This is a genomic window from Flavobacterium davisii, assembly GCF_019565505.1.
GTDB classification, from domain to species: domain Bacteria; phylum Bacteroidota; class Bacteroidia; order Flavobacteriales; family Flavobacteriaceae; genus Flavobacterium; species Flavobacterium davisii.
In genome coordinates this window covers 3,245,514-3,360,856 of sequence record NZ_CP067378.1, presented here as the reverse complement: position 1 = coordinate 3,360,856, position 115,343 = coordinate 3,245,514, and the positions used below count along the sequence as shown (strand labels likewise).

At 28.2% G+C, this 115,343-nt stretch carries 95 protein-coding genes and 20 pseudogenes (1 of these 115 only partly in view); 39 read left to right on the top strand and 76 right to left on the bottom strand.

From position 1 onward, the window contains the following. Positions 1 to 484 (top strand): annotated as a pseudogene (locus tag JJC05_RS15995) (RelA/SpoT family protein); it begins 1,735 nt to the left of the window's first position. A 742-nt stretch (positions 485 to 1,226) separates the two neighbouring features. Here the strand turns inward: JJC05_RS15995 and JJC05_RS15990 are convergent. Then, a complete protein-coding gene (locus JJC05_RS15990; protein WP_014164422.1) occupies positions 1,227 to 1,421 on the bottom strand; it encodes a hypothetical protein in 195 nt (64 codons plus the stop codon). 110 nt (positions 1,422 to 1,531) lie between these two features. Between JJC05_RS15990 and JJC05_RS15985 the strand changes: the two genes are divergently transcribed. Together JJC05_RS15985 and JJC05_RS15980 are read left to right on the top strand one after the other, a co-directional pair. Then, complete coding sequence (locus JJC05_RS15985; RefSeq protein WP_127823035.1) at positions 1,532 to 1,888, top strand: hypothetical protein; 357 nt, start codon at positions 1,532 to 1,534, stop codon at positions 1,886 to 1,888. A 443-nt stretch (positions 1,889 to 2,331) separates the two neighbouring features. Continuing rightward, entirely contained in the window at positions 2,332 to 2,775 is a 444-nt protein-coding gene (locus JJC05_RS15980) for a hypothetical protein (protein WP_105197125.1), read from the top strand. On the opposite strand, the gene JJC05_RS15975 is transcribed toward JJC05_RS15980, so the two are convergent. The 20 genes and pseudogenes from JJC05_RS15975 to JJC05_RS15880 all read right to left on the bottom strand — a co-directional run bounded on the left by JJC05_RS15975 (position 2,770) and on the right by JJC05_RS15880 (position 22,601). Next, positions 2,770 to 2,961, bottom strand: a complete 192-nt coding sequence (locus JJC05_RS15975; protein WP_088393049.1) for a hypothetical protein — start codon at positions 2,959 to 2,961, stop codon at positions 2,770 to 2,772. The two genes, JJC05_RS15980 and JJC05_RS15975, sit on opposite strands and share 6 nt — an antisense overlap. A gap of 20 nt (positions 2,962 to 2,981) precedes the next feature. Next, complete coding sequence (locus JJC05_RS15970) at positions 2,982 to 3,404, bottom strand: hypothetical protein (protein WP_235877867.1); 423 nt, start codon at positions 3,402 to 3,404, stop codon at positions 2,982 to 2,984. Between the two features lie 658 nt (positions 3,405 to 4,062). Further along, entirely contained in the window at positions 4,063 to 4,248 is a 186-nt protein-coding gene (locus tag JJC05_RS15965; protein ID WP_235877865.1) for a hypothetical protein, read from the bottom strand. 38 nt (positions 4,249 to 4,286) lie between these two features. Next, positions 4,287 to 5,252: an ATP-binding cassette domain-containing protein gene (locus JJC05_RS15960; RefSeq protein WP_235877863.1), complete on the bottom strand. Its 966-nt coding sequence runs from the start codon at positions 5,250 to 5,252 to the stop codon at positions 4,287 to 4,289. 392 nt (positions 5,253 to 5,644) lie between these two features. After that, positions 5,645 to 6,280, bottom strand: a complete 636-nt coding sequence (locus JJC05_RS15950) for a cysteine peptidase family C39 domain-containing protein (RefSeq protein ID WP_235877860.1) — start codon at positions 6,278 to 6,280, stop codon at positions 5,645 to 5,647. Continuing rightward, complete coding sequence (locus JJC05_RS15945; RefSeq protein ID WP_235877858.1) at positions 6,258 to 7,586, bottom strand: radical SAM/SPASM domain-containing protein; 1,329 nt, start codon at positions 7,584 to 7,586, stop codon at positions 6,258 to 6,260. Before JJC05_RS15945 ends, JJC05_RS15950 begins: the two co-directional genes overlap by 23 nt. A gap of 98 nt (positions 7,587 to 7,684) precedes the next feature. Then, positions 7,685 to 7,921, bottom strand: a complete 237-nt coding sequence (locus JJC05_RS15940; protein ID WP_105197130.1) for a hypothetical protein — start codon at positions 7,919 to 7,921, stop codon at positions 7,685 to 7,687. A gap of 182 nt (positions 7,922 to 8,103) precedes the next feature. After that, positions 8,104 to 8,328 (bottom strand): hypothetical protein, encoded by a 225-nt coding sequence (locus JJC05_RS15935; RefSeq protein WP_105197131.1) that lies wholly within the window; start codon positions 8,326 to 8,328, stop codon positions 8,104 to 8,106. 348 nt (positions 8,329 to 8,676) lie between these two features. Next, positions 8,677 to 10,389, bottom strand: coding sequence for an outer membrane beta-barrel family protein (locus tag JJC05_RS15930; RefSeq protein WP_235877857.1), 1,713 nt, complete (start codon positions 10,387 to 10,389; stop codon positions 8,677 to 8,679). A 23-nt stretch (positions 10,390 to 10,412) separates the two neighbouring features. Continuing rightward, complete coding sequence (locus JJC05_RS15925; protein WP_235877855.1) at positions 10,413 to 10,841, bottom strand: carboxypeptidase-like regulatory domain-containing protein; 429 nt, start codon at positions 10,839 to 10,841, stop codon at positions 10,413 to 10,415. Positions 10,842 to 11,294: 453 nt separating this feature from the next. Continuing rightward, positions 11,295 to 13,483, bottom strand: a pseudogene (locus JJC05_RS15920) (glutamine synthetase III family protein). 547 nt (positions 13,484 to 14,030) lie between these two features. Continuing rightward, entirely contained in the window at positions 14,031 to 14,978 is a 948-nt protein-coding gene (locus JJC05_RS15915) for a hypothetical protein (protein WP_235877853.1), read from the bottom strand. A gap of 262 nt (positions 14,979 to 15,240) precedes the next feature. Next, complete coding sequence (locus tag JJC05_RS15910; protein WP_235877851.1) at positions 15,241 to 15,828, bottom strand: Crp/Fnr family transcriptional regulator; 588 nt, start codon at positions 15,826 to 15,828, stop codon at positions 15,241 to 15,243. Between the two features lie 351 nt (positions 15,829 to 16,179). After that, complete coding sequence (locus JJC05_RS15905; RefSeq protein WP_105197153.1) at positions 16,180 to 16,614, bottom strand: RrF2 family transcriptional regulator; 435 nt, start codon at positions 16,612 to 16,614, stop codon at positions 16,180 to 16,182. Between the two features lie 134 nt (positions 16,615 to 16,748). Beyond that, the gene (locus JJC05_RS15900; RefSeq protein ID WP_258929312.1) at positions 16,749 to 18,197 is read right to left on the bottom strand and encodes an OmpA family protein; all 1,449 of its coding nucleotides are present in this window, start codon (positions 18,195 to 18,197) and stop codon (positions 16,749 to 16,751) included. A gap of 47 nt (positions 18,198 to 18,244) precedes the next feature. Next, positions 18,245 to 18,817 (bottom strand): tetratricopeptide repeat protein, encoded by a 573-nt coding sequence (locus JJC05_RS17745; protein ID WP_258929311.1) that lies wholly within the window; start codon positions 18,815 to 18,817, stop codon positions 18,245 to 18,247. 164 nt (positions 18,818 to 18,981) lie between these two features. Beyond that, entirely contained in the window at positions 18,982 to 19,917 is a 936-nt protein-coding gene (locus tag JJC05_RS15895) for a PorP/SprF family type IX secretion system membrane protein (RefSeq protein WP_235877848.1), read from the bottom strand. Positions 19,918 to 19,938: 21 nt separating this feature from the next. Further along, the gene (locus JJC05_RS15890; protein ID WP_235877846.1) at positions 19,939 to 21,501 is read right to left on the bottom strand and encodes a gliding motility-associated C-terminal domain-containing protein; all 1,563 of its coding nucleotides are present in this window, start codon (positions 21,499 to 21,501) and stop codon (positions 19,939 to 19,941) included. Then, the gene (locus JJC05_RS15885; RefSeq protein WP_235877844.1) at positions 21,476 to 22,084 is read right to left on the bottom strand and encodes a hypothetical protein; all 609 of its coding nucleotides are present in this window, start codon (positions 22,082 to 22,084) and stop codon (positions 21,476 to 21,478) included. Before JJC05_RS15885 ends, JJC05_RS15890 begins: the two co-directional genes overlap by 26 nt. Positions 22,085 to 22,196: 112 nt before the next feature. Then, positions 22,197 to 22,601, bottom strand: a complete 405-nt coding sequence (locus JJC05_RS15880; RefSeq protein ID WP_235877843.1) for a hypothetical protein — start codon at positions 22,599 to 22,601, stop codon at positions 22,197 to 22,199. A gap of 971 nt (positions 22,602 to 23,572) precedes the next feature. On the opposite strand from JJC05_RS15880, the gene JJC05_RS15875 reads away from it, so the two are divergent. The 5 genes and pseudogenes from JJC05_RS15875 (at position 23,573) to JJC05_RS15850 (ending at position 27,947) form a co-directional block, all read left to right on the top strand. After that, entirely contained in the window at positions 23,573 to 24,442 is an 870-nt protein-coding gene (locus tag JJC05_RS15875; protein WP_088394565.1) for an SDR family oxidoreductase, read from the top strand. Positions 24,443 to 25,051: 609 nt separating this feature from the next. Continuing rightward, positions 25,052 to 25,573, top strand: a complete 522-nt coding sequence (locus tag JJC05_RS15870; protein WP_235877841.1) for a hypothetical protein — start codon at positions 25,052 to 25,054, stop codon at positions 25,571 to 25,573. Beyond that, the gene (locus tag JJC05_RS15865; protein ID WP_235877840.1) at positions 25,518 to 26,195 is read left to right on the top strand and encodes a PKD domain-containing protein; all 678 of its coding nucleotides are present in this window, start codon (positions 25,518 to 25,520) and stop codon (positions 26,193 to 26,195) included. Before JJC05_RS15870 ends, JJC05_RS15865 begins: the two co-directional genes overlap by 56 nt. Next, positions 26,185 to 27,212 (top strand): annotated as a pseudogene (locus JJC05_RS15855) (acyltransferase). Before JJC05_RS15865 ends, JJC05_RS15855 begins: the two are co-directional and overlap by 11 nt. Before the next feature lie 360 nt (positions 27,213 to 27,572). Further along, complete coding sequence (locus tag JJC05_RS15850; protein WP_235877836.1) at positions 27,573 to 27,947, top strand: MliC family protein; 375 nt, start codon at positions 27,573 to 27,575, stop codon at positions 27,945 to 27,947. Positions 27,948 to 28,607: 660 nt separating this feature from the next. On the opposite strand, the gene JJC05_RS15845 is transcribed toward JJC05_RS15850, so the two are convergent. Further along, a complete protein-coding gene (locus JJC05_RS15845; RefSeq protein ID WP_235877834.1) occupies positions 28,608 to 30,293 on the bottom strand; it encodes a leucine-rich repeat protein in 1,686 nt (561 codons plus the stop codon). A gap of 686 nt (positions 30,294 to 30,979) precedes the next feature. Here JJC05_RS15845 and JJC05_RS15840 point away from each other — a divergent pair. The 4 genes and pseudogenes from JJC05_RS15840 (at position 30,980) to yidD (ending at position 34,898) form a co-directional block, all read left to right on the top strand. Beyond that, positions 30,980 to 32,172 (top strand): annotated as a pseudogene (locus tag JJC05_RS15840) (pyridoxal phosphate-dependent aminotransferase). A gap of 74 nt (positions 32,173 to 32,246) precedes the next feature. Continuing rightward, positions 32,247 to 32,919: pseudogene (gene folE / locus JJC05_RS15835) on the top strand (GTP cyclohydrolase I FolE). 74 nt (positions 32,920 to 32,993) lie between these two features. After that, positions 32,994 to 34,475, top strand: a complete 1,482-nt coding sequence (cysS, locus tag JJC05_RS15830; RefSeq protein ID WP_235877832.1) for a cysteine--tRNA ligase — start codon at positions 32,994 to 32,996, stop codon at positions 34,473 to 34,475. 195 nt (positions 34,476 to 34,670) lie between these two features. Then, positions 34,671 to 34,898, top strand: coding sequence for a membrane protein insertion efficiency factor YidD (gene yidD, locus JJC05_RS15825; protein ID WP_235819769.1), 228 nt, complete (start codon positions 34,671 to 34,673; stop codon positions 34,896 to 34,898). A gap of 44 nt (positions 34,899 to 34,942) precedes the next feature. On the opposite strand, the gene JJC05_RS15820 is transcribed toward yidD, so the two are convergent. The 5 genes and pseudogenes from JJC05_RS15820 to JJC05_RS15800 all read right to left on the bottom strand — a co-directional run bounded on the left by JJC05_RS15820 (position 34,943) and on the right by JJC05_RS15800 (position 40,198). Next, a complete protein-coding gene (locus tag JJC05_RS15820; RefSeq protein ID WP_127823020.1) occupies positions 34,943 to 36,004 on the bottom strand; it encodes an o-succinylbenzoate synthase in 1,062 nt (353 codons plus the stop codon). 22 nt (positions 36,005 to 36,026) lie between these two features. After that, entirely contained in the window at positions 36,027 to 37,235 is a 1,209-nt protein-coding gene (locus JJC05_RS15815; protein ID WP_181142906.1) for a tetratricopeptide repeat protein, read from the bottom strand. A gap of 130 nt (positions 37,236 to 37,365) precedes the next feature. Beyond that, the gene (locus tag JJC05_RS15810; protein ID WP_105196961.1) at positions 37,366 to 38,148 is read right to left on the bottom strand and encodes a hypothetical protein; all 783 of its coding nucleotides are present in this window, start codon (positions 38,146 to 38,148) and stop codon (positions 37,366 to 37,368) included. Beyond that, positions 38,148 to 39,061, bottom strand: a pseudogene (gene menA / locus JJC05_RS15805) (1,4-dihydroxy-2-naphthoate octaprenyltransferase). The gene JJC05_RS15810 and the pseudogene menA overlap by 1 nt, the downstream one beginning before the upstream one ends. Positions 39,062 to 39,301: 240 nt before the next feature. After that, positions 39,302 to 40,198 (bottom strand): 1,4-dihydroxy-2-naphthoyl-CoA synthase, encoded by an 897-nt coding sequence (locus tag JJC05_RS15800; RefSeq protein ID WP_235877830.1) that lies wholly within the window; start codon positions 40,196 to 40,198, stop codon positions 39,302 to 39,304. Between the two features lie 342 nt (positions 40,199 to 40,540). Between JJC05_RS15800 and JJC05_RS15795 the strand changes: the two genes are divergently transcribed. The 3 genes and pseudogenes from JJC05_RS15795 (at position 40,541) to pepT (ending at position 43,469) form a co-directional block, all read left to right on the top strand. Continuing rightward, positions 40,541 to 41,077, top strand: coding sequence for an IS1096 element passenger TnpR family protein (locus JJC05_RS15795; RefSeq protein ID WP_088394226.1), 537 nt, complete (start codon positions 40,541 to 40,543; stop codon positions 41,075 to 41,077). A 90-nt stretch (positions 41,078 to 41,167) separates the two neighbouring features. Next, a pseudogene (locus JJC05_RS15790) lies at positions 41,168 to 42,225 on the top strand (nucleoid-associated protein). A 2-nt stretch (positions 42,226 to 42,227) separates the two neighbouring features. After that, positions 42,228 to 43,469: a peptidase T gene (gene pepT, locus JJC05_RS15785; RefSeq protein WP_088394222.1), complete on the top strand. Its 1,242-nt coding sequence runs from the start codon at positions 42,228 to 42,230 to the stop codon at positions 43,467 to 43,469. 72 nt (positions 43,470 to 43,541) lie between these two features. Here the strand turns inward: pepT and JJC05_RS15780 are convergent, their stop codons facing one another. Together JJC05_RS15780 and JJC05_RS15775 are read right to left on the bottom strand one after the other, a co-directional pair. Then, positions 43,542 to 43,991 carry a TlpA family protein disulfide reductase gene (locus tag JJC05_RS15780; protein ID WP_235877828.1) on the bottom strand — a complete coding sequence of 150 codons (450 nt, stop codon included), beginning with the start codon at positions 43,989 to 43,991 and terminating at the stop codon, positions 43,542 to 43,544. Beyond that, positions 43,957 to 44,685 (bottom strand): DUF4369 domain-containing protein, encoded by a 729-nt coding sequence (locus JJC05_RS15775; protein WP_235877827.1) that lies wholly within the window; start codon positions 44,683 to 44,685, stop codon positions 43,957 to 43,959. The genes JJC05_RS15780 and JJC05_RS15775 overlap by 35 nt, the downstream gene beginning before the upstream one ends. Before the next feature lie 174 nt (positions 44,686 to 44,859). Between JJC05_RS15775 and JJC05_RS15770 the strand changes: the two genes are divergently transcribed. Together JJC05_RS15770 and JJC05_RS15765 are read left to right on the top strand one after the other, a co-directional pair. Then, positions 44,860 to 45,222, top strand: coding sequence for a hypothetical protein (locus JJC05_RS15770; RefSeq protein ID WP_258929310.1), 363 nt, complete (start codon positions 44,860 to 44,862; stop codon positions 45,220 to 45,222). An 871-nt stretch (positions 45,223 to 46,093) separates the two neighbouring features. Continuing rightward, on the top strand, positions 46,094 to 46,342 hold the full coding sequence (locus JJC05_RS15765; RefSeq protein ID WP_235877825.1) for a hypothetical protein: 249 nt from the start codon (positions 46,094 to 46,096) through the stop codon (positions 46,340 to 46,342). A 118-nt stretch (positions 46,343 to 46,460) separates the two neighbouring features. Here the strand turns inward: JJC05_RS15765 and JJC05_RS15760 are convergent, their stop codons facing one another. The 7 genes and pseudogenes from JJC05_RS15760 to rsfS form a co-directional block, all read right to left on the bottom strand. Then, entirely contained in the window at positions 46,461 to 47,258 is a 798-nt protein-coding gene (locus JJC05_RS15760) for a superoxide dismutase (RefSeq protein ID WP_235877823.1), read from the bottom strand. 70 nt (positions 47,259 to 47,328) lie between these two features. After that, the gene (locus JJC05_RS15755) at positions 47,329 to 47,604 is read right to left on the bottom strand and encodes an acyl-CoA-binding protein (protein ID WP_088393851.1); all 276 of its coding nucleotides are present in this window, start codon (positions 47,602 to 47,604) and stop codon (positions 47,329 to 47,331) included. Between the two features lies 1 nt (position 47,605). Then, positions 47,606 to 48,259, bottom strand: coding sequence for a phosphatidylserine decarboxylase family protein (locus JJC05_RS15750; RefSeq protein ID WP_105196850.1), 654 nt, complete (start codon positions 48,257 to 48,259; stop codon positions 47,606 to 47,608). Further along, positions 48,249 to 49,052: a phosphatidate cytidylyltransferase gene (locus JJC05_RS15745; RefSeq protein ID WP_235877821.1), complete on the bottom strand. Its 804-nt coding sequence runs from the start codon at positions 49,050 to 49,052 to the stop codon at positions 48,249 to 48,251. The genes JJC05_RS15750 and JJC05_RS15745 overlap by 11 nt, the downstream gene beginning before the upstream one ends. Before the next feature lies 1 nt (position 49,053). Continuing rightward, positions 49,054 to 49,660: pseudogene (locus JJC05_RS15740) on the bottom strand (LUD domain-containing protein). Between the two features lie 108 nt (positions 49,661 to 49,768). Continuing rightward, positions 49,769 to 51,692 (bottom strand): annotated as a pseudogene (gene ftsH, locus JJC05_RS15735) (ATP-dependent zinc metalloprotease FtsH). A 14-nt stretch (positions 51,693 to 51,706) separates the two neighbouring features. After that, positions 51,707 to 52,078, bottom strand: coding sequence for a ribosome silencing factor (gene rsfS, locus JJC05_RS15730; RefSeq protein ID WP_014164525.1), 372 nt, complete (start codon positions 52,076 to 52,078; stop codon positions 51,707 to 51,709). Positions 52,079 to 52,267: 189 nt separating this feature from the next. Here rsfS and JJC05_RS15725 point away from each other — a divergent pair, with 189 nt between their 5' ends. Next, a complete protein-coding gene (locus tag JJC05_RS15725) occupies positions 52,268 to 52,906 on the top strand; it encodes a biotin--[acetyl-CoA-carboxylase] ligase (protein ID WP_309597365.1) in 639 nt (212 codons plus the stop codon). A gap of 265 nt (positions 52,907 to 53,171) precedes the next feature. On the opposite strand, the gene JJC05_RS15720 is transcribed toward JJC05_RS15725, so the two are convergent. The 10 genes and pseudogenes from JJC05_RS15720 to JJC05_RS15680 all read right to left on the bottom strand — a co-directional run bounded on the left by JJC05_RS15720 (position 53,172) and on the right by JJC05_RS15680 (position 63,918). After that, entirely contained in the window at positions 53,172 to 53,561 is a 390-nt protein-coding gene (locus JJC05_RS15720) for an acyl-CoA thioesterase (RefSeq protein WP_105196854.1), read from the bottom strand. Between the two features lie 69 nt (positions 53,562 to 53,630). Next, complete coding sequence (locus tag JJC05_RS15715) at positions 53,631 to 54,515, bottom strand: GmrSD restriction endonuclease domain-containing protein (RefSeq protein ID WP_235877819.1); 885 nt, start codon at positions 54,513 to 54,515, stop codon at positions 53,631 to 53,633. A 43-nt stretch (positions 54,516 to 54,558) separates the two neighbouring features. Continuing rightward, complete coding sequence (locus tag JJC05_RS15710; RefSeq protein WP_235877817.1) at positions 54,559 to 55,143, bottom strand: hypothetical protein; 585 nt, start codon at positions 55,141 to 55,143, stop codon at positions 54,559 to 54,561. A gap of 98 nt (positions 55,144 to 55,241) precedes the next feature. Next, a complete protein-coding gene (locus JJC05_RS15705; protein ID WP_235877816.1) occupies positions 55,242 to 55,601 on the bottom strand; it encodes a GmrSD restriction endonuclease domain-containing protein in 360 nt (119 codons plus the stop codon). Then, positions 55,591 to 56,928, bottom strand: coding sequence for a DUF262 domain-containing protein (locus tag JJC05_RS15700; RefSeq protein WP_235877815.1), 1,338 nt, complete (start codon positions 56,926 to 56,928; stop codon positions 55,591 to 55,593). The genes JJC05_RS15705 and JJC05_RS15700 overlap by 11 nt, the downstream gene beginning before the upstream one ends. A 462-nt stretch (positions 56,929 to 57,390) precedes the next feature. Continuing rightward, on the bottom strand, positions 57,391 to 57,723 hold the full coding sequence (locus JJC05_RS18995; protein WP_374226363.1) for an oxidoreductase dimerization domain-containing protein: 333 nt from the start codon (positions 57,721 to 57,723) through the stop codon (positions 57,391 to 57,393). 73 nt (positions 57,724 to 57,796) lie between these two features. Then, positions 57,797 to 58,780 (bottom strand): annotated as a pseudogene (locus tag JJC05_RS15695) (FAD-dependent oxidoreductase). Between the two features lie 332 nt (positions 58,781 to 59,112). Beyond that, positions 59,113 to 61,500, bottom strand: a complete 2,388-nt coding sequence (locus tag JJC05_RS15690) for an endonuclease (RefSeq protein WP_105196857.1) — start codon at positions 61,498 to 61,500, stop codon at positions 59,113 to 59,115. 63 nt (positions 61,501 to 61,563) lie between these two features. Further along, on the bottom strand, positions 61,564 to 62,679 hold the full coding sequence (locus tag JJC05_RS15685) for an endonuclease (protein ID WP_105196858.1): 1,116 nt from the start codon (positions 62,677 to 62,679) through the stop codon (positions 61,564 to 61,566). A gap of 23 nt (positions 62,680 to 62,702) precedes the next feature. Beyond that, a pseudogene (locus tag JJC05_RS15680) lies at positions 62,703 to 63,918 on the bottom strand (RsmB/NOP family class I SAM-dependent RNA methyltransferase). Between the two features lie 420 nt (positions 63,919 to 64,338). Between JJC05_RS15680 and JJC05_RS15675 the strand changes: the two are divergent. From JJC05_RS15675 to kdsA, 5 genes and pseudogenes are all read left to right on the top strand, one after another. Then, positions 64,339 to 64,962: a TetR/AcrR family transcriptional regulator gene (locus JJC05_RS15675; protein ID WP_105196860.1), complete on the top strand. Its 624-nt coding sequence runs from the start codon at positions 64,339 to 64,341 to the stop codon at positions 64,960 to 64,962. Continuing rightward, positions 64,959 to 66,278: a TolC family protein gene (locus tag JJC05_RS15670; protein ID WP_105196861.1), complete on the top strand. Its 1,320-nt coding sequence runs from the start codon at positions 64,959 to 64,961 to the stop codon at positions 66,276 to 66,278. Before JJC05_RS15675 ends, JJC05_RS15670 begins: the two co-directional genes overlap by 4 nt. 9 nt (positions 66,279 to 66,287) lie before the next feature. Continuing rightward, positions 66,288 to 67,373 (top strand): HlyD family secretion protein, encoded by a 1,086-nt coding sequence (locus tag JJC05_RS15665; protein WP_235877814.1) that lies wholly within the window; start codon positions 66,288 to 66,290, stop codon positions 67,371 to 67,373. Positions 67,374 to 67,383: 10 nt separating this feature from the next. Then, positions 67,384 to 68,967 (top strand): DHA2 family efflux MFS transporter permease subunit, encoded by a 1,584-nt coding sequence (locus tag JJC05_RS15660; RefSeq protein WP_105196863.1) that lies wholly within the window; start codon positions 67,384 to 67,386, stop codon positions 68,965 to 68,967. Positions 68,968 to 69,111: 144 nt separating this feature from the next. After that, positions 69,112 to 69,929, top strand: a pseudogene (gene kdsA / locus JJC05_RS15655) (3-deoxy-8-phosphooctulonate synthase). A gap of 438 nt (positions 69,930 to 70,367) precedes the next feature. Here kdsA and rluF read toward each other — a convergent pair. From rluF to JJC05_RS15635, 4 genes and pseudogenes are all read right to left on the bottom strand, one after another. Beyond that, positions 70,368 to 71,123, bottom strand: coding sequence for a 23S rRNA pseudouridine(2604) synthase RluF (gene rluF / locus JJC05_RS15650; protein WP_088395048.1), 756 nt, complete (start codon positions 71,121 to 71,123; stop codon positions 70,368 to 70,370). 134 nt (positions 71,124 to 71,257) lie between these two features. Next, positions 71,258 to 71,884 carry an alpha/beta fold hydrolase gene (locus JJC05_RS15645; protein ID WP_088395050.1) on the bottom strand — a complete coding sequence of 209 codons (627 nt, stop codon included), beginning with the start codon at positions 71,882 to 71,884 and terminating at the stop codon, positions 71,258 to 71,260. A gap of 247 nt (positions 71,885 to 72,131) precedes the next feature. Then, a pseudogene (locus JJC05_RS15640) lies at positions 72,132 to 72,906 on the bottom strand (zinc ribbon domain-containing protein). 4 nt (positions 72,907 to 72,910) lie between these two features. Then, positions 72,911 to 73,989, bottom strand: a pseudogene (locus JJC05_RS15635) (Nif3-like dinuclear metal center hexameric protein). Positions 73,990 to 74,345: 356 nt separating this feature from the next. Here JJC05_RS15635 and lpxK point away from each other — a divergent pair. Both lpxK and JJC05_RS15625 read left to right on the top strand, forming a co-directional pair. Continuing rightward, positions 74,346 to 75,376: pseudogene (gene lpxK / locus JJC05_RS15630) on the top strand (tetraacyldisaccharide 4'-kinase). Further along, the gene (locus JJC05_RS15625) at positions 75,348 to 76,160 is read left to right on the top strand and encodes a purine-nucleoside phosphorylase (protein WP_105196866.1); all 813 of its coding nucleotides are present in this window, start codon (positions 75,348 to 75,350) and stop codon (positions 76,158 to 76,160) included. Before lpxK ends, JJC05_RS15625 begins: the two are co-directional and overlap by 29 nt. Positions 76,161 to 76,998: 838 nt before the next feature. Here JJC05_RS15625 and JJC05_RS15620 read toward each other — a convergent pair. From JJC05_RS15620 to JJC05_RS15590, 7 genes and pseudogenes are all read right to left on the bottom strand, one after another. After that, entirely contained in the window at positions 76,999 to 77,316 is a 318-nt protein-coding gene (locus JJC05_RS15620; RefSeq protein ID WP_235877813.1) for a hypothetical protein, read from the bottom strand. A gap of 169 nt (positions 77,317 to 77,485) precedes the next feature. Further along, a pseudogene (locus JJC05_RS15615) lies at positions 77,486 to 78,803 on the bottom strand (aldehyde dehydrogenase). 10 nt (positions 78,804 to 78,813) lie between these two features. Then, positions 78,814 to 79,506, bottom strand: a complete 693-nt coding sequence (locus tag JJC05_RS15610) for an RluA family pseudouridine synthase (RefSeq protein WP_088393603.1) — start codon at positions 79,504 to 79,506, stop codon at positions 78,814 to 78,816. 79 nt (positions 79,507 to 79,585) lie between these two features. Continuing rightward, positions 79,586 to 80,404: a 3-methyl-2-oxobutanoate hydroxymethyltransferase gene (panB, locus tag JJC05_RS15605; protein ID WP_088393601.1), complete on the bottom strand. Its 819-nt coding sequence runs from the start codon at positions 80,402 to 80,404 to the stop codon at positions 79,586 to 79,588. A gap of 136 nt (positions 80,405 to 80,540) precedes the next feature. Further along, on the bottom strand, positions 80,541 to 80,918 hold the full coding sequence (gene mscL / locus JJC05_RS15600) for a large conductance mechanosensitive channel protein MscL (protein WP_105196868.1): 378 nt from the start codon (positions 80,916 to 80,918) through the stop codon (positions 80,541 to 80,543). Between the two features lie 65 nt (positions 80,919 to 80,983). Next, a pseudogene (locus JJC05_RS18990) lies at positions 80,984 to 83,426 on the bottom strand (bifunctional UDP-N-acetylmuramoyl-tripeptide:D-alanyl-D-alanine ligase/alanine racemase). Then, entirely contained in the window at positions 83,426 to 84,052 is a 627-nt protein-coding gene (locus JJC05_RS15590; protein WP_088393595.1) for a thymidine kinase, read from the bottom strand. Before JJC05_RS15590 ends, JJC05_RS18990 begins: the two are co-directional and overlap by 1 nt. Before the next feature lie 144 nt (positions 84,053 to 84,196). Between JJC05_RS15590 and JJC05_RS15585 the strand changes: the two genes are divergently transcribed. The 8 genes and pseudogenes from JJC05_RS15585 (at position 84,197) to JJC05_RS18985 (ending at position 90,872) form a co-directional block, all read left to right on the top strand. After that, complete coding sequence (locus tag JJC05_RS15585; protein ID WP_127823008.1) at positions 84,197 to 85,078, top strand: DUF8457 domain-containing protein; 882 nt, start codon at positions 84,197 to 84,199, stop codon at positions 85,076 to 85,078. 249 nt (positions 85,079 to 85,327) lie between these two features. After that, a pseudogene (rsmI, locus tag JJC05_RS15580) lies at positions 85,328 to 86,003 on the top strand (16S rRNA (cytidine(1402)-2'-O)-methyltransferase). A 266-nt stretch (positions 86,004 to 86,269) separates the two neighbouring features. Beyond that, the gene (locus JJC05_RS15575) at positions 86,270 to 86,722 is read left to right on the top strand and encodes a DUF2750 domain-containing protein (protein ID WP_105196871.1); all 453 of its coding nucleotides are present in this window, start codon (positions 86,270 to 86,272) and stop codon (positions 86,720 to 86,722) included. A 139-nt stretch (positions 86,723 to 86,861) separates the two neighbouring features. Continuing rightward, positions 86,862 to 87,566, top strand: coding sequence for a hypothetical protein (locus JJC05_RS15570; protein WP_235877812.1), 705 nt, complete (start codon positions 86,862 to 86,864; stop codon positions 87,564 to 87,566). Between the two features lie 69 nt (positions 87,567 to 87,635). Beyond that, positions 87,636 to 88,382 carry a DUF4184 family protein gene (locus JJC05_RS15565; protein WP_235877811.1) on the top strand — a complete coding sequence of 249 codons (747 nt, stop codon included), beginning with the start codon at positions 87,636 to 87,638 and terminating at the stop codon, positions 88,380 to 88,382. Between the two features lie 613 nt (positions 88,383 to 88,995). After that, positions 88,996 to 89,166, top strand: a complete 171-nt coding sequence (locus tag JJC05_RS15560) for a hypothetical protein (RefSeq protein WP_235877810.1) — start codon at positions 88,996 to 88,998, stop codon at positions 89,164 to 89,166. 663 nt (positions 89,167 to 89,829) lie between these two features. Then, complete coding sequence (locus JJC05_RS15555; RefSeq protein WP_374226320.1) at positions 89,830 to 90,732, top strand: S66 family peptidase; 903 nt, start codon at positions 89,830 to 89,832, stop codon at positions 90,730 to 90,732. Positions 90,733 to 90,755: 23 nt separating this feature from the next. Then, positions 90,756 to 90,872 carry a hypothetical protein gene (locus JJC05_RS18985; RefSeq protein ID WP_374226319.1) on the top strand — a complete coding sequence of 39 codons (117 nt, stop codon included), beginning with the start codon at positions 90,756 to 90,758 and terminating at the stop codon, positions 90,870 to 90,872. Between the two features lie 248 nt (positions 90,873 to 91,120). Here JJC05_RS18985 and JJC05_RS15550 read toward each other — a convergent pair whose 3' ends face one another. From JJC05_RS15550 to JJC05_RS15525, 6 genes and pseudogenes are all read right to left on the bottom strand, one after another. Beyond that, positions 91,121 to 92,362 (bottom strand): MFS transporter, encoded by a 1,242-nt coding sequence (locus JJC05_RS15550; RefSeq protein ID WP_127823712.1) that lies wholly within the window; start codon positions 92,360 to 92,362, stop codon positions 91,121 to 91,123. A 312-nt stretch (positions 92,363 to 92,674) separates the two neighbouring features. Then, positions 92,675 to 93,052 carry an ATP-binding cassette domain-containing protein gene (locus JJC05_RS17740; protein ID WP_258929303.1) on the bottom strand — a complete coding sequence of 126 codons (378 nt, stop codon included), beginning with the start codon at positions 93,050 to 93,052 and terminating at the stop codon, positions 92,675 to 92,677. Next, positions 93,045 to 93,668 (bottom strand): hypothetical protein, encoded by a 624-nt coding sequence (locus JJC05_RS15540; RefSeq protein ID WP_235877809.1) that lies wholly within the window; start codon positions 93,666 to 93,668, stop codon positions 93,045 to 93,047. The genes JJC05_RS17740 and JJC05_RS15540 overlap by 8 nt, the downstream gene beginning before the upstream one ends. A 304-nt stretch (positions 93,669 to 93,972) precedes the next feature. Beyond that, positions 93,973 to 95,660: pseudogene (gene recJ, locus JJC05_RS15535) on the bottom strand (single-stranded-DNA-specific exonuclease RecJ). Between the two features lie 130 nt (positions 95,661 to 95,790). Next, positions 95,791 to 96,123 carry a HopJ type III effector protein gene (locus JJC05_RS15530; RefSeq protein WP_088393905.1) on the bottom strand — a complete coding sequence of 111 codons (333 nt, stop codon included), beginning with the start codon at positions 96,121 to 96,123 and terminating at the stop codon, positions 95,791 to 95,793. Positions 96,124 to 96,308: 185 nt separating this feature from the next. Then, complete coding sequence (locus tag JJC05_RS15525; RefSeq protein WP_105196878.1) at positions 96,309 to 97,733, bottom strand: L-serine ammonia-lyase; 1,425 nt, start codon at positions 97,731 to 97,733, stop codon at positions 96,309 to 96,311. A gap of 123 nt (positions 97,734 to 97,856) precedes the next feature. Between JJC05_RS15525 and JJC05_RS15520 the strand changes: the two are divergent. From JJC05_RS15520 to JJC05_RS17730, 3 genes and pseudogenes are all read left to right on the top strand, one after another. Beyond that, positions 97,857 to 99,776: pseudogene (locus JJC05_RS15520) on the top strand (LTA synthase family protein). Continuing rightward, positions 99,776 to 99,991, top strand: coding sequence for a protein-tyrosine phosphatase family protein (locus JJC05_RS17735; protein WP_258929302.1), 216 nt, complete (start codon positions 99,776 to 99,778; stop codon positions 99,989 to 99,991). The pseudogene JJC05_RS15520 and the gene JJC05_RS17735 overlap by 1 nt, the downstream one beginning before the upstream one ends. Before the next feature lie 134 nt (positions 99,992 to 100,125). Next, positions 100,126 to 100,341 carry a protein-tyrosine phosphatase family protein gene (locus JJC05_RS17730; RefSeq protein WP_258929301.1) on the top strand — a complete coding sequence of 72 codons (216 nt, stop codon included), beginning with the start codon at positions 100,126 to 100,128 and terminating at the stop codon, positions 100,339 to 100,341. Between the two features lie 186 nt (positions 100,342 to 100,527). On the opposite strand, the gene JJC05_RS15510 is transcribed toward JJC05_RS17730, so the two are convergent. The 6 genes from JJC05_RS15510 to JJC05_RS15485 all read right to left on the bottom strand — a co-directional run bounded on the left by JJC05_RS15510 (position 100,528) and on the right by JJC05_RS15485 (position 106,107). Further along, positions 100,528 to 100,800 carry a hypothetical protein gene (locus tag JJC05_RS15510; protein ID WP_235877807.1) on the bottom strand — a complete coding sequence of 91 codons (273 nt, stop codon included), beginning with the start codon at positions 100,798 to 100,800 and terminating at the stop codon, positions 100,528 to 100,530. An 852-nt stretch (positions 100,801 to 101,652) separates the two neighbouring features. Then, on the bottom strand, positions 101,653 to 101,988 hold the full coding sequence (locus tag JJC05_RS15505) for an XAC2610-related protein (RefSeq protein ID WP_235877805.1): 336 nt from the start codon (positions 101,986 to 101,988) through the stop codon (positions 101,653 to 101,655). Positions 101,989 to 102,456: 468 nt separating this feature from the next. Beyond that, positions 102,457 to 102,837 (bottom strand): hypothetical protein, encoded by a 381-nt coding sequence (locus JJC05_RS15500; protein WP_235877802.1) that lies wholly within the window; start codon positions 102,835 to 102,837, stop codon positions 102,457 to 102,459. 1 nt (position 102,838) lies between these two features. Then, complete coding sequence (locus tag JJC05_RS15495) at positions 102,839 to 104,020, bottom strand: M23 family metallopeptidase (RefSeq protein ID WP_127823000.1); 1,182 nt, start codon at positions 104,018 to 104,020, stop codon at positions 102,839 to 102,841. Positions 104,021 to 104,472: 452 nt separating this feature from the next. Continuing rightward, positions 104,473 to 105,183, bottom strand: a complete 711-nt coding sequence (locus tag JJC05_RS15490) for a hypothetical protein (protein WP_235877800.1) — start codon at positions 105,181 to 105,183, stop codon at positions 104,473 to 104,475. A gap of 87 nt (positions 105,184 to 105,270) precedes the next feature. After that, the gene (locus tag JJC05_RS15485) at positions 105,271 to 106,107 is read right to left on the bottom strand and encodes an SH3 domain-containing protein (protein WP_235877799.1); all 837 of its coding nucleotides are present in this window, start codon (positions 106,105 to 106,107) and stop codon (positions 105,271 to 105,273) included. Positions 106,108 to 106,114: 7 nt separating this feature from the next. Here JJC05_RS15485 and JJC05_RS15480 point away from each other — a divergent pair, with 7 nt between their 5' ends. After that, positions 106,115 to 106,387, top strand: a complete 273-nt coding sequence (locus tag JJC05_RS15480) for a hypothetical protein (protein ID WP_235877798.1) — start codon at positions 106,115 to 106,117, stop codon at positions 106,385 to 106,387. A gap of 7 nt (positions 106,388 to 106,394) precedes the next feature. Here the strand turns inward: JJC05_RS15480 and JJC05_RS15475 are convergent, their stop codons facing one another. The 6 genes from JJC05_RS15475 to sucC all read right to left on the bottom strand — a co-directional run bounded on the left by JJC05_RS15475 (position 106,395) and on the right by sucC (position 112,744). Further along, entirely contained in the window at positions 106,395 to 107,186 is a 792-nt protein-coding gene (locus JJC05_RS15475) for a hypothetical protein (protein ID WP_235877795.1), read from the bottom strand. Positions 107,187 to 107,264: 78 nt separating this feature from the next. After that, positions 107,265 to 107,720, bottom strand: a complete 456-nt coding sequence (locus JJC05_RS15470) for a hypothetical protein (RefSeq protein WP_235877793.1) — start codon at positions 107,718 to 107,720, stop codon at positions 107,265 to 107,267. 304 nt (positions 107,721 to 108,024) lie between these two features. Continuing rightward, complete coding sequence (locus tag JJC05_RS15465; RefSeq protein ID WP_123901368.1) at positions 108,025 to 108,600, bottom strand: hypothetical protein; 576 nt, start codon at positions 108,598 to 108,600, stop codon at positions 108,025 to 108,027. A 71-nt stretch (positions 108,601 to 108,671) separates the two neighbouring features. Continuing rightward, entirely contained in the window at positions 108,672 to 109,025 is a 354-nt protein-coding gene (locus tag JJC05_RS15460) for a hypothetical protein (RefSeq protein WP_235877792.1), read from the bottom strand. Beyond that, complete coding sequence (locus JJC05_RS15455) at positions 108,929 to 111,034, bottom strand: hypothetical protein (RefSeq protein ID WP_235877790.1); 2,106 nt, start codon at positions 111,032 to 111,034, stop codon at positions 108,929 to 108,931. Before JJC05_RS15455 ends, JJC05_RS15460 begins: the two co-directional genes overlap by 97 nt. Positions 111,035 to 111,550: 516 nt before the next feature. Next, positions 111,551 to 112,744 (bottom strand): ADP-forming succinate--CoA ligase subunit beta, encoded by a 1,194-nt coding sequence (sucC, locus tag JJC05_RS15450; RefSeq protein WP_235877788.1) that lies wholly within the window; start codon positions 112,742 to 112,744, stop codon positions 111,551 to 111,553. Between the two features lie 254 nt (positions 112,745 to 112,998). Between sucC and lysA the strand changes: the two genes are divergently transcribed. Together lysA and JJC05_RS15440 are read left to right on the top strand one after the other, a co-directional pair. Continuing rightward, positions 112,999 to 114,204 (top strand): diaminopimelate decarboxylase, encoded by a 1,206-nt coding sequence (gene lysA, locus JJC05_RS15445; RefSeq protein WP_088394786.1) that lies wholly within the window; start codon positions 112,999 to 113,001, stop codon positions 114,202 to 114,204. A 438-nt stretch (positions 114,205 to 114,642) separates the two neighbouring features. After that, a complete protein-coding gene (locus JJC05_RS15440; protein WP_088394349.1) occupies positions 114,643 to 114,792 on the top strand; it encodes an SsrA-binding protein in 150 nt (49 codons plus the stop codon). On the opposite strand, the gene JJC05_RS15435 is transcribed toward JJC05_RS15440, so the two are convergent. Next, entirely contained in the window at positions 114,779 to 115,291 is a 513-nt protein-coding gene (locus JJC05_RS15435; RefSeq protein ID WP_088394348.1) for an adenine phosphoribosyltransferase, read from the bottom strand. The genes JJC05_RS15440 and JJC05_RS15435 overlap by 14 nt on opposite strands. Between the last annotated feature and the right edge of the window lie 52 nt (positions 115,292 to 115,343).

Below are 115,343 nucleotides of genomic sequence, written 5' to 3'. Positions count from 1 at the left end.
CATTCAAAAAGAAGAAATAACTCAAAAATATGATTTACTTGTATTTGGAACAGAACAAGATCGCCTAGATTATAAACTTTCTAGTTGTTGCAACCCTATATCTGGCGATCCCGTTTTTGGTTTTATAACTATAAATGAAGGTATTAAAGTACACAAAAGAGATTGTCCTAATGCTATCAGCTTACAATCTCATTATGCTTATCGTATTATCTCTGCAAAATGGATTGATTCTACTCAACAAGATTTTAAAGCTACATTAAAAATTACAGGAATGGACACCCTTGGACTTACTAACGAATTAACGAGAGTTATATCTAATAACTTAAATGTAAACATCCAAAGTATCTCTTTAAGTGGAGAAGCAGGACTCTTCACAGGACATATAACGGTAATAGTTCCTAATATTTCCATACTAAAAAAAATGATTGAAGGAATTAAAAGAATTGACGGAGTCGAAAAAGTAACACGAGAATACACTAATTAAAAATAAAAAACTAATAACTATTTATTACAAACCAAATGATATTCGTTATCCCCAAGTCTCATACATTTTTAAATAAAATTTAGTAAAAATATTTTTTAGATTATATAATGAATAAAGTTTTAGTAGACAGAAGATTTTTTGAGTTTATTAATTATTATTAACCAAAAAATTAGACATTAGACTTCATTATGAAACAAAATTTTTCAATAAATTCAAGTCTTAAAAAAAAATTAAAAGAAAAAATAATGAACTATTTTAATGATTAAAATGGAATACATGTTTGAACTTGAAGAAAAATAAAGTAAAATAGATTTCTAATATTACATTTGAGATTAAATAAATTCAAAAAATGAAGAACTCCAATCTAAAACATTTGGGCTGGTTTTAAACATTATAAAACCAGCCCTTTTTTCATCTTAAGTTTACTGTTCTACTTAAGATTAAAATATCTACAGTCAAACATTTATACCTCTTTTTGGTATATTTTTTTTGTGTTTTAATAACTTAATAACGAAAAAATAACAAAAAAGTCCCCATCTTCCTTGTATATTTGTTAAAGTTTTAAAAATCCACAATAAAACAATTTAGATCTGTGCGATAAAAAAAACTAAATAATTGCGCTATAGCATAAAGAAACAAAATAAATATTAAACTTTTTAGTTGAACATATTTGAAGGTATATATAAAAACATAATTTATGACTTTACTCTTTTATTCAATATTTAAAACTAATCCAAGCATACTATTTATTATTAAAATCCTTATACTCTTTTATTTCTTCTTCTAATAATTCTATAGCTCGGTTACGTATCTTTTGTGCTGTTTCCGAATTATTGAAATATCTAAGAGCGCTATAAATTGTTTGTCTTGAAACCTCTTGAAACTCTTTCCTAAGAACTTGATGATGTTTAGTACCTAAATTAATTGACGACCCCATAAACTTGCTTTATTATATTTACATTTGTAAATGTACTCACAAAGAGCACAAGCAAATATATATACTTTTTTTCAAACAAATTATGATTTATTAACTTTTTTTCAAACACCATGTCCATCCAAGAAAGAATCCTACAATATATTAATTACAAAACAATTACACCCTATAAATTTTGCAAAGAATTAGGCTTTGCAATGGGTTACCTTGATAAAAGAGGTGCAATAAGAACAGACAATTATTTGAAAATTATAGAACATTATAAAGACCTAAACCCTGAATGGCTATTAAAAGGAGAAGGCAATATGTTAAAAGATTATAATAATAATAATAAAATTAATGAAAATGAAAAAATAAATTACAAAGAATTAGCCGAAGCCAGAGAAGAAATAATAAATTTATTAAAAGAAAAGATAAATTCACTTACAGAAGAAAATTTTATTCTAAAAGCACGTCTAACAAAACAATAAAGTATAAAAATCAAAAAAACACTAAAATTTTATCGTAATTATGTTAAAAAAATAACTTTCAAAATAAAACTTATTTTTATTTTTTGCCCTTATCATTAACCAACTTATTATGTATATTCTACATCTTATTATATTAATTTCATTACTTATCTCCCATTTTATTCAAATTAATTTAAGATGTTTTTTTATTAATCTACTCATATTAAGATAGATAAAAAATATTTTATTAAAATAATCATGAACTAACACTGAAACGATAATTAATATTTTTTTATTCTTCTTTTATAATATTTAGCATTATTTTTTAAATTCTAAATTCAAATAAATAGTTTTTTGTTAGATTTGTCCAAGGAGACAAACATACATAATAGTTATGTAAATACAAAGTTAAATATATGTTTTTAACATAACTATTATGCTTTTAAAAGCTAAAATAAGTAAAAATGGATGCTAATACTATAATTTTAGAAATTAAAAAAAGGGGGTTAACAGGTTATAAAATAGCTGAAGAAACAAAACTTACAGAAGTAGGTATTAACAAAATATTGAATGGCACTTCAAAAAAACCAAGAAAATCTACTCTACAAATATTACATAACTATTTGATTAATGAAAATAAATTAGATCAAAATTATAATTACAATGAACCTGAACTAAACTCTTTAAAAATAGAATTAAAAAAGGCTTATGATAAAATTTCTTTTCTTAAAGAACAAAATGATTTCTTAAAGGAGCAAATTTCTTTTTATAAAGAAAAGTCATATCATACTGATTTAGTACATACAATAGATGACAAAATTGATTATTTATATGAAACTTTTAAGGAAAAAGAATTAATAAATCAATTAAACAAAATGATAAAAAAAACGAAAAAGCCTCAATTATAGAGGCTTTTTAAAAAACATATTAACACAATCTCTTTTTATTTTTGAATTTTCTTCAGCTTGTATTCTCCTGTATTCTTTTAAACATTGAGAAAATATTTTCCTAACAGTATCTTCATCTATTTCATCATTATCATACGACTCATTGGCTAATTTTGAAAGACGTATTAATTCATCATATTTACTCATAAGCTAATACTTATTTATTACTATACATGATAAATCCAACATTTTTTCAAGAAACATAATTTTCTTTTTCGTTTCTTCCTTTTCAATTTTTCTTTCTTTTTTATTTTACACATTACTATTATAAAAAAAACGAATAAGAGTACTAAAAAAATTGTGTGAATTTTTGAACATCCATAATCTGTTTTATCTTCTCTTAAAACCCATAATAAATAATGCGTATAGGTATAAAAAGGAAATATATAACTAATTCTATAAGGTCTCAAATTGGCTCCTATAACTATCAAAATAGGAGCTACAATGATAGATGTTGCACAAACTAAATCAACTGAATTATTATAACCATAATTATTACTAAGGTTAACATTATAAAACATTACATATTTATCTAAATAAGATATTAACGCAGATGCTATAATAAATATTGAGCCTAAAGTTCTATACATTTTTAATCAATTCTTAAGAGGTATTACTATGCCTCTTTATCTATTTAATTTCTAAAAAAATGATTAATATAAATCACTAATCTCTTTTTGTCTGATCTTAGTTTTTATTAACTATGAAATCAAATCGTTGAATCCCTAGATCACTTACATTATTAAAGAGCTAAAAATTAAAAGTTTATATATTTTTTATACTAAAAAAGAATTTTACTTAAAGAAGTCCATTCTTAAATTTTTAAAAACTCTAAAAGATATAAAGTTAAAACAAACCATATTTTTTAATCACTTTTAAACACCTAAGGCGTTAACAGCCTTTTTAACCCGATATTCTTTTTAGAGTTTCCATTTAGGGGGTCCAATCCCTTTTCTATTTTAACTGTAACTATGCTATTTCTATCTTTAAAAGATAGACAATGCAACTATTAATCAATAATACTTTAATTATTAATTAAGAAGTCTTACAGGGCGCAATTTACTTGCTTTAATTTTAATAAAACTGAGGTTTTCCCGTATATTTTGTTAAAATTCAAAAGGCTTATTGAAGTTATAAAAAGATCTTTTTATATAAAATTCAAAAAAAGAGATCTCCAAAAATTAAAATCAAATTATCTCTTTTTTTAAGATAGGTGAATTATTATTAAAAAACTTTGTCATATAGTAGTTATCCGTTTCCTAATTCTAATTGATTTTTTACTAGGTTAAAATAATCTCCTTTTTTATCAACCAGTTCTTGGTGATTTCCTTTTTCTACTAACTGCCCTTGTTTTAAAACGATAATTTGATCTGCTTTTTTTACAGTCGATAAACGATGTGCTATAATAACAACTGTTTTACCTTTAAAAAACATCTGAAGATTATCATGAATTATTTTTTCATTTTCTGCATCTAATGCTGAAGTAGCCTCGTCAAAAAGATAAATTCTGGATTTTTATAAACAGCGCGAGCAATTAAGATACGTTGTTTTTGTCCTCCACTTAATTCTATACCTGAGTTCCCTACTTTAGTATTAAATCCCATAGGTAATATTTTTATTAATTCTAAAATATTTGCCATTTTGGCAGCGTTAATTAATTTAGTTTCATCTATTATTTCATCCGATATTGCAATATTTTCTGCAATTGTTCCACTAAATATTTTACCATCTTGTAAAACAATACCGCATTTTTTTCTCCAATCATTAGCCGAAATTTTTTCTAAATCTAATTCGTCTAATTGAATGTTTCCCTTTGTTGAAGGATAATAAGAAAGTAATAATTTTAAAAGAGATGTTTTTCCACTTCCACTTGCTCCTACAATTGCAGTAATACTATTTTGCGGAATTGAGAAAGATATATTTTCTAAAACAAATGGATTAAAATTCCCGGGATATTTAAAAGAAACTTCTTTTATTTTGATAGTTTTAAAAATATTATCTGCTACATTTATTTTAGTTTTATGATCTTCTTCTTCATTATCGTAAATCGTACTTATACGCTTGTTAGCAATTGAAGTATCTTGTGTATCTCTAACAAATGTAACTAGGTTTTGAATAGGAGTCGTTAACTGACCTATTATGTATGAAATACTTAATAATGTACCTAATGTCATTTCTCCTTTTATAATAAAATAAGCACAAATGGCAATAGCTATGATTTCTTTAAACTTACTTAAAAATTCAACTCCTATATTTTGATACATATTTAGAAATAAATTGCGAAGTTCTAGTTTATTTATTTTTTTCTGAATATCTAAGATCTTATTTACTGTTTTATATTGAGCGTGATTTATTTTTATTTCAGGCATATTCATTACAAATTCATAAATGCCATTACTATTTTCCGACTGCCCTAAAAACATAGCGTATTCTAACATGGCCCTTTTACGTAAAAAAAAAGACAACCCAAATTATTGAAAATACCGATAAAGTCGTATATATACTAAATATAATAGGATTAAAATAACAAAGTAAACTACTAAATATTAGTATATTAAAAACACTCAAACTAAAATCAATTCCTTTCCAAGTGATAAAATTTTGTATTTTATTTTGATCTTGAATTCGTTGTAAGGTTTCTGTATTAAGTCTGGTATCAAAAATCGAATAGGAAGGCGCATTAATTTTAGTAGTAAATTTTCTTTTAATAAAATGCTTAATTGATAATTGATTTTTGTTAAAAATAAGGTACTTAAAAAATCAGAAATAAAACTAGATATGAAAAGTACCATTTGTGCAACTAAAAAATAATAAACTACATGAATTTCTTTTAAGTTAATACCTGAGTCAATAATTTTCTGAAAGGTAAATGGAATAAAAAAGAAGTAATTAAACTTATAATCAATAGTATAATTGAGCTTAAATACTTCCACTTATTTATTTTTAGAAAAGTAAAAGCGATTCTAAATAGAGGTGATTTTGATATTGATTTTTTTACTTCTTGTTGCCATTTAAATTTTTTAAAATTTTCTGTTTCTTGAAATACAATACCTACTCCTTTTTCATTATTTCCTTGCCATTCTTTTACAAATATTTTACTTTCTAAAATTATTTTCCCGTAACGAGGATCTAATATATGATATAAAATTTGTCCTTTTTTGTAGGTTATTTTTTCAAGTACTACAAAATGATCTTGTTTCCAAAATAAAATTGAAGGTAAAGGGATTTCTTCAAGTTCTTGTTGTGTTAATTTTAAAGGGGTTGTTTGAAATCCTATATCTGATGCTACTTCTACTATATCTTGAATAGAAACCCCGATTCTAGTAAATTCAAATTGTTCTTTTACTTGGGATAGTGTAACTTTTTTTCCATGATAACTAATGATCATAGCTAAGCATGCAGCACCACAATCAGTACTTTCAAGTTGATTAAAAAAAGTTATTTTAGGCTTCTTGTAATATCGCATTTTCTTTTAGTATTTCCTCTATCTTTGTTAAAACAACCTTATTTTTTTCAGATTCATCACCATGAAAAACACAATATTCTTTTCCTTCATTTTCCATAGCATGTTGAGTACATCCTCCATTACACAATGGCATAATTTTACAAGTAAGGCAGGGTTTGTTTTTAAATTTAGAATCCATTCTTTTATCTAAATAATCATTTTCCCAAATTAAATCTCCTTCTTTCGAAATATATCCTGCTCTATTTTCAGAAAGAAAATCTCTTGCAGTGCATTTAAATAAATCTCCATTATAATTAATTGTTGCACTATTTCTTTTATCTGCGTAACAAGATGCTTTTACATTATTTGGAGAATAAATGACATTGGTTTTAAATCCTCTGGATTGCATAATAGCAACATTTTCCATTAAAATCTTATTACTATTATCCAACTTATCATTTTGCCATACGCGATGAAAATCTATCAGTAATTTGTCTTTTCTAATTTCCATCGGGATGTCTTCAAAATCATCAATGATTTTAAAACATTTATGAATATTTTTATCGGTATAATTTATACGGAGTGTAATATTAAAACGTTCATTTAAAAGTAATTTTTTAATATTTGCTATAATTTCATTATAGCTTCCTTTTTTTTTATTTACAAACCGAACTTGATCATGTTCTTCTTTATAACCATCTAAAGTGATTTGTAAACTAGCATACATATCCTTTTTTTGAAAATATTCTATAAAATAATCATTAACTAAGTATCCGTTTGTAGTAAAACTTATGGCGTATTTTTTATTATGATAAATACTTTTTTCTCTTACATGATCAATCAATGGGACAACGTTCATTTTAAAGTATAACAGGGGTTCTCCTCCAAAAAATGATAAGGAAAAATATTCTATCTCTGGTTTTGAAATGGTTTTTGTAACCATTTTTTTTACTGAGTCTAGAACGGAATATTCTAATTTAGAATCTTTAATATGAGTTTCATAGCAGTACCAACATTTAAAATTACAATTCATTGTAGGATTTACTGTTAGTAAAAAGGTTGTGTGATTTTCATCTGTTTTTTTACTTATTTCTCTCAATTTTTCTGTTTCATCTATATCGTTATCAATAATGAAATTATTTTCGGATAAATAGTTAAAAAAGGTAGGATGTATTTCTTTTAAACCATTAATTCCTTCTATAATAGAAGCATTTAATATTTCTTTTAATTCCCCTTCTATGAAAAGAAATTTTTGTTCTAATGAATTATACAACGCATATTTCCCTTCATAAGGCAATATCGTATTAAAGCGGCTATATTTTTTCATAATTTTATTTTTTTAGATTATTTATTTTTAAAATTAAAATAATACACACTTTGCCTTTTGATAAAGGATATAAAAAGATTTATTATTTGTTTTTTTATCTACTTTTTTGTACCACAACCTGGCACACAGTTCCCTATACAGTTACTGTTTATACCTTTTTCTTTTGTTACTTTTTGCTTTTTACAAGTAGCTGCTGCACAATTTCCTCCATGACAATTATTGGCTAAATTAGATTCTTCATAATCAATAGCGTTTATAGTAAAAACGTTAGAAAATCCTCCTATAAGTTTTTGATTATCAATTTGATCTATTTTTTCAAAATTAATATTTTTCATAAATTGAATGGATTTATAATTAGAAGTTGTCCGAAAAGTATATATTAATATTTATTTTTTCTCTAGATGATTAGAAACCTAAAAATTTATATTATATAATGTTCTTCCTAGCATAAAATATTTTTGCCTTTTGGAGATAATAGGCTTTCCGGACATCTTCTTTTATTCATTAAATTTAATTATTAAACTTCTAATGCACTGGTATCAGCTCCACAGCCTGCTACGCAGTTTCCGCTTTGACAATTATTAGTTTGTCCACATTTATAATAATTGTCTCCTTCTTTTAACATACCTCCTACCCCATTTATTGTCAAAGCGGTAGAGAAACCTCCTTTTAATATATCGCCATTAATTTCAAGAGTTTCAAATTTTGATAGATCAAATTTTTCTGTTTTGTTTGTTTTCATTTTTACTAGAATAAATGTTATTGTGTTATTTCTGCTTATTATTTCGCCGAGCAGTCGGTTAATTTGCGCAAATAGATATCTAAAATTCTTGTTTTTTGTATTGTACACTACAAAGACAAGAGTTTAAATATTTTTAGTTGGTTCTATTTTTTTCCTCTTCGTTACTTCCTTTTCTATTTTTGTTGTTTACTTTACTATTTCCCCATTTGTATATCAACTGTATGTTAATATATCGAGAGTCATAGTATCCTTTATATTGAGATTCAATAGAATTTCGAGTACTTAATGTCTTAAAATCGTTTGTTTTTAAAAAGATTTTCGACTGTAAGAATAGCTTGTAGTTTTTTTCTAAAAAAGTCCTCTTCCATAGAGACTGATGAGTGTTCTTTGATAATTATAAACCAAATCGCTCGATTTATTCGGAAAAATATAACTGATATCAAAGCCTGCTGATATAGTTTTGTCTTTTTTTAAAATAAAATTATTACTTGTGTTTATTTGTACTCCTAAACCTTCATTACTCTTGGGAGTTAAAGGATAAATTTTAGAATCGGAATGTTGAAAATAGACATATAAGTTGTTTTGATTTTCCCACCATTTTTTTTTGTCATAATTCAGCATTTGATTAAATCCAATACTATAGTTATCATAATAATTTAATTGTATTATTTTTTGTGAGTATTCATCAGAACTAAGTATAACTACTTGTCCAAAATTGTTGGTTTCTTTAGAAAAAAATAAACTTGAACTGGTATTATCTTTGTAATTAAAATTTAATTCTAAATTATTTGATAAACAAGGTTTTAAATTTGGGTTTCCTTCTGAATAAGAAAATTTTGAGGTATACCATCTGAATGGATTTAGGTTAGAAAAACTAGGTCGATAGATTCTTCTTGAGTAACTAAGTGAAATTGTTTTTCTATCATTTATCTTATACATACAATAAGCTGTTGGGAAAAACTGTATATAATTTATAGTTGTAATTTTATTTAAAGTAACAGCGTTTCCCTCAGTTTGTGTATTTTCAATACGTAAACCGAATTGTGTTTGCCATTTTTCTTTTGCAAAGGTTTTATTTCCGTTTATATAAATGGCTTGTGTGTTTTCTTTAAATTTAAACTTATTACTTTGGTTATTATCCCATATTGGTTGCCCTGTTGTTATATCAAATAAATTTACATCATTATCGGTTTTCGAAAATGATAATCGCATACCATAATTTAGATTAAGCCATTTTAATGGATGTTGCATATCAAATTGTGTTGCAATATTATAGATGTTTTGATTGGTTTGATTCAGTGTATTTTGAACTCCTGTTAATACCCCTGATTGAGGTAGAGCCAAGGTATTGGTATTAAAATTACGATTAACGCTGGATTGGTATCGCAAATAATCTATGTCTATGCTTAATTTTTTACCTATTGTATCTAAATCTATATTTGAATGGAAGTTAAGGGTATTTAATTCTTTTTTTCGTTTACTTTCTCCTTTTGAATTAATGTTAGCTGTTTGTTGTTGGGTTATATTATCTAGAAGAATTACCGTGTTTGAATCATCAATATTGGGTTTATTTGTATTGTTTATATATTGTACTCCTAAGCTCCATTTTTTGTTTATTTGATAATCATATCCTAATCTATTACTCCAAATATTAGAGTAATATTTTCCTGTACCGTTATTCTGCCATTGTTGGTTAGGATAGTGAATTGTCGAACTTTCAATACCTTGGTTACTACCATTTGTATAAAGTGTGCTTACCACACAGCTATTTTTGTCTTTTTTATAAGTAAATGTTCCTCCTAATCCACTTGTAAAATAAGTATTTTGTTTTAGATTCGCTCTTACGCTTGCATTCCAACTATCATTTTTTGCTTTCTTCAGGACAATATTAACTAAGCCACTATTTCCTTCCGCACTATATTTTGCTGGTGGTGTTGTAATAACTTCTATTAATTTTATGTTCTCTGCAGCTATTGTTTTTAGATAATTTATTAAATCATCACCCAATAATGGTAGTAATCTACCATCTACCATTAATCCTATTCCACTTTTTCCTATCATTGTGATTGCTTCATTTTGAATCCTTATTCCCGGGTTACTTTTAAGGCTTCTAGGGCATCTCCGCTTGAGGCTCTAGCAGAATTTTGTACATTAAAAATTACTTTATCTACTTTACGTTCTATTATTTTTTTTGAGGATATTATAGCTATTTCTTCTAATTCTTTTGTTTCGTCAGCATATAAAATTCCTAGGTTTATGTTTTCATCTACTTGAATATTTTTTTCTGCAATGGTTATTCCTAACTGCTTGATTTGTATATTATAATTTCCTTGTGCAATAGTTATTTTAAACTCTCCTTGTTCATTTGTTAATTGACTGGCTATTGCTTTATTTTCATTAGTTAATACAATTATCTCTGCCATTTTTATTGGTGTGTTAGTCTTTTTCATTAGTTTACCTGTAATGGTAAATTGTGCATTAATAATTATTGGATTTCCTAAAAAAACATCCAAAAAATAATTTGTTTTAGTTGTTGCATTCTTTATAATAAAATGTATTTTTTTAAATAATGGGGCTAATATTAATATTTCTTATTTTTTTTAAAATTTTAATCTAAACCTTTTCTTCTTAAAACTTTTATATCGAAGTCCTATTTCCTTAAATTTTAAAAACTAATATTTATTCAAGTGTTTATTCTTTATCTTTTGTTAAAGATATTCTGTTTCATTTCCTTTTCAATTCTACTTTATGATTTCAAATTTCAAGAGTATTCTCAACACATAAGCAACTGTTAATCAGTATATTTAAATTGAATAACGAAATTTAATTAGTTTTAAATTAACCTTGTTATGGTTTTTCCGTATATTTTGTTAATTTTTTAAAACAACAACTTATTTTAAAACAAAAAAAAGAGAAGGTTATACAAAACCCTCTCTTTTTAGTAATTTAGATTAAAAACAATCTGTTTATCTTGTAAATAATAATTCTCTATATTTAGTTAATGTCCACAATTCGTCGTCAACTAATAATTCTAATTTATCACAATGTTCACGGATTACATCGAAATAAGGTTTTACCTTGTCACAATATGCGTGTGCCATAGCTTCAGAAGAATCTAAATTATTAGCTTTCTTACGCTCTTCGATCATTTGATCTACATTTTTATTGATTCCTTCAATGTGTGCTGAAATTTCTTTAATTAAACCTATTTGTTCTTTAGCTACATTTTCAAAATCAGAACCAAAAATTTCTTTTAATCCTTTTACATTTTCGATTAGAATATTTTGATAACGAATAGCAGTAGGAATAACATGGTTACGAGCAATATCTCCTAAAACTCTTCCTTCAATTTGAATTTTTTAGTATATTCTTCTAATTCAATTTCATAACGAGCCTCTACTTCTACATGATTCATTACTCCCATTTCTTCAAATAGCTTAACCGCCTTTTCTGAAACTTTGGCTTTTAAAGCTTTCGGGGTGGTTTTATGATTACTTAAACCTCTTTTTTGTGCTTCTTCTTCCCAAGCATCACTATAACCATCTCCTTCGAATAAGATATTTTTAGTTTGTTTGATATATTCCCTTAAGATATTAAAAATAGCTTCATCTTTTTTCAAACCTTTTTCTTCAATTAAGGCATCTACTTCTGCTTTAAAAATTTTTAATTGTTTTGCTACAATTGTATTTAAAGTAGCCATAGAGGTAGCACAATTAGCTGATGAACCAACTGCTCGGAACTCAAACTTATTACCTGTAAAGGCAAAAGGAGACGTTCTGTTTCTATCTGTATTATCTAGAAATACATCGGGTAGTCTTCCTACTACGTTTAATTTTAGATCTGTTTTTTCTTCTGGTGATAATTTACCATTTGATACACCTTCTAATTCTTCTAACACTTTTGTTAATTGCTGACCAATAAATACAGAAATAATAGCAGGAGGAGCTTCGTTTGCACCTAATCTATGATCATTACTAGCAGAAGCAATAGAAGCTCTTAATAATTCTTCATAATCATGTACTGCTTTGATTGTATTTATAAAGAAAGTTAAGAATTGTAAATTACTCATTGGTGTTTTTCCCGGTGATAATAAATTAACTCCAGTATCAGTTGCTAAAGACCAATTATTATGTTTACCAGAACCGTTTACTCCTTTAAAAGGTTTTTCATGCATTAGCACTTTAAAATTATGACGTTCTGCTACCTTTTGCATTACATCCATTAATAAGGAGTTATGGTCTACCGCTAAATTTGTTTCTTCAAAAATCGGTGCTAATTCATATTGGTTAGGTGCTACTTCATTATGACGTGTTTTAACAGGGATACCTAATAACATACACTCATTTTCCAAATCGCGCATATAGTTTAGTACACGTGTTGGTATAGAACCAAAATAATGATCTTCTAATTGTTGGCCTTTAGCCGAAGTATGTCCTAGTAATGTTCTTCCTGTAGCTAATATATCAGGTCTAGAAGCAGCTAAAGCGGCATCAACTAAAAAATATTCTTGTTCCCAACCTAAAGTTGGTGTTACTTTTTTAACATTTTTATCAAAGTATTTAGCTACTTCTGTAGCTGCTGTATCAACAGCTTGTAAAGCACGTAATAGAGGTGTTTTATTATCTAATGCTTCACCTGTATATGAAATAAAAACGGTAGGAATACATAATGTAGTTCCAAAAATAAAAGCGGGTGATGTAGGATCCCATGCTGTATAGCCACGAGCTTCAAAAGTATTTCTTATTCCTCCATTAGGAAATGAGGAAGCATCTGGCTCTTGTTGTACTAATTGACTTCCTCCAAATTTTTCTACTGGGTCTGAGCCATCAAAAGATGTTTCAAAAAAAGCATCATGCTTTTCTGCTGTAGTACCAGTTAAAGGCTGAAACCAGTGTGTATAATGGGTTACTCCTTTTGACAAAGCCCATTCTTTCATTCCCATTGCTATATAGTCTGCAATTTTTCTATCAATTTTAATTCCATGTTGAATAGCATTCTGAACGGCTTTATAAGCTTCAGATGTCAAGAATTGACGCATTGCCTTGTCATTAAATACATTGGTTCCAAAAATGGAAGACTTTCTATCTAGTTCTTCTACTATTACAGTTGGACGACTCGTTGCTTTTTGAAGTGATTGAAAACGAAATGTTGCCATAAAAATATTATTATATAGTTTATACCTTGTTATTTTGAAACAAAAATATAAAAAATAATGTTTAAAAAACAAATACCCCTTTATTTTTTATACCTAAAACAAAAAAAAAAGATAGTATTTACAACAAACACCCCCCTTATTCAACTATTCAAAACAAAACATTTTTTATATTCTTTTTTCTATTTCGTACAAGAGGTTTGTGATTTTATATCTTTTTATTTACTCTATTTAAATTTTAAAAATACTGTAAAAGTATTTAAGTAAAATGATCTTCGAGTATTGCTAATAATTAGCGAAAAAATAACTTTTGATACCTATAAAGTAGTATGTATTTAACCTAGATTACGCATTAGACTTCGTTGTGAAACAAAATTTTTCAATAAATTCAAGTGCTCACGGAAAATTTTAGAAGAAGAAATAGTGAACTATTTTGATGATTAAAATTTGAGTACGTGCTTGAATTGGAAGAAAAATAAAGTGGAATAGATTTACTTCGTCTATTCGCTACACTCGGGTCTAATGCGTAATCTGGGTTTAATTGGTAACCTTAAAATATATTCTCCTTTTTTATATTATTTATCTGAGAAATAACCATTAATAATACGCCTATTAACATTAATAAAGAAATGTATACTAAAACTTCATTTGTAAAAGGTAAATAAATAGAAAAAAAAGGTAAACATCCTTGACTAAATAAAAAAACTTCATTTAAAATTACACCTATAAAAAATATGCCTAAACCTAATACTGTAACTTTTTTAGATGGTATCATTTTTTCTATAAACATAAAAGCTAATAAGAAAAATGTAATAATACATAAAAATATTAAATGCAAATAGGCAATTATTATTGTTCTATTACTGCATACAAAATCTTTTAGTTGATCTATTAATAGGCCTATTTGCAAAATAAATTTAAAATTAATTGCGAGTAATATAACTAAAAACATTCCTTTTAGGATTAGATTATTTTTCTTATATCTTTCTTTAAATTTTACAATAAAAATAGATTGCATCCTTAGCCAAAAATAAAAGTTTAAAAATGTAAAAATAACGGTTAATATAAATAACCATTTAGGAATTTTAACCCAAAGAATAGATAATGTATAAGTTATAATACAAGAAATAAAAAAAATATAAAAGGATTTTGTTAATTGTTTGGTTGTTTTTAAGTCTAATGGTAGTTTTTTTATAAATAATCCCATAATACTAAAGAAAAACCAACCATTATATTGAAAATGCAAATAAAAATAAATTGAAAAATAATATAGATTTTCGTTTATATTTTTTGTAGCTAACATGTAAGCTAAAAAAAAAGTCCCAAAAGAGGAAATGAAATTAAAAATGAGTCCTCCTTTAATCCACCTATTGGAGACCGTATTGTATTTATTATCTTTAAAAAAATAATATGAAAATAAATAGCTTATAATGATAGAAAAAGTTGATAGTAATATTGATATTAAACCATAACCTTGAATTATAAAAGAAAATAACATTCCATAAGAACAAAATAAATTTAAAACTAATACAATATTATACTTCTTAGAAACAAATTGTTCTTTTGATAATACTAATAAAAAAAATAATGTCTGACTAATCCAACCTGAAAAGGCAAAATGTGAATGTGAATGAAGAAGATTTTTTTGTTGAAAAAAAGAAACTCGAATGCAATTTTATAACGCATCAAAGTTCCTAAAATTACAACTATGAATAAATTAAAAATAGAAATGAATGCCCAATTTTTACTTATTCTTTTCATTAAAAATAAATTTTATGATTAATAATATCAATAACCCCCGTTTTTTTTAATTTTGAACAGGCACGAATAACGGTTTCTACCCTAAGTCCTGTAAAATTTGCAATTTCTTGACGAGTGAAAGGAATAAAAATTTTTTCCTGTATATCTTCAGGTTTTTGAATCATTAAGAAAGAAATTATTTTCTGTTCCGTATTTTGATTAATTATATCTTTTGATGATTTGGCTTTTCCAATAATTCTTTTAGATAAAATCTTAATAAATAATGTTTGTAGTTCTGGTAAGTCTTCAAGCATTTTAAAAAACTTATTTTTAGATAGTTTTAATACAATACTATCCTTCATACAAGCTGCTGTAGTTGGATAATTTTCATCAATAAATAAAGGGGGTTCACCAAAACTTTGTCCACTCGAAAAATATCCTTGAACAAATTCTTTTCCTTCTTCATTTCTATTAAACATTCGGATAGTACCATCTACAATAAAATAAAAAAACAAAGCGGATTCTCCTTCATTAAAAATTACTTCATTTCTCTTTAGTTTTTTTTCTATTGCTCCATGTTTTATAAATTCATCATAATATTTAATCATATTCTACTTGTTAAAACTAAATTCATTTAAAATCTAAAATCACAATTGTATCCTCTTGTTTAGAAAGAAAAAAAATAGATCGTCTACTATAAATATTTTATGAATTTTATAAGATATAGAATATTGCAAGGATTTTTAAATTTTATCCCTCTTCCTTGTTTTTTAGATTTTAAAAAGTTGCAAAATCATACGAAATTATTTTTTTATAATCTAAGGATTATAATTGCAGGTTTCTTTAATAGTAGGAACTGAAATATTTATCTTATAATTTATCTATTACAGTAGTTACTTATAGTTAATAGGATAAAAATATCTTATTAAAAGATATTATTTTATGATTTTTATCATTATTTAGTATTTTAGAAACGTATTCCCTTTTTTAATACCAGAAGCCAATTCATCTAGTGTTGTACTTTTAAAAACTTTTAATAATTTGGATTTTATATCTTTGTATTTATCATGAAAGGGACACGGATGATCTTCTGAACAATCTCTTAATCCAAGACCACACCCCCTAATCATAGAGCCACAATCTAAAGCTTCAACAATTTCCAGAAGTGTAATTTTTTTTAATTTATATTTTTCTATATAAAAGCCCCCTCCACTGCCTTTTGATGATGAAACAATATCTTTATGAACTAGCTTTTGTAAAATTTTAGCCGTAAATGCCATAGGAGAATCGATTTGATCTGCAATCTGTTTTTGACTTATTTTTTTATTAATAACAGATTCTGAGGCAATAAAAATTGTTGCTCGAATTCCATATTCACACGTTTTAGAAAACATATTTTTTTTACAAAATTATTTATAAAAAATGAAATAAGAGAAATATTTATCATATTAATAAAATTTAATGAATGATCTTATCATAAGATAAAAAAATAAAACCGTTTCAATAAATTGAAACGGTTTTATAAGTTTTATAAATCTTTAATCACAAATTCACTTCTACGATTTAACTCATGTTCTTCTTCGGTACAAGATTCTTCACTGGCACATTTTATAACAGGTTGGCTTTCTCCATATCCTTTTGCTATAATTCGTTTAGCATCTATTCCTTTATCTATAAAATAGTCTTTTGTAGCCGTTGCTCTATTTTCAGATAAGATTAAATTATATGTTTTTCCTCCTCTAATATCCGTATGAGAGCCAATTTCTACAACCATATCTGGATATTTTTTCATTAGATCAATTACTTTATCTAATACAGGTTTGGAATCACGACGAATGTACCACAAATCATAATCAAAATAAATTGGATCTGTTTTTATAACTAATTTATCTTTTTGAGCTATAATATCTTTTTCTTTAGCTAAAATTTCTTTTACTTTTTCTTTTTTCTTTTCTTCAGCTATTACTTTTTCTTTTTCTTTGGCTTCTTCTTCTGCTCGTTTTTTAGCTAGTTCAGCAATATTTTTTTCTTCTTGAATTTTAGCTAAAGATCTTAATTTCATTGAAGCGTCGTTATCTTTATTACGTTCTTTTTGAATTAATAAGGAACGATTATCATCTGTGTATTCTTCTTTTGAGGCTTTTATAAGATAGCTTTTTTCACATTCAACTGTAAACCTAAATTTACCATTAGAATCTGTAGAAATCATTTCTATATCTTTTTTATTTATTAAATCAAATAAAATAACCTTTGCTCCTTCTAATGGAAGAGCAGTATCTATATCTGTAATTATACCCGTTATATATTGTTTACAGTCTTCTACAATGAGAGGTTTAATTTCTGATAGAGAATACAGATCATCCCCTCCTTTTCCTCCTTTTCTATTAGATGAAAAAAAACCTTCTTTTGTATTTGAATCAATATTAAAGGCAAAATCATCTACTCCTGAATTTATAGGTAAGCCAATATTAGTTGGTCTTAAAAAGTTATCATTTATAATATCTGAAACAAAAATATCTAAAGCTCCAAAACCTATATGTCCGTTAGAGGAAAAATATAATTTGTTATCTTTTGATATAAAAGGGAATTGTTCACGACGTGTAGTATTTACTAAATCTCCTAAATTTTTTGGTTTTTCAAAGAGGCCTTCATTAATTTCGACACTATAAATATCAAAAGAACCTTTACCACCAGGCATATCTGATGAAAAATAAAGTATTTTTTCATCAGGGCTTAAAGCTGGATGAGCTGTAGAATAATTGGGATTATTAATAGGTAATGAAGTTATATTTTTCCATTTACCATCTATTAATTGGGCTTTGTAAATGTGTAATACTGATATTTTCTCATTGTTTTTAGCTCTTTTCCCATTTTTTTTTGTGTAATTTTTTGTAAAATACATCGTTTTGCCATCAGCTGTAAAAATGGGAGTGGCTTCGTGCATCGACGATTTTAACTCATTTGCAAAATAATTCACAATTGAGTCTTTTGCATTAATATTTGATAAAGGGACTGAAACTAAATTCAGATATGATTCGTTATTCCACTTATATATTTTATCAAAAAAACTAGTTTCTTTTTAGCAGCAGCATACACTAATTTGTCATTATAAATAACAGCTCCAAATTCTGATTTATTTGTATTAACTTCTAAATTTTTAATTTTATAACGTTCACCAATAGCTATTACATTTTCTAATGTTTTAAGATCTTTTTCTAATAATGTTAATTCAGATGACTTTCCTCTCTTGGAATAATAATCAATTAAAACTTGATTCGCTTCTGCATAATTAGCGGTAGCTTTTAATGACTCTGAAAAACGGAAATAATATTCTTCGGATAAATCTTTTCCATAGTTTTTAATTAAAAAACGATAGTATCGTTGTGCATTTTTTAACTCATTAGTAAAATAATAACAATCTCCAAGATTTTGTATAATTTCTTGTGAACGATTTTTAACTACTAAATTTTCATATAAAGGGATTGCGTCACTGTAATAGGTTCTATTAAAGTATTTTCTTGCACGTTCTAAATTATTTTCTTGGGAAAATCCGAATGACGAAAATAACATAATTGATATATATAATAATCTTTTCATACGCTTAAAACTTATTTTTTAGCTCTATATATTGTATACTTTTAATCATTTTTGATATAAATGAATTAGCTTAGGGAATTATTTCTTTTTATAAGCTACAATACATTGTTTTTTAAACTTTTTAAATTAGAATCTTTATAAAAACATTTTAATATCTATTATTTTTAAAAGAATCGTGGTGATTTATCATATCCTTTTCTTAATAAATCTAGATTAAAAATTAAGAATACTTCGTGTGTTCCTGAATTAAAACGTCCTAAATTAGATAATGTATGATCGTATGAATAACCTAATTTTAAATTTGTAGTGGCATTAATAGCCATTAATCCACTTATGGAATCATCTAGTCTATAAGAAGCTCCTAATTCAAAACGATTATTATATAAAACATTTGTTGAAAGATCTAAAGATAATGGAGAACTTTTAACCATTTTTGCCATAACGGAAGGTTTAACTTTCCACATTTCATTTATTGTAAAAACATAACCAGTAGTAGCAAATAGATGTATTTCTTCTGATCCCAGCGCATTAATTCCTTGGCGTTCTTCAATATGTTTTGTAGGTAATAAATTAGGTGCTGAAATTCCTATATAGTATTTATCTGTAAAATAATAAGCACCAACTCCTACACTTGGTTTAAAAGCATTTATATTGTTATTAAAAGCTTGATCTGTAGTAGTATTTCCAGTTTCTAATTGAAATCCATTAAAATTTGTTGTCAAATTTGTAAAACCTGCTTTCATCCCGAATGATAATTTTTGACTTCCTTCAAACTGAAGTATATAGGCAAAATCAGCATAAAAATTATTTTCTTTTTTAGCACCACCCCCTATATTGTCTGTTATGAGTGAAACTCCTAGCTCTATTTTTTTATTAACAGGTATATGGGCAAAAGCGGTCATTGTTTTTGGAGCTCCAACAGCTCCAACCCATTGTGAGCGATAGAGAATTCCTAAATCTAAAACAGATTCTTTAGCCGTGGCATACGCTGGATTTACCACGTTCATATTATACATATAATGCGTATATTGGGGATCTTGTTGAGCAAAACTCATAAGAGTCATTAAAAATAAATAGATTATATATAGATATTTTTTCATTGATTTTTTACTTTAATGAGATTAACGATTCAGATATAAACGTCCTTGTTTTGCTGGTGTATTATCTTTATTAAAATTAATTAAATAGAAATATACATCATTAGGGACTACTGTATCAACCAAACTACTTGAAGCAGTATTTTTTCCATCCCATTCTTTATCTTTATTTCCTTTAAATAATAAATTCCCATATCTATTATAAATTTCTATGGTATAATTAGGATAAACAAACTCTATATTGGGAATATGAAAAGTATCATTTATCCCATCTCCATTAGGAGAAAAACCATCTGGAATAAAGAAATTATAAGGAACGTCACATCCTGTTAATGAAATTGTTACGGTTAAAGCTTCTTTTGATTTACATTTATTTACTGAATTTGTACTAAATCCATAATAAGTCATTCCATCTTGTAACATTGTAGAAGCTAATATTAAATTTCCTCCTGTTAAAGCATCATACCATTCTATAGTAGAGGAACTATTTGTTTTATTAGACAGATCTTTTATTGTAGGTTTATTTAATCCGCAAAATGTTTCTCCATTTGGATTTAATATTGGACTATCAACAATGTCAATAGTAACATTTACAAGTACTCGTTTCGTTTCACAACCAGTTTTCAAATTTATTTTTGAAACATAATATTTACCCGTTTTTAAAGGAGAGCTAGTAGATAATGCGGTAATAGATTGATCGGAAGTATACCACAAATAATCATTCCCTTCTGGTTTTAGATTTTTTATTGTAGCATTTTCTGTTTCACAGAAAATTTGATCTGATGTAATAGGCAATTCTGGATAATCATATATTGTAAAAAGATCTATAATATTACTTAAGTTTACACTACAAGAACTATCAATGTTGGTTAACTCAGTTAATAATATTGTCGTAATCCCTGTGTTAGTTAATAATTCTTTAGGTAAAACAAATTTTGCCTTTCCAGAAACTATATCTAAATTTATTTCATTATTTTGAGAATTGTTAGCTCCGTTAAGAGCATATATTAATTTTACTTTTTTTAAAGATTCTAAACCTGTAAGCTGTACTTCAACTGTCTTATCTTTACATACATCATTAACCAATACTTTTAAATTAGGAACGACAGGTAAAGGTTTTACATTAAAAATGTTTTTTAAATCAACTATACTTGAACAACCTGTTTCACTATTCGTTATGTTTGTAATTGTAATTTCTGTTTTTCCTGCATTAAGCAATAAGTTTTTAGGTAAAATAAAGTTTACAACGCCATTCAATACGTTAATATTTAGGAATTGATTAACAGTTATATTAGCGCCAGTTAAATTATATAGAATGGAATAATTTCCATTCTCTAATAATAAAGCATTCTTTATGGTTACATCAGCATCATGATTTTGACATACCTCATTTACAGTTAAAATACTGTTTTCAATATTAGGTAATGGATTAATTTTAACTGTTTTTGACTGATCTATAAAATTATTAGGACAGATTCCTAATGCTTTAGAATATACAACATCTTTAACAGTAACTAAATAGTTACCTGTTTTTTCAAATGATATATTAGGGATACTAAAATTAGCAACTCCCTTTTTTAAATTCAACTATTTCATCATAATCAGTAGCAAATCCAGAAACATTATAGTATACTCTATAATAACCATCTGGCATTAGAATTGGCGTTTGGGTCAACTTAGCATTAAAAGAAGTTGTTTTAACTTGATCAATACATCTTTTATCAGGAGTTACATCTACTACTAAATTTGAGTAATCTATGAATTCTTCTATTGTTATTTCTAATGTTGATGTTTTCTTAGAACATATTGGATTAGTCGGATATACTTCATAGGTAAAGGAATAAGAACCCGCACCAAATTTTTTATAAATTCTCTCAATATTTATAAAGGAATCTGTTAAAGAAGTAATTTCACCTGTTTTATTGTTATCATACCATCTTCCTCCTGAATCTTCCCCTTCTAATCTATCAAATAGATTTATGTTTTGATAGACTGAAAAATCTTCATTACTACAGATTTTAATGGGCAAAGGTGTCCCTTCTTGAGCTGGAGGATAAACGGTTAATTGTGCTATAACTCTACTCGCTGGACATTCTTTTACTTCATTTACAGTGTAAGAAAAGGTATACGTTTTAGGTGATTTTAAATTTTCTGAAGAAGCATTAAACAAATTAGATGAAACACCTAAACCATTGGTTTCATTAACCCATACTCCATTAAATTGTGGCCCTATATTGTTAGGCCCTGTACCATCAAATAATAGAAATAAATTATAACTTTGATCACCACAAGCAGTTCCGTTTGGTCCTCGGAATACCTGAATAATTTCCTACAGTTACTTCTACAGTCCCTGTATTATCTGCACATCCAGAAATATTTGAAACAGTGTAAGTATACTTATACTTACCACTTCTTCTAATTTTCTGAGCATTTAAAATACCTGTTATAGGATTTAATCCACCTGATAATTCATCATCTAACCAAACTCCTCCTCTAACAGGATTTCCTCCTAATAAGGAAAATAAATCAATAGTTCTACTATTGGGATTAGTAATATCACAAACCGTAATAACACCTGAATCATCTCCTCCACATTGAGCTTTAGAAGTCTGACTAGATAAAATTACAAATACGAATAGGAAAATTGTGGGAGCAATTTTCCAAATAAAGGGTAACGTTCTATTCATTTTCTATGAAAATTTAAGCAAAAGTAAGTAATGTTAAGATTTTGAATTATATTATAGATAAAAATCGACAAAAAACAGTTTTAATCGCTAAAAAACACTTTTCATAGAAGAAAAAAGAGACAATAACACTTGAAGTATGTCTAATTATCTTTAGAAAATTAAAAATGCTACAAATACTCTATTTAATAAAAGTTTAAAATAAAAATGGTTCAAACGAAATTTTTTATAAATACTAAGCTCCTTTAATATCTTAATACTTTAAAGCACAATTTAAAGTATTGAATATGTATTAAATTTAATTAAATAAAACAAGTTTTTAAAAACTCACATTTTATCTATTCAATATAAATTTACAAATAAAAAAATAAAAAAACTATATACAACAAAAATATCACACTAAAAGAATTGAATATTTTGTTTTTATATAAAAATAAGACAAAATATTATAAAAACGCGTGTTTTAAAGTGTTCTTAAAACATTTCAAAATTTATTTATATACTATATTAAAAATTTCAATTTTCAATTATTATAATTTCTTTATAAAAGTATATTGTACTACTCTTAGCATAATAATAAACTTCTTTTTTATTAAACTAATGAGAGTAAAATTTTAGTAATTTTTAATTTCTTTTATCTTCTTAAACTCTTTTACTATCATTACCATATCTAACATATAATTTAGGCTTAATTAATTTTAGATAGTCACTAGAGATAAAAATAACTTAGCATCTAAAAGTACTCTGTTTTTTGCGACCAAATGTAGTAAAACTAAGTCTTTAGTAAAAATTTTCTTATATTTTATTCCTTTTACTTTACTCTTTTTATTCAAAAAATCATTATTTAGTTGTATTTTTAAAACAAAAAAAGAAATTAAAACTATTTAATTTTTTTATTTTAAATGATTCTATTTTCATCACAATTAATCATTTTCTATTTGTAGTTTTGAATTAATAAATTTAAAACTACAAGGATGAAAAAAATTTTAATTACTGGAGCAAGTGGTGGTCTTGGAAGATTAACTGTATTAACATTGTTACAAAAAGGACATCAGGTTGCAGCTTCAATACTTGACATTAATGGTAAAGACAGAACAATAGCTGAAGAATTAAAACAAGCAGGTGCAAAAATAATTGAAATTGATGTTACAAACGAGGATAGTGTAACGAATGGAGTAAAAAAAGCCATTTCAGATCTTAAAGGCTTAGATGTTTTAATTAATAATGCAGGTTTAGGCGTTATTGGAATTCAGGAACTTTTTACACCTACTGATTTTCAAAAAATTTTCGATATTAATGTTTTTGGTGTTCAACGTATGAATAGAGCTGTTGTACCATACTTTCGAGAAAAAGGAGAAGGATTAATCATTTATACATCTAGTATACTTGGTAGAATAGCATTACCTTTTTATGGAACTTATCAAGCATCTAAATGGGCTCTAGAAGCATTAGCTGAAAATTATAGAGTAGAACTTTCGATATTTGGAATAGAAAATTGTATAGTAGAACCGGGAGGTTTTTTAACTTCATTTTCCGAAAATCTTTTAAAAACTAGTGATATTGATCGTGAGTTAACTTATGGTGATTTTGCAAAAGCTCCTGAAAACGCTTTGAAAAATTCTGAAAATCTTTTAAAAAACAATCCACAACAAGACCCACAAAAAGTAGCTGATGCCTTTTCAGAACTTATTGATAAACCAAAAGGAGAAAAACCTTTCCGTACAGTAGTAGATTTTATAGGTATGGGTGAACATGTTCAAAAATACAATGATCATTTAGAACAAATTATGTTGGGCATTTATAGTAATTCTGGAAACGAAAATATGTTACGTGTAAAAAAATAAGACTATCCGAAAAGGTACAATCTTGTCCATTTTGACTATCCAAAGAAGTTTTATCGAGCTCCTCATTACGTAGAAGTAACAAATAATACGTTTATTTTTATTTTTTTGAGCAATCCTCATTCCTATATACATATTAAGATAGCAAATAGAAAATTAAAACAATTAAATACTTCTATATTAAAAGATACAGAAATAATTTAATCCCTGATTCCGTATTAGATTTTATTGTGAAACAAAAATTTTGAATAGATTGAAGTAATCACAAAAAATTTTAGAAGAAGAAAATAAGAAACTATTTAAATGATTAAAATAGGAGTATTTACCTAATACGGGATGGGGTTAAACCAAATACTTTAAATCATTTTATTGTAACCATAGCATCTTATTTTAGTATCTTTACAAAAAAACAAATCGTTTATTTACTTTAGATTTAATTGAAAAATTTAGCATTTCTCTTTCTATAGAATATAATTGTACTGCATATAGCATATTAAAAAGAAAAAACATGAGAAAAATTATAATACTAATTTTATTATTATTCAGTCATTTAAATTTTTTTCACAGGAAAAAGTATTATTTGTAGGAAATAGTATGACCTACTTTAATAATATGCCAACATTATTTCAAAATCTTGCCAATACGAAAGGAAAAAACATTCAGGTACAACAATATACACAAGGAGGTACTGGATTTGTAAATCACATAAGCGATAAAAATGTTTATAACCTATTTACTTCCCAAGCATGGGATGCAGTTATTCTACAACCCGGTACTGGAGAATCCGCAGGTATTTCTTTTCCCACAAAAACAACAATAAAAAGAGGAAAACAATTAATTGATACCATACAAAAATATAGCCCTTGTTCTAAAATAATATTATACGAAATTTCAAATGGTATTGGATCAAACAATAATGGTGGAGGAAATTATGATAATTACTTTGCAAGTCAAACAAAAATAAAAGATTCGATAACAGCAATTGCACATGGAATGAAAGTCCCTTTTGCATCAGCAGGCGAATGTTTTAGAGAGCATTATGAATCTAAACAAGACTTATTATTGCATTCTTCTTATAATGATGTTCATCCGAGGATTAAATGGTTCCTATCTTGTTGCTTGTTCCATATTTAATACACTATATCAAGAAAATATAGCACCTTGTCATTTTTATGGTGGTATTAATGAAAATACCGCAACGTATTTACAAAAAATATCGGATAATGTTATCCTTAAAAACAAATCGAATTGGCTTATAAATACTTACAATATTCATTCTGATTTTTCCTTTTTAATTAAAGGAACCAATATTTATTTACAAAATAAATCTAATAATTATGATTCATTATCTTGGAATATTAATAACGAATACAGAACAAATGAATCATCCCCTACTCATAATTTTACATCTACTGGCGATAAATCTATTACTTTAACAACTTATAAAAATGGTTGTTCAGAATCTGTTACTAAAACTATTCAAATTTCTTCTTTAGATATAAATGAAGTAAACGAAATAAACTTTTATTATTACCCCAATCCTACAACAGATTTATTGTATTTAGAAACTAAGAAAAAATTACCTATTAAATTTAGTATTATTGATTTAAATGGAAAAATTATTATTCCAGAAAGAACTTTAGAAAAGAATTATATAGACACCCGTTCTTTAAATAGCGGTATTTATATTCTTTTACTTAATCAAGAAAATATAACAACTAAAATTAAACTAATAAAAAGTGAAAATGGACAATGAAAATTTAAACTGGATAACTTCATTAAGAGTCTTAGCTACATTCAGTGTTATTTTTCTACATAGTGCATCGGGAATACTTTACCTATACGGAACTATCTCTGCTTTTGATTGGTGGATAGGAAATATTTATGATAGTATTGTTAGATTCTGTGTTCCTATATTTTTAATGATTTCAGGTACTTTAATTCTATCTAAAGACTATGAAAGTACAAGAGAATATTTAAAAAAAGAGTTTTAAGAATATTTTACCCTTTTCTTTTTTGGAGCATATTATACATTTCTATAGATCTTTTTCATAAAATTAATAAAGGAGAATATTTAACCTTTCTCCAAATTTTCAAATTTATTTTAATTAAACTAAAAACTGGAGCTAGTTTCCATTTCTGGTATATCTACATGATAATTGGACTCTATTTATTTTTTCCTATAATTCAAAAATGGTTAAAAAAATCGGATGATGATCAAATAAAATATTTTTTAATCATTTGGTTCTTTTCGCTTTTTACTAAATTACCTATTATTGATAAATTAATTCCTCCTATTGAAATTTCTTATTTTTCAGGTTATATAGGATATCCTATTCTAGGATATTATCTAACTAAAGTAAATTTTAATTTTAAAAAAAAGAAAGTAATTTATCTATTTTTAATATTAATTGGAATTTTAATTACAATATTGGCAACCTTTTTTATGACTCAATACAAAGGAAAATTTTACGATGGTTTTTATAACTATTTAACTCCCAATGTTGTAATAACTTCTATTGGATTGTTTTTATTATTTAAAGATTTTATAAAAATTAATTCAAACATAATTTTAACCTTAAGTAACTATAGTTATGGCATCTACTTAGCTCATATTTTTGTAATGGCAATGTTAGAAAAATTAGGTATTTCATATACATTCATAAATCCAATAATTGGAATTCCCGTAACCAGTATATTGTGCTTAACTATTTCAACATTAATTGTTTGGGGTATAAATAGTTTCCCTTTTGGTAAATATATAGCTGGATAAATGAGAATACAACTTTAAACAAAATTCTAGATTAGACTTCATTTTAAAAACAAATATTTTCAATAAATTCAAGTATTCACAGAAATTTTTAAAAAAGAAATAATATACTATTTTAATGATTAAAATTTGAGTAGGTACTTGAATTTCAAGAAAAAATAAAGTAGAATAATTTTGATTTGCCCATTCACTTTAAATCTAATGTCAAATTTGGGTTTAAGTCATATTCAAAACCTTTATTTTTCATATTTTTTGATACCATATATGTATACTATTTTTTATATATTTGAGTTATATAATTAAGAATATAAGTCCAAAACCATACTTTTTTAGTTAAATTAAAAAATTAATAGAATAAATAAAATGACAAAGAAAATTTTAACAACTATAATGCTAACAGCATTATTCCTAGGTGCTTGTAATAACAAAAAACAAGACGTTATAGAAGCTACACCAACAGTAGAAGCTAAAAAAATAACAGATATTTCTAATGAAGTTGTCACAGGAAAAGCAACGGATAAAGCAGGAGCAATATTAGAATACACATTTAATAATGCTCAAAATACTGCAACTCTAAAATTTAACAACGGAACCATTGAGTTAGTAGCTGACACTACTGCATCTGGTTCTAGATTTAAAAATGATCATTACGTATATTCTGAATGGCATGGAAAAATAACTCTAGAAAAAGATGGAAAAACAATTTTTGAGGCAGGTAAAGAAACAATGCCTAAATAAAATTGAACCGTTATAAATATTCTTTTTAAAGATCATACCCAAAATATTAAAGAGACTGTCCTAAAAGGTCACCCTCTTGTTTCGACCAAAAGGAGAAATTACATAATTCTAAAATGTAACTTCTCCTACCGTCGAAGTGACAAACTAGATATTCAGTTTTTACTTTTAGCCCCCTACTATTTAAAATAGCAAGATATTATCTGATAAATATTCCATCCTTGCTTATACTTTAAAATATATTATAAATAAAAAGAAGTTTTAATCCAAAAAATAAGACCTTTTCAGGCTTAGGTTATCTTAAAAGTTCGCAATCTTGTCATTTATGTAACAGAGAAAAAATTACATAATATTTAATATTGATAATCTAACTGATCCCTTTGGTTGAAGTAACAAAAGACGCGACGCATTCATTTAATTTTTTTGTCCCCATATCGGAATTTCAAATTTCGGAATACTCACTATCTATAATTAGAGTCGACAACTAGAGTTAATAAAACTTTTCTTTTTATAAAAATACCCCCAAATAGTGTCGGACTTTTTGAGGGTAGTTTAAATTTTTTATACAATCTTTATTTCAATAGATTGTATGACAATTTTATAATATGCTAAAGAAGTTTAAAAAAATCTTTAAAATAAGAAGTATTTTCAAATCATTTATTATTACTCCTTTACTATTTTTTTAACAATTTTGTAACCTGTTTTATTTTCTGCAGAAAATAGGTATATCCCTTTAGGCAATTCCGAGATATTCATTGCATCTGTATTTTGTTTGTTTTTAAAAACTAATTTACCCTCTGCGTTGTAAATGGCAACATTTTCTAAATCTTCTGAAAAATACAATACTTCTTTTGCAGGATTTGGATATAATGCAAAACTATTTTTTACATTTTCTGTTGTAGAAAGCATTTCTTCTTTAATTTTAAAATCTTGCCAAACATCAGCTGCTTGATATACCGCAACTTTACCAGCTGGAATTTTTAGATCTATATCCTGTAAAGTAAGAGCATTAAAAACATCACTAGATATTTTAATTGGATTTTCCCAATTTACGGTAATAGCTGCTAAAGCTCTGCAATTTTCAAAAGCTTTATCTCTAATATAGGTAACAGAATTAGGAATAGTAACACTAGTTAAACTTCTACAATCCTGAAAAGCACCATATTTAATAGAAGTAACGGAATCAGGAATTGTAATAGAAGTTAAACCTCTACAATCCTTAAATGAATACTTTCCAATAGAAGTAACAGAATTAGAAATCTTAATAGTAGTTAAACCAGTGCAACTATCAAAAGCGCTATCACCAATAGAAGTAACGGAATTTGGAACAATAAGAGCGGTTAAACTAGTACAATTTTGAAAAGCTCTATCACCAATAGAAACAACTGAATTAGGAATGGTAGCAGAGTTTAAATTGGAACAGTAATAAAAAGCACTTTTCCCTATGGAAGTAACAGTATTAGGAATAGTAACAGTGGTTAAGCCTGCACAGCCAGAAAAAACAGACTCTGCAATAAAAGTAATAGAATTAGGAATCGTAACATTATTTAAACTACGGCAATTACGAAAAGCGTTAACCCCTATAGAAGTAACGGAATTAGAAATGCTTACAGAGGCTAAACTTCTGCACCCCTCAAAAGCGTTATCACCAATAGAGGTAACGGAATCGGGAATAATAAGGGACTTTAAACCTGTTTTATAAAAAGCACTTTTCCCTATGGATGTAACAGAATTAGGAATCGTAAGAGCTGTTAAACTAGAACAAAAATAAAAAGCATTATATCCAATAGACGTAACTGAATTAGGAATAGTAACAGTTGCTAAATTAGAACAACCAGAAAAAAGATTGTTTCCAATAGACGTGACCGAATTAGGGATGGTAATCGCCGTTAAACCTTTACAACCTGCAAAAGCATAATTATCTATCGACGTAACAGAATTAGGAATAGTAACAGTGGTTAAAGCTTCTGAATCAGTAAAAGCAAAGTATCCAATAGAGGTAACGGAATTAGGAATCGTAAGAGACGTTAAGCCTGTTTTATAAAAAGCGCTATCTCCAATAGACGTAACAGTATGGGGGATGGTAACAGCCGTTACGTCTTTACAATCTTTAAAAGCATCATATCGAATAGAAGTAACGGTATAGGTCAAACCTGCATTGTCTACAGTAGAAGCAATAGCAATAGCACCGCTAATAGAGGTATTAGATGCTCTTACACTTACATTCATATCTGACGTTACAGCATAGGTTAAATTTCCTATTGTAAATTCTTGCGAAAAAATACTAACTGTAAATAATAGCGCTACTATTACATTTAATTTTTTTAATTTTTTTTTTATTTCCATCATAATATTTTTTTGCAAATTTAAAAATAACTTCCCACTTACCCTAACCTTAAGACTGTTTTATTAAAGCTAACACGCTTAATATTCAGTATATTTTTCTTTATATAAGGCTCTAATAACTCATTTTCTCTTTTCTGTTCTTTATTTATTTTTGTTGTAATATCAGGTCTTTTTTTGTGATTTTTTTCTCCTCCTTTTTTCTCTAAAAAATTGAAATTCTATTTCACTACATCGTAATCTATTAATCTTAAAAACTCTACTATTATTTTATTATTTTTATTCAAATTATAACTTTACATGTACTACAGTAAAATAAATAAAATGAATATTTTAAAATTTATATAAAATATATTTTTAGTAAAATATTAAACCATCTATTTTAGAGGTTATTTTTACATCACTTTAAAACCTCTTTGACTTGTTTAAAAAGAGGGGTACTTTGTATATAAATATTTTTTAAAACTATTTTAAAAGTCTGAAATGATATAATTTTATAACTATAGATTATTTCTACTATTCATAGTTCAATATCCTCTATTTTGAAACTTTTCTTTTTTTCAATACTCTAAAAATGAATCCAAATAGTAAAAAATAGGATCAGACTATTCTAGTATCATTTAAATCAATATCTAAAAAAATGTTTATTTAAATATTTTATTGCAAATTTGCATTACCAAATTAATTAAATCATGCCAAAAGTTTCAAATAAAGGGCTTCAAATGCCAGAATCTCCTATCAGAAAGTTAGTACCTTATGCAGAAACTGCAAAAAGAAAGGGGCACAAAGTATATCATTTAAATATTGGTCAGCCAGATATTCAAACTCCAGAAGTAGCTTTAGAAGCTATTAAAAACACTGATATTAAAGTTTTAGAATACAGCCATTCTGCTGGTTTTGAAACATATAGAACTAAATTAGCTGAAAGTTATAATAAAATAGGTTTACCTATAGCTAAAGAAGATATAATTGTAACAACAGGAGGCTCAGAAGCACTACTATTTGCTTTAGGTAGTACGATGGATTCTGGTGATGAAATTATTATTCCAGAACCTTTTTATGCAAATTATAATGGTTTTGCTACTGCATCTGGAGTGAAGGTAGTTCCTGTAATGTCTGGAATAGAAACTGGTTTTGCACTGCCTCCAATTGCTGATTTTGAAAAATTAATAACGTCTAAGACAAAAGCAATTTTAATTTGCAATCCGGGTAATCCAACAGGTTATTTATATTCAAAAGAGGAAATAAATCAATTAGCTGAATTAGTAAAAAAATACGATTTGTTTTTAATTGCAGATGAAGTATACCGTGAATTTGTTTATGATGAAGGAGCAAAACACTATTCTGTTATGAATGTTTTGGGTATAGAAGATCATGCTATTATGATTGATTCTGTATCTAAAAGATATAGTATGTGTGGAGCCCGTATAGGGTGTATCGTTTCAAAAAATAAGTTAGTAATGGAAACAGCTATGAAATTTGCTCAGGCAAGGCTTTCTCCTCCTACTTATGAACAAATAGCTAGTGAAGCTGCTTTAGATACTCCACAAAGCTATTTTGAGGAAGTAATAAAAGAATACAAGGACAGACGCGATACTTTAATTGAGGAAATGAATAAAATACCGGGAGTAAAAATTGCCACTCCTAAAGGTGCTTTTTACTGCATTGCTCAATTACCTGTTCAAAACGCAGATGATTTTGCACAATGGTTATTAGAATCTTTTGATTATAATGGAGAAACTGTAATGGTAGCTCCTGCTGCTGGATTTTATTCAACACCGGTGTTGGGCTTAATGAAGTACGTATAGCTTACGTATTAAAAAAAGAAGATATCATTAAGTCAGCTCAAATTTTAGGAGAAGCACTGAAGATATATAATAAATAGTCCAACTATTTTAGTTTTTAGTAATTCACTATATTTGCAGATCAAAAAAATTGAAATAAAATATATTTATATTAATGGCTCATAACGAAGAATTTAACGAAGAATTAGGACACAGTCATATAGCAACTAGTGCTACTACCCCTTTGCGTAGCGATGCTTTTGATTTATCAGATGAAGAAAAAATAGCTTCAATCCGTAAAGATGTTGAAAGTATTTTAAACACTTTAGGAATGGATTTAACAGATGATAGCTTAAGCGGCACACCTAATCGCGTAGCGAAAATGTTTGTTAAAGATATTTTTGGAGGCTTAAATCCAGATAAAAAACCAGGGATCTTCTACTTTTCAAAATCATTATAAGTACAATGAAATGCTGGTAGAAAAAAATATTGTTGTTTATTCTACTTGTGAGCATCACCTTTTGCCTATTATAGGTCGTGCGCATGTGGCTTATATTTCTGATGGTACAGTAATCGGTCTTTCTAAAATGAACCGTATAGTAGATTACTATGCAAAACGTCCTCAAGTACAAGAACGTTTGACTATGCAAATTGTACAAGAATTACAAAATGTATTAGGAACTGATGATGTAGCTTGTGTGATAGATGCTAAACACTTATGTGTTAACTCACGCGGTATTAAAGATATTGAAAGTAGTACTGTTACTGCTGAATTTGGCGGTAAATTCAAAAACGAAGCAACTCGTAAAGAATTTTTAGATTATATAAAATTAGAAACTAAATTTTAATGTTCAGCTAAATGATTGGATTATGATAAATTTATTAAATAATCCAATCATTTATTATATACAAATTCTAACCCATGCACTTATACACATCCAATCCTATCAAAGTTTACAATACCTTAAGTGGTCAAAAAGAACCCTTTATTCCTATACATGATGGTAATATAGGTATGTATGTATGTGGCCCTACCGTATACAATTATGTACATTTAGGTAACGTTCGAACTTTTATGAGTTTTGATGTTATTTATCGTTATCTGTTACATTTAGGTTATAATGTACGTTATGTACGCAATATAACGGATGCTGGACACTTAACGGATGACGGTAATATAGATAATGATCGTTTTATAAAACAATCTCGTTTAGAAAAATTAGAACCTATGGAAGTTGTACAAAAGTATACGGTATACTTTCATAAAGTTTTAGATTTATTTAATTTTTTACCTCCTAATATAGAGCCTACAGCAACAGGTCATATTATAGAACAAATTGAGTTAACCCAAAAATTAATAGATAAAGGTTTAGCTTATGAAAGCAAAGGTTCTGTATATTTTGATGTGGAAGAATATAATAAAAGAGGACTTAATTATGGTGAGCTAAGTAATCGTAATATTGATGAATTACTTGCTAATACTCGTAATTTGGATGGACAAAATGAAAAAAGAAATCCTCAAGATTTTGCTTTATGGAAATCAGCCTCTCCTGCACATATCATGAGATGGAACTCTCCTTGGGGAGAAGGATTTCTCGGCTGGCATTTAGAATGTACAGCTATGAGTACAAAATACCTAGGTGAAAAATTTGATATTCATGGTGGCGGTATGGATTTAAAATTTCCTCATCATGAATGCGAAATTGCACAAGGAAAAGGGTGTAATGGTTCTTCTCCTGTAAAGTATTGGATGCACGCCAATATGCTAACGATGAATGGCCTACGAATGAGTAAAAGTACAGGTAATTTTATTCTTCCTATGGAATTAATTTCAGGTAATAATACTTTTTTTGAAAAAGCATTCAGTCCTAGTATTATTCGTTTTTGCTTTTTACAAGCTCATTATCGAAGTGAATTAGATATATCTAATGATGCCATGATGGCAAGTGAAAAAGGATATAACAGATTAATGGAAGCTATTAAAAATATTGATTCAATTACACCTAAAGAGGAATCCTCTGTCAACGTAGCTGAATGGGTAGAAGGTTGTTATCAAGCTATGAATGATGATTTTAACACCCCTATCTTAATAGCCCATTTATTTGAAGGAACTCGTTTTATTAATCTTTTAAAAGATGGTAAAGAAACTATTACCCAAGAAGATTTAGAATTAATAAAAAAAACAATAAATCATTTTGTATTTGATATTTTGGGTATTGAAAACGAATCATCAACAAATAATCATTCACATAAATTGGATGGCGTAATAGAAATGCTTATTACAATGCGTAAAGAAGCACGAACAAATAAAAATTGGGCTTTATCAGATTTAATTAGAGATCAATTATTAGAAATAGGTATTCAATTAAAAGATGGTAAAGAAGGAACAACTTATACATATTAAAAATACACTTTTTTACGTTTTATTCTAACTTTAAAAGAGTCATTCAAGCTAAATTACGCGGTAAAAGTTTATTAAGATAAAATGAGATTTAATTTAACAAAATATATTATTTTTTGTCCTCAATGTAATAAAAGGATGTCTGTTAGAAAAAAAAAATATACCTTTTTATTCTCATCAAAAACTTTGTCGCGTAATTTGAATTTTAAAAAAACATTAACCTTTCCTCTTATTTTTCTGGTACGCATTTATCAATATATCATTTCTCCTTTAATGCCTGCCACTTGTAGATATCAACCTACTTGTTCACATTATATGGTAGAAGCCTTAACTAAACACGGAGCTTTAAAAGGATTATGGTTAGGAATCAAGCGTATAGGACGATGCCATCCTTGGGGAGGTAGCGGTTATGATCCTGTACCTTGATTATTATATCTTATTCCTAAAATAGATTCAATAATATATTGAATTTAATTTGATGAATCAAAAATTTTTGTTATCAAATCAATATTCCATTCTAATAAAGGATTATAGGATAAAAAGCCCTTTTTAACTTCTAAAGGACTATCAATGTTGTTAAGATATAAAGCACCTGTACCTAGACCTTGAGCCATAATATTTTGTTTTATAAAAGTATACTGAGCAATAGCATTAAGACCAATATTAGATTCTAAAGCAGATGTAATCCACCAACCTATATTATATTTTTCTGCTAATTGAATCCATTGATCAGTACCTTTAAATCCTCCTATAAAACTTGGTTTTAATATAATATATTGAGGCTTTACATCTAACAAAAGAGATTCTTTTTCTTCTAATGAAAAAAGACCTATTAATTCTTCGTCTAGTGCAATGGGTAATTCTGATTTTGAGCAAATTTCTTTCATTTTATCTTTTTGTCCTTTTGCTATAGGTTGTTCTATACTATGAATAGAAAGGTCTGCTAATTTTTTTAATTTGTCAAATACCGTCACAAAATCAAAAGCTCCATTTGCATCTACTCGTAACTCTATCTGTTCTTTTGAAAAATTTGAACGAATGAATTTTAATAGTTTATATTCTTTATCAAAGTCTATTGCTCCTATTTTCATTTTTATGCAATAAAAACCTTGTTTAATCTTTTCTTCTACTTGCTGCTTCATAAATGCTTCATCTCCCATCCATATTAAACCATTAATAGGAATCGTATTTTGTCCTGTTGTAAATGCAGAAGGAAATAATTCAAAAGGGTTATGAGATTCTAATGATTTAAAAGCCATTTCAACACCAAATTGTATGGAAGGAAATTCTAAAAGGTTATCCCAAAGTACATCTTTTCCTAAATGAATATTTTGACAAACCCACTTTAATTTTTCTTCATAATCAGAACGATCATCAACTGATAAACCTCGTAATATACCACACTCTCCTATCCCCTTTTTATTATTTTTTTCTAAAATTAAAAACCATGTTTCTTTTTTATTCAATATTCCTCTTGAAGTTCCAGCAGGACGTTTAAAATCTAATAAATATTTTGTATAAGTAGCTTTCATATATTCAGATTATGTGCAAAAATTAATTATATAATCTCCAAATTTTATCTAAGTTTTCTTGTGGTAGAGATGATTTTTTAAATTTTTCTAAATCGTTTATTGCTTTATTTTGCCATGTTTGCTTAGCTGAAATATTTTGTGATTTATATTTTTTATGAATTTCTTTAGATTTAGATATTTCGTCTAAAAACATATAGACATGTGCTAAATTTAATTTTATTTTTAATTCACTTTTATCTTTAGCCTCTCCCAATAATAATGTTTGCAATGATTTTTCAAATTGATTCGTATTCATGTACATTTCTGCTAAAAAATTATAATCTAAAGCATTAGCATATTCTGTAGCAATTAATCTATTCTGAACCCAATTAATTGCTTCTTCTTCTTTTTTATTTTTAAATAAATTTTCAGCTTGTTGGCAAATTAATTCATTATAAAGTGACATACAATTGGCTTGCTTAAAACATGCAGGATCATTTTGTTCTATAAAAAAAGACTGTTCTTGTTTACTCAGATTTAAAAAATCTTGAAAACGATATTTATCCATTATTTTATTAAGTAAACAAAAAGCAATATTATGGAATAGATCTGTTTTTAAATTTTTAGATAGAGCGTTTTTTTTAATATTTTCTAATATAATTTCTTTATTATTTTTATTCCATCCTCTACTGGCTGTATAATCAACCCAAGGAATTACTTCTAATATTATTTTTTCACTCATTAACCAATTTTGACTTTTAAAAGTAAACCAAAGGTTTTTGGTGTTTTCATTTAAACAAGTAGATTTTAAAGATATAAGTTTACCATCTTTGCTAACAGGATTTTTTTGATATAGGCAGGCTTTTTGAATTGATTCTGTCTGGATAAAATCAAGACTAGAGGACTCATCTATAAATATTGCATAAGTACATTTATCAACTCCTGAAATAGAAGAAACTAAAGAAATAGCACTTCCTGTACCTTTTCCTATAAAATAAGGATCTGGAATGGCTTTTAATACAGATGCAAGATCACTTACCATTTTTTGATTTTCATCAAGTAGTGTAATACGATAAGCTATTTCAGTAGTTCCTACAGGTAAATCTTGTGTTTTTACTACTAATTTTTCACCAGCAGAAAGATTTATTTCTTTAGTAGTTCCTCTCTGATTATCCCAATAACCGGAAGGCGATTGTGTATATCCTGTAAGGAAGTGTAAAATAAAAATTATATTGTAAAAATGGTATTTCATTAGAATCTTATAAAAATTAAAATAAAGAAGCTGCATAAATGTGAAAAACAGATTATTTTTTTATTATAGATAATAAATAATTGCCCATTTCACTTTTAGACAGCTTAATAAAAATAAATCTTTTGTTAAATTACCCAAATAACTTTTTCCAAAGACTCTTTTTTTCCTCTTTTTGTTCTATTTCAGGGATTTTTGCAATAGGAAGATCTAACATTATTTCTCTAACTATTTCGTGTTTGGCTATTTTTATTTGAGATCCAAATTGTAAACTTTGGGTATCACAATTTCCTATAATGATATCACTCACTTCATTAGACGAAACTAAAAAATCTTTATTTATGATACCAGCAGCTTCCAATATTCCTAGGTTATTAGATTTAGCATACTCTAAACTACTTAAGAAAATCGTAATACGTTCTCCAAAAAAAGCATTTAAGTCATCTTGTACACTTCCTTTTTTAGCATAATCCTGTAATAATTCTATTACTTTATTATAAGGAATGTATATACCTCCACTTTTTTCTCCTGAAATTTTATTATTGACCTTTAATAGTCTATCTTTTTCTTGCTTTACTATTTCTTGCCATTTTTTTGTATATCTTTCAAAATAAGATTTTTTATCTATTAATTTTGAAAAAGAAAAATCTTTTAAATAGAAATACTTTCTAAAAAGACCTTGAACGAGCGCTATATTATAGGCATGAGCTTCATCAAAATTATTTTTTGATTGAGCATTTTTAGCTGCCATTTTCATTATTTCAACATAGGATTTTAAACTCTCTTCTTTAAGATTAAAACGCCTACCATTTTTCACAATTTCATAATATACATGATCCAATATACTTTGAAATTTCAAATCACAATACCATTCGTTTATTTCTTTTTCTGAAATTGGATGATAACTACAATTCATTATTGATTAAAAATTAATGTTAATGATAATATTAAAGATATTAAAAAAGTACTTATTGCTAATTTTTTTAATTGAGGATCTAAGGCTCTATTATCTGGACAATTATAAACAGTCATCAAATGACTTATTAAAGGAAAATAGGCAACTAAAAATATATATTGATCCCAACTAAAATTAGATAAATAAGCAAATAAAATAATTAAAAACATTGCTGTAATAATTAAAAAGTAATGGTATCTTTTAGCATTATTCCCTCCTATTTTTACAACTAAAGTGTTTTTACCTGATCGGCGATCTAAAATTTCATCGCGCATATTATTTAAATTTAACACTCCAGAACTAAGCATACCAATAGCGGAAGCAGGTAAAAGTAATAGAGTATTAAAATCTTTTGTAAATAAGAAATTAACACCTAAAGTACTTACCCAACCAAAAAAAATAAAAACAAAAAGATCCCCTAATCCTTTATAACCATACGCCAAATTCCCAACGGTATATTTTATAGCTGCTATAATAGACACTATACCCAAACCAAGAAAAAATAAGGAATAATTAAGGTATTTATCTTTAAAAGAAAAATAAATAAGTAAACAAGCTGATAAAAAACTAATAATAGCTGTTAGATATACAGCTATTTTCATCTGTTTTGGGGTTATTTCACCACTTGCAACTAATCTTTTTCTCCTATTCTATTGGCATCTGTTCCTTTTACCCCGTCTCCATAATCATTTGCAAAATTAGAAAGTACTTGAAAACTAATAGTTGTAAACACAGCTAATATAAAAATTTTCCAATCAAATAATACAATAGAGCTAATGTTACTTGTTTTATAGGCATACATACTACCAACCAAAATACCCGAAATAGATAAAGGTAAAGTTCGTAATCGTGCTGCTTGTATCCACTGTTTCATATTTTTTGAATAAATAATATTTTGAAATAGTAATTAGTGATTATAGTCATCATTACTATATAATTTGTTAAATCACAAAACTAATAACTCTTTAAAAAGGAGTAGTAAAAAGAATTTTATGATAATATTCTGTAAAAAATCTTTTTAAAATATAAAGATCATTAAAACCAAATATAATCAAAAGATTCTATACTTTATATTTTAAAATTCTTCTAGATTTTAAAGCAAAGAGAAATGCTCCTAACTTTCTTTTTTTAGAAAATAAAGCCAGAAGTATTTCATTTTAAAACACCAAATATTAAGGAATGTATTTTTTTCAAAATTGGGTTTACGTTTTTCTAAAAAGGCATTTCTCCCTTCAATAGCCTCATCACTCATATAAGCTAATCTTGTAGCTTCCCCTGCAAAAACTTGTTGACCTACCATTCCATCATCTGTCAAATTCATTGAAAACTTTAACATTTTAATGGAAATAGGTGATTTTTCTAATATTTCTTGAGCCCATTGATAAGCTGTTTCTTCTAACTCTTCATGAGGAATTACGGCATTTACCATCCCCATTTCATACGCTTCTTGAGCAGAATAATTTCTTCCTAAAAAGAAAATTTCACGAGCTTTCTTTTGTCCTACCATTTTAGCTAAATAAGCGGAACCGTATCCACCATCAAAACTAGTTACATCAGCATCTGTTTGTTTGAAAATAGCATGTTCCTTACTCGCTAATGTCAAGTCACAAACTACATGCAATGAATGCCCTCCTCCTACAGCCCAACCGGGAACTACAGCAATTACAGCTTTGGGCATAAAACGAATCAAACGTTGTACCTCTAAAATATTTAAACGATGGTATCCATCTTCACCAACATAACCTTGATGTCCTCTTGCCCGTTGATCTCCTCCACTACAAAAAGACCAAATGCCGTCCTTAGAAGAAGGTCCTTCTGCCGATAATAATACTACACCTATTGAAGTATCTTCATGAGCGTCTTTAAAAGCTACTAATAATTCTGAAGTCGTTTTGGGTCTAAAAGCATTACGAACATCTGGACGATTAAAAGCAATTCTAGCCACACCATTACATTTTTTATACGTAATATCTTCAAACTCTAGGGCTTTTTGCCATTCTATTGTACTCATAACAAAATTGCTATTTTATTAATTATTTTTTTAGATTGTGTTCTACAAAAATACTTTAATTTTATGGTATACGGTAATTCTATTTTTATAAATTCAGTTTTTATTCTAAAATTAAAAACTGAACAACCTCAGTAAAATAAAATAAAAAACTCATAATCAAATATTTAAAAAAAACACTTCAACCAATATTTAATTAATATTTTAAATAGACAAATGCTTTATCAAAATTGAATTTTATTAATAATTAAGAAAAATTTAAAAAAATATTATTAACAAAAGCTCATTCTAAATTCCGTTTTCTAAAATTATAATTACCTTTGACCCTAGCAAATAATTCGTTTTATGATTTACAAATTCAGAGTTATCCTTGATGCTGAAGAGGATGTATTTAGAGATATAGCTATTGAAGAAAATGATAGTTTAGAAGATTTACACAATACTATTGTAAATGCTTTTGGTTTTGATGGTATGGAAATGGCCGCTTTTTATACTTGTGATGATCAATGGAATCAAGATCAAGAAATTCCTTTATTTGACACAAGTGATAATCCCGGAGAAGGGTTAACAATGGCTGATCATATACTATCATCTACTTTTGATAAAAATAATACAAAAATTATCTATGTATATGATTTTTTAAATATGTGGACTTTTTTTGTAGAATTAGCTGCAATTGAAGAACCAGAACAAGGAATAGCTTACCCTGATTTATTGTTTTCACATGGTATATTACCACTAACAGCACCAGATAAAGAATTTGATGCTGAACAAAATGATTTTTACAGCGATTTTGAAGATGATTATGATGATGAAGATTTTGATATGTTTGAAGGTGATGATTCATTTAGTGATTTTGGCTTTGAAGAAAACTGGAATTAATTTTTAAAAACTCAAAAAACACTACAAAATAAAAACCAAGAATACTAGATAATAGAAATTCTATAAATCTTTATTCTTATATTATAAAATATGATTAATCTTTTTAATACCCAAATAGAAAACCTATCCATACATCGCGTAGGAAATAAAAGTAGAAATGAGGCTATCTTTTTGTCTGAACAACCTTATGGTTTAAACGATGAAATTATGCCCTTACTAAAAGAATTTTTCTTTAAACCCTTTAGAGATAAGGAAGAAAATTATTACCAATTTGCACATGATGTAGATTTGGAATATAATGAAATGTATAATTTAGCAACCGAAATTTTTACAAATCCAGCTAATATTCATGATCTTTCAAAAAAAATAACCAAACATCTTTTTGAACAATCCAACCATCCCCATATAAAGAATGGAGAAGTATATATCACTTATTTAACAAACGTTTCAATTGATAATAAACCAGTAGATGCGATAGGTGTATTTAAAAGCGAGATAAAATCAGATTTCCTTCAGTTTGAAGAAAAAGGAAGCAATCTTGAAATGATTTTACAACAAGGAATTAACTTACAAAAATTAGACAAAGGATGTTTAATTTTTAATTACAAAAAAGAAGAAGGATACAAAATACTAACTGTAGATAGTAATCGTTATGATGCCCGTTATTGGTTAGAACACTTCCTAAGTGTTGACGCATTTCAAGATGAAAATTTTATGACAAAAAAATATTTAAAGTTTTGTCAAGATTTTGCAAAAGAAGTAGTTTTACCTGCCGAAGATAAAAAGAAGAAGTTCTTTTTATGAACCGAGCTGTAAATCATTTTGCTAAAAATGATAATTTTGAAGAATCAACCTTTCTAAATGATGTATTAGATAATCCTGATTTAATATCTGAATTTAAAAACTATAAAGTTGATAAAGGCGAAAAATATAGTGTAGAAGATTTAACTAATTTTCCAATTGCGAATCAGGCTGTAACGGATGTTCGTCGAAAAATGAAAAATGTAATTGAATTAGACACAAATATTCAAATAAAATTGGATTTTGTCAATCCCGAAAGTGCTGAAAAATTTGTAGAAAAAGGATGGGACGAAGAAAAACAAATGTATTACTATTTAGTATATTTTAATAAAGAACAAAAATCTTAATTATGCAACATATAATAGATCGCTTTATAAGCTACGTAACAATAGATACAGAAGCAGACCCTAACTCTAATACTACTCCAAGTTCTGCTAAACAATGGGATCTTGCTAACAAACTAGTAGAAGAACTAAAATCTATAGGAATGCAAGATGTAAGTATAGACGATAAGGCTTATATTCAAGCAACCTTACCTTCAAATATAGAAGAAAAAGTGCCAACCATTGGTTTTGTTTCTCATTTTGATACCACTCCAGATTTTACAGGAGCTAACATAAAACCACAAATCATAACGAACTATGATGGAGGAGATATAATTCTAAATAAAGAAAAAAATATTATTCTATCTCCTAATTATTTTGAAGATTTGTTATTATACAAAGGACAAACCCTCATAACTACTGACGGAACAACCTTATTAGGAGCTGATGATAAAGCTGGCATAACAGAAATTATGACAGCAATGGAGTATTTGATTCAAAATCCAGAAATCAAACACGGTACTATTAAAGTTGGGTTCACCCCTGATGAGGAAATAGGCCGTGGTGCAGATTTTTTTGATGTAGAAAAATTTGGGTGTGACTGGGCTTATACAATGGATGGTAGCCAAATAGGAGAATTAGAATATGAAAATTTTAATGCCGCAGGAGTTAAACTCATATTTAAAGGAAAAAGTGTACATCCCGGTTATGCAAAAGGCAAAATGATTAATTCAATGCTTTTAGCTACTAAATACATTAATAAGTTACCTAAAAAGGAAGTACCTGAAAAAACAAAAGATTATCAAGGTTTTTTTCATGTTGTAGATATCAAAGGAAGTATAGAAGAAACAACGGTTCAATTAATTATTCGTGATCACAATCGCAAAAAATTTGAAAAGCGTAAAAAATTAGCACAAAAAATAGCTGATAAGATCAACTCTAAATATAAAAAACAATTTGGAGATAATATTGTAGAAATAGAAATAAAAGATCAATATTATAATATGTGTGAAAAGGTTAAACCTATGATACATATAGTAAAAACAGCAGAAAAAGCAATGAAAAATTTAGGTATTACCCCTATCATTAAACCAATACGTGGTGGTACTGACGGATCTAGATTATCATACATGGGATTACCTTGTCCTAATATTTTTGCAGGTGGACATAATTTTCATGGAAAATATGAATATGTTCCTGTAGAAAGCATGCAAAAAGCAATTGAAGTTATTGTAGAAATTGCTCAACTAGTAGCTAAACAAAAATAAATTGTGCCTTTACAATAATAAAATAAAAAAGGGATGATAATCATCCCTTTTTTATTAATTTAAAACTAACTGTTATTTAAGTAATATTTTTTGAATTTCATTCTCTAAATCTTTACCAAAAAGATTAGTTTCTATAATATTTCCTCTTTCATCCACCAAAACTGTTGAAGGAATACTTTCTATAGTATAAGCTTTAGCAATTGGGTCTTCCCATTTCATCAAATTAGAAACATGATACCAAGTTAATTGATCTTTTTTTATTGCTTCTTTCCATTTAGTTAAATCTTCATCTAAAGATACACTTATAATATTTAATCCTTTTGGATGCCATTTTTTATAAAGAGCTACTACATTTGGGTTTTCTTGTCTACAAGGACCACACCAAGATGCCCAAAAATCAATGAGTGTTACCTTTCCTAAAACCTGTTTTAAACTCAGCGTTCTACCTTCAGGTGTTTTAGCAGTAAAATTAGGTGCTTTTTTTACTTCATTTTTTTTTTGATCCTTCCATTGCTTTTTCAAAATCAGCTAACTGTTTTTTTATTTTTTTACCTGCTGCTGTTTCTTTTAGATCATTTTCTAAAGCATCAAACGATTTTTTAATCTTAACTACATCCGCATTTGGCGTATTAAAAAGTGTAGGTATCAATAATAAAGAAATAAATGATTTTGGATTTTCATTAATATACTTATCTCCGGAAGAAATAAACTCATCCTGAAATTTAGAAAATTCTGTATTTAATTTTTTCATAGTAACAGAATCATTTGTTTTTTGAGCGTCTTGCATTTTTGCCATATTTTCTTTTTGAAAATTCATCATACGCTTAGAAATTCCCATCATTTGAGCATTATACTTAACTAATTCCTCATTATTATAAGTACCTCCCACCTTTGCTAAAGGTATACTATCCTTATTAATTTTTGCCGTAATGTTTCCTTTCTCTAAAATAAAAATAAAACCACCTTCTTGATTTTCAACAGAAATCATGTGAACTTGTGGTTCTTTAGCTTCTCCTTTAAAAACAAATTGTCCTTTTTCTATTTTTGCAGTATCAATAGATATCGGCATACCTGTATTTTCATCTTGCTTTTGTAAAAATACTTTTGTTCCATCTTTTAATCCATTGATTTCACCTTCAAATTTAAATCCATTACCAATTATACCATTACATGCAATAGATAAGGTTACTAAACTAATTCCTAAAATTTTTTTCATCTGTATGTATTTGTTAATAATATAAAGAACTATAAAAATAGTTTTATTACTTTTGAAGCACAAAAATAGCCTTTTTGTAGTTATATAAGTCATTTTTAAGTTTTATTTAAAGTTTTGAAGAAAACAAAATCTAAATATTATCCTCGAATAAATTCATTAAAAAAAACTTTTTGTTTGTTTGAAGAGGTTTCCTCTGCTTTTATTTCTGATTTAACACCTGATTTTATAAGTAAATCGGGTAGTAAATATTATTATACCGAAAAAGGAATTTACAGATTATCAAATCATTGGGGACGATTTGCAAATTCAAAATGGCGATTAATAGATCATAAATTAAATTCTACTAAATATAAACTAGGTTTTGCTACTTGGGATAGTTTTTTTCCTGATAATGAAATTGAAAAATTATATTATCTTCATTGGGATCGTATCCGTAATGAAATTCATTATCTACACAAACAAACAAAAGATTATAACGGTTCTGCTATTTTAAGAACAAGTAAGGAAACTCAAAAAAAAATTAAAAAATGCTCGTAATATTTTAAATTTAACCAATTGGGCAAAATATTTTGACGAAGATATTTCTTCTTTGAGAGAGAAAATAATAAATGATCTAATTTATACGGAATTAACTTTAGAGCAAATTAAAAAAAAATATTTATGAGTCGTAAAAACGAAAAAAATATTAAAAAATTTAATACTAAACTCAAAAAAGCTAAAATTAAAAATCAAGCAAAAAAAATAGAACGGAAAAATAAATTAAAAGAAATTACTAGTTTTTTTATGCTAAAAATTAATAGATATACTATTTTTTTTAAGCTTCTAAATTAAAATTTTAAGCCTTTTCTTACATAATTTTATTTTTTTACTAAATTTGAGAATGAGAACTAGTTAATTCATTTTATAATTCTTAAATTCTCTTGTCTTTTGTAAATGACATAATAAATGCTAAAAATAAAATTATGGAAAATTTGACTCAAAAAAAGACAATAGAGTTAATAAGTATTCTTTACTTTTCTACTGCATTGTTATTTTTAATAGATGAAATTTTTAAAATAAACAACTTATTCCATTATTTTGGATTATTACGGTTAATTCTACTACAAATACTATATATATATAGTTCATCTAAACGAAATTATCTTTTTATCACCATTTTGCTTTTTGTTATCATAAGCAATTTCTTTTTTCAAAGTAAGATTAAATCTTTTTTAGTTTATGGAATGGTTGCTTATTTAATAAATAGATTTCTAAGTCTTGTTTTAGTTTATAAAAGCATGACAAAAAAAAGAATAATTCCTTTTTAATTGGTTCTTTTCCTTTTTTATTTTTCTATTTATATATTATATTCTTAATTGATGAATTTTATGTTTTTAACTTTTTAGTTATTTTGTTTAATGCTATTCTAATGTCCTTATTGGGAGGTATTGCTTTGTCTAATTACTATTTAGAAAATAATGATATTAGTAATAAAAATTATCTTTTACTTATAAGCATTATTATGTTTATGATGCAAAACTTAATATTTATCCTTCAAAAATATTATACTTTAGAAAAAATATTTGAACCTATTAGCATAGCACTAAATACATTATCCCTTTATATCTTTTATAGATTTATTATATTAAGTGAAAAAGAGTCGAATATTAATAAATAATTTTTATTTTAATATTCGACTCTTTTTATTCTTAAGCCTAATTAAGAATTTAATCACTTCAATTATATAAATAGTATTTAATATTTTAACTTATAATTATCTAATCTTACTTAGGAAATCAGAAACTTGTTCTTTTATTCTTTATCTTTTTATTATTTTCTAAAGGTACTAAATCAGACTCAGAATCTTCTACAATTGTAGTTGAAACAGGGCTCGTTGGAGTGTAATTAGATTTTGGAAAAGCATTATATCTTTCTTCTATTTTAGACCAATTAATTATACTAAAAAAGGTATTAGCATATTCTTTTTTCTTATTTTGAAATTTTAAATAATATGCGTGTTCCCACATATCCAAGCACAACAATGGAACCCCTTTGAAACCTAATCCTTTCATTTGAGGAGCATCATTATTAGAAGTTGTAATAATTCGTAATTTGCCGTATTTATCAGAAAGTAACCAAGTCCAACCAGAACCATTTATTTTTATAGAAGCTTCAGAAAAGTTTTGTATAAATAAATCGAAAGAGCCAAAATCTCTATTAATAGCATCTAATAGCTCTCCAGTGGGTTGTCCTCCTGCTTTTGGAGCAATAGATTCAAAATAAAAATTATGATTATACACCGCACCTGCATAATTACGGATATCAGTATCAGAATAGTTTAAATTTTTAAATATATTTAAATAATCTAATACTTCATATTTTGTTCCTATAACTGCTTTGTTTAAAGCATTAACGTAAGGTAATAAATACTTTGAGTAATGTAATTCTAAAGTATTGGCATCTACATAGGGCTCTAAAGCTTTGTAATCAAAAGGTAAATTATATAGCTGAAAAGCTCCTTCTATAGCTTTTAGGTCGGAAGGTTTTGTATCTTTTTTTTCAACAGCCATTATAGGAGTAGCTGGAACATCCACTACTTCTACTAAAGTATCTTTTTACAACTTAAAAGAGATAATCCGATCCAACTTATGATAAAAATTTTTTTTACTCATTTATTGTAACTATTTCGTTTACTAAATCAATATAGTTTTTTTTAGCTTCTTCAATAGATAAATTACTTACTTGCATCCAAGCGTTTAGCTTAAAAGCATCTCTTACATCCAGACTGTTATAATCCATATTGGATATAGAACCATAACTAGCTTGTTTATAATAAGCATATAAACGTAACATAATATCCTGAGGAAGGGAATCCTGCTTCATTTTAGAAACTTTTATAAAAGCTTCTCTGAATTTAATATCTAATTCTTGATCAAACATTTTAAGCTTCGGCAATAACTGTGTGATTTCCAATTGCTTTTTCTTGTAGTTTCACATTAATTTTGGTACCTAATGGTAGGTATAAATCTACACGTGAACCAAATTTTATAAATCCTGCATCTGTTCCTTGGATAGCTAGATCTCCTTCTTTTGCATAATTTACAATTCTTTTTGCTAAAGCTCCTGCAATTTGACGGTATAAAATTTCTCCAAAGATTTTGTTTTCAACCACTACGGAAGTACGTTCATTTTCTGTACTGGCTTTTGGATGCCAAGCTACTAAATATTTACCCGGATGATATTTGCTATACTTAACAATTCCTGAAACAGCATAACGGGTTACATGGACATTTATTGGAGACATAAAGATAGAAACCATTAAACGCTTATCTTTAAAGTATTCTTCTTCATATACTTCTTCTATTACTACGACTTTACCATCAACAGGAGCTAATATAGTATGTTCATTAGCCTGTATTTTTCTATTAGGATTTCTGAAAAATTGTAAAATCATTACATAGAGAAACAAAATTAATATTTGCACACTTAAGCGTAACCATGCAATATCAATTAAAAACTTATCAGCTAAAAATAAGCCAATAATCATTATTATCGAAGCTACTGAAATAATTTTAATTCCTTCCTTATGAAACATATCCTACAATTTTTAATAATAAATAAATAAATGGGGCTGTAAAAATAACACTATCTAATCGGTCTAATATACCTCCATGACTCGGCATAATACTACCACTATCTTTAACTCCTGCTGAACGTTTAAATTTTGATTCTACTAAATCTCCAATTGTACCAAAAAAACTTGTAAAAAGAGCAATTAGAATCCAATATCCAATTGGAAACAAATTTACATAATATCGGCTTATTAAAAAACTAGCTAGTATAGTAAATATGGTACCACCTAAAAAGCCTTCTATTGTTTTTTTAGGCGAAATTTTTTCAAACAATTTTCTTTTCCCGAACTTTTTCCCTACCAAATAAGCAAAGGTATCATTTATCCATATCAAAATAAAGATTCCTATTATAATATGAGGGTAATGGTTTTCTTCTATTTGACCTAATTTGGTAATTAATATGAATGGAATAATAATATAACCTATCAGTACTATCCAACTTAAAGAATTTATATTTTTAATTTTATTGTCAAACAACCAATTAAAAAGAAGAATTAATACTATTAAGCTAATAATTGTTAACATCCAATTGTTAAAATGATAATTATTAAAATAAGTAAAATTTAAGTACGAAATAGTAGCTAATGAAAAAGCTAGTATTTTATTTATTCTAACTAAATTCGTAAATTCATTTACTGCTTGTAATAAAAAAAGTCCAAAAAGAATTAAAAAGGATTCTTTTGAATATAGACTAGCAGACACTAACAGAGCAACATATATAGCACCTGATAATGCACGGACTACTGTTTCGTTCATGCTATAAATCTTCTAATAAAAGTAAATATAAATTTTTTGGAGAACTTCCGTAACGAAGAAAATCTTCTTCTTTCACTTTTTCAAAATACTTAATGGTTGTAATATTAGTGGGATAATTGGTTGTATAACGTTTTTTTATTTCACGTAGTCCATCACTTTTACCAGGGAACCATCTGACTAGTAGCTGCAATAACTATTATATTGTCTGGTAATTCATTTATTTTATTTTGTTTTATTTGAGTAGAAGAAAACATAATAGAACCATCTTCTGCTATAAGTCCTTCACAAGTTGCTAATAAAAATTTTGGACTTGTGACATCCGAATAGCTTATATTATTGGAATCTAACATTCCAAATAATTTAGACTCTAAACAAATGGCTTCTGATTCGAACCAATCATTTTCTTCTAAAATATTTTCAAATTGTTCATTTAATTCTGCTAAATTTTCACAGTATAAGAATTTACCTCCATTTTTTTTAAAATTTAAAGTAAACAACTCATCTACTGGTAAATTAACATTTACTTCTTGAAAAGGGTTATATTCACTTTCATTAGCTTCTTGAGAAGCATCATTACTTGACCCAAAAATTTTCCTAAAAATACTCATATATTACTTACAAATAGAAGTAGTTTGGTTTAATAGGCAAAGTTAAAAAAAAACTCAATCGAATTTTAACATAAGATTGAGTTTTTTAAAGATTTTATTAACTAAGTTTTAAACAATTTCTTCTAACAAAGGTTTGTCATACGGACGTTTACCAAAAATTTCCTCTAAATCATCCTTAAAGATTACCTCTTTTTCTATTAAAATGTCTGCTAAACGTTCTAATTTTTCTTTGTTTTCTTCTAAAATGGATATAGCACGTTGATATTGTTTTTCTATTATAGTTGATATTTCCTTATCTATTGTTAAGGCTGTTTCTTCTGAATAAGGTTTAGAAAAATTATAGTCTGACTGACCAGAAGAATCATAATAGGTTACATTGCCCAATCTTTCATTGAGTCCGTATATCGTAACCATAGCACGAGCTTGTTTGGTTACTTTTTCTAAGTCACTTAAAGCACCTGTAGAAATCATGTCAAAAACTACTTTTTCAGCTGCACGTCCTCCCATTGTTGCGCACATTTCATCTAACATTTGATGTGGTCTAACAATTTGTCTTTCTTCTGGCAAATACCAAGCTGCTCCTAAACTTTGTCCTCTTGGTACAATAGTAACTTTTACTTAGTGGTGCGGCATGCTCTAACATCCAACTTACTGTGGCGTGACCAGCCTCATGAATGGCTATTGCTCTTTTTTCTTCTGCTGTTATGATTTTATTTTTCTTTTCTAAACCGCCAATAATTCGATCTACAGCATCTAAAAAGTCTTGTTTATCTACTGCTGATTTATTATTTCTAGCAGCTATCAAAGCAGCTTCATTACATACATTAGCTATATCGGCTCCTGAAAATCCTCGGTGTCTGTTTTGACAAAAAGTCAGTATCTAAATCTTCTACTTTTTTCAAAGGTTTTAAATGTACGTCAAAGATTTCTTTACGTTCGCGAATATCTGGTAAATCAACGTAAATTTGTCTATCAAAACGTCCAGCACGCATTAGTGCTTTATCTAATACATCTGCACGGTTAGTAGCTGCTAATACGATTACACTAGTATCTGTTCCGAAACCGTCCATTTCAGTTAACAACTGATTTAGTGTATTTTCGCGTTCATCATTAGAACCTGAAAAATTACTTTTCCCCCTAGCTCTACCTACTGCATCTATTTCATCAATAAAAATGATAGCAGGTGATTTTTCTTTAGCTTGTTTAAATAAATCACGAACCCTAGAAGCTCCAACTCCTACAAACATTTCTACGAAATCAGATCCTGAAAGAGAAAAGAATGGAACTTTAGCTTCTCCTGCAACAGCTTTTGCTAATAATGTTTTACCTGTACCGGAGGCCCTACTAATAAAGCTCCTTTAGGAATCTTTCCTCCTAAATCAGTATATTTTTTAGGATTTTTTAAGAACTCTACAATTTCTTGTATTTCTTCTTTAGCTCCTTCTAATCCAGCTACATCTTTAAAGGTTACTTTTACGTCTGTTTTTTCATCAAAAAGTTTAGCTTTTGAGCGTCCAATATTAAAAATTTGACCGCCACCTCCTGAACCGCCGCCTGACATACGACGCATCATAAAGACCCAAAAACCAATCAAAATAAAAATAGGAAGTAATTGAATCATAAAATCAGTCCAACCACCTGATGTTTTGTATTCGTATTGCGAAATTTTATTAGCTAACTTAGCTTCTTTTAAATCTTTAGAAAAACTTCCATCTTCACCACTTATTTCAAAAGAGTAATGAGGACCTAAATTCTTACTACCTAATAGATCTTCTTTAGGTAATTTCTTATGAGCTTCTTTAGATAAAGCATTTTCTTTTAGATAAACTGTAACAAAACGATCGTTGTCGACCTCTACTTTATCCACATCGCCTGCCTCTAAAAACTCATAAAATTTAGAAACATTTGTTTTACTAGGTTCAACCCAACGAGATTGACCTGATAAATACATCGCTATAAATACAGCTCCTATCAAGCCATATATCCACCAAGGATTAAATTTAAAATTATTTTGTTTATTTTCTTTTGACATAGATACTCTAACAATTAATATTTATTTTCGATTGATGTAATTTTAGCATCTCCCCAAAGACTTTCTATGTTGTAATATTCTCTAATATGTTTTTGGAAAACATGAACTACTATATGTACGTAGTCCATCAATACCCATTCTCCATTATCAGTTCCTTCAACATGCCAAGGTTTTTCTTTGAGCTCTTTTGAAACAGCTTTTTGAACAGAATTAACAATTGCATTAACTTGTGTATTTGAGGTACCATTACAAATAACAAAATAATCACAAACTGTATTTTCTAATTCTCTAAGATCTAAAATATCTATATCATTTCCTTTTACGTCTTCAATACCTTTAATGATATTTGCTAATAAAATATCATTTCCTACTTCTTTGTTCGCCATTTATTTTGAATAATTATTTTTCGCAAAGTTATTGTTTTTTGTCTTTATTTTGAAAGATAAAAAATAGATACTTAAATTTTACTATTTCAAATTACAGTACATGAAACTAATCAAACTCAATGCCATAGATTCTACTAATGATTTTTTAAAAAACTTTCACAAGATCAAGTACTTGAAAATTTTACTGTAGTGACTGCTAAAAGTCAATGGAAAGGCAGAGGTCAGATGGGAAGTAACTGGAACACAGAAGACAATAAAAACCTAATAACCAGTATATTAATAAAAAATACAATCAAAAAAGACATTACTATTTTTGACCTTAATATAACTATTGCAGTAACGATAAAAGAAGCTCTGGAAGACTACCATATTCCTGACTTATATATAAAATGGCCAAACGACATTATGTCAGGTAATAAAAAAATTTCGGGTATATTGATCGAAAATAATTTTAAAGGAAATCAAGAAATAGAATCTATTGTTGGTATTGGACTTAATATAAATCAAGAAAACTTTCAAAATCTTCCTCAAGCATCTTCATTAAAATGTATTACAAGTAAAGAATATGATATAGAAGCAATATTGTTTACTATACTAACAAGGTTAAAAATTAATTTAGAAAAGCTTAAAAATGATAAAATAGATTTATGGAATAGTTATCATAATTATTTATTTAAAATTAATAAGCCTGTAGCATTTGAGGATCACAATCATCATAAGTTTATGGGAATTATAAAAAAAGTTAATCAAGATGGTTTAATTGAAATTGCGTTGGAAGATGATAGTACAAAAGTATTCGGAATCAAGGAAATAAGAATGCTTTATTAATTTTTAGGAATGTGACTAAATAATTCTTTCATTTAACTTTTTTTAGTTTTTTTACTTTAACAATCTAACCCAAATTCCGCATTAGACTTGAACGAAGTGAATTAGAGAAGCCAACCTTCTCATACGGAATTTGAGTTTAAATAAAAAATCTAAATCGGGGACCAAACAAATTTACTATTATGAATTACCAATTTACTCGTATTTTGAGAGAATAAACGAAATATTATTTTTTATTTTGAATTGTTTTTATTGATTTAAAAGGAAATTAAATACTTTTTTCATCTAAAGCTAAATCTGATTGTGTTTTACCATGATTAGCTGGTTGTCCAAAACTATCTAAATTAACCATTGTAATAGAATCTACTGTTATAATAGTAGCTTTTGTCATTATATTTTTAACCTCACATTTCATTGTAATAGATGTCTTCCCGAATTTAATGACATCGAGTCCTATTTCTATAATGTCACCTTGTCGAGCTGAACTCATAAAATTTATTTCAGACATAAATTTTGTAACAATCTTATTATTTTTTAGAATAACTATTGAATAAAGAGCGGCTTCATCATCTATCCATGATAACAACTTTCCTCCAAAAAGAGTTCCGTTTGCGTTTAAATCTTCTGGTCTAACCCACTTATGCGTTTTGTATCTCATGATCAATTTTATTAGAGGTAATTTTAGCTATTAATAAAAGTAATTAAAATTTTATTCTGTTTGTAAGTATTATTTTTTAAGGATTTGAATCATTTCTTGACCATGTTCTTTTATTTCATTAAGTCCATTCAATCTATTTATATCCCAATATTCATATTCCATCATAATACGTTGTTTTATACTGTCAATCGTTTTACTTCCTGTATAATAATCTTTCTTTGCAGTTGGCATAAAATTGCTTAAACGTGAATTTTTGCTACCGCTAATTAAACATAAATTCCCGAAATTATCTAACCATTCTATATCTTGTTCTTTTATTTTTAAATTTTTATCAATAGGATTTTGAGGGTAATAATGTTCTACTGAACTTCTAAAGGTATACTCAAAATCTTTTATACGATTGTCTATTAATATTTTTTCTCCTTTTACTTTAAAATATTCACGATTATCTGTTCTATAATTTTGCCATAATAAATAATCCAAATAATTAAATATAAAGTTTTCTACGGTTGTTCCTTGATGAAGTTTATTTATATCAATAGCCGTTTCAATATTTTTTTGTTTTCCTTCATTTATATAAATTATTTCAAAATAATCTTTGGGATTGATTGCTAAGAATCGATCATTCAAAAATGCTTTAGCAAGATTTTCAAGATATGATTTATAGTCATTTGCTAAATTAGTTCCAGAATATTCTAAAGTAAATTTCAAAGAGGCGTTTAACCAATGTTTGTAAACTAAAGTTGGATTTGAAACATGAAACATAGATAATAACATTAGAATTTCTCTATTAATGCCTTCTATCATTTCCACATTATCTACATCAAAAGTATTTACATAGCCTACTTTATTTCCATCATACCATTTTAATCGTTTTAAACTCCAATGATCTGATCCTTTTGTAAATTCTCTTTTTATAATGTACTTGTCAAAATATAATTTACCTTTTAACAAATTATAACCAAATTCTTTTACAAATTCTTTTTATCATTATTCTTTAAAAAGGATCGAACAATTCCAATAATTGTTTGTCATCTAATGGAACATTGGATTTTGTTTGTATTCTTAAAATGTGAAGTAGAAAATTTGAAAAATTAATGATTGTATTAAATCGTTCTGGGTTTTCATCTGTAGTACTTGAATTATCTGAGGTAAAATTTATATTTTTTGCAAGAAGTTGGCTTATTGTAAAAGCTTCTTCTGTAATTTGATTATTGTTTGGAATTTTTAATTTAGAATAAACATTTTCTGGGTTAATTAAATTGTTCCAATCATTCTCACCAAATAGTTCATGTCTTTGTGTAACTGAAAAACCATATTGTACGTATTTTTCCATGTTTGAAGTTGCTTCCCAAATTAAATTGAAAGCATATTTCAAATGATCTTCTTCTAAGATTTCAAGCATTTTTGCTTTTAAAATTTCGTGTTTCTCTAATTGTTCTCCACGACTATTCATTATTTCAAAATAGTGATTTAAATTTGTATCGTCAGGAACTAGAACACGTAAGATTGTAACTTTTTCAAAAAAATAGTTGCAAAAACACTCAATAGTTAAATTGTTTTCAGCCAAAATTCTTGCCAATGATTTTTTTGCATCATAATACCCTTGTTGAAGTGTAGCATTACATTCTTTATTATCTAAACTTTCTTTATTAAAAAGATATAGAAGTGTATTGGAAGCTATTTTACGGCTATCAAAAGATAAATTGAGTTTTTTATACCAAGATAAATCAATTGTTGGATATTCTTTTTGATTACATTTAGCAATAAGGTTAATGTGGTTAAGCGCTGTTGTCCATCAATAGTTTCATAGATTACGTTGCCTTCTAGTTTTCTTTCATAAGTGATTAAAGAACCTATATAATATTGAGATATATCGGTCGTATCTTTATTTTTAATAACATAGTCTACTATATCTTGTATTAATTGTGTTATTTGAGGTTCACTCCATTCATAATTTCTTTGATAAATTGGAATTACATAATCCTCATAACTAAATAATTCTTGAATGCTATAATATTTAGGTTCTTTATGATTCATAATATTTTAATTTCTTGAATCGTTCTACAATTTCTTCTGTTTTACTCGATCTATTTTCTTTTAAAATTTCGAATCGTAAATTTAAAATATCATGGGGCTTTATAGTTTCTTTAATTTTTTTGAATAATTGTATTTGAGAATGCCCTAGATTAAGGGCATAATTATCAACAGAATCCAGTCCAACTGCTTGTAATTTTAGGCGTAAAGAATAAGCCCAAATAAAAATTTTATCTATTACTTTTGATAGTTCTTTATCACCAAATTTATCTAGATAATAAATTAATCCACAGTAAAATAAGTTACGAATATATTTATCTCCTGTACGAAAACTACCTTCATAAGTTTTGATAATTTTTAATAAAGGATATTTTTCCTTGATTGCTTCTGATTTTAGGTTATCTATCATAATTTGATAATGTTCAATCATTTCAAAAAATCGTTTTCCATTTATAATGGTTCCATCTATCTGAAAAGGGTAAGTCATTTTTTGTTTATCAATATTCCTGTGGTATGAACGATTGTATTCTTCGATATAAAAGTGTGTAATTCGAAGCATTTCTAGAAAAGGATAATTTTCTTCTATATCCGAACTTACACCTTTGAAAACATCCACTTCATTTTTTGAAAAATATCGTGCTGAATGTCCCCTACTCCAATTTCTAATCCTAAATAAGTATTCTGAAAATAATTGTGAAAGTTTTGTGGTATCTAAACTTTCCCACTTTTCAACTGTTTTTTTACGTTCTTCTTCTGTTGAAAAATTATTCATTTCTCGGAGATGAAATGCTTTTAATAAATCGTGAGGTTCTAGATCTTTTCCTCTTGCATTTTGGGAATCAAAAAACTGAAATGCTTCTGAAATGTTGGTTAAAACTACTTCTACCAATGTACATTTATCTAAAAAGAATTGTATTAATTTTTCATCAAATTCTGCAATTCTTCTTTCAATTTGTTTGTAGTTATTTTGAATATTTGTTTTTGAAATATTATTTGTAAAAGATAAATTTAGAAGTTTTGGATTAAAATTTTTCAATATTTTATCTTCGTCTATTGTTTTTTTGTGTTTTTGGGTTATTGCGTATGCAATTAATATTAATGTTATTGTTCTTTGTTGTCCATCGACAATGTCAAAAATAGCATCATGATTATGAATAACAAGTGTTCCTAAACGATATTCTGATTTTTCTTTATGAATTAAAAGATCATCAATTAATTGATTAACATTTTTTATAGTCCATTTATAAGGTCGTTGATAACTTGGTATTTGTACGCGATCATTTGTAAGTAGATCTCTTACTTTTATTATTTTAGGTTTGTTTTCTTTCATTTAGTATTATAATCAACTCGTTTGTTTACTTCCTTTTATTCATTTAAAAAATGTGTAAGCTACACCTATCTTAACTCTATCTTAAACTGGTTTTAGATATTAAAAAGGCGATTATCATTATAAAGATAGTGAAAGAAATGATTCTAAAAAACGAGTTATGAATTAGAATAGATGAAATTTAAAATTAGTATAAAGTAGAATAGAAGTTGTATTTAGCTTATGATTGGGTATACGTTATTTAGAAATATAATATATACAGAAAAAGAAGAAACATCCTAAATTAGAATAGGGGTATAAAAAAGAGGCATTCAAAAAATAGTTTGATTTTATTAAGCTTTATTCTAGTTATCAAAGGGTGATACTTTGAAAAGTTTAATCAAAGAAAGGAATACTCAATTCTTAAATGAAACTTTTTTAGTAGTAGACTTAGCTTTATTTTTTGATTGCCTCTTTTATTATGTTTTATAAATGGATAACTTCTCCGTAAGCATCCGCAACGGCTTCCATTACGGCTTCACTCATAGTAGGGTGTGGATGTATAGCTTTTAGTATTTCATGTCCTGTAGTTTCTAATTTGCGGGCTACAACAGCTTCTGCTATCATATCAGTTACTCCAGCACCAATCATGTGACAACCTAACCATTCTCCATATTTAGCATCAAAAATAACTTTTACAAAACCATCTTTGGTACCTGCTGCCGATGCTTTTCCTGAAGCTGAAAAAGGGAACTTGCCTACTTTTATTTCATATCCTTTTTCTTTAGCTGCTTTTTCTGTTAAACCAACTGATGCAATTTCAGGAGTTGCATAGGTACAACCCGGAATATTTCCATAATCTAAAGGATCTACATGTAAACCAGCAATTTTTTCAACACAAATAATTCCTTCTGCTGAAGCAACGTGTGCTAAAGCTTGACCTCGGAGTTATATCTCCTATTGCATAATATCCCGGAATATTGGTTTGGTAATAAGCATTAACTAAAACTTTATCGCGGTCAGTAGCAATTCCTACATCTTCTAATCCTATTCCTTCAATATTTGTTTTAATTCCTACTGCAGAAAGTACAATATCTGCTTCTAATATTTCTTCTCCTTTAGCTGTCTTAACAGTTGCTTTAACTCCTGCTCCTGTTGTATCTACTTTTTCAACTGAAGCATTGGTCATGATATTAATTCCTGCTTTTTTTAAAGATCGTTCAAATTGTTTTGATATATCTTCATCTTCAACTGGAACAATATTAGGCATAAACTCTACAATTGTTACTTCCGTTCCCATGGCATTATAAAAATGTGCGAATTCAACTCCTATAGCACCTGATCCTACTACAATCATTTTTTTAGGTTGTTCAGATAATGTCATCGCTTGACGATATCCTATTACCTTTTTACCATCTTGTGGTAAATTAGGCAACTCACGTGAACGAGCCCCTGTAGCTATAATAATATGATCGGCTGTATAATCCGTTACTTTACCTTCTTTATCTGTAACTTCAACTTTTTTTCTCCGGTTTAACCTTTCCAAAACCGTCAATTACATCTATTTTATTTTTTTCATTAAGAATTGAACTCCTTTACTCATTCCTTCAGCAACACCTCTTGAGCGAGTAATAACAGCATCAAAATCTTTATCTACATTATCTGCTTTTAGACCGTAGTCAGAAGCATGCTTTAGGTAATCAAAAACTTGAGCAGACTTTAACAAGGCTTTTGTTGGTATACATCCCCAATTTAAACAAATACCTCCCAAGTTTTCTTTTTCAATAACAGCTACTTTAAAGCCTAATTGAGATGCACGAATAGCAGTAACGTAACCACCCGGTCCACTACCTAAAACTATAATATCGTATTTCATTTTATTTTGATTTTTCAAGTTTTTCAGAGCACGAAAATAAATATAATTTATGGTATAATAAAAAAATACATCAATTATGTTTTTATGTTTAACTCAAATTACACTTTAGAAATTTATTACAGATAAAAACAACTTGGAATCTGAAAATACTCCTTTTATTATCTTCAATGTTGTAAAACTAAGTTTGCTATAAAAAATCTGAAATAAGGAGGCTTGATTCTAAAATTAATAGATTGTTTAACTTTTAGGTGATTTACTTTTTACAAATATTAATCTATAAAAAATGCTCCTAAATGTTAATTTTAGGAGCATTTTTATTTTATACAATATAATTATTCTACTACAACTCGTTTGGTAGTAGAATTTTCATTTTGATTAATTTTTACTAAATAAATACCTTTAGGTAAATCATTAATAAAAATTGATTCAGAAGTAACTTCTGTTATTTCGTAAATTTTTTGACCTAAAGTTGTATAAATTTCAACTGTATATTTTTGAGCTAAATCTTCAAAAGTTATTTGGAAATTTCCTTTTGTTGGATTAGGAAATAAATTTAAATGTATGTCTTTTTTATTTTCATTAGATTTTACCACTCTATTACCTAAACCTGAGCAGTTATCAACACTATATATATCCCAATCGTTTGTTTTGTTAAAAGTGGTACTTGGTACAATTGCTGTAGCCTTTCTTCTCATTGTTTCATCTATAGAAAAATCAGCTGTACCTCCATTAAATTTACCTATAATATCTACTAAAACGCCATTTTTAAACAAACCTATAGCATCATTTCCATTATAAGCCATCTCGCCAGCAGAAGTAGATAAATTTGCTAATGCAGTAGAATAACATGTAGAAGAAATTAAACTATTAACAATAACAAATTTTCCATTATTATCTAATGTCCCTGATAATGTTAAACCAGTACTCCACGAACCTGAACCATTTGTTTGTTTTTTTATAGCGTAAGATGATAAACTAACAGGAGATCCTGTTCTATTTGTAATTTCTAAAGCTTTGTTATTAGAAGTCCCTTCTAAATATTCTGAAAAATATAGATTAGTAATAGCTGTTGTACTAGCCGTAGTAGTAACATTTAGTACATTACTTGATCCTGAAGTATTTCCAGCAGCATCTTTTGCTCTTACTGTAAATGAATAATTCGTTGAAGCAGATAGACCTGTTATTGTAGCTGTCGTTCCTATTACTGAAGTTTTTAGTAAAGTCCCTTGATATATATCGTATCCTATTACTCCTACATTATCTGTTGATGCTGCCCATGATAAAACACATCCTGTAGTTGTAATATTTGAAACAGTTAAATTGTTAGGAACTGTAGGAGCAATTATATCGGTTCCAGCAGTTGTTGTAACATTTAACGCATTACTTGAATCTGAAGTATTTCCAGCAGCATCTTTTGCTCTTACTGTAAATGAATAATTGGTTGAAGCAGATAAACCTGTTATTGTAGCTGTCGTTCCTATTACTGAAGTTTTTAGTAAAGTTCCTTGATATATATCGTATCCTATTACTCCTACATTATCTGTTGATGCTGCCCATGATAAAACACATCCTGTAGTTGTAACATTTGAAACGGTTAAATTATTAGGAACTGTAGGAGCAATTATATCGGTTCCAGCAGTTGTTGTAACATTTAACGCATTACTTGAATCTGAAGTATTTCCAGCAGCATCTTTTGCTTTTACTGTAAAAGAATAAGTCGTAGAGGCTGTTAATCCTGTTATATTGGCACTAGTCCCCGCAACCGTTATTTTTAAAGCTCCATTTAAATATATATTGTAACTGGTTACTCCAACATTATCTGTAGACGCAGTCCACGATAACGTACAACTTGTTGTTGATATTCCTGAAGAGATTAGATTAGATGGTATAGAAGGAGCTGTAGTATCCGCAATAGAACCTCCCCAAATAAGGTTCACATAATTAGGATTATCAATAAATGGGTTTCTATTACCTTGACGAGCATAGATCGCATTATTTCTAGCTATTTCTCTAGGACTTACAGGATCTTGCGCATGCCATTTTAATAGCATATCTAAAAAAGGTTTTCCAAAAACTTGATTAGATGTTCCGTTAAACATTTCATAAGAGGTATAATTAGCAACTGTATTTTCATAACGAGTAGCAAAATAAAAATACATACGAGCAATATCTCCTTTGAATTCATTAATTGGTTCAAAAACGGTACCAGTATAACCTGAAACAGCACTTGATCCTAATTTTCCTCCATTTCTTGATGTCCAACTTGCAACAGCTACCATTCCATGAGGATAATTAGAACGCATTCCATTTACTTTTCCATCAGTAGGAGGAATAAAATGAGCATCTGATACCATAGGTGCTGCATTATTAAAAACAGATTGAGGAATCATGTGTTCACGATTATAGCATCCCCCTTCTACCGAATAAGTTCCACACTGATTTGTACCGTATTGGTACACATAGGGGTCTGTTCCTGTAGGGTTTTCAGAATAAACATCAATAATAGAGTTATCATTTTCATATTCTTTATCTCTATCAGAAGTCTGATAAGTAGTCCAAAGTCCCGAATAACCATTATCCGTATGTCCTTTAATAATGTTATACAATTGTGTTTTCAAAGTATAACCAGAGCCTGTAGCGGAACTGTAATAACCAGAGGGCGCTTGTGCATGCCCTACTAATGCACAAAAAAGTGCAAACAAAGTAGTTTTTGATTTCATTTGGTTGTTTTAAATTGTTTTTGGTATATAATTAAAATAAAAAAGTGGCATATAGCCACTTTTTTATTCTACGATAATTTTTTTCGTTGTAAATTGATTTCCAGCAGTTAATTTTATTAGATATAATCCTTTTGATAAACCAATTAAATTATAACTTTCGTCTGTTCTTACTGGTTTTTTACTCTTTTGTATTAACTGTCCATTTATAGTATATACCTCAATTTCATCTAACTCTATTGCAGAATTAATTTTTATCCATTCTCCATTTGATGGATTAGGGGATAAACTGATATTTGTTTGTAATTGAAATTCTAAATTAGATAAAGCTTGGCATTGTGCAGACCATATTTGACAAACATATTCAGGATGATCTATAAAAGGATTTCTATTATGTTGTACGGCGCAAACTGCATTATTTCTATCAATTTCTTTTTGACTAACTGGATCTTGAAGATGCCAATTTATCATTAAATCCAGATACCATTTTTCATAAACTTGATCATTAGATCCATCTAAAACAGTATTTCCATCAACTGTAATATTTTGCCAATTTGAAATTTTATCTTCATAACGCGTAGCCATATAAAAATAATTTCTTGCTATATCTCCTTTATATTGATCTGCGGGTTCAAAAACAATAAGATTAACAGGAGCGTTGGGGGCTATACAAATTCCTATTTTGGAATTATTATTTGTTATATAAGTAGGGGTATTGCCCACTATTCCATAAGGCATACTTCCTCTCATTCCATTATCTTTTTTATCAGTAGGCATAACATGAAATGCGTCCGTATACATTGGCATTCCTGATGAACCTCCAAACCAACTTTTAGGAAAAGTATGTTCTCTATTATATCTTTCGCATTCTACTTTTCCTCCTTTTCCGTCGTCTTGACTACCGCCTGTTAAAAGAGGAGTACCGAAAACAAAATTACAGTTTGAATATATATCCCAAACTCTTCCATCAGAATTTACATCCGAAGTATAGTATAGGTTCCATAAACCGGGCGTATAACTAATTACCGTATGATCCTTTATAATATTAAAAAGTTGTGTTTTTAAAACATAATTCATTCCTGTTGCGGAAGAATAATATGCTCTTAAATCACTCGGACAATTTTGTCCGACTGCCAAAAAGGAACTTAAAATGAAAACAAAAAAAAGATAGTTCTTTTTCATATAGAATAATTTATAAACCTAGATTACATTTTTTTTTCTAACAGTGCCATATAAAAGCCATCAAAACCCGTTTGATGTGCTAATATTTTATAATCGCGAATAAACATGAAATTTTTACCATTTTCTGTTGCTAAAAACTTTTGAATTTGTTCTTGATTTTCAGATGGTAATATAGAACAAGTGGCATAAACCAACTTTCCTCCTCGGTTTAAGAATTTTAGAATAATTTTCTAAAACTTCTGCTTGTACCTTACGGATATTATCTATAAATTCTGGTTGCAGTTTCCACTTGCTATCTGGATTACGTTTTAAAACTCCCAAACCACTACAAGGCGCATCAATTAATACGCGATCAGCTGTTCCATAAAGTTTTTTAATTGTTTTAGAGCTTTCGATAACACGAGTTTCAACATTATGAACTCCGTTACGACGAGCTCTTAACTTCAACTGATTTAATTTACTTTCGTATAAATCTAAAGCAATCAATTGTCCTTTATTTTGCATAATAGATGCTAAATGAAGTGTCTTTCCTCCTGCTCCTGCACAAGTGTCTACTACTCGCATACCGGGTCGGACATCTAACAATGGAGCTACTAATTGTGATGAAGCATCTTGTACTTCAAACAAACCTTCTTTAAAAGCTTGAGTTAAAAAGACATTTGCGCGTTCCTTTAAAATTAAAGCATCTACCCGGTCTTTTAAAAAATCTGTCTCTATATTCAAATCCATTAAAATAGCACGTAGTTTTTCTTTAGTAGTTTTTAAAGTATTTACTCGTAAAATTACCTTAGCTTGTTCATTCTGTGCTTTAATTTCTTTACTCCAAACATCTTCTCCTAACTCTTTTAAACAAAGAGCATCCATCCAATCAGGAATAGATTCTTTTATAGCTCTTGTTTTAGAGAATTCATTAAAACGTCCTTTAATTTTACGCTCTGGAGTACCTTGTAATTGCGTCCAATCAGGTATAGGATAACCTCTTAATACAGCCCATGCTGCAAACATACGCCATAAATTTTCACGATTATAAGGTTCTTTAACATCTCCTATTTCAGCATATAAACGTTTCCATCTCACAATTTCATAGATTGTTTCTGCTACAAACTTTCTATCTGCACTCCCCCACCTTTTATCTTTTTTTAGTGCTCTTGCTACTACTTTATCCGCATATTCTCCTTCATTAAAAATGGCATTTAAAGAGTCTATAGTAGTGTAAACAAGGTTTCTATGTAATCGCATATCATTAATTTTGAGGGCGCAAATATAAGATAAAGTTATAAGCTTATAAACACTCTAACGTATTTTATTTTTAGAAAATAAAAAATTATACTACTTTCTATAATCTTCTAATTAAACATTAATCAAAAGAGGAACGAATAAAGGAATCTAATTTATTACAAACACAACGACTTTCAATCTAAAAAATAATCATTTCACCTTATTCATTAAAAAAAATCCATGTATTTATTTATCAGCCTCTTCATTAAAAGTTTAAATATATAATTTGATATAATTCAATTTTTGAGTTATATGATAAAACAATTAAAAGTCTGTTTATGTGTTCATCAAGAAAACATAAATGTTAAAAAAAAGTTAAAATATGATTAAACATTCGATTAAATCAATCAATCATTTAGTTTTGCAAAAAATTTTACAACCATGGGAACACATCCATTTAATGATAAACAAGTTGCTATACTAGAAGTTGTTGAAAAACTCTTTGCTGAAAAAGGTTTTGATGGAACATCTGTAAGAGATATAGCCAAAGCAGCGAACATTAATGTTGCAATGATCTCTTATTACTTTGGCTCAAAAGAAAAATTATTAGAAGGAATTGTACTTTATCGTTCAGCTGGACTAAATTTTCAGATGGAAAATATTCGAAATAGTGAAACAGATCCATTTGAAAAATTAGACAATTTAGTTGAATTTTATGTTGCATTAATACATCATAATAAGTCTATCTACCAAATTATAAATGTTGAATTTAGCAATCAAAAAAGAAAGATTGATTTTGAATTGATTAATCAAGCTAAAGAAGGCAATTATATTGAGTTAAATAGAGTGATAAAAGAAGGACAAGAAAAAGGATTATTTAAAGAAAATGTAAATACTTTTTTAGTAGCACCTACTATATTAGGTACTTATTTTCATTTTTATAATAGTCGTTCTTTTTATGAAAAACTAATAGGTATAAAAGATGAAAACCAATGGGAAAGTTATATAAATATTGAACTTACTCAACATATAAAACAAGTCATTAAATCACTAGTAAAAAAATGAATGCGAATAAATTTCTCCCCCTATTAATACTGGTAAATTATAGTTGGTATGCACAAGAAAGAACCAATTTAAATTTAAAAGAAGCTTTAATACTTTTAGAAAAAAATAATAATGAAATTTTGTTAGCTCAAACAAAAGTCGATACTAAAAAATTAGAATGGCAACAGGCAAAAGATCATCAATATCCTGATATTAAAATAGGTGGACAATATTTTTATATTACAGAACCTACTGTTGATCTAAAACTAAAGTTACCATTTCATTCTTCAGTAAACCCTGCAAATATTAATCAATTTATGATAGGTCAAGCCAATGCGAATTTGCCTTTATTTGCTGGTGGAAAAATACGAAATAGTATTCAAGCAACAGAAAATTTATATTTAGCTGAAAAAGCAAAATCATCTAATACAAAAGAAGATGTTTCTTTAAAAGTAATTGAATACTATGCTCAACTATACAGAGCATTAAAATCTGTAGAATTAATAAGTGATAACATTAAAAGTACCGAGCAACGTGTAAAAGATTTTATCAATATGGAAAAAAACGGCATTATTGCTCGAAATGATTTATTAAAGTCTCAATTACAATTAGCTAAAATAAAATTAAGTTTACAAGAAGCAAATAAGAACGTAAATATTACAAACTACGCATTAACTACGTTATTAAATTTACCCGAAGGCTATAAAATAGGAATTGACGAACATCAATTTGATGGACAATCCCCTATTTCGAAAACGATTGAAGAAAAAGATGCTTTAGAAAATAGAAAAGATTTAGAAATTTTGGGCTATCTACAAAAAGCCAATGAAAACAATATAAGAGTCGCGCAGAGTAATTATTATCCTAAAATAGGCTTATCTGCTGGATATATAGCTATGAGTTTACAAAATGTCATAAATGTTACAAATGCAATAAACATAGGTGGCGGAATTTCATACGATTTGAGTTCTCTTTATAAAACTTCAAAAGAAGTAAAAACAGCTAGAAATAAAGCAGAAGAATTAAAGATTACCCAAAATTTATTAAAAGACGGTATTAAAATCCAAACGCAACAAAGTATAGAAAACTTTAATCTTGCTCAAAACCAAAATAAAGTATATCAGCAAGCTATAGAGCAAGCAACAGAAAATTACAGAATAGTTAAAGACAAACATGATAATGGTTTAGCAACAGTAACAGAACTCATTGATGCTGATGTTGAACAACTAAATGCAAAAATAAATTATGCTAATTCTAGAGCAAATGTCCTTTTAAAATATTATGAAATGTTAGCTACATCTGGTCAACTCATTACATCATTCAATTTAACAAAATAATTTCGTCTTATGGAAACTGAAAAAAAAGCAATCAATAAAAAATTCGCAATCATACTAGGGGCATTAGTAATTGGTGGTGGAAGCTATGGTATTAGTAAATATTTACATGCTCAAACACACGAAGAGACAGACGATGCACAAGTAGAGAAAAAAATAACACCAATTATCCCTAAAGTTTCTGGTTACATTTCAAAAGTATATGTTAAAGACAATGATTTTGTCAAAAAAGGCGACACATTATTTGTAATTGATAATCGAGATTATTTGGTCAAAGTAGAAGAAGCGAAAGCTTTAATGATTGCAGCAGAAAATACATTTGAAGTGGCCAAAGCTGATGTTGGTAGTGCTAACGCAAGTGTTGCCGCTTCAGATGCTAATGTAGCATCAGCATTAGGAACAATTGAAACGGCTAAAATTCGTTTAGAACGCGCAACTAATGACTATGAACGATATAATAATCTTTATAAAAATCATTCTATTACAAAACAACAATATGAACAAGCTTTAGCTACTAAACTAGAAGCTGAAAATCAAGTTAGAATTTTAACTAATCAACAAAGAGCTAGTAGTTATCAAAAAAATGTAGTAGCCTCTAAAGCAATTGTTTCTGATAAACAAACAAAAGTAGCATCTGCCAATATTAGTAGAGCGAAAGCTTCTTTAAATGCTGCTGAATTAAATTTAGAATACACCGTAGTAACAGCAACTATAGATGGCCGGGTTTCTAAAGTAAATATTCAAGCTGGACAGTTAGTTAATCAAGGACAATCTCTTTTCTATCTAGTTAATACCACAGAAACATCAGTAATAGCTAATTTTAAAGAAACCCAATTAGGAAAAATGAAAATAGGTCAAAAAGTCGTTATTAAAATAGATGCTTTTGGCGATCTTGAGTTAAAAGGGAAAATAACCTCTTTTTCGCCTGCTACAGGTTCTCAATTTTCTATACTTCCTCCTGACAATGCAACTGGAAATTTCGTAAAAACAGTACAAAGAATTCCTGTAAAAATTGAATTCACAAATGATAACGAAAAAGAAAAAATTGAATTACTACGTTCTGGGATGAATGCACATGTAGATGTATACTTAAAATAATTCAAAAAAAATGACACAAGATACTACAAATGATCTAGTAGAATATGGCTATAGAAGGATTATGGTAACGATTGTTGCTATACTCTGTTCACTACTAGAAATAGTAGATACCACCATTGTTAATGTAGCTCTTAATGAAATGAAAGGAAGCTTAGGAGCTACTCTAAGCGATGTTTCATGGGTAATTACGGCTTATGCAATAGCCAATGTAATTATTATTCCTATGACTAATTGGCTTTCACAACAATTTGGGAGAAAAAATTATTTTACGACTTCAATTATTATTTTCACAGTTACTTCTTTTTTATGTGGAAATTCAACCAATATTTGGGAACTCGTATTTTTTAGATTTATACAAGGTTTAGGTGGAGGTGCTTTATTAGTAACAGCACAAACCATTATAACGGAAAGCTATCCTATTAAAAAAAGAGGTATGGCACAAGCTATTTATGGATTAGGTGTCATTTTAGGTCCTACTTTCGGTCCTCCTTTAGGAGGGTATATAGTTGATCATTTTTCTTGGCCTTTCATCTTTTACATCAATATTCCTTTAGGGATTATTGCAACAGTGTTAGCCATAATGTATGTAAAGAGTCCAAAATTTAGTATCAAATTAAAGGCAAATCAAGTAGACTGGTTAGGAATTATCTATTTATCTCTTTTTGTAGGCTCTCTTCAATATGTTTTAGAACATGGACAACAAGATGACTGGTTTAATAGTAATACGATTATCAATTTATGTATTATTTCCTTATTTGGTTTCATCTTTTTTATTCATAGAGAATTAACTTACGAGTTTCCAATTGTAAACTTAAAAGTTTTAAAATATAGCTCATTACAAATAGGTATTCTTTTTTCTACTATTTTAGGATTTGGAGTGTATACCACAATTTTTGTTATACCCGTATATACACAGTCTATTTTAAGATGGAACGCGACTCAATCAGGGTTATTATTAATTCCTAGTTCTTTAATGACTGCTTTTGCTATGCCTTTTGTTGGAAAATTATTGCAAAAAGAAGTATCTATTAAATATTTATTAATTGTTGGATTTACTTGTTTCTCTATTTTTGCCTTTTGGTCATACACTATATTAACACCCAATACTGGTGAAGAACATTTTTGGTGGCCTTTAATTTTAAGAGGATTAGGATTAGGATTACTTTTTGTTCCTGTAACTAGCTACTCCTTAAGCGAATTAACAGGTAAAGATATAGGTGATGGGGCTGCTTTTACAGGTATGTTAAGACAATTAGGAGGTTCTTTTGGTATAGCAATAGTCACAACTTTCATTTCTAGATGGGGACAAAAACATCGAGCTAATTTAGTAAACCACTTAGATAAAACAAGTTTTCAGACTCAAAACCAAATAACCATGATACAAAAGAGTTTTATTGCAAAAGGCTATTCTTATAATGATGCTCTTAATAAAGCACACCAAATCCTAGAATTAAAAGTAATAAAACAATCTAATATATTAGCCTTTATGGATATATTCATGTATTTGGGCATTTTATTTTTAATTTGTATTCCTATTGTAATAGCTATAAAAACTAGAAAATCTAATATTAGTGCTGCTGATGTCATGCATTAAATTAGTTATGATTATGATAAGGAAAATATCTAGTCATACATGATTAAAAATACATCAAACAATAAATATAATTTATAAAATGATTTTTGCTGAAGTACCGTTTCACTCGTATATATAAATTATATTTGCAAAAATTAATTAAAAATGAACTTAGAAAATATTCCTAATATCAAGCATTTAAACAGTAATAATTTTTTTGTTCTTGCTGGACCTTGTGCCATAGAAGGTGAAGAAATGGCTATGAAAATAGCTGAACGCTTAATAAAAATTACAGATGACCTTAAAATTCCTTATGTTTTTAAAGGTTCATTTAAAAAAGCTAATCGCTCACGTGTAGATAGTTTTACAGGGATTGGTGATGAAAAAGCATTAAAAATTTTACAAAAAGTAAGTCGTGAATTTAATGTTCCAACCATTACAGATATTCATACAAATGAAGATGCAGCGATGGCTGCTGAATTTGTAGATATTTTACAAATTCCTGCTTTTTTAGTTCGTCAAACAGATTTAGTTGTAGCTGCTGCACAAACAAAAAAACAGTAAACTTAAAGAAAGGACAATTCATGAGTCCTGAAAGTATGAAACATGCCGTTCAAAAAGTCTTAGATTCTGATAACGAAAATGTAATGGTTACGGATAGAGGTACTATGTTTGGATATCAGGATATGATTGTAGATTTTAGAGGGATACCTACTATGCGTCAAATGGCCACTACAGTATTAGATATTACGCACTCATTACAACAACCCAATCAACTACTAGGAGTAACAGGTGGTAGACCTGATATGATTGAAACTATTGCAAAAGCAGGTATAGCTGTAGGTGTTGATGGTATATTTATAGAAACCCATTTTGATCCTGCTAATGCAAAAAGTGATGGTGCTAATATGTTACATTTAGATTACTTTGAAAGTTTAATGAAAAAATTAGTAGCAATTAGACAAACCATTAATCAGTTTTGATACTTCTATAAGAGGGAAACTAAATTTTGGTAATTTTAAAGCAATTTTAATACAACTTAGTTCTTTCGTTTTAAATAAATTTTAAAAGCTAGCTATTCAAAATAAAATATATCCATAAAATCCAAGATTCAAAACCTTCTTACTTCTAAATTTACCCCATTTATTCAATAAAAGTTTCAATAAATGGGGTTATTTTATAGCTTTAGCGGATAAAAACCTCAAAAAAGTTTAACTTTTCCTTTCTTTTAAAAACTTACCTTGAAATTATTTATGATAATATAATCAAAAAAAAGGAAAATCACATAACATTGATATGTGACTTTCCCCTTCGGTCGAAGTAAAAAAATACGTATTAAATTAAGCTTTTTACACCATATTTATAAGAAAAATTCGCGTGCTTTTTCATCTTCATCACGAAATCTAATGCTCAATTTGGATTTAATTCTTTTTATTGGACTTTAAAAAACTAGCTTCTTCTGTTTTACTAGAAGGTGCAATTAATTTATTCAACTGGTTTATTTCTTTTTCTGTCAAGTCTCTATATCGACCTACTGGAATATCTAATGATATGTTTATTATACGTACTCTTTTTAATCGTACTACTTCATAACCTAAATATTCACACATGCGACGAATTTGTCTATTTAATCCTTGTGTTAATATTATTTTAAAGGTTGTAGCATTCACTTCTTCTACTTTACACTTACGCGTTACAGTTCCTAAAATAGGTACTCCATCTGCCATACGTTGTATAAAACGTTCATTTATTGGTTTATTAACAGTTACGACATATTCCTTTTCATGGTTATTACGAGCTCTTAATATCTTGTTTACAATATCTCCGTCATCTGTCATGAATATAAGACCTTCACTAGCTTTATCTAAGCGACCAATAGGAAAAATTCGTTTGGGATAATTAATAAAATCTATTATATTATTTTTTACTTTTAAATTAGTTGTACATTCAATTCCTATAGGTTTATGAAAGGCTAAGTAAATAGGTTTACTTGTTTTTTCCCGAATAAGCTTACCATCAACTCTTATTTCATCTTCTAAAGACACCTTAGTTCCTAACTCTGGTATTGATCCGTTAATAGTTATCCGTCCCTGTTCTAACAATTTATCCGCTTCACGACGGGAACAAAAACCTGTTTCAGATAAAAATTTATTAATTCTTGTCTTATTTTCTTCCATTTGCCAAAGATAGTAATAGATGTTTAAATTATATTTTTAGATGTTTCAAAAGGTTCTTTATTAAAAACGTTTGATTGATTTTATTTAATAAATTCATTTTCAACTTATATTATGTAAAAGGAAATCTACATTTTTTACTCAATTAAAAATGCACTAATTTCTTTAAACACTTTTTCATCTTGTAATGAATGTCCTAATTCTTTTGTTTCGATAAAAAGACTTTCTTTCCAAGCTTGTGCTATTTTTTTTCCTTCATTTATAGCTACTGTTTTGTCTTCAATATCATGAATTATTAGCCCTTTTATTTTAGAATTTTGCACAAATAATTGGGCTGAAAAATCTTCTATTTTTTGTTTATATTCTAGTTCCCATTTTTCTTTCAATTCTTTTGTTAATTTTGAATTTAAACTCAATAAAGCAATATAGTTATTTAAAATAATTTCAAAATCACAAGGCGCTCCTAGAACAATTATTTTTTTAATTTCTGTAGGAAAAACATGTTGATAATACAAACAAGCATTTCCTCCTATTGAGTGTCCTATCAAATATTGTGGTTGGTATTTTTGAACTACTTCATGAATAAATAGACTGTACTGAGGTACACTAAATTTCTTTCCTTGCGAAAGTCCATGGGCAGGCGCATCAAGTGCTATAATTGTACTTCCTGTATTTTTTAAATATAATACTATTTTTTCCCAACGTGAAGAATTACTTTCCCAACCATGTACCAAAAGTATTTTGGTCTCATTTCCTTTCCACATATAAGTTTGAAAAGTAGCATTTTCATATTTTAATTTTTCTTTTTAGATTCTTCTAAAAACAGAGGAAGTTTATTCTTATTTAACTTTCCTTTTCGTGGACTACTAAAAAGTGTAAATGCCAAGTCTAACGCTTTTTGGGGAAATAAAAAGCTTAAGATATTTAAATATAATCCTACCGATTTCGTAAATGTAAAGTAAAAAATTGGGTTCATAAAAAAAAATCCCGATTTCTCGGGACTTAGTGTCATTATATTTTAGCAAATAATTGTTCCATTTTTTCTCTTTCTTCATCCGCTAAAACGGCATCAACTAAAATTCTTCCACTATGCTCGTCTGTAATAACTTTCTTACGAGCAGCGATTTCCATTTGTGTTTGTGGTGGAATAGTAAAAAAGAACCAGCAGAAGCTCCACGTTCAATAGATACTACCGCCAAACCATTACGAACATTTTCACGAATTCTTTTGTATGCTTTTAACAAACGTTCTTCTATCTGTTCTTCAAACTCTTGTGATTTAGTTAATAAAAAAGCTTCTTCTTTTTCTGTTTCAGACATAATTTCCTGCAACTCTGATTTTTTATGTTTTAAATGAGTTGCCTTTGCTTCTAACTTTTCTTTTGTTTGAGCTATTGAAACTTTTTTGTGCTCAATTGAAGCTTTCATTTCACGAATATGCTTTTCTGCCAATTGAATTTCAAGTTCTTGAAATTCAACTTCTTTGTTAAAGAATTAAATTCACGATTGTTACGTACTTCTTTTTGTTGTGCAGTATATTTTTTAATTGCTTCTTTATGTTCTTCTATAGAACCTTTTTTGCCTTTTATTTGTTCTTCTATTGACTCTAAGTCGGTTTTTAATTTTTCAACTCTTTTAGTCAAACCAGCAACTTCATCTTCTAAATCTTCCACCTCAAGAGGTAATTCTCCTCTTACGTTTCTAATTTCGTCGATTCTTGAATCGATTAATTGTAAGTCGTATAACGCTCTTAATTTTTCTTCTACATTCAATTCTTTTGTTGCCATATTTCTACAAGTAATTAACTGGATTTGTATTTATTTCAGATAATATAATTCTGTCTTCCGACAAATAGTTTGCAAAACTACAAATTTTTTTCTTAAGAAAATCAACAATATATTTTTTTGTAAATCTTTCGCTTTCAAAATGTCCAATATCGGCTAATAAAATTTTGTTTTCAGCTTCATAAAAGTTATGGTATTTCAAATCTGCTGTTAGATAAGCATCTACTCCATTTTGAATGGCTTTTTGAATAGCAAAAGCTCCTGATCCTCCTAAAACGGCAACTTTTTCTATTTTTTTCCTATATAATGTGTGTGTCGTATTCCCCCACACTCCATTTTTTCTTTTACAAAATGAAGAAATTCCTTTTCGTTCATTGGTTCCTTTAATTCGCCTATCATACCTAGACCTATGTTTTGATGGATATTTTCTAAATTATATATCTCATAAGCAATTTCTTCATACACATGATTTGCAAATAATGCTTTTAAAATTTTTCCTTGTCGGTATTTTTCAAATGTAACTTCAATTTTTATTTCTTCTGCTTCTACAAATTCAAAAGAGTTACCTATTACTGGATTACTTTTTTCATTTCCTATATAAGTTCCTTTCCCATTTGAATTAAAACTACAATCTTGATAATTCCCAATTTTTCCAGCTCCTGCTTCAAATAGTGCATTACGAAGTTGTTCTACATTTTCTGGAATTGTATAAGTAACCATTTTTTGGATAAAATGTTGTTTAGGAATCAAAATTTTGGTATTCTGCAATCCTAAAGCGTTACAAAAAATTTTATTAACTCCTTCTTGATGATTATCTAAGGCTGTGTGGACTGCATAAATAGCGATATCATTTTTAATAGCTTTCAAAATAGCCTGTTCTACATAATTTTTACCTGTAATTTTTTTTATTCCAGAAAATAAGATGGGATGAAAACAGACTACTAAATTACATTTTTTAATAATAGCTTCATCTATTACTGTTTCTAAAGCATCATGACAAACTAAAACGCCTGTAACTTCTTCTTTTACATCCCCCACTAGTAAACCTACATTATCAAAATCTTCTGCATAGGCTAAAGGTGCCATTTCTTCTAAAATAGAAATTATATCATTTATTACCATAAATCTTTGAATATCATATTTTCTTACAAATTTATTGATTTTATCCTAAAAGAAATAAGCTACTTTACATCAGATGGAAGGATAAATTTTATAATGAATAAAAAGCGTAAAGAAAAGAAAATAGGAGATTTTCTATCAAAACCTTATTTTTATTGTATATAAGGACAAAAAACAGATCCTATTTTTTAAATTAAAAATGATTTTTCTCTGTAATAATTTCCTAAAACATAATTTGAGTTAAATTCTCTTTCTTAACTTTTTGTTCCTAACTTTTTTTTTCTAGTAGATGTATTATTATCTTTGTATAATTTGTCATTACAATGAAAATTCTTCGAAAACTACTTTTCTTTTTTTCTATAATATATGGTATAATAACCAATATTCGAAATTTTTTGTACGATAAAGCTATTTTAAAATCTTTTTGTTTTGATGTTCCAATTATTGCTGTTGGTAATTTAAGCGTAGGAGGAACCGGTAAAACTCCTCAAATTGAGTATCTAATTCGTTTACTTTCTAATCAATATAAGGTAGCAACGTTGAGCCGTGGTTATAAACGAAAATCTAAAGGTTTTGTTTTGGCTGATGAAAATTCAAATGCTGAAATTTTGGGAGATGAACCGTTTCAATTTTATCAAAAATTCCCTAAAATAAAAGTTGCTGTGGATACTGATAGACGTAACGGGATTATACAATTATTAACTTTAAATGATAAACCTGATATAATATTACTAGATGATGCTTATCAGCATCGTAAAGTAAAAGCTGGTTTTTATATAATGCTTTCTTCTTATGATGATTTATTTTTTAAGGATTATATGCTCCCTACAGGAAATTTACGGGAATATAGAAGTGGTGCTAAACGAGCCGATATGATAATTATCACTAAATGTCCCACAACTATTTCGGAACTTGCCATGAGTAAAATAAAAAGGAAGGTTTTGCGTTATGCTAAATCTAATACGCCTATTTTTTTTACTTATATAGGTTATGATGATTTACTTTTTGGTGAACATACAACATTAGACTTAAAAAAAACATTAAAGGAATCTGTTTTGGCTGTAGCTGGAATTGCCAAACCTCAACCTTTTTTAAGTATTTAAATACATGTGCTTCTGCTAGTATGGAATTTCCTGACCATCATCTTTTTTCTCAAAAGGATATTTCCTCTATTTTAGAGAAAGCGCAGGGAAGAAAAATTATAACTACAGAAAAAGATTATATGCGTTTAAAAGGAAAATTACCAAAAGAACAATTATATTATTTACCTATAAAAAGCTTATTTAATAACGAAAATAAATTATTTGAATCTGAAATTTTAAACTATGTGGGAAAAAGTGCAAGAAACCGTTAATTACATTACAAATAAAATTAATTTCGAACCTGAGTATGGTATTATATTAGGCTCTGGATTGGGTGGTTTTACGGATGATATTGAGGTTGAGTTTATATTGTCTTATAGCGAAATTCCGAACTTTCCTGTATCTACTGTACAAGGACATAAGGGAGCATTAGTTTTTGGAACTATTGGTTCTAAAAAAGTAGTCGCTATGCAAGGACGTTTTCATTATTACGAAGGATATACAATGCAGGAAGTTACTTTTCCTGTACGAGTAATGAAATATATTGGTGTTAATAAGCTAATTGTTTCTAACGCTTCTGGCGGAGTAAATCCTGACTACAATGTGGGTTCTATTGTATTATTAAAAGATCATGTAAATATGATGCCAGAGCATCCTTTACGCGGCAAAAATGACGAGCGTTTTGGTCCCCGTTTTGTCAATATGAGCGAACCATATAGCAGACAAATGTTAGCAAAGGCAAAAGAAATTGCAAATGATTTAGAAATTGAGGTAAAAGAAGGAATTTATTTAGCATTACAAGGTCCTACTTATGAAACTTTATCAGAATATAAAATGGTGAAAGCAGTGGGTTGTGATTGTGTTGGAATGAGTACGGTACCTGAAGTAATAGTAGCTAGACACATGGAACTAGAAACTTTTGGTATTTCAGTCATAACAGATATGGGAGATGCTGAAAATATAGATAGCGTAACGCATGAAGAGGTACTAGAAGCAGTAAAAAAAACAGAGCCTCATATACGCAAATTAATTAAAGAAATAATTTTACAATACTAAAGTAGGTCTATTCAGAAATAAAATTATCAATAAAATCAAGATTCAAAGTTTTTAACTTCTGATTTTAAACCGGGTTCTGTATTAGACTTCGTTAAAACAAAATTTTTCAATAAATCTGAATTTGGATTTAACCTCCGCTTTAAGACTTTTGCTCTAAAACGGAGGTTATTTTTTATACTAGATCATTCTAAAAAATTTATTATAAACAATAAGAACTTTGAATCTAAAAACATTTTTTTATCCTCAATTAGGTTTTCTTAAAAGTTCGTAATCTATCATTTATACAACAAGAGAAACAACATAATACTGATAATATGAATCCTCTTTGTTTCGGAGTGACAAACGGTATGTGAGGATTTAGGGTTGGAAGGGCAAACGATATTTTTCAAAAAAAACATTATAGTTGATTATTTTTTTAAAATAAAAATGCCCCCAACAGTATTTAACTTTTGAGGGCGGTGTCTTTGATAATCTTTTTTATCTTTATTGGTTATACCATTTAAGGTTACAAATTTACTGTAATAACCTCGTGTAATATCTCTTAATTCGTGTATTCTGTAGTGAATTTTGGTTTAGGTAATTTCAAAACTAAAATGGTATTACTTTAATTCATCATATACTTTATATTGCACAGCAAAATAAAAAGGAAAACTAAAAAAGATTCCGATACAAAATGCAAAAATCCCTAAATAACCTAAAATAACGGATATAATAATTAATAAAAATACTTTACCAAAATTTGAACAACAATCTTTGATACTTTTTTTTATTCCTTCTATTGGTTTTAAATCACTAAAAATAACATTGGGTAATGCTGTAAAAGTAAGAATGGAGGTAGCTATAGAAACAAAAAAGAAATAAAATTTTTAATAATATCATCTCCCATTAGTACTTCTAAACTTGTAGTAAAAAACAAGCCTAATCCACTAATTAGCAAAGTAACTAATGCTATTGAAAAGTAATAAGGACTGTTGATATAATAATAAAAAGTTTTAATACTTACTTCATTCTTTTCTTGTGTATCTTTCATCATTTTTAATATTCCTGCATTAAAAGGTGCTACTAAAACCACAATTATGGCAACTCCTAATAAATATAAGAATTTAGCTTGTATTGAAAATGTTTCAGGATTGAAATGTTTTAGATATGCTAACAAATCATCTTCTTTGTATAGTGTTTTTAGTGCTATATTAAGTAAGCTAACTAGTACGATTGTTAGTATTAAAAAAACAAATCCTACAAGGAATATATTTTTTTATAAAGTTCTATACTTTCTTTAATAATTTTATATAAATCAATTTTTTTTGACGTTTCCATTTTTTAAATTATAACCATTTTAATATTTTTTTTACCATTTGAAATTTTCCTTTATAGGGAGCGTAACGAAATGGTAAATCAATCCAATTTGATTTTTTTACAATTGCTTTTTGATGTGAGAATGTTTCAAAGCCTAATTTGCCATGATATGCTCCAATACCACTATGTCCTACTCCTCCGAAAGGTAAATTATTATTAGAAAAATGAGATAATGTGTCATTTACACAACCTCCTCCAAAGGATATTTTAGACAGTAATTCTTTTTCAAAAGATTTGTCTTTGGTAAATAAATATAAGGCAAGAGGTTTTTCAAAACGATTAATTACTTGATATAATTCTTCTCTGGTTGTATAGGAAATAATAGGTAAAATAGGACCAAATATTTCCTCTTGCATAACGGGGCTTTCTAAACTAGGTTCATCTAATAGAGTTGGCGATATGTATAAATCGGTTTCATTTGTTTGCCCTCCAAATAATATCGTTTGGTTTTGTAACAAATGCTGTTGACGCTTCCAATTTTTCAGGTTAATAATACGAGCAAAATCTTCTGATTCTTGTATAGAATTACCTAATGCAATCTGTATTTCTTGTATTAAATAAGAAATGAGTTCTTTTTTACATTTTTATGAACTATTAAATAATCAGGCGCAATACAGGTTTGTCCTGCATTAAATATTTTTCCCCAAATAATTCTTTTGGCAGCTAATTTTAAATCCGCTGTCTGATCTACTATGCACGGGCTTTTGCCACCTAATTCTAAAGTAACTGGTGTAAGATGTTCAGCAGCAGCTTTAGCTACAATTTTTCCTACTGGTACGCTTCCTGTAAAAAAATATAATCCCAACGTTTACTTAATAAATCTTGTGCAATCGTATAATCTCCTGTTATGACTACTACTTGATCTATATCAAACGTTTCTCTTATAATTTTAGATAGTATAGAAGAACTATTAGGGGTAAGTTCTGAAGGTTTTAGCGTTACTTTATTTCCAGCTGCTACGGCTGCAATTAGAGGTGAAAAAGCTAATTGGATGGGATAATTCCACGGGCTGATGATAAGAACTTTACCATAAGGTTCAGAGTATAAATAATCCTTTGAGGGAAAATTTAATAATGAGGGAAAAACTCTTTTGGGTTTAGCCCATGAATCTATTTTTCTGAGGGTATATCTTAGTTCATTAATAATATATTCCGTTTCTGAAATCATACTTTCAAAACGGGGTTTTTTAAAATCTTTATACAAGGCGTCTTGCATATCGCTTTCGTATTTTACTAGATTGTCTAGTAATTTTTTTAAGACTTTTTTACGTTGAGATATAGTGTACATGGTCATGTTTTTATTCTATTGCTTTCCAAATAATATCTTCTGGTACAGGTGCTATAATCTTCATTTTTTCTTTAGAAACGGGATGAATCAGCTCTAATTTCCTTGCATGTAAATGAATTCCTCCATCTGTATTACTTCTATCAAATCCGTATTTTAAATCTCCTTTTATAGGACAACCAATAGCACTTAATTGTGATCGTATTTGATGGTGTCTACCTGTATGTAAGTTTATTTCTAAAGCAAAATAATGATTTAATTCCTTTATAATTTTATAATCTAAAATAGCTTTTTTACTATCTAAAACTTCTTTTGTATGGGCTTTAGATGTGTTTTTTTGTGGGTTTCTTTTTAAATAATGTACTAGGGTAGCCTCTGTTTGAGGCGGTTTATTTTTAACAACTGCCCAATATGTTTTTTGAGTCGCTCTATTTTTAAAAAGATCGTTTAACCTACTTAATGCTTTAGAAGTCTTAGCAAAGAGTACAATACCTGTTGTTGGCCTATCCAGACGGTGTACGACTCCTAAAAAAACTTCTCCGGGTTTATTGTATTTTTCTTTTAAATATTCCTTTACTACATCGGATAAAGGTTTATCTCCTGTTTTATCTCCTTGTACTATGTCACCTACTCGTTTGTTAACCACGATAAGATGATTATCTTCATACAGGACATTTAGGTTATTCTTATTTGAAATTATTTTCATTTTTCAATGAGAAAAAACTACACAAAAAGATTTTATTTAGTTAGCAACTAAAACATTCACTCTTCGTTCGTATATATTATTAATATTGTTCATTAGCATTGGGAAAATCTACCGCTTTCACATCCGCCACATATTGTCCTATTGCTTGTGTCATTTCTTCATATAAATTCATATATCTACGCAAAAAACGAGGACTGAACTCATGGGTCATGCCAATCATATCATGTAAAACAAGTACTTGTCCATCTACTCCGCTACCTGCTCCGATTCCTATAACGGGAATTGAAATACTTTCGGCTACTTTTTTAGCTAAATGAGCTGGTATTTTTTCAAGTACTAAAGCAAAACAACCTACTTTTTCTAACAATTTAGCGTCTTCTATAAGTTTTTCTGCTTCTGTATCTTCTTTTGCTCTTACGGTGTAAGTTCCAAATTTATAAATGGATTGTGGTGTAAGCCCTAAATGTCCCATAACAGGTATTCCTGCTTGCAATATTTTTCTTATAGAGTCTTTTATTTCTTTACCTCCTTCTAACTTAACAGCATGTCCTCCACTTTCTTTCATTACACGAATGGCTGAACGCAATGCTTCTTTAGAATCGGATTGATATGATCCAAAAGGTAAATCTACGACTACTAATGCTCTTTGGGCTGCACGTACAACCGAAGACGCATGATAAATCATCTGGTCTAATGTAATAGGAAGAGTGGTTTCATGACCTGCCATTACATTACTAGCTGAATCTCCTACAAGAATTACATCGACACCTGACGAATCCACAATTTTAGCCATGGTGTAATCGTATGCTGTGAGCATTGAAATTTTTTCACCTTTGGCTTTCATATCAAATAACGATTTTGTAGTTACTCTTTTGTAATCACTTTTAGCTGTTGACATAATTCAATAGTTTTAGAGGGTAAAAGTAATAAAAAGTATAGATGTAGCAAATATGTTATAATAGAGAATACTGGATATAAAAAAACCTTAATCATACGATTAAGGTTTAAAACTATATAAAAGAAGCTTATCTTAATTATTTTTTCAACAAATCTCTTATTTGCATTAATAATTCTTCTTGTGTAGGACCTGCTGGTGCTGCTGGTGCTGCTGCTTCTTTTTTCTTCAGTGAATTAATACTTTTTACCAAGATAAAAATAACAAAAGCAATAACCAAAAAGCTAATAATAGCTGCTAAAAACTTACCATATAAAATACCTCCATCCGTTTTTAATTCGGCTAAGTTTTCTACCTGTGCAGCTTTTAAAGCTGGATTTAACAAAGCAGGAGTAATAACATCTGCTACCAAAGAGTTTACGATAGCACTAAAAGCACCACCAATAATTACCCCTACTGCAAGATCCATTACATTTCCTTTTGCTATAAAATCTCTAAATTCAGAAATAATACTCATAATTGTAATTGTTTTTTTAGTTAATAAAAGTTACAAATCTAAGTTATAAATAGTTATGTTTAAATTTATTCTCTGTAGAAAATTCTCGACACACGACGCGAAATACCTGTTAATATTTCATACGGAATAGTATCTATAGCATTTGCAATAACAGTTACAGGTAGATCTTTTCCAAAAATAATAACTTCATTGCCTTCTGCACAGGATATATTGGTAACATCTATCATAAGCATATCCATACAAATACTTCCTAAAATGGGTGCTTTTTCTCCATTAACTAAAAGATACCCTACACCTCTACCCCATTTTCTAGATATTCCATCTGCATAACCAATTGGAATTACAGCCATACGCGTTGGCTTTTCTACAACAAAACGTCTATTGTATCCAACGGTATCGCCTATTTTTAGAGTTCGTATTTGAGAAATAACTGATTTTAAAGTACCTACCGTTTCTAAATATTTCATTTCATTTAAATCATTAGAAACGCCATACATCCCTACTCCTAAACGAACCATATCAAACTCGCCTTCAGGATAATTACTAATTCCAGAAGAATTACAAATATGACGGATCGGATTGTATTCTAATGCTTCCATAATTTGTCTAGAAAGGCGATCAAATAAGTTTATTTGATTCAAACTAAATGTTCTATCTACCTCATTATCACTTTCGGCAAAATGGGATAAAATAGTATTAACCTGAACCCATTTATTTTCTTTTAGTGTAGCTATTAATTCAGGAATTATTTCTTCATCAAAACCCAAACGATTCATCCCTGTATTTATCTTAATATGGATTGGATAGTGTTTTTGTTTTTGTTCTTCTAAAATTTTCACAAAGGCTTTCAAACCGCGTAAACTGTAAATTTCGGGTTCTAATCCATATTGAATAATTGATTTAAAGCTGGTCATTTCTGGATTCATGACCATAATAGGCACTTCAATTCCTGCTTTTTTTAACTCAATTCCTTCATCTGCAAAAGCCACCCCTAAATAATCTACTTTATGATGAGCTAATAATTTTGCTATTTCAAAACTTCCGCTTCCATAACCAAAAGCTTTTACCATACCCATTATTTTGGTTGTAGGTTTTATTTTAGATTTGTAATAGTTAAAATTATGACTTAAAGAATTTAAATTAATCTCTAAAACGGTTTCATGTTTTTTTTCTGTTAATAAAGAAACAATTTTTTCAAATTCAAAAATACGAGCTCCTTTAATCAAAATGGTTTCATCTGAAAAATCAAGACTATCAAACGTATTTATAAAAGAATTTGTTGAATCAAAAGAAATGGCATTAAAAATTTATTTTGAAATTTTGAAATCGTATTCCCGATACAAATAACTCTCGTAATTTTATTTGCTATAATTAGCTGTGCTATTCTTGAATAAAGTTCTTGGTCTGTTAATCCTGATTGAAAAATATCCGAAATAATTAACGTTCTTTTTTATGTTGTTTTTGATTTTGTAAAAAATCCAATGCTATTTTTAAAGATTGAAAATCAGCACTATAACTATCATCAATTATAGTACAATTATAAATACCATTTTTAATCTTCAATCGCATTTCAACAGGGTATAACTTAGCCATTCTTTCTTGAATTACTTCTTTATGATACCCTAAATGCAACATGATTAAAATACAATGTATACTATTTTCTAATGAGGCTTCGTCTATAAAAGGAATATTTATTTTAAAAGAAAGTTCTTTATAGTTAATAGTTAATTCTACATGTTGACCTATTATTTTTTTTTGAAAGAAAACATCTGCTTCTTTATCTTCTATACTCCATGTAAAGGTTTTAATAGATTTATCTAAAAATGATTCTATTGTTTTATTTTTATTCAAAATTAATATTTGAACTCCTTCAAACAGTTTTATTTTTTCCTTAATTTTTTGGCTTAGATCTACAAAACCTTCATCATGAGCAGAACCTATATTCGTTAAAATTCCAATTGTAGGTTGAATTATTTTTTGCAAATTTTGCATTTCATTTACAGTAGAAATTCCTGCTTCAAAAATACCTAAATTGTGCATTTCATTGATTCCAATTACTGAAAGAGGTACTCCAACTTGCGAGTTATAACTCTTTGGACTTCTTATAATTGTATAATCTGGGCTTAACAAAAAATTTAACCATTCTTTCACTATTGTTTTACCATTACTTCCTGTAATTCCTATTATAGGAAATGAAAACAAACTTCTATAATACGCAGCAAATGATTGTAAAGCTTGTAATGTATTGTTTACTTTTAAAAAATTAGCTTTACCTAGCCATTTTTCATCAAGAGTCTGTACAACAAACGACTCTACCCCTTGCTCTATTAGTCCTTCTATATACTGATGTGCATCATAATGAGGACCAACAAGAGCAAAAAAAAGTGTAGATTTTGTATTTTGATTTGATCGACTATCTATTGAAACGGAATCAATTACAATAGAGCTATTATAATCTATAAATTCGCAAGACAATGCTGTTACAATTTGGTTGAGTACCAGTGCCATTATTTATCTTCTTCTTTATTTATAACTTGTTCATCAATTACTTCTATGTTATTACGCATAGCATTAAAATAAGCAGCTCTGCTTAACGGTTCATATTCTTCCTTTTCTCCTAATAACACTAAATTATCATTGGCTGTTTTTCTATGACTATAGTGAGCTAAATTTCCTGTTTTAGTACATACTGCATGCACTTTTGTAATATATTCTGCTGTAGCCATTAGAGCAGGCATAGGACCAAAAGGATTTCCTTTAAAGTCCATATCTAAACCAGCTATAATGACTCTAACGCCTGCGTTTGCTAAATCATTACAGACAGAAACAATTTCCTCATCAAAAAATTGTGCTTCATCAATACCTACTACATCACAACCTTGCGCTAGAATACGAATATTAGCGGCAGCAGGAACAGGAGTTGAACGGATTTCATTTTTGTTATGCGAAACTACCTTTTCTTCATCGTAACGTGTATCAACACTAGGTTTAAAGATTTCTACTTTTTGTTTTGCAAATTGTGCTCTTCTTAATCTTCGTATTAGCTCCTCTGTCTTTCCTGAAAACATCGATCCACAGATTACTTCAATCCAACCAAACTGTTCTTTTGGGTTTACTGTATTTTCTAAAAACATTTTTTAATTTTATAATGATAAAAATGAATAGTTTTTATTACTTTGTAACTCGCAAAATTATTAAAAAAGACTGGTTGTTTTACAGCTCGACTGATAAAGTTATCAATAAATTTTAATTCTTTCATCACTAAAAATTTAAACGCAATGAAAAAGAAATTGGAAGCCGAATTGATTAGTATTGCCCATAAAGTTTTACAATTAAAACATAAAGATGATATACGTGAATTACATCGCGAGGCACAACGATTGTATGAAAAACTTTCTGTTTTAGTATTTGTTGAGGAAAATTTTGGTGATATACAACCTACTATTGGAAGAAAACAAATAGAAGAAAAATTAGAACATGCTTTTGATTATAATGAAAAAATAGTAATAGCTCAGTTAAAAGAGGAATTGGATGAAACTATTCAAAATGAATCCATTTTAGCTATTGAAAGTACAGAAACTGAAACTAAGGAAATTACACCAATCGTAGAAACTATTTCAGCTATAGAAAAATCCGAAGAAGAAACAGTCGAAAAAGAAAATACACCTCAAATCATAGAAAACGAAGAAGATAATAGCCAATCTGAAAAAATTTCAATGGATGCCTTTTTCAGTCAAATACATTCTAAAACTGTTTCTGAAAAAATAAATAAAGAAACAGAAGGTAATCTGGAAGAGGTAAAAAGCATTTCCAACGAAATTCATACATCAACTGTAAAAGAAATTTTTCCTGAATTCATGTCTAATTTTAATGAAATTACCTTTGAACGTGTCATAGAAAAACCTCTAAGTAACTTAAATGACAAAATTTCTAGATCTGTTGGATTATCATTGAACGATCGCATGGCATTTGAAAAAAATTTATTTGATGGTAGTACTGAAGATTTAAATCGTGTCCTCTCCCAATTGGAAACTTTTAAAAGTTACCAAGAAGCTAAAGATTTTATTGAAGAAATGGTAAAACCTGATTATAATAATTGGTTAGGGCGTGAAGATTATGAAGAACGCTTCATGGAATATATTTTAAGTAAATTTTCATAACCTTTAATTTAAAATTAATAGACAAGGCCGCTGTCCGAAAAGGTTGCAATCTTGTCATCCACCAGCGAAAAAAATCGCATAATATTGATTATAAGACTCCTCCTTACATCAGAGTAACAAACGGTGCGTTGATTTTTTAATTTTGGACAGTTTTTTTGCTTTCATTTTTATAAACTTATTGAATCAATTATTTTAAACATTTTTGTTTTTTAAATTATTAAGTCCTAATTTACAATTCAACTTCAACAAATGAGTAAATTATACATAGTCCCAACCCCTATTGGCAATTTAGAAGATATGACCTTTAGAGCTATTCGAATTCTAAAGGAAGTAGACTGTATCTTAGCAGAAGACACTCGTACTAGTGGCAAATTACTAAAGCATTTTGAAATTGCTACACACATGCAAAGCCATCACATGCACAACGAACACAAGACCGTCGATCTAATAATACAGCGTTTACAAACAGGACAAAACATTGCTCTAATTAGTGATGCTGGTACTCCTGCTATTTCAGATCCTCGGATTTTTATTAACACGAGCTTGCATAGAAAACGGTATAGAAGTAGAGTGTTTACCCGGAGCTACTGCCTTTGTTCCTGCATTAGTAAATAGTGGTTTACCCAATGATAAGTTTGTTTTTGAAGGTTTTTTACCTGATAAAAAAGGAAGACAAACCCGCTTTTTGCAATTAGCAGAAGAAACTAGAACAATCATTTTGTATGTTTCTCCTCATAAATTAATCAAAACATTAGGTGAGTTTGTTCAATACTTTGGTTCTGATCGTTTAGTTAGTGTATCACGTGAGCTCTCTAAACTGCATGAAGAAACAGTAAGAGGGACTGCTGAAGAAGTTTTAAAACATTTTGAAGCAAAACCGCCAAAAGGTGAAATTGTAATTTGTTTAGCTGGAAAAGCTAAGTAATTTTTTTATTAGTATCAAACTAAATTTTACTAAGATCATTTAGGATGTCTATTTTCATCCCAATTAATCATTACAAAAATAAAAACGATGAATATAAAACGAAGTATATTTTAGATTTCGTTTATTTACCATTGCAAAACATATACGCTCTTTTAGATTTATTGATAAAAATTACCAAAATTTATAATTCCTAAAAAAAATTATTCCATAATATCCGTTATTTTTATAAAATTCAATCTATTTAAAATAAAAAATGCCCCTATTTCATGAAAAACGATATTCAAATCATCCAACGTCATCAAGAGTTTATTAAGACTATTTGTGAAACTGAAAAAGTGTATACCTTAGTAAATTCAGAGATTTACTCTTTATCTTATGCCAATAATTATCAAGACGAAGAAGGAAATCCTATAGCAATACTTTGCGTCTGGAGTCAAAAAAAATATGCCCAAATTTGTCAAAATGAAGAATGGGCTAACTATAAAGTGGAAGAAATAGATTTAGTTGATTTTATAGAAAATTGGTGTATTGGCCTTGATTCAGATGCTATGATGGCTGGCATTGAATTTGATAAAAATCTGTATGGCTATGAAGCTGATCCTTTAGAATTAATTTTAGAAATAGTTGATTATTTAAAAATTATTAAAAAAGATTTGAAACTATCTTATTATCGAAATCTGAGTGATTTGGCACAAAAAATTAAAGAGGTGCTCTATTAAATTAGTTCAAAACGATACATTTAAAATATAAAATTAGAAATCATATACAAAACTTTTCCCTACTTAACAAACTACCTGTTAGTATAACATAAATTTTAATTTATTCAAATAAAAAACTAATATTACAATAATGCGATTTATGAATTTTTTTAACTATTTTTTCAGAAGAAATAAAAACAATAATGATGTATCGAATCAATTCGAAACAAAAAACACTCCAATAGAGCATAATAACACATTTATATCTACAGGAGACAATACTGTTTATAAAATAATTATACCATTAACAGATGAACAAAGAAATCATATCTTAAAATCTACTATTCTTCTACAAGCAAATCAACTCTATATGCACTATTGGACTGATAATTTAGTTTGTGAAGATCCTAATGACCCTGAATGGCAGAATAAAGTTATGTTTTTTTGGAAAGCAGAAGAACCATTTCCTAAAAAATCATTACCCCCCATTTTTGAAACTTTTAAAACTAAATATTTTCTCTTTTCTGGAGATACTTCTAAAATTTCGCTACAAATTGGACAAGCTATTCCTTGGTTTGGAATGCCCGGATTGGGACAGAAACACGTTTGTGAAATAAACGGTCAAAAAATAGCAATCCCTGAATTAAACAAACAAGGTCTAGTAGAATATATTGAACTCACTGAACTTACAAACGATAATCTGCATATATTAAACGATAAAGAGAATTATTTTTTCTTAATTGACGAAAGAATTACCCCATTTCAAAATGGTAATTTTTATCTGAATAATAAAGTAATACCAATTGATATAGCGTATAGTGTTGGAGGGATACACATAGTTAAAAAAACAAAATTAGAATCATAATAACGGTAAAACGAAAAAGCAAATTAAATAGGTTCATAACTCTTTCATATAGAAAAAGAAATAATCAAAATGCCTTTAACATTCTCACATCCTGCTATTATTTTGCCTCTAACTTGTTTTTCCAAAAAACGATTTTCATTAACTGGACTGATAATAGGAAGCATGGTTCCTGATTTTGAGTATTTTTTACGGATGAAGGTTAAAAGTATTTATAGTCATTCAATTACAGGAATTTTTTGGTTTGATCTACCTTTCGCTATTTTACTTACTTTTATTTTTCATAATATTATTCGAAATAGCTTATTTAATAACCTGCCTTTATTTTTTAAATCCAGATTTTTAATTTTCAAATCATTCGATTGGAATAGTTATTTTAAGGAAAATAAAATAGTGGTCTTATTTTCTCTTTTTATTGGCATAAGTTCACATATATTGTGGGACGATTTTACACATAAAGAAGGGTATTTTGTACAAAAAATCCCTTTTCTTAAAAGTCATATTCACTTATTTAAAATTTCTATTTCTGTTTTTAAAGTACTACAACATTCAAGTACCTTATTGGGTGGACTTTTTATTCTTTTTTTTATTTACAAGCTTCCTATTAATAACATAAAATTTAGAACAATCCATTCAAAATATTGGATAATTTTTATCAGTATAACATTAACAATAATAATATCAAGAATTATATATGAATTTGATGTAAAACGATATGGTGATCTAATCACAAGTTGTATTTCTGCTTTACTAAGTTCTCTTATTTTAACTCCAATACTTCTTAATAAAATCAATATTGTTTTTAAAAAAGTCGTATAAAAGAATATTAATTAATCCTTTTGAAAACATTACTACAAAAAAATCAATCTGTCTAAGCTATTTAGTTTTTAAATTTTATTGAATAAATTTTATTTTCTATATTTATAATTAAAAACAACCAATATAATTATAACTGATTTTATATGGAAATAGATTTTAATGAATATATAAAACAAAAAATAGAATTTTATGAAAGTTTAAAAAAATAGAAATTAATAATGAACAATTTAGCTCTATAATCAATATAGAAAATGAGATATTCAAAAAAATTAATTTAGATTTTGAAGATTTTATTTTAAGAAGAAAGCAAAAAGAAAGATTATCTGCTAAAGAAAATAACGATTTCAAAAAAAAACTTATTTCTTTATATCCTGATTTCAAAAAAATTTCTGATTGTAATAATCCTGCTATTTATTGGTTTAAAATAAGACATTTTGAAAAATCTGATAATAAAAAATTACTTAAAAAATTTGTACAAGCACGAAATACTAAAAATGGTTGGTGGTCAAAACCTACAAAAGATAATGAAAATTTAACTGAATATTTATATTTAGGAAAAGTTGAAAAAAACTTATTTAATAGATTTATACAGCATCTTGGCTTGGGACATAAAATGACATCTTCACTAAAACTTTGTCAATGGTTTAATAAACTGGATGCTGTTGATTTAGAATTTCAATTTTTAGAATTAAATAAAGAAGAAGTAGATTATTTAGAAGATATTGAAAATATTCTTTGGCGAAAATTAAAACCGTTAATTGGTGCTGAACCTAGAATTAAATAAATAGCTGTAAAATCTTTTATACTAATTTAACCCAGATTACGCATTAGACTTCGTTGTGAAACAAAATTTTTCAATAAATTCAAGTGCTCACGGAAAATTTTAGAAGAAGAAATAGTGAACTATTTTGATGATTAAAATTTGAGTACGTGCTTGAATTTGAATAAAAATAAAGTGCAATAGATTTACTTCGTCTATTCGCTACGCTCGGGTCTAATGCGTAATCTGGGTTTAACGTGAGTTCGGCTTAAGAAAACTTTTAACTTGCTAATAAACAGTTCTTTCGTATTTCTTTGAGGAATTTATGTCATATCTATACGACGGAAAAACAAAGAAAGCACTAACGGAAGCACAAACACCCTATATAATATACTAAAAATCAATGCTTTTTATATCGAACTTATGTTAATTTAATAAATATAATATTTTTTATAAACAAAAAATAAAATATAAGCCTTATATTTATACTATCATTTATACATTTTCATTTAGCTCTTATCTCTAACTGATTTATAATACAATTATTTTGATTTTAAAATGATGATTGCTACTATTATATATAAATTATCATTCTTCTAAAATAATATCTAATCGTCTTTATTCTACAAGATTTTTTTAATCGGTAATATTATTTAGAAGTTATTTTTTTATCTAAACAGTTATAAAATGAATCTAATTAAACCTAAATTGCTAAAAAAAGGAGATAAAGTAGCTACTATTTCACTTTCTTGGGGAGGAGCTGGAGAGGTTCCTTATCGATATGAACAAGGTAAAAATCAAATTCAAGAAATATTTGGATTAGAGGTAGTTGAAACAAGAAATGCCTTAAAATCAGCAAAATGGATTTATGAAAATCCACAGGAAAGAGCAAATGATCTAATGGAAGCCTTTAAGGATAATTCTATTAAAGCCATTATTTCTAATATAGGAGGAGAAGATAGTATTCGTATTTTACGATATATAGATATTGAAGTTATTCGACAAAATCCAAAAATTTTTATAGGCTTTTCTGATTCTACAATAATACACTTTTTATGCCTAAAAGCAGGTCTTTCTTCGTTTTATGGCACTTCTACTTTAGTGGGGTTTGCAGAAAATGGAGGAATGTATCAATATCAAATAGAAGATTTAAAAAAAACTTTATTTAGTAAAAATCCTATTGGGGAAATTTTACCCAACAAGGAAGGCTGGACTTCTGAAAGACTTGAATGGTTTGATAAATCATTGTTACATACAAAACGAAAATTACAAAAACATTTAGGGTGGAATTTTTTACAAGGAAACACCATAGTACAAGGACAGCTTATTGGTGGATGTCTAGAATCTCTTGAAATGCTAAAAGGAACTAGTTATTGGCCTGAAGTAAATATATTTAAAAATGCTATTTTATTTTTAGAAACTTCAGAAGTCATGTCAAGACCTGATTATATCGGATGTTGTTTAAGAAACTATGCTGAAATGGGTATTCTTAAACTATTAAAAGGGATCATAGTTGGTAGACCTTACGATAATAAATTTACAGAAGAATATGATATTGTTATAAAAAAATATTACTTGAAGAGAATTTAACAAATCTGCCTGTTATAACGCAAATGGACTTTGGTCATACCTGCCCAACCTTCACTCTCCCTTTTGGTGCAAAAGCAGAAATAGATTGTATAAATAAACAATTTAAAATATTAGAAAGTGGAGTAAATGGGGAAATCTAAAAACAGTAAACTAATATTTAGTTTGTTTCTTGGGTTGGAAATTCGAGAATTTTACTCAAAAAAATGAAGTAGATTATCAAATTTATTTAAGGTTTTATTATTCATTTCGAGTTTTTCTTTAGTTCAAATAACAAGATTACAGCATTTAGACTAATTCTATTATAAAATGCCCTATCAAATCCCATTTTTGAATAAAATAATCAAAAAGGGATTTGAAACTAAAGTTTAAAATCTCGTTTTAGAAAAATCTAGTTATCTATATTAAGATCTCTAAATTTTGGTGAAGCTATTGCCATACTACTCACCACTACTAACGTCATAATTCCTCCAAAAATAACGGCATTTACAGTTCCCATAAGTTTTGAAGTAAATCCACTTTCAAAAGCACCTAATTCATTAGAAGATCCTACAAATATTGAATTAACTGAAGACACTCTTCCTCTCATTGCATCAGGAGTATATAACTGCAATATTGTAGATCGGATTACAACCGAAATTCCGTCCGTAACACCACTCATAAATAATGCTACAACTGAAATCCAAAAATTTGATGATAAACCAAAAACAATAATACAGATTCCGAAACCAAAAACTGCCCATAATAATTTTTTCCCTGCTCGATAATTTAAATCAAAATGAGTTGCTAATAACATAGTAATCAACCCTCCTATTGCAGGTGCTGCTCTTAAAATACCAAATCCTTCTGAACCAACTTTTAATATATCTGTTGCAAAAATGGGTAACAATGCTACTGCACCACCAAAAAGAACGGCAAACATATCTAACGAAATAGCGTTTAAAATTGTTTTATTACTAAATACAAAAACCAATCCTTCTTTCAAACTTTCATATACAGATTCTGTTTTTTGAATATTTAAAATAGGTTTGGGTGAAATTTGAAAAAGTGCAAATAATCCAATTAAAATACAAACTAATACAATACACATAGCACCCAAAACACCAATCCAACCTATTAAAAAACCTGCTAATGCAGGACCAATAGTTGCTGAAATTTGCCAAGTAGAACTACTCCAGGCAGCTGCATTTGATCTTTCTGAATTGGGCACTATTAATCCCAACAAGCTAAATATAGAAGGAAATATAAAAGCTCTAGCTACACCTCCTAAAAAAACTAAAGTATATATACCGTAAAGTATTTCTTTCTTTTTAAAAAAAGAAAAATAAAAGGGATTGATTAAATTCGTTAATACCAATGAGAGTATAAATAAGCCAAAATAACAACTCATTAGCATTTTCCTCTTCTCATTTTTATCTACAATATGTCCAGCAAATAATGCTAAAACAATAGCCGGAATTACTTCCATTAAACCTATAAGTCCTAATGACCAAGGATCTTTAGTAATTCTATACACTTCCCATTCTACGATTATAAACTGCATAGACCATGCTAACACAATGGCTAATCGCATAGCTAAAAACCATCTAAACTCTTTTATTTTTAATGATGAATAAGGATCTTTTTGTTTTATTCTTGACACTTTATTTTAATTCTAGATTATTAATCAATTCTTTTAAAGTTGTTTGTTTTAACTCCTTTTCGAGCTCTGAAAATTTTTCTTTTTTTATTTGCTGTTCTACACTTCCTCTCTTTAAAAGGATTATTTCATCACAAGTTTCTTTTAAAGTTGAAAAAATATGAGAAGAAATTAAAACTATTTTTTTTAAATTTCTTAATTCATGAATAATTTCTGTAATTAAGAAATTACTCTGAAAATCTACTCCATTAAAAGGCTCATCAAGAACAAAACATTCATTATCTAAAAGTAAAATAGCCGTTAAAGCTAATTTTTTTTCATTCCAGTTGAATAATTTAAGGTATATTGATCCAAAGGTAATTCGAAAACATTTCTTTTTTGAATAGGAACTCCATATAATCTTCGAGCATTACAAAAAAACTGGAGGTATTCTTTACCTGTCATTTTATCAAAAAAGTATGGCTCTGTAGGTAAATATCCTATTTTATTTTTTAATGATAATGCTGTACTTTTAATAGTTCCTTCAAATTCTTCCAAACCACAGAAACAGTTAAAAAAAGTAGTTTTACCTGCACCATTATCACCTACAATACCATACACTTTTCCTTTTTCAAAATTTAAATTAATCGAATTTAAGACTAATTTATTTCCATATTTTTTTGAGTGAATTTGAATGTTAATCATATAAAAACTTATTAATCTTTTGATATGCTTTTTTGTAAAAGTACGGAATAAAAACCAGTAATAAAGGAGGTAAATAAATACAGAATGTAATAAGTATTATTTCAGGAAAACCTATTTTGTTTGGATAAGAGGCATACTTTATGATTATTATTAAACAAAAAAATAAAATTGCTAATCCATAAGCGAACAAAATTTTGTCTAAACTTTGATAAAAATAAAGACTAATTGATAATAATAAAATGATTGAAAGCAATAAACTATTTTTTATTGCTTGATAAATTTTATACTTTAAAAATTCTTTTGATGAAAACTGATGAATCCAAATAAAATAATCAGGTTCCATCATTAAATAATAAGAATAAGAAACTACAATAGGTCCTATTGTAGCTACAATTCCTAAATTTAGATTTCTAACTTTCATAGCCATAATTGCTAGAAAAAGAAAAAGAGGATATGTCCAAATTTTTTTTCTAAAACCAATAGAAAACTCAAACGGATTTTTAGAAAATGGTGTTGGAATGGTTGTATTATAACATTTTTTAAAACTTATAAATGCAAAAAGAAAACAACTTAATAATAATATTAAAATTTCTAAATAGCAATGATTTAAAATCAATAAAATGAATATGGGTAAATTAAAAATAATATTTTCAAGTATTCTTATCTTACGATATTCTAGTTTATTAAAAGTTGTTTTTAAAAAGGAGTTTCTTTCTTTATCCGATAAATAAATACAAATACTTAAGCTATAAAAAAAACATATTAGATGAGCATAAGGTGATGTTTTAAACAAATAATGCCCCCCAACCAAAACCCTATTATTAAAAGAGGATATGCTAATTGAAGGGATATTCCAGAGTCTTTTAATTGTCTATTAAATAATTTAAATTGAATTTTAAAATATTCTATCTCTAATTTTATCATTTTATGTCTCGTAATCTAAGTTGCAATGAAACAGCTCCATTCCACTCATTTTCTTCAATAGAATACACGGCATCAAATCTTCTCAAATTGGAAGTAAGTAATTGTTTTTTACCAATACCAAAACCTATTGCGCTATAACTTTCGCTTTTATTTTGCTTTACAAAAAGGCGAAGATGTTCTTCATTTTGTCCTACAGCTTTACCATAACCTGTGTCATGCAGTGATTTTGAGATAAAGAGGGGGGTCATATTTTCAGGTCCAAAAGGTTCAAATTGTTTTAAAATACGCATTAATTTGGGTGTAATATCAGCCAATTGAATTTCTAGATCTATATTGATTTCAGGTGTTAATAAATCTGGATGAATAGATTCTTTTACCGTTTTCTCAAAAGCGATCTTAAATTTATCATAATTTTCTTCTTTTAAAGTCATACCAGCAGCATACATGTGTCCTCCAAATTGCTCTAAATGTTCCGCACAAGCTTCTAAAGCATTATAAATATCAAAATCTTTTACAGATCGGGCGGATGCTGCTAATTGGTTACCACTTTTTGTAAAAACAATAGTTGGACGATAATAATTTTCTACCAAACGAGAGGCTACAATTCCTATAACGCCTTTATGCCAATTTTCTTTATAAACAACCGTTGAAAAGCGATCAATTTCTTGATTATGTAAAATTTGTTCTAATGCTTCTTCTGTTATTTGTTTGTCTAAATCTTTTCTATCCGAATTAAAAATTTCAATAGCAGCTGCACATTGAGAAGCTTGTAATAAATCAAACTCTGTTAATAACGATACTGCATAATTACCATGTTTTATCCTTCCAGCAGCATTTATTCGTGGTGCTATAATAAAAACAACATCTGAAATGGTTAATTCTTTTTTCTTTAAGTTTAAAATTAAGGCTTGTATTCTCGGTCTAGGACAGGTATTAATTACCTCTAATCCAAATTTAGCCAAAACCCTATTTTCTCCTGTTATAGGTACTATATCAGCACCTATAGCTGTGGCTACCAAATCCAAATAAGGAACTAAATCTTCTATTTTTTGATTTCTTTTAGATGCTAATGCCTGTATTAATTTAAATCCAACTCCACAACCGCACAATTCTTTATATGGATAAAAACAATCTTCTCTTTTGGGGTCTAAAATAGCTACTGCATTTGGTAAAGTAACTCTCGGTCTGTGATGATCACAAATAATAAAATCAATTCCTTTTTGAAAAGCATATTGCACATGATCAATAGATTTAATCCCACAATCTAAAGCAATAATTAAAGTAAAATCATTATCCTCTGCAAAATCAATTCCTTGAAAAGACACACCATAGCCTTCTTTATAACGATCTGGTATATAGGTAGCCACATTATGATAAAAGCTTTTTAAATAAGAAGAAACTAATGATACAGCTGTAGTACCATCTACATCATAATCACCAAAAACTAAAATTTTTTCATCATGTAAAATAGCTTTTTCAATTCGCTCTACTGCTTTATCCATATCCTTCATAAGATAAGGATCGTGTAAATCTGATAATGATGGTCTAAAAAATTTTTAGCATCATCAAATGTTTCTATTCCTCTTTGTATTAAAAGAGTGGCCACTATAGCATCTACTTGGAGTACATCTTGTAAAGCTTGTATCTTTTCTAATTCTGGCTTAGATTTTAATGTCCAACGCATAACTATAGATTATGATATTAAAACGGTATGCAGTTCCTTTTGTACTTTAAAAAGTCCTCTTCTATAAAATTAATAAAAATAAGCGTTTATTTAGTCGAATATAACACAAAAAAAGGCTATTACTTCTTTACTATTTTAAAGAAAGTGCTTGTTTTTCAAATTTAACACCATCCCAACCAAATTTAATAAAATTTCGTATATTTTGATGATCTTGTTCTTCTGGTTTTGCTAGTACGTCATAGTAAAATTTCCCGAAAAGCTTTAACGTTTGTTCTTTATTTAATTCATGTAAAAGGGCAAAAGAAAATATTTTACAAGAACCATTATTTTCTCCTATTTGATTCATTTGATTTCCGTTTTTGAAAGCTACTGGAGTAAACACATAATTTACATCAATATGGGCTATTACTTCTTCAAAAGAAATATTTTCTTCTTTTATTATTTTTTGAATTAAAAGATCCATTATTTTTTATTTTTTAATTGAGTTAAAGATAAAAAAGCTATTCGAAAAAATGGTCATTTTATCATTTTGACCAAAGGAAAAAATCACATAACGCTTATAATGTGATTTCTCCTATTGTAAAAGTGAGAGACTAAATGTTGGTTTTTAACTTTTCAGATACTCTCGGAATTTAATTAATACTTATCTTAACAATCGGCCATATTTACGGCAACTGCCAATCCTCCTTCCGAGGTTTCTTTATATTTATTATTCATATCTTTAGCTGTTTCCCACATGGTATTTACAACTTTATCTAATGGAACCTTTGCATTTTTAGGGTCTGTTTCTAATGCTAATTCTGCTGCATTAATTGCTTTAATAGCGCCCATTGTATTTCGTTCTATACAAGGAATTTGAACAAGTCCACCAATAGGGTCACAAGTGAGTCCTAAATGATGTTCCATAGCAATTTCTGCTGCCATTAAAACTTGTTCGGGTGTACCTCCCATTAGTTCGCATAAAGCACCTGCCGCCATAGCTGAAGAAACGCCTATTTCCGCTTGACATCCTCCCATAGCTGCTGATATAGTAGCTCCTTTTTTGAAAATAGAACCAATTTCACCCGCTACCATCAAAAATTGTTTAATTTGACTCTCATTAGCTTGATGATTTTCGATAACCATATAATACATTAATACCGCAGGAATTACCCCTGAACTTCCATTGGTAGGGGCTGTAACAACACGACCTAGTGAAGCATTTACTTCATTTACTGCTAATGCAAAGCAAGAGACCCATTTAAGTATTTGTCTAAACTTTACTTCTGTGTTACGAATCGTTTCTAACCATTCTTGCGGTGAATTATAACTGGAGTTTCTGATGAGATTTTGGTGCATATCATAAGCTCTTCTCCTTACATTTAATCCTCCCGGTAAAATACCTTCTGTATGACAACCAATATACATACATTCTAACATCGTATTCCAAACTCTTATCAATTCGTGATGTATTTGATCTTCTGTACGAATTGATTTTTCATTATCATAAACTATCTCAGATATTTTCCTATTTTGTTGTTGACAATAGTTTAATAATTCTGTTGCATAATTTATAGGATAAGGAAATGTTTTTTTCACTTCTTCTTTTTCTTTAGCTGAGCTTCTTTCTTCTTTCACCACAAATCCGCCTCCTATTGAATAAAAAGTGGATTCATATTTCCCATTTTCATAAAAAGCTGTAAAAGTCAAACCATTAGCGTGAAAAGGTAAGAAGTTTTTATTAAATATAATATCTAATTTTGGATTGAATTTTATGGTAAATTCATTCGCTAATTTTAATTCATTTGCAGTATTAATCTGATGAATAATGCCCTCAATATCTTGAACTGGAATATATTCTGGATCTTGTCCGCTAAGACCTAACATTACAGCTAAATCTGTTGCATGTCCTACTCCTGTTAATGAAAGTGATCCATATAAATCAACTTGTACCTTATTCGTCTTATTTAGAATGTTTGCTTCTTTAACTTCATTTAAAAATTGTTCAGCCGCACGCCAAGGACCTAAAGTATGCGAACTTGAAGGCCCTACTCCTATTTTTAACATATCAAATACTGAAATACACTCTTCCATAATTTTCTAGTTTAGCCCACAAAGATAAGGTTCCTATTCTTTACAAAAAAGCGTTAATTTTTTTAAAAAATATAAATAGAGATATCATATTATGGCCTATTTTTGTGGTAAAAAAACACCATAATGATCAAAAACATTAGAGTTCAAGAATATAAAGCACTAGCTTACAGAATATTACTTGTATATACTTTTTACTCCTTAGTTCGAGTTCTTTTCACTCTTTTCAATCTAAAATTTTTAAAAATAGATTCATTAGAACAGTTTTTTAAATTAGCATTTCATGGGTTGATATTTGATACTACTGCTATATTATACGTAAATTCCTTGTTTATATTACTCTCCATATTTCCTTTATGGATCAATACAAACAAAGGCTACCAAAAACTATTATTTTATGTCTATTTTATTACTAACTTAATAGCCTATGCCACTAATTTTATTGACTTTATATACTACAAATACATCTACTCAAGAACCACTATTGCTATTTTAGATATTGCTAAGCATGAATCGAATAAAGGAAATATGTTTTTCAGATTTATTGTAAGTTATTGGTATGTTTATCTACTCTTTTTATAACGGCTTTTATCTGGATTAAATTATACAAGTTAGTTAAAGTTCAAGAAGAAAAAGTTCAACATAATTGGAAATACTTTTTAACTTCAAAAATTGGAGTGATAATTATTTTAATCTTATCAATAGGAGGAATACGAGGAGATTTCAAAAAAAGTACTCGTCCTATTAACCTTATAGATGCCAATCAATACGTTAGCAAACCACAACATGCGGATATAATTTTAAACACACCTTTTGCTTTAATTAGAACATTCCGTACAACAACTTTTCAAAAAGTTAATTACACAATTAATGATACTATATTAAATAGTCAAATACAACCAATCAAACAATATCACAACTATAATCCTTCCAAACCTAATATTGTCGTATTTATAACAGAAAGTTTTGGTCGTGAATATTGGGGATGTATGAATAAAAACACGCGTATCCCTCATTTTAAAAGTTATACCCCTTTTTTAGATGAATTAGCTAAAGAAAGTTTAATCTTTACTAATGCCTATGCCAATGGGAGTAAATCCATCCATGGAATGTCTTCTGTTATTGCAGGAATTCCATCCTTTAGAGATGCTTTCACCTCTTCCCCTTATCCTAATCAAAAAATTCAATCCTTAGTTTCTTGTCTAAAAGAATTAGGTTATGATACTTCTTTTTTCATGGAGCACCTAATGGATCTATGGGATTTCTTGGATTTGGAAATATTTTAGGTTTTGATCATTATTACGGAAAAACGGAGTTTAATGATGATACGCAACATGACGGAGTATGGGGTATTTGGGACGAACCTTTTATGCAGTTCATGAAAAAAACATTAGATCAAAAGAAAACACCTTTTTTTAGTACCATATTTACCGTTTCATCGCACGAACCTTATATAGTTCCTAAAAATACGAAGGTAAATTTCCTAAAGGAACCATTCCAATACACCAATGTGTAGGATATACAGATTATGCTTTTAAACGTTTTTTTGAGGAAGCTAAAAAACAACCTTGGTTTAAAAATACACTATTCATTATAACCGCAGATCATACTAATCTTACAGCATATCCTGAATATGACAAAATTGTAAATAGACAAGCTGTACCTATCCTTATCTACAAGCCAGATGGAAGTCTAAAAGGCGAAAATAATGATTTTGCTCAACAAATAGATATTTATCCTACTGTATTAGATATGATTGGATACTCAAAACCTTTTAGAAGCTGGGGAAGAAGTTTAGCAAGTAAAACAAACATATCTCCTTTTACAATAAATTTTAATGGTAATAGCTACCAATTACAAAGAGGCAATTATATTTGTACTTTTGATGGTAATAAAGGTATTCATTTTTACGACAAAAATGATAAAGCACTAGAAAAAGAACTTACCATTAAACCCAATCAAGAAATGCTAGAAACGGCAGAAATTTGCAAAGCATTAATTAAAGATTATTTTGATAGAATTATAGATAAAAAATTAGCACAATAATGAAAAAGAAAATAATATTATTCATAGCAATATTAGGAGGAATTATAGGTGGAAAATACGTATATGACATGCACCTCAATCACAATTTTGAAACTATTACAGAAGGAAAAGTATACAAAAGTGGTGTAATACCTCCCGATGAAATAGAAGATTATGTAAAAAAGTATAAAATAAAATCAATTGTAGACTTACGATTTCGGGAACTGAGGATTTAGAAAACAACCCAGAAGTCCCTTCTGAATTAACAGCAGAAAAAGAAGCTATTACAAAAATACCCGGTCTTAACTATTACAATAACGGTTCTGATCAAGTTCCTACACAAGAAAATCTACAGACCTTTTATAAAATCATGGATAATCCTAAAAATTATCCCGTTTTAATTCATTGTTATCACGGTGTAGGTAGAGCTGAGTTATATTCAGCACTTTACAGAATAGAATACGAAAACTGGGATAAAGATAAAGCCCGTACTTCCACTAGAATGTTAACCAAATATTCTTCTTTTGATTTAGGAAAACCAAAAGGTGATTTTCTTCACAATTACAAAAAAGAAAAGATACAATAAAATAATAATTTACATACTCAAGTCCTTTAAAAATCAGATTCGTAAATCAATTTTATTAATAAAATCAAGGTTAGAAACTTATTTAACTTTTCTATTTAAAACCTCGTTTTTAAAACTGTTGTTCTAAAAAACGGGGTTTAATATTTTTTAAAATATTCTATAAAGACAGATTTACAAATAAAAACATTATTTACATAATTTCAGTATTATTTCTTTTCCTTGCTTCTCTTGATTAAAACTTATTTCTTTAAATTCTCTTTTTTTTGTTTTTTCATTATAAAAACCATACCAATAAAATTTTACAGTTTTATCATTTATCATTTTTATATATGCTATTGGCTCATCATTTAAATATTCTTTCCAATTTAAATTACGTCCAATATTTCCAATATCTTCAGGGATTTCTTTTAACTTATAAGATACCCCATTTTCAATATCATTTTTTTTAATTTCTGACATATCAATATATATCTGATTATAAAGAACTACTAAAGAAGCCTCTTTATCTTTTATATTTAAATTTCCAAGCCCATTTTTACAATCAACTTGCCATTTTCCATTGATTGAATATTTTTTGTTTAAATTTTTATTTTGATAAAATGTAAAAAAATATTCCTTCGAATTAAAGCTTTGTTCTTCATTAGCATTTTTAATTTTTTTATCAATTAAAAATGACCAATTTCCTTGTTCTTTTTATAGTATTTTTGTATGAAAGGGAATCCAATACTAAAATCTTCTTCACTTTGAATATTTATATATTCTTTAGGGATGAATGTACTTATTATTAAAAAATCGTTTTCAAATTTTACTTTAGCTTTGAGTATTTGATCAATTTTTTTTCATCACTTGATGAATAATAATTAACTGAATTTAATTCTTCATATAAGGGTTTAATATTGTTATTTACTTCAAATTTATCGTAATAATCAATGCTTTGTTTAGAAATAGGAAGATAATAAATTGTGAATTTTCCTAAATTTTTAATGAATGTAGTTGAGTATATAACTTTTTTCTCTGAATCAAAATGAAGTTTTTTTCTGCATTAAAATTATCTACAATAGATGATTTTGAACTTTCTTTTTTGACTTTATTTCAGAAGTTTTGTTTGTCCATTGCAACTAATAAAAGTAAGCACGACTAATAAATTTTTGAAAAAGTTTTTTATTTTCATTTTACATTACCTTTTCTTGTTTAGTCAAATTTAATTTTTATTCAAATTAATATTCAAAACTTTATTCTTAAAAGCTTTCTGCTTCATTTTAATTTTTATCTAGAAATCAGATATGATTCCCAAAAAGTTATGGCTATTAGTTATTTAATATCATCTAACTTAGAATACGTTTCTTTCCATTTTCCATTAGATTGAATCTTGATAACAAATGTATTTATTTTGCAACATCCAGAAGGATGACCAAATTTCAAATTTCTCTCTTTATTATTAATTTCTATAGGAAATAATCTAATATCATCAGTTAGCTGTAAATCCAATTCAAATTGTCCTTTAGAGTTTTGTTTGTAATAAGCATATTGAGGACCTCCATTACTTCCTTCATAATTTATTATTGCAAAATCTTCTAGACCATCAAAATTAAAATCTAGTAATATAAAATCGTGATATTGTTCAATCCCTTCTGAAGTTTTTATCAATTCCTGTTTAGGATTAAAATAGGAATGAATTGAAGAGTTTAGATTGTTCTTTTTGTATATAACATCTCTGGTACAAAATCAATTTCTTGATTTTTATTTGTTTCGATATTTTTTATAGTAATATTAATTTTTTGTTTTTCATTGTCTTCGTCATTATTGATTGTTGAAACTTGAAACTTAAATTTGAATTTTTTAGATATTGAAAGATTTTCAATATCATTATTTCTTGATTTTGAAACAATATTTGAAGAAAATAATTGAGGAAACTGTTTATAAAAAAAATCATATTTGCCGATTAAAGGACTATTTGTTTTTAATTTTTTTAGAAAATTCCATTTTTTCTCTGAAAGATTATATTGATAAAAATAAATTTCGGTATTTTTTTAAAAAACATTGCTTCTTCCGATTCTCCATTTGATACATCTAAGTATATTTTAGGTATATAAACTGCAAAAATATTATACAAATTTAAATTTTTTGCGACTTTTTTTCAATTTCTGAGCTCTTTCCAATTTCATTTGTATTAGGATCTTGAAGATAGTTCAACCAATAATTGCGTAAACTTATGTCTTTTGGTACATAACTTATGGCAAACCATTGTACCTCTTTATTTCTATAATTATAATAATAACGATATGGATGCTCAGATATATCAGAATCACCAAATGAAATCATATAACCATTAAAATATTTTTTATCAAAAAAATCAACAGGCACTTGTTCCTTATTGGTATTTTGATTTTGTGTATTGTCTTTATAGGTTTTCAGTTTTTTGCTATTTGTAACTTGGCCGTTACAAGCAGTAATCAAGAAGCTGAATAAAAGAATTTTAATTATTTGTTTCATCATTCTATATTTTATCTCCATTACTATCAAATTTTGTTTTCATATAATTTTCAGGATTTACTCTAGAAGAAGCAACATTTTTAAAAGTTGCGCTATCTGCAATATAATTTATAGCAGCTTCTATGTGAATATGATAATATTTTGGATAAATACCATGAATCAAATTCCCTTTTTCATCAAAAACTGAGCCTGCATTACCTGTTGATCCTGAAATTCCTAGTATGTCATTATGTTTAACTTTATTTCCTTTAATTACCTTTACAGAGTCTAAATGACAATACATTATATATATTGTTTGATCATCTTTATCGATTGATTTAACAACTACTAAGTTCCCAAGACTACTTGAATTATATTCATTAGTATTAAAAGAACTTACAGTATATACAACTTCACCGCACAATAAAGAATGGACATCAACTTTATTATCTCCAGTGTGAATATCGACACCTCTGTGTGGATTTTTTCTTCCTCCTTCTGAATTAAATCTATTATTGATTTTCCCACCGTTAGCATTACTTATTTGTGGATTTGGCACTACATCAGCATAATTAACACATTTATCTTCAGTGCATTCACTATTATCAATACATCCGCACTTGATGTCAAATTCTTTTAAAAAGCCTTTTTTAATATGCAAATAACTATCTTCTGCCAATTCTTTTTTTAGAAATTCATCATAATAATCTAAAGTCTCTTTCATTTTAGCTGTTGGTTGGCCTGTTGTACCTCCGGGCAAACTTACCCAAATGTTTGCTGCTTTAGCTATAGCACCTCGAATATCATTTTTTAACAATTTTTCAATGACTCCATTTCTTTTCAAAATTATAACACATAATCTATCTTGAGATATTTGAATGAACCCTTTTGCATTATATTTCTTTGCTCTATCATCTTTTTCATTATAGACCTTAGGTGTCACAGTCCTGTATGTTTCACCATATTTTTCTATTAAATATCCATTAAGTTCATCATAAGTCCAACTCATTATTTGATAAGCTCCAGCAGCTGAAGAACACAAACTTTTAGTGCTATTACAATTAATTGTTCTCGGATGGTCATCTGATAGAGTAAAATTATTACCACTACCACTAAACCAAGTTGTATAACCTAATTGGGGGTCTCTAGCTGTTTTTGTTCCTTTAATATATTCACCAGTACCTTCGGCAATTCTCAATACTCTCATAAAAGCCCTAATCTTAGCTTCGCACTCACATTTTTTCCCTATCTCAAAATACTCCCCATCTTTTTTCAAAAATTCCCCTTCGTGTTTTTTAACGTTACCTTGGCATTCTGCCTGTAGCCATAGGTATTCGGTCGGTACTTTGTAGGTGTCGAAAGTGATTTTTTCGCCTTTGTCATACGAGACATTTGCTAATGCTTTTACAATATCCTCAGATTTAGCAAACTTTTTATTTTTAGCTAATTCGTCTTTTATTTTTTTAATAATTACGCCAGCAACCGTTTTTTTCTTGGCATCGGTACTAGTATCATTTTTACCTCCAAAAGTATATGTATGCTGTCCGTCTTTTATTCCAGCCAGTTTTTCTTTCCACTTTTTTAAATCTTCATCAGATTTTGGGCGTAGCTTAATTTTTATTTTAGCTTCTCCTTTTTCTACTGTAGCTTTTAATGTGGTTAGTTCTGCACCCTCTTTTTCGTTTCTTGAACGGGTAAATCGGCAGTTTTAGCTATTAAAATTTCTTCTTTTTCTTTTATTTTAATGTTTACTTCTTTCCCATCTAGCAATACGGTTTTTGCTACTACATATATTTCTTCTTCTAGTGGGGCATTCTTGATTTTAACAAAATTAGCCCCTAGCTTATAGAAGTCAAAAGAGATTACTTCATTTTTAGCATAAGTAGTTTTAGTTAAAGCAGCTTTTATATCTTCTAGTTTCGAATATTTTTTATCTTTCTTTAGGTCTGCATCTACTTTTTTCTTTATGATAGTGGCAATTTTGTCTTTATCTATATTTTTATTATCACTTTTAAATATATATTGATGATTTCCAGTTTTTTCAATTGTTTCCTTTGTAAATTCTTCCTTGGCAAAGTAAGCATCAATAATAGCTTCTACCGAAGTCTTCTCACTCTTCGTTTTCCCCACAATAGCGGGGCTTTTTCCCTCCGGGATTTCAATGGTGTGGGGTTTGTCTCTTAGGGCAGTTCCTTGGGTTTCTACCCAATCCCATATTTCGCCTAAGGTTTCGGAAATAGGGTTTAATAAGCCACTTTCCTCTTTCTTGCTTTTTGGTTTTTCTTCAGCTGGAGAACCTTTGGCTTTTTTATTTCTACGTTTACTGTTGCATATTTTTGTTTTGTAATATTGCTTCCTTTTTTTGTACAAATCCTTGTCTTGTTTTTTGGGTTATATATAAGTGGAGCAAAGCAAGAGGCATATTATAAGAGGCTGTCCAAAAAGACAGCCTCTTACTTATTTTGATACAATTCTAGATTTGTGTACATAACCTTTTTTGCCATCTTTTGTCTCAATGTAATACCAGTCTATATTTTCTTTTTCATCTTGCTCAATAGGTTTAAGGACTTTAATATGTTCACCAGAATTAATTTTTACTATTATGTCTGAATTTGAATTTGATTCACTCCTTAAATTAGTATATCCATCTTTGTCGTAAATTACATAATTTTGATAAGCTTTATTTATTAAATTAAATATTTTTTCGATATGTGAATAAGAAGGGTCATAATAATTTTCAACATCTATTTTCCCATTTAGACTTTTAAAATATTTTAATTGTTCCTTTGACGATTCTAATTCTTCTATATTAAATATATAACCATTTTTGGCAAGTGTTTTAACTGCGCTGAAATCTTCTTGTTCTATGGCTTTAGACATTAGTGTTTGTAAATTTGATACATCCAATTTATATTTTTTTATAAAATAGTCTAACCATTCTCCATTTATGAAACTTTCCGAATTTGTAAAAGTTTCGTTATTAATTAAAGTTTCTAAATTTTCAGAATCGAAATTTTCAGGATTTGAATTTTCAAATAAAATAAGCTTTGATTTGAATTCTTTTATTTCAGTTATATCCTTACTAAGGTCTTTTGGAGTAAAATCAATATTGCTACCTTCGTTAAAAAGTTCATTAAAATCAATTTTTGTATTTGTCATAATAGTGTTTTTTGTATTTAAATTTTCACATTTAAGAAAGAAATCAAAATCAGATGGATTAAATTTTAATTCAACTGGATTTTCAATATCATTAGTGATGTCAAATAGTTTTCTTTTAGCTACATCAATAATCAACCAGCCAATGCTATTTTCTTTATTAACTCCAGATTCTGACTCTACAAATAATCTAACAGTAATTTTGTTATCTTCATTTTTGTCAATTTCTGCTTTTATTTTTGATTTAAAAGGATTTGATATACTAGAGTTTTTGATAAGTGTAACAAGTATATTATCACAATTTATGCCTTTTTCAAAACCTTGTTTGATACCAGTTGATTCTTTTTTTACTTCGTTCCTACAAGAAAGTAGAAAAAGAATGATTACTAAATGGGTAAAAAAGTTCTTCTCATTTTAAAATTTATTTATTTGAAAGTTTCAATAATTCTTGCTTTAATGCCTTTTAATTTTTCTTTGTAAATTTCTTGTGCATCAGGATCATTTGCATTATACCACCTTGCATAATTTCCATTATATCTTTTGATATATTCTGCTTTGTATTCCATACCAGCTAATACTGAAGGAAGTTTTACAAATGTTTTTGGTTTATCCTTTTGTTGTTTGTTTCCTCCCTCTTCACTTAAGGCTTTGCCTTCAAACGAACTCCAAGTTCCAATAGGTGTATGTTCAGGATGATTTTTAAATGTAGTTGAATCCCAGCCGTAATATGGAGCTTTGCCAAATACTTCCATACCCCCAGTTCCACAATGTTGATATTGACCAGAGGTAAAATGAGTGGTTTCTAAACGATACATTTTTTCAACGATTGTAGCTATATCTTCACCATAATTGTCATATATGACACGTAAAGCTATTTTTGCATCTTCAATATCGAATAATTTTAATTCAGGTAGCTTATCCACTAATACAAAAACTTTTATTTCTTCTTTGTAGCTTGATTCTTTAACTAACACGGTTCCTGAAGAGGTGGAAAAACCTCTTCTTCCATAAACGCCTGTTAGTTCAGGAATAATCCCTTCTAGATAGTTGTTTATTGAGTGATAAATATATTTATAATTTTCTTTGTCTAGTTTTTTTATGGTTTCTTTACAGCTAGGATGATTAATTCCTTTTTCCCCCCTAATTCCGACACATCCAATTAAACTTTTTGAATTCCAAGGATCTATAGATATTGAGGTTCTAGTGCCAATATTCATAGAACCATTTTGATATTCCTTTTTATAGTCTTTTATAACTGGAAAATTTGAACTATTATCTTCTACAAATCGATATCTCTAACTTATTTTTCCATTGTTACTTCCTTGTTTATATTTTAATCGATATAATTTATTTAGATTGTTAGGTGGAATTGGACCTTCTTTTCCATAATTTTTATTGTTAGATTGCGAGTGTCTAGCCACTTCTAAAACAGTCGATTCAGCATTTTCGTGAGTATTAAACTTTATATCTTGTTTGAGCTTTTTTACTGCTTCTCCAACTGTATTCCCTCTATAAATATAGGCTTTGTACGTAGGGAATGCACTTTTAGTGTCTTTCCCTACTTTTATTTTTTTGCAATATATTTTATCATCAATCTTAAATTCTTCCTGACCGTTATACGCTCCATAATCAGGATACGAAATAACTTTTCCATTTTTATCTACTTCTATTTCAGTTGCTATTTCACTGGTTATGTATATTACTGCTTCTTCACCATTACCAATCACAGGTTTAAATTTCTCTTTTTTCACCCCCTTCGTTTTCCCCACAATAGCGGGGCTTTTTCCCTCTGGGATTTCAATGGTGTGGGGTTTGTCTCTTAGGGCAGTTCCTTGGGTTTCTACCCAATCCCATATTTCGCCTAAGGCTTTGGAAATAGGGTTTAATAAGCCACTTTCCTCTTTCTTGCTTTTTGGTTTTTCTTCAGCTGGAGAACCTTTGGCTTTTTTTATTCCCGTAGGCTGAGAAGGGGGGGTATTTTCTGTAGGTAATGGATTTTGTATATCGAGGATTATTATAAATAAATGAATATAAAATCAAAAAAATATTAAAAAATTAAGCATCATAATTCCATGTTATTAATGTTATACCATTATTATCTCTCCATTTTATCCAATGGTTTTTATTATTATCGTCTTTAATCATAAGCCAATTATCTTTGATTCTTACAGGATAATAAAATTGGTTATTGTCATATTTTGAGGTTTTTGATTTTTCAGAAGTACTAATATGCAATGGATTAATTTTTGGGTCAAATTCTACACTAAAAGTTGAATTTACTATATGCTCTTGAATTGTCTCTAATTTAAAATTAGTATCTAAAACAGATATTAATTTTTTTATTCCACTTTTCTCATCTAAAATAATTTCATAAAATCCTTTCTTTTTTCCCAAACAACTAAAAACTAAATCTAAATTTTCACTTTCTAAATAGAATGGATTAAATCCTTTAAAAGCTATAAAATTTTCATTGAATTTGATTTTTTTGAATGACTTTTTATTTAAATCTATTAAATCAATATCTATTGATTGTTTAATATTTTCTTTTAAAACTAAAAAAAAATTTGGCTGAATATGTTTTTGGAATAACAGATCTTTATTAGAAGATCTTATTTTCGAATCATGTTTCATATCATTTGTTTTAAATGAAATCAAACATGTTAAACAAATTAAAAATAAAAATATTTTGCTCATAGTAAATATTATTTAATGATTTTTACATTAATTTCCGTTATAGTTTCGTATGTTATTTTTAGAGTTCCTAAATGACCATGATCATAATGTTTTTTTACTTTTGAATTGACCCCAGCATAGTTTTTTCCAGTTGCATAATTTTTATTAAATCCATATTTAAAGGCTATATCAAAAAAATCTTTGTTTTTAGAATCATCGAATTCTGATGAACTACTTACACCTTGAAAACTTTTCCCATTTTTATTTAAGTATCTAAAATCAATATTTAGACCTGATTGTTTTCCTTTATGTCCATGTCCTGCGTGATGTGTTTCTGTGTTAGATGGTGAGCTAGTTGGATCACTTCCATTTTCTGATGACATATCTCCAAAATGTACCTCCCATTTTTTTCAGAAATTTCTGAAATTAAACCAAAAAGTGCCGCAGCAGTTTCTGGTAATAAATAGTGATCTCCCTCACCTACATTTTCTAACTTAGAATTACCACCTTTGTCTACTCCTCCATATCTATTAAAGCCTGTTCCTGAATCTGGAAATTTTACATAACCAAAACTATTTTTATCAAGAGTTTCAATTCTTTTGAACTCATTTGAATTTTTAGTTGTTTCAACAAAATAAATAATCTTGGTTAAATCTTTTCCTTCTAAATATTTTATATTTCCACTCTTGTATATATAAAATGAGGTTTCTTTATCTGTTTTTTGAATTGTATTATTGTCAGCAGGACAAATAAAACTTTTACATTCTTTAAAATTACCCTCATTAAAACTCTTTTTATATCTAGCTAAAATTTCAGAACGTTGTATTTTACCGTCATTATTCCCATTTTTAATGTCAACGCTCTTGTTTGCTATATATTTTTCATTCTCATCTTTTTGTTCATCCGTAAGTGGTAATGAATGTCTTTCGTATAAAGGATAATTATCTTCTTTTGCTACCCCTTTAGGAGCAAAAACATGTAAGTATATATCTTCCGCTGACTTAAATTTTTTATACGCATCTCCAAGTTCAAAATATTTCTTCACATAATCAAGTTGAACTAATTCTGACATTTTTGCGAATTTCAATTTTACTTTATTCAACTCGTCAAATCTCTTTTCAATAGATAGTGCTTTGTTACTATGATATTGACCTAATGCTACAAGAGCATCTTGAGTAAACTGAATTAAACCAACTGCTCTAGACGATTTTCTTTCTCCTTCTTTCCAGAAGTTTTTAATTTCCATTTCTTCTTTAGGTATGAGAGATCTATAACCTTCAAGTTGATTTGATTTAAAAGAGCCTCTTGTTTCAACATACATTACCGCCATTAACCCATTAGCCATTTCAATTTTTTTGCTTTCTCCCCATAATTCTGCGCAAATTTGAACCACTTTTTTCCTAAAATCACAACTGACTTTATTACCCCATATTAAATCATACTGTTTACAGATACAATTAGTTTCTGTATTGTTTTTCGGATGCTCCACTTTCGTTTTCCCCACAATAGCGGGGCTTTTTCCCTCCGGGATTTCAATGGTGTGGGGTTTGTCTCTTAGGGCGGTTCCTTGGGTTTCTACCCAATCCCATATTTCACCTAAGGTTTCGGAAATAGGGTTTAATAAGCCACTTTCCTCTTTCTTGCTTTTCGGTTTTTCTTCAGCTGGAGAACCTTTGGCTTTTTTTATTCCCGTAGGCTGAGAAGGGGGGGTATTTTCTGTAGGTAATGGATTTTGTATATCTACGTTTGCTGTTGTGTGCTTTTTATTTCTGTAATATTCTACTGTTACATAAAACTCTAGTTCTCGTATATCTGTTTCACCTTGCATGGCTTTCTTCATCAAGGCTTTGGTTAGCATAAAGTCTACTACAACATTACCATATAAATCTACTTTTGCTTTCTTTGTATCAATGAGTTTGTTAGAGGCATTGTGTCCGCTGCCTTTTGCGTCGTCTTCCCATAAGGTAAATAAAATTTCTTTGTTAAACATATTTACACAATGCGCTTTGGCTCGTAGTTTTTCTGTAAAACTAAAAACGCTTCCTTTACTATCGTCTACATAGGTTAGGTCTACTTTGCATATTTTGGGGATTCTGCTGGCTTTGGGGGTTATGATTAATCCGCCTCCTTCGGGTTGGTATAAATAGGCTTCTAATCGATAGGTTTCTCCTGCCGAAGATTCGCCAAAGGTAAAACTGCTGTCTCCTTTTTTCTTAACATGGGTGGTGGTAAATCTTCCATCGCTTCTTTTTTTGAATAGTTCCCAAGTAACGTTGGCTTTTTCTCTTTCGGATAAGGGGGTATTGGGGTACCATTCGGATATGTGGTAGGTCATTTTTTCGCCTACTGTGGGCGAGGTTACGCCTGATATTACAGATATCCCTTTTTTCATTATAAATCTGTTTTTTAGTTAGTTTTCAATGTTTAAAAATATTTTGTTAAACATTTGGTTGTTTTGTCAAATTTAAATATTCTTATCAATTTTTGTACTTTTTATTTATTATTATTTTGATATTTGTGTTATTGTGTAGAAAATCAATCTGATTTTAATTGATAAGGAATCGAAGAAAATAAAATAATGAAGGCTTTTTTTTATAAATAAAAAAAAGCCTTAATGATATTATCATATTATGTCTTTTCTATTTCCCTTCTTTTATATCAGATATGCCTCCTTTATTTTTTAGTTTGTCAAGGAACATGGAGTAAAAAAGAATTGACAAACTACGATTAGATTAAGGCTTTTGCTCCCTATCTTCAAGAAAGTTTTTTGTCTTTTCATCTCGCACATAAAGTCTAATGCGGAATTTGGAACTAAATATAAAGAAGTCTTCTTTAAAATAGATTCAATAAAAAAACTCCAAAATAGCTAATGCTTTTTTGGAGTTATTATTTTAGTAACTAATATTTATTAAGATAGAGCTACTTTTACTTGATCTGCTGCTTCTTGGAATTGAACTGCTGATAAAATCGGCATACCTGAATTATCAATTAGTTCTTTTGCTATTTCAGCATTAGTACCTTGTAAACGTACAATAATAGGAACATTAATAGCATCTCCCATATTTTTATAAGCATCTACTACACCTTGTGCCACACGATCACAACGAACAATACCTCCAAAGATATTAATTAATATAGCTTTTACATTCGGGTCTTTTAGAATAATACGAAAAGCTGTCTCTACACGTTTAGCATCTGCTGTACCTCCTACATCCAAAAAGTTTGCTGGCTCATAACCTGCATATTTAATTAAATCCATAGTAGCCATTGCTAAACCAGCACCATTTACCATACATCCTACAGTACCATCTAAATCAACATAATTTAATCCTGCTTCTTTAGCTTCTACTTCAATTGGACGCTCTTCAGTAATATCACGCATTTCAGCTAAATCAGCATGACGATATAATGCGTTATCATCTAAAGACACTTTTGCGTCCACAGCCATTATCTTATTATCTGATGTTTTTAAAACAGGATTAATTTCAAACATTGAAGAATCCGATCCAACGTACGCTTTGTATAAAGCATCAACAAATTTCACCATTTCTTTGAATGCTTCACCTGATAAACCTAAGTTAAAAGCAATTTTTCTAGCCTGAAAACCTTGTAAACCAACAGCTGGATCAATTTCTTCTGTAAAAATTTTGTCAGGAGTATGCTCTGCTACCTCTTCTATATCCATACCTCCTTCAGTAGAATACATGATCATATTACGACCTGTTCCTCTGTTTAGTAATACAGACATATAAAACTCCTTCGTTTCACTTTCACTCGGATAGTAAACGTCTTCTGCCACCAAAACTTTATGAACTCTTTTTCCTGTTGGAGGTGTTTGAGGAGTTATCAAATCCATTCCAATGATTTGACCTGCTAATTCTTTTACTTGATCTAAGTTTTTAGCCAACTTAACACCACCACCTTTACCACGACCACCCGCATGGATTTGTGCTTTTATCACATGCCATCCTGTACCTGTTTCATCTGTAAGTTGTTTTGCTTTAGCAACCGCTTCTTCAGCATTATTTGCTACATAACCACGCTGAACACGTACTCCGTAGCTTGCTAATATCTGTTTCCCTTGATATTCGTGTAAATTCATAATATTTCTTTTGACTTTTATAAAGTGCCACAAAAATAATAATTTTAAAAAGAAAAATATAATCCAAATCAACTTTTATTTAAAGTTATTAAATATTAAGTTTACTTCATTTCTAATCTTTAAATTCATCTTTTATTTAAGGATCCTATTAAATAAAAATGTTACAAAAAAAACATTTTGTTGTAATTTTATTTTAAATCCCTATTTATTTTCTTCAAAAAAAAGAACTTTATACTTTTATCAAAATTTTAAAAATGGAAGAAATTAATTTATTACAAATCGAACAGTCATACGGAGCTCCTTTATATATTTATCATGCAGAAAAAATTGAAAATCAGTATAACCGACTAATCAATGCTTTTAACAAAGTAGAAAAGCTTCAAATAAATTATGCTGTCAAAGCCTTATCAAACCTTTCCATTTTAAAAGTATTTAACAAATTAAATTCAGGACTTGATACGGTTTCTATACAGGAAGTTCAACTTGGACTATTAGCTGGCTTTACACCTGAAAAAATAATCTTCACCCCTAATGGCGTTTCTTTACAAGAAATAGAAACTGCTTCTGAATTAGGTGTTCAAATCAACATTGACAATTTATCTATTCTAGAACAATTTGGCAACAAACATCCAAAAACTCCTGTATGTATACGTATAAATCCTCATATTATGGCTGGAGGCAATGCTAATATTTCGGTTGGACATATTGACAGTAAATTTGGAATATCTATACATCAATTACCTCATATTCTTAGAATTGTAAAAAATACTGGCATGCACATTAATGGATTACACATGCACACAGGTTCTGATATTTTAGATATAGAAGTTTTCTTAGAAGCAACTGAAATATTATTTGAAATAGCCAAAAATTTTAATAAATTAGATTTTATAGATTTGGGAAGTGGTTTTAAGGTAGCTTACAAAAAAGGGGACATAGAAACAGACATTGAGGAATTAGGAAAAAAATTAAGCAAACGTTTCAATACTTTTGAAAAAGAATATGGAAGAGAATTAACTCTAATGTTTGAACCAGGTAAATTTTTAGTTAGCGAAGCTGGAATCTTTTTAACAAAAGTTAATGTAGTTAAACAAACTACTTCTACTGTATTTGCAGGAGTCGATTCTGGTTTTAATCACTTGATACGCCCAATGCTTTATGGATCTGAGCATCAAATTATAAATATATCCAATCCAAAAGGGAAAGAACGTTTTTATACCATAGTAGGATACATTTGCGAAACCGATACTTTTGCTACCAATAAAAAAATATCAGAAATTAAAGAAGGGGATATTTTAGCTTTTAAAAATGCTGGAGCCTATGCTTTCACGATGGCCTCTAACTACAATTCTCGCTTTAAACCTGCAGAGGTATTATGGAAAGATCAAACTGCTTATTTAATACGTCAACATGAGACTTTAGATGATTTGATACGAAATCAAATTGTAATCGAATTTTAAAACAACGATCAACATTTTACAACATCTTTTTTTATAAAAGATCAATTAAACTTGAATTTATTGAAAAATTTTGTTTCACAACGAAGTCTAATGCGGAATCTGGGTTTAATTAAATTATACTAAAAAGGTCGCAATTCAGCCATTCGACCAAAAGGAAACTCAAATGAAATGAACGGGCAAAGCTAAGTCACACAATGTTAACAATACGACTTAGCTTCACTTGTTCGAACAAAAGGTTTAAATACCCTACCCCAACCTTTAACTTGGCAAGACTAACGATATTTTATTTAAGCATACTTGCTACAAATGAACAATTGTTACTTTTTCATATATCTTTATTTTTCTAATCAAAGAATATAAAATCCAAAAGAGCCCCTATACAAAAGAATACTCTTTGGGTATGCTATATGATTTTTTATTACTTTTGTAAAAAAAAGTATGTATAAAATTTTAGCAAAAATCAATAAAATCATTTTACCTAGTTTTAGCAAACAACAACTAGATCCTGCTAAGGCTAAAAAATGGCAGTTAGCTATATTAGCTTATCGTTACTACATAACAACAAGAGCTCTTACTAATAAGCAATAGCGGAGAATATTGGTTTACCTGCTAATTTCTTACGTCCATCTAAAAAAGTCAATTCCATAAGAAAATTACACTGAATAACCTCCCCTCCTAATTTTTCTACCAATTCACAAACCGCTTTAGCAGTACCTCCTGTTGCTAACACGTCGTCATGTATTAAAACTTTATCTCCCTTTTCAATAGCATCAATGTGCATTTCTAAAACATCTTGCCCGTATTCTAACTCATAACGAGCAGAAACGGTTTTATAGGGTAATTTATTTTTTTTCCTTACAGGAACAAAACCTACATTTAACTCCTGAGCTAACATCATTCCAAAGAAAAACCCTCTAGACTCTACTCCCACTACTTTATCAATTTGAATATTTCTTAATTCTAATAAAAGTTTTTCAAGAACTTCATGTCTTGCTGAGGGATTTAATAAGAGCGGCGTAATATCTTTAAACAAAATACCTTCTTTCGGAAAGTCCTGAATATCACGAAAATACTGATCTAAACTCATTTTTTACAAATTTTATTTTGCAAGATAAATAAAATTTTCTACATTTGCACCC

Bases quoted from the DNA above. Each gene is read 5' to 3' on its own strand.
- JJC05_RS17735 (WP_258929302.1), top strand. From the start codon at position 99,776: ATGAAAAAGAAAATAATATTATTCATAGCAATATTAGGAGGAATTATA.
- JJC05_RS15465 (WP_123901368.1), bottom strand. From the start codon at position 108,600: ATGAAACATGATTCGAAAATAAGATCTTCTAATAAAGATCTGTTATTC.
- JJC05_RS15985 (WP_127823035.1), top strand. From the start codon at position 1,532: ATGTCCATCCAAGAAAGAATCCTACAATATATTAATTACAAAACAATT.
- JJC05_RS15435 (WP_088394348.1), bottom strand. From the start codon at position 115,291: ATGAGTTTAGATCAGTATTTTCGTGATATTCAGGACTTTCCGAAAGAA.
- JJC05_RS15750 (WP_105196850.1), bottom strand. From the start codon at position 48,259: ATGTTTCATAAGGAAGGAATTAAAATTATTTCAGTAGCTTCGATAATA.
- JJC05_RS15800 (WP_235877830.1), bottom strand. From the start codon at position 40,198: ATGAGTACAATAGAATGGCAAAAAGCCCTAGAGTTTGAAGATATTACG.
- JJC05_RS15810 (WP_105196961.1), bottom strand. From the start codon at position 38,148: ATGAATTGTAGTTATCATCCAATTTCAGAAAAAGAAATAAACGAATGG.
- JJC05_RS15585 (WP_127823008.1), top strand. From the start codon at position 84,197: ATGAAAAAGAAATTGGAAGCCGAATTGATTAGTATTGCCCATAAAGTT.
- JJC05_RS15475 (WP_235877795.1), bottom strand. From the start codon at position 107,186: ATGAATATTGGCACTAGAACCTCAATATCTATAGATCCTTGGAATTCA.
- lysA (WP_088394786.1), top strand. From the start codon at position 112,999: ATGGAAGAAATTAATTTATTACAAATCGAACAGTCATACGGAGCTCCT.
- JJC05_RS15660 (WP_105196863.1), top strand. From the start codon at position 67,384: ATGACACAAGATACTACAAATGATCTAGTAGAATATGGCTATAGAAGG.
- JJC05_RS15690 (WP_105196857.1), bottom strand. From the start codon at position 61,500: ATGAAATCAAAAACTACTTTGTTTGCACTTTTTTGTGCATTAGTAGGG.
- JJC05_RS15525 (WP_105196878.1), bottom strand. From the start codon at position 97,733: ATGGAAGAGTGTATTTCAGTATTTGATATGTTAAAAATAGGAGTAGGG.
- JJC05_RS17730 (WP_258929301.1), top strand. From the start codon at position 100,126: ATGGATAATCCTAAAAATTATCCCGTTTTAATTCATTGTTATCACGGT.
- JJC05_RS15565 (WP_235877811.1), top strand. From the start codon at position 87,636: ATGCCTTTAACATTCTCACATCCTGCTATTATTTTGCCTCTAACTTGT.
- JJC05_RS15500 (WP_235877802.1), bottom strand. From the start codon at position 102,837: ATGATGAAACAAATAATTAAAATTCTTTTATTCAGCTTCTTGATTACT.
- JJC05_RS15590 (WP_088393595.1), bottom strand. From the start codon at position 84,052: ATGTTTTTAGAAAATACAGTAAACCCAAAAGAACAGTTTGGTTGGATT.
- JJC05_RS15440 (WP_088394349.1), top strand. From the start codon at position 114,643: ATGTATAAAATTTTAGCAAAAATCAATAAAATCATTTTACCTAGTTTT.
- pepT (WP_088394222.1), top strand. From the start codon at position 42,228: ATGCAACATATAATAGATCGCTTTATAAGCTACGTAACAATAGATACA.
- rluF (WP_088395048.1), bottom strand. From the start codon at position 71,123: ATGGAAGAAAATAAGACAAGAATTAATAAATTTTTATCTGAAACAGGT.
- sucC (WP_235877788.1), bottom strand. From the start codon at position 112,744: ATGAATTTACACGAATATCAAGGGAAACAGATATTAGCAAGCTACGGA.
- cysS (WP_235877832.1), top strand. From the start codon at position 32,994: ATGCACTTATACACATCCAATCCTATCAAAGTTTACAATACCTTAAGT.
- JJC05_RS15905 (WP_105197153.1), bottom strand. From the start codon at position 16,614: ATGTTTTCTAAAACGTGTGAATATGGAATTCGAGCAACAATTTTTATT.
- JJC05_RS15645 (WP_088395050.1), bottom strand. From the start codon at position 71,884: ATGTGGAAAGGAAATGAGACCAAAATACTTTTGGTACATGGTTGGGAA.
- JJC05_RS15625 (WP_105196866.1), top strand. From the start codon at position 75,348: ATGTGGGAAAAAGTGCAAGAAACCGTTAATTACATTACAAATAAAATT.
- JJC05_RS15970 (WP_235877867.1), bottom strand. From the start codon at position 3,404: ATGTATAGAACTTTAGGCTCAATATTTATTATAGCATCTGCGTTAATA.
- JJC05_RS15895 (WP_235877848.1), bottom strand. From the start codon at position 19,917: ATGAAAAAATATCTATATATAATCTATTTATTTTTAATGACTCTTATG.
- JJC05_RS15910 (WP_235877851.1), bottom strand. From the start codon at position 15,828: ATGATTAAATATTATGATGAATTTATAAAACATGGAGCAATAGAAAAA.
- JJC05_RS15575 (WP_105196871.1), top strand. From the start codon at position 86,270: ATGAAAAACGATATTCAAATCATCCAACGTCATCAAGAGTTTATTAAG.
- JJC05_RS15670 (WP_105196861.1), top strand. From the start codon at position 64,959: ATGAATGCGAATAAATTTCTCCCCCTATTAATACTGGTAAATTATAGT.
- JJC05_RS15560 (WP_235877810.1), top strand. From the start codon at position 88,996: ATGACATCTTCACTAAAACTTTGTCAATGGTTTAATAAACTGGATGCT.
- JJC05_RS15530 (WP_088393905.1), bottom strand. From the start codon at position 96,123: ATGGATCTTTTAATTCAAAAAATAATAAAAGAAGAAAATATTTCTTTT.
- JJC05_RS15975 (WP_088393049.1), bottom strand. From the start codon at position 2,961: ATGAGTAAATATGATGAATTAATACGTCTTTCAAAATTAGCCAATGAG.
- JJC05_RS17745 (WP_258929311.1), bottom strand. From the start codon at position 18,817: ATGAAAAGATTATTATATATATCAATTATGTTATTTTCGTCATTCGGA.
- mscL (WP_105196868.1), bottom strand. From the start codon at position 80,918: ATGAGTATTATTTCTGAATTTAGAGATTTTATAGCAAAAGGAAATGTA.
- JJC05_RS15745 (WP_235877821.1), bottom strand. From the start codon at position 49,052: ATGAACGAAACAGTAGTCCGTGCATTATCAGGTGCTATATATGTTGCT.
- JJC05_RS15945 (WP_235877858.1), bottom strand. From the start codon at position 7,586: ATGAAAAAATATAGCCGCTTTAATACGATATTGCCTTATGAAGGGAAA.
- JJC05_RS15845 (WP_235877834.1), bottom strand. From the start codon at position 30,293: ATGATGGAAATAAAAAAAAAATTAAAAAAATTAAATGTAATAGTAGCG.
- JJC05_RS15480 (WP_235877798.1), top strand. From the start codon at position 106,115: ATGCTATTTTCTTTATTAACTCCAGATTCTGACTCTACAAATAATCTA.
- JJC05_RS15915 (WP_235877853.1), bottom strand. From the start codon at position 14,978: ATGTTATTTTCTTTTATAATTCAAGGTTATGGTTTAATATCAATATTA.
- JJC05_RS15950 (WP_235877860.1), bottom strand. From the start codon at position 6,280: ATGCGATATTACAAGAAGCCTAAAATAACTTTTTTTAATCAACTTGAA.
- JJC05_RS15865 (WP_235877840.1), top strand. From the start codon at position 25,518: ATGATGTTCATCCGAGGATTAAATGGTTCCTATCTTGTTGCTTGTTCC.
- JJC05_RS15455 (WP_235877790.1), bottom strand. From the start codon at position 111,034: ATGAAAAAAGGGATATCTGTAATATCAGGCGTAACCTCGCCCACAGTA.
- JJC05_RS15610 (WP_088393603.1), bottom strand. From the start codon at position 79,506: ATGAAAATAATTTCAAATAAGAATAACCTAAATGTCCTGTATGAAGAT.
- rsfS (WP_014164525.1), bottom strand. From the start codon at position 52,078: ATGGCGAACAAAGAAGTAGGAAATGATATTTTATTAGCAAATATCATT.
- JJC05_RS15700 (WP_235877815.1), bottom strand. From the start codon at position 56,928: ATGAAAGAAAACAAACCTAAAATAATAAAAGTAAGAGATCTACTTACA.
- JJC05_RS15570 (WP_235877812.1), top strand. From the start codon at position 86,862: ATGAATTTTTTTAACTATTTTTTCAGAAGAAATAAAAACAATAATGAT.
- JJC05_RS15880 (WP_235877843.1), bottom strand. From the start codon at position 22,601: ATGAATAGAACGTTACCCTTTATTTGGAAAATTGCTCCCACAATTTTC.
- JJC05_RS15755 (WP_088393851.1), bottom strand. From the start codon at position 47,604: ATGTTTGATCAAGAATTAGATATTAAATTCAGAGAAGCTTTTATAAAA.
- JJC05_RS17740 (WP_258929303.1), bottom strand. From the start codon at position 93,052: ATGATTAACATTCAAATTCACTCAAAAAAATATGGAAATAAATTAGTC.
- JJC05_RS15510 (WP_235877807.1), bottom strand. From the start codon at position 100,800: ATGTCAGAAATTAAAAAAAATGATATTGAAAATGGGGTATCTTATAAG.
- panB (WP_088393601.1), bottom strand. From the start codon at position 80,404: ATGTCAACAGCTAAAAGTGATTACAAAAGAGTAACTACAAAATCGTTA.
- JJC05_RS15495 (WP_127823000.1), bottom strand. From the start codon at position 104,020: ATGAGAGTATTGAGAATTGCCGAAGGTACTGGTGAATATATTAAAGGA.
- JJC05_RS15775 (WP_235877827.1), bottom strand. From the start codon at position 44,685: ATGAAAAAAATTTTAGGAATTAGTTTAGTAACCTTATCTATTGCATGT.
- JJC05_RS15460 (WP_235877792.1), bottom strand. From the start codon at position 109,025: ATGTCATCAGAAAATGGAAGTGATCCAACTAGCTCACCATCTAACACA.
- JJC05_RS15960 (WP_235877863.1), bottom strand. From the start codon at position 5,252: ATGTTAGAATACGCTATGTTTTTAGGGCAGTCGGAAAATAGTAATGGC.
- JJC05_RS15820 (WP_127823020.1), bottom strand. From the start codon at position 36,004: ATGAAAGCTACTTATACAAAATATTTATTAGATTTTAAACGTCCTGCT.
- JJC05_RS15765 (WP_235877825.1), top strand. From the start codon at position 46,094: ATGTCCTTATTGGGAGGTATTGCTTTGTCTAATTACTATTTAGAAAAT.
- JJC05_RS15815 (WP_181142906.1), bottom strand. From the start codon at position 37,235: ATGAAATACCATTTTTACAATATAATTTTTATTTTACACTTCCTTACA.
- JJC05_RS18985 (WP_374226319.1), top strand. From the start codon at position 90,756: ATGGACTTTGGTCATACCTGCCCAACCTTCACTCTCCCTTTTGGTGCA.
- JJC05_RS15875 (WP_088394565.1), top strand. From the start codon at position 23,573: ATGAAAAAAATTTTAATTACTGGAGCAAGTGGTGGTCTTGGAAGATTA.
- JJC05_RS15965 (WP_235877865.1), bottom strand. From the start codon at position 4,248: ATGTTTTTTAAAGGTAAAACAGTTGTTATTATAGCACATCGTTTATCG.
- JJC05_RS15935 (WP_105197131.1), bottom strand. From the start codon at position 8,328: ATGAAAACAAACAAAACAGAAAAATTTGATCTATCAAAATTTGAAACT.
- JJC05_RS15795 (WP_088394226.1), top strand. From the start codon at position 40,541: ATGATTTACAAATTCAGAGTTATCCTTGATGCTGAAGAGGATGTATTT.
- JJC05_RS15930 (WP_235877857.1), bottom strand. From the start codon at position 10,389: ATGATAGGAAAAAGTGGAATAGGATTAATGGTAGATGGTAGATTACTA.
- JJC05_RS15940 (WP_105197130.1), bottom strand. From the start codon at position 7,921: ATGAAAAATATTAATTTTGAAAAAATAGATCAAATTGATAATCAAAAA.
- JJC05_RS15705 (WP_235877816.1), bottom strand. From the start codon at position 55,601: ATGAATCATAAAGAACCTAAATATTATAGCATTCAAGAATTATTTAGT.
- JJC05_RS15555 (WP_374226320.1), top strand. From the start codon at position 89,830: ATGAATCTAATTAAACCTAAATTGCTAAAAAAAGGAGATAAAGTAGCT.
- JJC05_RS15980 (WP_105197125.1), top strand. From the start codon at position 2,332: ATGGATGCTAATACTATAATTTTAGAAATTAAAAAAAGGGGGTTAACA.
- JJC05_RS15720 (WP_105196854.1), bottom strand. From the start codon at position 53,561: ATGAGATACAAAACGCATAAGTGGGTTAGACCAGAAGATTTAAACGCA.
- JJC05_RS15850 (WP_235877836.1), top strand. From the start codon at position 27,573: ATGACAAAGAAAATTTTAACAACTATAATGCTAACAGCATTATTCCTA.
- JJC05_RS15665 (WP_235877814.1), top strand. From the start codon at position 66,288: ATGGAAACTGAAAAAAAAGCAATCAATAAAAAATTCGCAATCATACTA.
- JJC05_RS15675 (WP_105196860.1), top strand. From the start codon at position 64,339: ATGGGAACACATCCATTTAATGATAAACAAGTTGCTATACTAGAAGTT.
- JJC05_RS15685 (WP_105196858.1), bottom strand. From the start codon at position 62,679: ATGAAAAAGAACTATCTTTTTTTTGTTTTCATTTTAAGTTCCTTTTTG.
- JJC05_RS15870 (WP_235877841.1), top strand. From the start codon at position 25,052: ATGCCAACATTATTTCAAAATCTTGCCAATACGAAAGGAAAAAACATT.
- JJC05_RS15990 (WP_014164422.1), bottom strand. From the start codon at position 1,421: ATGGGGTCGTCAATTAATTTAGGTACTAAACATCATCAAGTTCTTAGG.